The sequence below is a fragment of the Peribacillus sp. NPDC096448 genome (assembly GCF_044762675.1).
GTDB classification, from domain to species: domain Bacteria; phylum Bacillota; class Bacilli; order Bacillales; family DSM-1321; genus Peribacillus; species Peribacillus frigoritolerans_B.
Window position 1 is genome coordinate 1 of sequence record NZ_JBIWEU010000013.1, and the last position, 115,343, is coordinate 115,343.

Below are 115,343 nucleotides of genomic sequence, written 5' to 3' on the forward strand. Positions count from 1 at the left end.
TTATACACAGCAGCTGCATGGGTACTAGACACTCCAAAATCGTTCATATAGTTTAGTACATCCATCTTAAAGCTAATATCATAATTTGTATAGGTGGACATCAGCCCTTCTATCCCATGTTCTTTATAATGTGCGACCCATTGCTTTAAAGGAGTCAAACTGATATTAAATTGATTGGCTACAGTTCTAAATGAGTCCATTCCTTCTAAATAAGCAAGGACAGCTTTTAATTTCAACTCTAATGAATATTTTGTCATAAAAAAAGCACCTCCAATTGTTAGATGGTGTCTAACAATTGGGGTGCAGTTCAAAAGGCGGTCCTTTAATCGATTTAACTCATAAAGGCCAAGACAGGCAACATGGCCATAGCTAATGTTGCAATTCCATATAACGCTAAATTCTCCATATTCACTTTTCTTTTCCACTTATTGCGCCATACTTTGTATCTGTCCATATCTTCGTTCCTCATAAAAAAACCTCCTTCATGATGAAAGTTCAACTTACTTCAACTGTCTTTGTTTGTTGGACATTTCCTTCATATACTCCAAGAAGGCAATTCTCTTTTCGTCTGGATAGGCTACAATGTCTGCAATGATTTCCTCTTCGAGAGGTTTCAGTAAACGGCCAACCGATTCAGTAAACAATATTTCTAACTCTCTCTTTGTTTCATTAGGATTTCTCACTTCCATCAATATCACCCTTCCAATTACTTACTGTTATCTATATAACCTTTATCCACTTCATTGAAACACAAAAAAAATCGACCGCCATAAAGGCAGCCGATAGTCATTAATTAAGTTATTTCGTTACCCCGACATTATGCCACTGATATTGGCGTGCTGCAAGGTAATCATAACCTGTAACGCGTTCATTCACTCCCGCCAATTGATAACGGAATAATGTCGGAATGACCGGAACCTCTTCATGGATCAATTCCTGCCACTCATTATACGTATCGATTCGATATTGATCATCGAAGGCTTCCTCTGAAATCCCTTTCGCAAGCAGCTCATCATTTTTTTCATTTACCCAGCGGGTATAGTTAAATTCTGCAGATCTGGACCATAATCCTGATGGATCCGGATCGGAAGCGACACCCCATGCAGCTGAATAAACATCAACTTCGTCATTATCCTTTTTCAGCAGGTCGTAGAATGAATTGAACTCATGAAGCTTACCATCCTGCAATTCGACGTCCAAACCAACTTGTTCCCATTGTTGGATATAATATCTTGCCAGAGGCTCAGAAACATCGGAACCGCTCATGGAAGCAAAGTTGATCTTGAACTCTTTTCCATCCGCATCTTCACGAATGCCATCATTATTCGTATCTACAAATCCTGCTTCATCCAAAAGTTTTTTAGCTTTTTCAGGATTATATTCATATGGTTTTAGGTCTTTATTGTTATATTTAAAGTTTGGTGTAATGACAGAGTTGGCAGGGTAACGAAGGCCCTTGAACATCTTTTTGCCAACTTCTTCATTATTGATGGCATATGCCATTGCCTGACGAAGCCGTTTATCACCGAATTTCGGATTTTCATCCATAATATTTTCTTCTTTTTCCTTATCATAATGACCGAAATTGAACCCAATATAGGAATAAGCCAATTCCACTTTCCCCAATAATTCGACATTTTCCAGTTCCTTGGCCTGTTCATATTGTTCAGGCAGGACCTCGGCTACATCGAGGTCACCATTTTCAAGTGACTTGACGACAACTGCCGGATTCACGACTTTCAATGTGACACTGTCCAATTTAGGTGCACCTCGATAATAATCTTTATTCGCTTCGAATTCGACCGCTTCCCCTTGAACGATTTTCTTCACTTTGAATGGTCCAAAACCAATCGGATTTTTACGTATTTTATCCGAAGATTCCAACTCTGCAATCGGAACATCTTTTAAGTATTCTTTATGAAGCGGGTATGACCATAATCCGGTCGTGACGGAAGGGTTCGCTTTTTTGAAAGTGAAAGTGATTTTCTTGCCATCGACTTTAATCCCTGAAATCTTATCCGATTTCCCTTCATGATACTCTTCCATACCCTCGATTAAAGCCATTTGTTCATCATAGCGGACACCTTTGTAATCCTTGTTTCCAATGACAAGATATGCATATTCCAAATCGGCACCAGTCACAGGCTTTCCATCATGCCAATTTACATTATCCTTAATCGTCAGCGTGACCGTTTTATGATCGTCTGAAATCTCATAGGAAGCGGCGCCTTCATTCGTATATACATAGTTTTCGTCTGTATCCAATAAATCTTCATCATCCAGGAATGTGGTGATTTGGTGATCCGGTTCGCCCTGATTGAAAACTTTGTTCAATATTCCTTCAAACGGTGTGTTGGATACCAAACCATATGTCAAATGGCCGCCTTCAATCGGCTCTCCTTGATTTGTCGTCTTTGTCGGGAATTTAGAGGTATCGACCTGTTCGACATCTTTCCCTTTTTTCTCTTTCGTTGAAGATTTCTCCGTATCATTCGAACATGCAGCAAGCAGTAGCGACGAAATGGCCAATGCACTTAATACCTTACTGTAGCTTTTGATTTTCATATCATACACTCCCCTTTTTTTATCCTCTTCTTTGTCTTGCATCGGCAGCGCGTTTTAACGCTTGACCAACGAAATTTATACTCAGCATCAACACTAAAATCATGAGTGATGCGGGTACCCATATCCACCACTTGTTTTCCAGAACATCTGGATTTCGAGCATAACTGATGAGCGTCCCTAAACTCGGGGTGCTCTCAGGAAGGCCGAACCCTAAGAAAGTCAAACTGGATTCTAAGCCAATATTGCCAGCAAGGTTCAAAATGAAGTTAACGATGATCAATGAACTGACATTGGGCAGAAGCTGAAACAGGATGATTTTCCAATGTGGCGTCCCGAGTGTCTGTGAGGCATGGATATAATCCAGCTCACGCTCTGACAATGCCTTTGAACGAATCAGCCGGGCCTTACCTGTCCATAAAAACATCGTCATGATTAAAATGAAAACATATACATTGAAAATCGGTACAATCGTGACTACAACGATGATGAACATCAATTGCGGGAGGGCAATCACGAAATCGATAATACGCATGATCACATTATCGGTCGCCCCGCCAAAGTAGCCGGCCAGAAGCCCTAACGATAAACCGATGATAGCCGTGAATAATGTTATGAATAAACTGATCGTGAATGAATTTCTGGTACCTATTATCAGTTGTCCGAATACATCCCGGCCACCATAATCGGTTCCAAGCCAATAGTCTGAAGATGGTTCCATATAAATGGAGAGAAAATCGACCTTGGCTATTTCCTTGGCGTCCATGAAAAGTGACGCACCGTAAACAAAAAGCAAAATGGCTGCTAATATGATCAATGAGCCCATGGCAAGCTTATCCTTTTTGATTTCCTGCCAGATAATTTTGATTCCTGAAGGGCTCACATCTTTCACTTGTATGTTCTTTCCGGTTTCTACTTTCATTTCCATACGACTCACCCCGCTCCTATTCTATCCGTATGCGCGGATCGACCGCACTAAGTATGATGTCCGAAAGAAGTGTGCCAAGCAGAGTGGCAAATCCCGTCATCATGACGATGGCCGTGACAACGCTGAAATCCCGCAGACTGACTGAACTAAGGAAAAGCTGCCCAAGTCCCGGATAACTGAAAATGGTCTCGATTATGACCGCGCCGCCGATCAATCCAGTAATTTCATAGCCTAAGAATGCCGCAATCGGTAAAAAGGAATTTCTCAGGATATGCCGTGAATATACCTTTGATTCAGGCACTCCCTTCGAACGCGCAGTCCTTACGAAATCCTTGATTTTATTATCGATGATTTCATTTCGCAAATATTGGATCGTACTTGTTGTTGCAATTAAAGCTGTACTTAAAGCTGGTAAAATCAAATGATTGATCTTGCTTACAACATAGGCGAATGTTCCTTCGTCCACCTTTGAATCGACACTGCCTCCAGACGGGAACCAATCCAAGGCAAATCCGAAAACGAATAACATGATTAAAGCAAAAATGAAAATCGGCGTGCCAAACCCTACATAGCTATAACCCGTAACGGTTTTATCCACCCAGGTATCGTTATACCTTCCGCTAAGTATGCCTAATGGAATCGCAAGCATATATGTAAAGATCAGCGTGACCAACGCTAGGAACACCGTGTTCCAAAGCCTGTCTTCAATCACATCCATAACGGGCGTCTTATGTGTATAGGAAACACCGAAATCACCCTGTACAGCATTGGATGCCCACCTTATATATTGTTGGTACCAAGGGTCATTCAAACCCAGTTCTTCCCGGATCCTATCAAGCTCTGCTGGATTGGCCCTAGGGTTGATTTCCTGGCCTGACAGTGCATCTCCCGGCATTGCTTTTGCCATCATGAAAACGATGATGCTCAATAAAAAGAGCTGCGGGATCATAACTAATAATCGTCTTAGGATAAACTTCCACATTCCTTCCACCTCCTTATTGTAATGCGACTCTATGTGTCGATGAGATCGGTTTCAAATCGTAAGCACGTCCATTCTCATCGAAATATTTTGAGTAGGTAGACTCATATTCCGAGGTGAGTTTTTTTCTAAGCTGCACTTTATCTTCACGAACTTCCGGCTCTAAATCGGGAATGGCGGCAATCAGGCGCTTCGTGTATATATGTTGGGGATTTTCATAGATTTCCTCGCTTTTTCCTTCCTCTACCAATCTACCGCGATACATGACGCCCATCCGGTCACACATATGCCGGATTACACCTAAATCATGCCCGACAAATAAATAAGTCAAATTGAACTCCTGTTGGAGATCCTGAAGGAAATTCAATACTTGTGCCTGAACGGAAACATCCAGTGCTGACACCGGTTCATCCGCAATGATCAGTTTAGGTTTCAATGTCAATGATCGGGCAATCCCAATTCGCTGGCGCTGCCCCCCAGAAAATTCATGAGGATACTTGTGAATCGATTCCGGACTCAGTCCGACTTTGTCCAAGAAGTCCTGGACGATTTTCTTTTCCTCTGAAGGTGATAACCGTTCGAAGTTCCTCAGCGGTTCGGCAATGATGTCCAGTACCCGCTTCTTGGGATTCAAGGATGAATACGGGTCTTGGAAAATCATTTGGATATCTTTTCTGAATGGTTTAATTTCTCTTCTACTTAATGATGCTAAATCCCTGCCTTCAAACAGGATTTGTCCGGATGTCACCTCATTCAGTTTGACCACCGCCTTGCCTGTCGTGGACTTGCCGCTTCCGGATTCCCCGACCAAACCATATGTTTCCCCTTGCTGCAGCTCAAAGGAAACACCGTCCACAGCCTTTACGTGATCAACCACCCTTCTGAAAAAACCGCCCCTTATTGGAAAATGCACTTTCAGATTATCTAATTTGAGTAATGTCATGGGCCGATGCATCTCCTTCATCTTGAAAATAAAATTCTTTATAGCAGGTACAGCGGACAAAATGATCGCTGCCCACTTCATGAAGTCGGGGTGTCTCTTCATGCGCATGCTTAGGTATCCAAGGAATCCTATCTTGGAATCGGCATCCGATCCGATCCATTTTCGCTATCGATGGAACGATTCCCTCGATGACATGCAAACGATTTTTCTCGTTGGCAGCCGAAGGAATCGAATTTAATAACGACCTCGTATATGGATGCAGCGGATTGTTGAATATCTCTTTAACACTTCCCGTTTCCACTACCTGACCTGCATACATGACTACGATCCTGTCAGCGACCTCTGCTACGACGCTCAGATCATGTGTGATTAAGATGATCCCCATTTTAGTCCTGCTTTGGATATCCTTCAGCAGATCAAGTATTTGCGCTTGAATCGTAACATCCAGTGCCGTCGTGGGTTCATCGGCGATGACCAGTGCAGGATTGCAAGCAATCGCGATCGAGATCATTGCCCTTTGCCGCATTCCGCCCGAGAGCTCATGCGGATATTGCTTGTACGTCCGTTCGGGATATGGAATTCCCACTTGTGTCAAAAGTTCGAGTGTCCTGTTCTTTTTTTCAGCACTGGAGAGTTCAGTGTGGTAATCAAGACTCTCCTCGATCTGTTTTCCTATGGTCATGAGCGGGTTCAAAGCCGTTAAAGGTTCCTGGAATATCATACCCAATTCCTTACCACGGATTTTATTCATTTGCACATCATTCAATTTTAGGAGATTTTGACCTTTATAATTGATGTTTCCTTCGGATTTCGTTCTTTGCTTATTATGTAATTGAATGATAGATAAGGCCAAGGCACTCTTTCCACAACCTGATTCTCCAACAACTGCTACAATTTCATTTTCATTCACCGTAAACGAAACATCATCCACCGCTGCATGATATTTGTTGCCGATTCGAAATGAGGTAGTTAGGTTCTCTATTTGTAAAATAGCTTTCTTCATCCTTGCTCCCCCTAAACTATTTTATCGGGAAAATAATTAATCTTCTGATAATTATTAAGAATTTTAATCATTTTTTTACAATTATACAATAGTTTTTTTAGAAAATAATCACATTTTTTTCATATTTTATAACTCTAGGAATAATTTTCTGCAATATAAAAACGTTTCCTTTATAACTGTTATACAGTAAAGTTTTGAAGTCCGATTAATTATATAAAACCAATAATTTTGAATTTATTATTTCGAGATAACTTTTTTAAAGTTCATACTCATTTATTGACCTTGTCGTTTTACGTACCGCAGAGTGTTTTCACTTGAATTATTTTAATATTTCAGAAAAATTAGTCTTTTTGTAAGAATATCATAAAATAGGTAATTATTTCATATATATTTCAATACTTTAAAAAAAACACTTAATTTTTCATTAATGGCAATGAAACCTTTTTAAAACAGATTCGTAGAAGACTGTAGAAAATAAATGATGAGGTGATTGAATGTATTCACAAACTGTACAAACATATTTGCCATCCGTCATGCGGACGTTCGCTTTATCACTTGCCGTTTCCGTTTTAGGGATGGCTCTCGGCACTCTTGTTCCGCCATCCTTGTTTCTTCCCTTGGCGATACTTGAGATCGCCATGTTGATTGGAGCATTCATATTACGGAGGAAAAAAGCGATAGGTTATACATTTTTGTATACTTTCACGTTGATTTCCGGAATTACGACCTATCCGATCATTGCACACTACCTAGCCGCTGCAGGGGCAAATGTGGTGATCCTGGCAGGTGTTACGACGACAGTCGTATTTGGAGGACTGGCGGTTTATGCCACAACCACCAAAAGGGACCTTTCATTCTTGGGGGGAATGTTATTTGCAGCCTTGCTAGCTTTAGTCGTCATTAGCATTTTCAACATTTTCTCTCCATTAAGCTCTACAGCCATGCTGGTCTTTTCATTTATAGGGATTTTAGTTTTCAGTGGTTATATTTTATATGATTTCAATCGAATGAAGCATTATGGGGTAACAGCCGAAGAAGTACCGCTCATGGCTTTGAATCTATATCTTGATTTCATTAACCTATTCATTAACATCTTGCGCTTCTTTGGTATTTTAGCAAGCGATGACTAAAATCGGATATGTTCAAACCTACAAGGTAACATAAAATAGACGCTTGGAATTTTCCAAGCGTCTTTTCACGTAATTTTCCCATTCGGATAGTTGAAGAACACAATTTTCCTAATAGCAATGGCGATTAATAAAAGACCAAATCACGATGAATTTGGTCTCGATCATCAATAAAACGGCTGAAGGGATGCCTATCTTATTTATATAATCCTGGATTTGATTGATCGGTCCATGGCAGTTTCACACCGAAAGTACTTGCAATGAACTGTGTATCTTCCCTTCTTTTTTTCCTTATTTGGGCCCGTTGTTTAGCTGATTCATTTAAATTCCTTTCCATTTCCGTTTCAGGAACCAAACGCGGAACAGGGATTGGTTTACCTTCTTCATTAATGGCAACAAATGTCAAGAAGGAAATCACGCATAAATTTCGGGCTCCAGTAACTAAATCCTCCGCAATCACCTTGACGATGATTTCCATTGATGTTCTGCCCGTATAAGTCACGAAGCTTTCAAGGCAAACTGCATTTCCTTCGTGAATAGGGTGCAGGAAATCGACAGAATCAGTTGATGCCGTAACGACGTTGCTTCGCGCATGACGCATGGCTGATATAGCCGCTACATCATCAATGTATGCCATTAATTTGCCTCCGAACATCGTACCAATATTATTTGTATCCGGCGGGAGGACAAGGCTTGTTTTTATGACCAATGAGTCCCGGCAATTTTTTGTTTCTTCCATGGTGACTGCACTCCTTTATGTCTGATTTCTCACTAGTCCACTTTATCGAATTCTTACCTGTAAAGCAATTCACATGCTTATTTTCCTGCTTTTAGTCAAAATTATGCGGCTTATAATGAAGCCAAACCACTTTCACTGCCCTTTTGGCTGCTTGCCTTGTTGCAGCTCACGCAGGCTTAGACCAAATGTCATTTGTAAATGTGGATAATCCTTGAACCCTGCCCAATCCCCTCCCCATTCGAAACCTAACCCTTTAGCGATGGTTACGACTTCCATCCAATCCGACTTTCCATTATCGTTGCCGTCATAACTCATATCCCAAATGGCCTCGCCTTGTTTGTTAAGGAGGGCAAAATCTATTGCCAAACCGAAATTATGCAGCGACTCGCCACCTCTTGCATTCGTTACGATGTTGCCCGAGTCTGATCTTCCCTTTTCATAGAGTTCATTTTGCTCGGCTAGAGACCGGAACCCTGCCGTAATGATAACCTGGATGCCTTTGTCATTGGCCAGTTGAATGAGCTCATCTTTTTTTTCGGCGACGATCGGATTAAGCTCGTCAGTCAGTTCGATTTCATCCAGGTCAGGCGGAAGCATATACTTGAACAAGAGCCACAGCAACAATCCGAAAAAGCCCAATACCAAACATGTCCTTACCCAAGTGGCTTTCACTAAAAAAATCCTTCCTTTACGAATATCTGTATGAAAATGAAAAACTCAACCAAAGACGGATGAGTTTTTCTTCTATAATAACTTTGCTTTCAGTTCTTCAATTTGCAATAAATGCCGGTTTTCATGTAGTCCCACGAACGGAATCCATTGCTTCAGGCTTAAATCCTTAAACAAAGGGTGTGGAAAAGACTTTTGTTCGAGATCAATTTCCTTTGCATGGTCAACGACCTGTACAAAAGCTTTTCGGGATTCGGACAACTTCTCCTTAACTTCACTCAAAGTCTGGTATGATTCTGACGGAATGACAAATGGCGGGGCCTGGACCTTCACTTCACGATTTAAAGTAAGCTCTATCGGTTTATCCACAGCAGGAATGCTTTCATCGCTCTTCAATTTATCGGAAATGCTCTTTGTTATGGCCCTCTCCATTAAATATAAATGATCCAAAACCTGGATGATGCTCCATCGTCCAGGTTTAGGCTGGGCGTTCAGCTGTTCATCCGATAGTCCGTTTACCGCATTTAAAAGTTCTTCCCTGATTTTTTCATTTTCATTCATTTTAGCATCTCCTCTTATCAGCCTCGCTAATCTCCTTTAATTATTCCATGTCCTATAGGAAAGTGTAAAATAATAATACTTTTTGACAAAACGAACCGATTAAAAGTTGTCTATTTTCTGAAAAGCTCTATGATATTCATAAAGGCAAAATTCATCAAGGACAGTCTAAATAGGAGTGGTCGCTATGAGTGGAGGACATATTCCATTCAGCCAACGGCGGCCTTGGATACAGAATCCGAACACTTGATCCAGCAAGCATTGTCACGTTTAATGAAAAACCGGACTTCAATAGTCATTGCACATTGTTTATCGACCATTCATGATGCCGATTAAATCATCGGCTGGAAAAAGGGCAGGTTCATGAAAAAGGAACACATGAACAGTTAATGCAAAACAGCGGCCGATTCAAGCAGCTCCATGACTTACAGTTCCCTTAACTAAAAGCGATATCAAATTCCTAGAAGACTTAGCAGGCAAAAATGCACAGAAAACCTTTCTGTGCATTTTTTGCTTTCATTTGAAATCATAACTTTCCAAAACCCGATTCGCAATGAGCTGATACCCTTTTTCATTCGGATGTAACTTATCACTGAAATACTTTGTTTTCTTTTCATCTTCAAAAAGATCATTTGTAGGAATGAATAACATCCTTTTATCTTTATCCGCTAATCCCTTTATTGACCGGTTATAATCGCGAATGTGCTTTTCAAGTTTTTGATTGTCTTTAATTGGGTTATATAGTCCTACTACCAGAATATCCGCTTTATCGTTTGCCTCCAGCAATGTTGATGTAATCTTTTTCAGATGGTTGATATACTCCCGTTTACCCTCATTGATTTTTCGGTCACTTATTTTCTCCAAGTCCCCGCCGTTACTATTGATCAAGTCATTCGTTCCAATAAAAACGATGAAAGTATCAGCTTCATCAAGTTTCGTTTTAATGCGGTAATCATCAAGCTGTTTCATCACCCCATCCGTTTCCTGGCCTTTTATACCGTAATTCCAAAAACTCACTTTTTGCTCCGATTGCGGATCATTCAATTCATCCTCAAGGCCTTCTATATATCCTTCCCCGTTTTTATCCCCTTTTCCATAGGTTAATGAATCTCCAAAAGCCATGACCCTTTGCACATCTTCCGACTCCGAGGCCTGGAATTCATATGCAGCAAAACATATAACCAGTACAATAATCAATAAACCTGCCAATTTTTTCATTTGGTTCTCCTCTTGTCTTTTTCTAGAAGTATTTAGTCTTTTACATACCCAAAAATCTGAAGTCTTAACATAAAAAAGAATTGTCAGATAAAGAGTAATGAGTGTATGATAATATAAAACTTTCAATGGATTGGGTGTCGTTCACCGTTCCTAAAACCAAAAACGGGATTACCCTTCATTCTGGAGATTGAATAAATGATAGTTAGGAGTTTAAATCATGGAAGAGAACATAGAGTTTAGAGAGGCAGAACTATCTGATCTACCCAGAATTGTTGAAATATATAATTCGACAATTGCTTCAAGAATGGTCACGGCAGATACGGAACCTGTATCCGTCCAATCGAGGGTTAAATGGTTTGAGGAACATCATTCAGAAAGTAGACCGCTATATATCATTACTATAGAAGGGAAAACTGCTGGATGGATGAGCTTTCAATCCTTCTATGGCCGACCGGCATATAAGTCCACTGCGGAAATCAGCATTTATATTGATGATTATTTCCGGGGAAAAGGAATCGGACAAATTTCGATTCGAAAGGCAATTGAATTGTGTCCAAAATTAGGTATTAAGACTTTATTGGGTTTCATTTTCGCCCACAATGCACCGAGCCTTAAGCTTTTTTCCAAATTTGGGTTTGAAGAATGGGCACATTTACCTCAAGTTGCCGAGCTGGATGGCATTGAGCGGGATTTGATCATTCTTGGTAAACGTGTCGATATTTAATATATAATTCTTTAGAGCTATTGCCTTGAGCAGTAGCTTTTTCAGATTAATACAGGTCGAATTGGCTAATTTAAAAATACCTATTTGCTTTTTGAAAGGAAAAATACTCAGAATCCCTTTTACTTGCTAATGCATTTAATAGCCTATCCAATTCTTGACTGGCTTGAACAGTTACGAGACTTGTTAAGCCGTAAGTCGCTCCCAACTTTATCATTTCCTGTCTCTTTTCTTCTACTTTTTCTACAGTTACCTTACGGCAAGGCATTATAGCCACCTCCCATTTATTCAATATTTTTACACTTTCATCATAATGAAACCACTAGTTAAAATCAACTATTTTCCAGAAATAAAATGTGTTATTTTATAGGTCAAATGTAACAAAACACCTATTCCACTCTTAAATTATGTATATTTTGTGTCGTTTTCTATTAAACGCAAAAAAAGCATCCACTAGTGTAGACTGCGAATGCTTACATCATATCCCTTATCCATGAACCAAAAATATAGTATATCGCTTACTATGTCATCCATTCAGAAGGTGACTCGTTATTGGGTCTATTTATAACAATCTTATATTCATCTTCAAGTACTTTTAATGGGGCATCATAAAGGTGCCTTTCATCAGAGGTTTTGTATACTCCATTGGCCAATAGCTCTTCAATGAGCTTTGCCTTCCTCTGTTCAATCCTCTTAAATAATTCTGCCATGTAAATGGCTCCTTTCCTAGTCGTCCTTGAGCCTGCTTCTAGTTAGCTAAACTTTATCAACTTGTTTGATTTCACCAAATTATATATACCTTTTCTATTATGTCACTAAACGTTATTTCCCAAAAATAAAAGCCCCTTCCAATTTAAGAAGAGGCTGACAGTGTCCGTACGGCTCTTCTTATCTTCCAAGCATATGCTTGTTGGATTTAGCACAGTTCCCAAAATGGGTCCGCTGCCGAGGTTTCTTAGGGCCAAGTCCCTCCACCTCTCTGGATAAGAATTCGATATATAATGATGTAGAAATGATTCTATCCTAATAATCATCAAAAGTCAATTACCTGGTTCTCCCTTTTTTCCTGGAATAAAGGGATCCCTGTTTCAAATACGTGTTGCATTTTCTTGTCTTTCTGATATGATGTCAGTAATTACATACAATTCACACCACTAGGGGAGTCTTTTTTTAAGACTGAGATGGAATTAGTTCCGGACCCTTTGAACCTGAACCGGCTCATACCGGCGGAGGGAAGTGGATGATATCGTCCATTTACAGACTATATCCATCTACCCCGTTCCGTATTCAGGAACGGGGTTTTTTATTTAACAAAGGGATCCATTCTAAAGGAGGATGAACAATGGAGAATACAAAATTAGAAACATTCAGTGATAGACTGCATGCAAGGGCAAAAGAGATTTGGAAAAGGAACCATTCACATCCCTTTGTCCAGGCAATTGGAAACGGCACGCTTCCTGAAAAGAAATTTGCCTATTACCTGAAGCAGGACTATATCTATCTCATGGATTATTCCAAGCTCTTTGCTTTAGGTGTCATCAAAGCCCATAACATCGAAACCATGGCAAAGTTTGCGAATATTTTAAATGAAACCCTTCAAGTGGAAATGGATATCCATCGGCATTATGCTTCCGAATTCGGGATCAGTTCCAAGGAATTGGAAAATACAGAACCTACTCCAACCACTTTAGCCTATACAGGTTACATGCTAAATGCAGCTCAGCATGGGACTTTGGCAGACTTGATCGCCTGTCTCCTGCCCTGCGCTTGGGATTATTATGAAATCGGTTTGCTATTAAAAGAACAAAATGGAGCAGCTTTGGAAAACAACCGCTACGCAGATTGGATAAGGTCCTATTCGTCTCCTGAATTCGGGGAAGCACATAAGTGGCTGATCGCTTTGTTGGAAGAATTGACGGAAGGCATGCCTGAAAAGGAACTTCTTAGATTAGAAAAGCACTTTTTGGTTACTTCCCGATATGAATATTTATTCTGGGATATGGTTCAAAATGAGCAGGATTGGCCGCTGTAGGTGGATGACATGATGAATCCTATCAAGAAACTGACGTTGACTGCCATGATCACGGCTTTAACGACGCTGACCAGTTCATTTATTTTCATACCTGCAGGATTTGCAAAAATCTTTCCTATTCAGCATCTGGCAAATGTCCTGACGGCTGTTCTATTGGGGCCTGCCTATGCTGTAACACAAGCTTTTTTAGTTTCCATCATTAGAAACATGTCTGGTACCGGTTCAATTTTCGCCTTTCCCGGAAGCATGATCGGTGCACTTTTGGCTGCCATCCTTTACCGAAAAACACAAAGCTTAAAATTCGCCTGTTTAGGGGAAGTGATCGGGACCGGCATTCTCGGTTCCCTAGCCTGTTATCCACTTGCAACCCTCCTATTGGGAGAAAAAGCTGCTCTTTTTGGTTTTTTACCGGCTTTTATGTTCAGTTCATTCGCAGGTGCGATTTTAGCTTTCATATTACTTAAAATACTGATAAAAAATAATTATATGAAGGGGTTTTTTTATGAAAACAGCATTAACGATCGCCGGCTCTGATTCAGGGGGCGGTGCTGGAATACAAGCGGATTTAAAAACATTTTCTGCACACGGTGTATTTGGAATGTCCGCCATCACAGCCGTAACCGCACAAAACACAATGGAAGTCCGTTCAGTACAGCCAATTGAAACAGCTATCGTATCGGATCAAATTGCAGCTATATTTGAAGATATTCGTGTCGATGCAGTAAAAATAGGCATGCTTGGATCAAAAGAAATCGTGGAAACGGTAGCTGCGTCCCTTAAAGCCTTCATGCCTGCCATCGTTATCCTTGACCCTGTCATGATTTCCAAAAGCGGCCACCATTTGCTCGACGAAAAGGCTGTCTCTGCCTTAAAAATGGAGTTGCTTCCGCTTGCAACACTTGTTACTCCAAATGTACCGGAAGCGGAAGTACTTACTGGCTTCTCGATTCGGACGAAACAAGATTTCTACAGGGCATGCATTTCAATACAAGAAATGGGTCCCAAAGCCGTTTTACTTAAAGGGGGCCATTCAGCAGGAAATCCAAATGATCTTTTTTATGATGGGACTGACTTCCACTGGATCAAGGGAGAGCGCATTCATACAAAAAACACTCATGGTACGGGCTGTACCCTATCTTCCGCCATTACATCAAACCTGGCAAACGGACTGCCATTGCAAGTGTCGATCGAACAAGCCAAGACCTATATATCCGAAGCAATACGCAATAGCTTTTCAATCGGTAAAGGTCATGGACCAGTCCACCATTTTCATTCATATTCAAAAAAAGAACGGAGTGACTTGTTATGAAGGTTTCTTCAGCCGATTTATTTATGAAGGTAAGAGAAAGAAAACCACTCGTTCACCAAATCACCAACTTTGTTACGGTCAACGACTGTGCAAATGCCACCCTTGCCATCGGTGGTTCACCAGTAATGACATCGAGCCCAAGAGAAGTGGCGGATATGGTCAAATTAGCAGATGCATTGGTCCTGAATTTCGGTACGATCGATGATAAAGCTTTGGAAGCAATGGAGATCGCCGGTAAAACGGCAAATGCCCTGGATATCCCGGTCATTTTGGACCCGGTTGGAGTTGGTGCCACCTCCTATCGTACAGAGCAAGTCAAAGAGCTCCTAAGTAAGGTCACTTTCCAAATCATTCGCGGAAATGCGAGTGAAATCCTTTCATTGATGGGTGGGGATACCGTTACACGCGGGGTGGATTCGGGAGAACTTTCGATTAGCAATGCAGAGCTGGCCGCACGAGCGGCAAATGAATTGAATAGCATCATCGTGGTCAGCGGAGCTAAGGATGCGGTCAGCGATGGAAAACATACGTCCATCATCGATAACGGGAACCTCCTTTTAACTAATGTTACAGGCACCGGGTGCATGTCCACAGCTCTTATCGGCACTTTTTCCGGTGTCACCGATGATTTCTATTCTGCAGCAATTGCCGGTATCTCAACCATGAGCATTTCAGGGGAACTAGCAGCCGCAAACCTTCAAAAGGATGAAGGAATTGGTACTTTTCGTGTGCGATTAATCGATGCGATATCAAGAATGGATAAGGAAATCTGGATGAACGAGGTGAAATTAAATGAAGAAGTCCCAAATTGATTTAAGCCTGTATTTAGTTACGGAAGAGTCCATAGCAATAGAAGAATTGACCAAAATCATTGCAGAATCCGTTTCAGGAGGAGTCTCGATCGTACAACTTAGAGAGAAAAACAATTCCTCCCTCTCCTTTTATAAAAAAGCATCTGCATTAAAACAGTTATTGAATGAGCTGTCCATTCCCCTTATCATCAATGACCGGGTGGATATAGCACTTGCGGTTGGAGCGGACGGAATTCATATTGGGCAAGATGACCTTCCACTGCCTGTCGTCAAAAAAATGGTTCCTGAAGATATGATTGTCGGTGTATCTGTCTCCACTCTTGAAGAAGCTCTCGAAGCCGAACGAAATGGAGCGGACTATATCGGAGTCGGTTCCGTTTTCCCTACCAAGACCAAACAAGATGCAACCCTAATGGCCCTTGAGGATTTGGGGGAAATTTGCCGTAGCGTATCCATTCCCGCAGTAGCCATCGGTGGTATCTCTGCCGATAACATTTCCTCTCTTTCTGATAGCGGGCTATCCGGTGCCGCAGTCGTATCGGCCATCATGAATGCAGATGATCCGAAGACTGCCTCCGAATCCCTTTTAAAAATAATTAAGGACTTTAATTAAACAAAGGGAGGAGACTGTATGCAGTCCCCTCCTTTTGTTTATGTCAAAACGGTATTCTTTGTTTCCTTTCCAAAAGCTACGGCAACTGCACCCACTAGAATAGCAATTGTAAATAGGGTGAAAATCGATGAAATCGGGGTGTCTGCGGCAACTAAATACCCTACAAGCAACGGTCCCAGGACACCACCAATCCTTCCGACCCCTGCAGCTAACCCAGCACCCGTACCGCGAACTGATGTTGGATACTGCTCAGGTGTATACGCATAAAGTGCACCCCATGCCCCTAGGTTGAAGAAAGATAGGAACATCCCGGAAACTATCAGCAGTGCCAGCCCCTCTGCCGATCCAAAGAAAAAGGCACTGACTGCCGTTCCAATTAAGTACGTGATCAAAACGAATTTACGTCCCATCTTCTCTATCAGCCATGCAGCTGAAAAATAGCCCGGAAGCTGTGCAAGCGTCATGATCAAAACATATTCAAAACTTTGAATCATGCTGAAGCCTTTTAGGACCATCACACTTGGCAGCCATAAAAACATCCCATAATAGGAAAAGACCACGCAAAACCATAGAATCCACAATACAAGGGTCTGACGGGAGTATTCCTTTTTCCAGACGCTTTTCATATTGCTTAATACAGATGGTCTCTGCTTTTTTTCAAGTTCCGTATACTTCGGTGAATCCGGCAGTTTCAAGCGCAGATACAGAGCATATAAAGCTGGAACTGCGCTCAATAACAATGCAACCCGCCAACCATAAGCCGGTATAATGAAATAGGATATGAGTGCTGCCAAAATCCAGCCAACCGCCCAAAAGCTTTCAAGAAGTACGACGACCCTTCCCCTTTTACTCGCTTCAACACTTTCAGAGACCAATGTCGAGGCAACCGGGAGTTCTCCCCCAAGTCCCATTCCAATCAAAAACCGCAATATCAAGAACAAGCTGAGTGTACTGACTGCTGCAGACAGGCCACTTGCGATCGAAAACAATAATAATGTAATGATGAAGACATTCTTTCGTCCGACCCTGTCGGCCATCGCACCAAAGAATACGGCGCCAACAGCCATTCCTATGGAGTTTATGCTCCCGATCCAGCCAACCTGCTCACTGGTTAAGTTCCAATCCTGTTTTAATGCAACAATGATGAAAGAAAGCATACCGACATCAAGTGCATCGAACATCCAGCCAAGACCCGCAACACCAAGTAACTTACGCTGTGATATCATTTTCGCATCATTTCCCATATATTCCTCCTGAAGAACTTCAGACCTTCTTGTTATTTTACCCTTATTCATTTTAACTATTAACTTTCATTTTCGCTATAGTAATTACACATGTCATGACAAAAAAATACTTCATTTTTAAAATGATGAAGAAATCTTGGATATTCTGTCGAATGTTATAGATTGAATATTCCCTTTTTTTCATTTATCATAAAAATTGGCAATCATAGCGTTAACAATAAGTCATCATGTTTTGCCCAAGATAATCATTTAATTCAGGAGGGTAATTAATGACAAATCTAACGTTAGAAGTAAGTGGAAAGCTGCAAAAATTTTTAACAGGACCAAAAAAGCTCTATATTAATGGTCAGTTTGTAGAAAGTGCTTCAAAAAAAACCTTCTCCACTCCTAATCCTGCTACAGGACAAAAACTTGCCGATGTTTATGAAGCTGATAAAGAAGATATCGACTTAGCGGTCAAAGCTGCACGCAAAGCATTCGATGAAGGTCCTTGGTCAAGAATGAGCGCAGCTGCACGCAGTAGACTTATGTATAAACTAGCCGATTTAATGGAAGAAAATAAAACAGAACTTGCTCAATTGGAAACGTTGGATAATGGTAAACCAATCAGTGAAACTACCAATGCCGATATTCCTTTAGCAATAGAACATATGAGATATTTTGCTGGCTGGTCCACCAAGATTGTCGGACAGACCATCCCGGTAAGCGGAAATTATTTTAACTACACAAAACACGAGGCTGTCGGTGTTGTCGGCCAAATCATCCCATGGAACTTTCCGCTTCTTATGGCGATGTGGAAACTGGGAGCGGCACTTGCTACAGGTTGTACGGTCATACTAAAGCCTGCTGAGCAAACACCGCTTTCCGCTCTTTACCTGGCAGAATTATTGGCTGAAGCCGGTTTCCCTGATGGGGTCGTCAATATCGTTCCCGGTTTTGGTGAAACCGCTGGACAAGCGCTTGTCGACCATCCGCAAGTAAATAAAATTGCATTTACCGGTTCGACCGAAGTTGGAAAATTGATCATGCGCTCCGCTTCATATTCATTGAAACGGGTCACATTGGAACTTGGTGGGAAATCGCCAAATATCATCCTGCCTGATGCTGATTTCTCAAAAGCCATCCCTGGAGCTTTGAATGGGGTTATGTTTAACCAAGGTCAGGTATGCTGTGCCGGTTCAAGGGTTTATATTCAAAAGAAACATTATGACAATGTTGTTGCCGATATGGCCAGCCATGCAAAAAACATCAAACAAGGGATTGGCCTAGATCCAAGTACACAAATTGGACCGCTTGTTTCCGAGGAGCAGCAAAATAGGGTAATGGGCTATATTGAAAAAGGGAAAAACGAGGGTGCGGAAGTTCTTGTCGGCGGAAATAAACCGGGTGAACAAGGCTACTTTGTTTCTCCTACTATATTCGCCGGTGTTGAAGAGGATATGACGATCGCCAAAGAAGAAATTTTCGGACCGGTCATAGCGGCAATGCCATTCGAGGATTTAGATGATGTCATTAACCGTGCAAATGCCAGTGAATATGGTTTGGCTGCCGGCTTATGGACAAGCGACATAGCCAATGCCCATTATGTTGCAGGGAAACTCCGTGCCGGTACAGTCTGGGTGAACTGTTATAACGCTTTCGACGCAGCTTCCCCGTTCGGCGGCTACAAACAATCCGGAATCGGACGTGAAATGGGATCTTATGCACTGGACAACTATTCTGAAGTGAAAAGCGTCTGGATTAATTTAGGTAAGTGATTTACTCTATTAAGGAAGAGGGTCTCAAAGAGGCCCTCTTTCTTTCAGTCCATTGATTCAGTGTACTAATCATTAAATTATTCAACTATTCAAACCTTTTCAATAGTCTTTCCTTCTTTAGTTTTGGTAAAATGCAAGATAGACAAAATCGCTGCTGGAGCTTGAGGACTTATTTGTGCCACGAGATTGCAGGTGCTGATGCAAAACCGATTTGAATTGAATTCAGCTCCTTGCCGGTTATCATGACCTCCATCGTATACGATTAGTTTTCATAATCGGTGTAAAAAGTTTCTTTTTTATATGACAATAAGTACAATTATAAATGTAGAAAATGGAAAAGGAGTTTTAAAATGATGAGTGATTTTCAAACGAATTTAGAAAAATATGCAGAACTTGCCGTTAAAGTCGGCGTAAACATCCAACAAGATCAAACCCTTGTCGTAAACTCAACATTAGAAGGCGCTGACCTTGTGCGTCTCATTGTAAAAAAGGCATATGAGAACGGTGCGCGCAATGTCATCGTCAATTGGAATGACGATATCGTTTCACGTACCAAATATGAACTGGCTCCGGATGAGGTGTTCCACGAGTATCCAAAATGGCGCGCAGAAGAAACGATCGAACTTGCAGAAAACGGAGCTGCCTATCTATCCGTCATCTCCTCCAGCCCTGACTTATTGAAAGGTGTAAATCCTGAAAGGATTGCCAACTTCCAAAAAGCATCAGGGACTGCTCTGAAGAAGTGGCGTCAGTATATGCAATCCGATAAAGTGAGCTGGTCCATCGTTGCCGTCCCTTCAAAGGCTTGGGCTGATAAAGTATTCCCAGAAGAGGCAGAAGGAAAACGAGTTGATTTGCTATGGGAAGCCATTTTCAAGGCAGTTCGTGTTGATGTGAAGGATCCTGTGGAAGCCTGGAAAAAACACGATGATACCCTGCATGAAAAGGTTGATTATTTAAATGATAAGCATTACCAAAAATTGCATTACACGGCTCCTGGAACCGACCTGACAATCGAGTTACCCGACAAACACCGTTGGGTCGGAGCAGGAAGCGTTAACGTACAGGGTCATGAATTCATGGCTAACATGCCCACTGAAGAAGTGTTTACAGTTCCATTGAAAACAGGCGTTAACGGTACGGTATCCAGTACGAAACCACTTAGTTACGGCGGCAACATCATCAATAATTTTTCCGTGACCTTCAAAGAAGGACGGATCATTGAGGTAAAAGCTGAAGAAGGGGAAGAAATCCTAAAGCAATTGGTTGAAACGGATGAAGGTTCACACTATCTTGGCGAAGTGGCACTTGTTCCATTCAACTCACCGATTTCCCAATCGAATGTTTTATTCTTCAATACATTATTCGATGAAAATGCATCAAACCACCTTGCTATCGGCAGCTCCTATGCTTTCTGCATTGAAGGCGGAAAAAATATGAGTCCAGAAGAGCTTGCAGAAAATGGATTGAATGATAGCCTTACACATGTCGATTTCATGATTGGATCGGAAAAAATGAACATCGACGGCATCAAACAGGACGGCACTTCAGAACCTGTCTTCCGTAATGGGGATTGGGCGTTTTAATTAAAGCGTTGATATAGAGGGGTTTTGAAGGTCTAATACCTTGAGTGGTCACAGAATTGGTCACATTTCTTTAACTTTAAACAAATTATCTAACTCATCTGCCACGTGTTTCTGCATACTAGGAAGCACGTGGCTATACTTGTCTAGCGTAATTTGAATGGATGTATGTCCCACCCTCTCTGAAATGACCTTTACATTGACATTTTGTTTGATTAGGATGGTGACATGTGTATGTCTTAAATCATGAAAACGGATTGTAGGTAACCCTAGTTTTATCGCTTGGGCTTTAAGTCGTTTGGAAAGCGTTGCAGAATCGAGCGGATTACCGTAGCGTGTACAAACAACTAAATCATAATCGTTGAAGTTTGGACCTTGCTTCAACTTATGTCCGATAACAACGATTCTCTCCTTTTTCAGTTGTTCTATCAACACGTCAGGGATATGAATCGAACGGACACCAGCACTCGTTTTAGCCCCAACTTTGAACTGCTTCGCGTTTATATCATAGATTTGTCTGATATAAATGATTTTTTGTTCAAAATCAATATCCTTCCAACGCAATCCAGTTATTTCACCTTTTCTCATACCAGTTAATAGAGCAATTAAAAAGACCGTATAAAACCGATGCTTCTTTGAGTGCTGTATGAAGTATTCCACCTGTTCAGTATCCCAAGCAGTCATTTCAAGATTATTTCTCTTTGGCAACGTCACATTTAAAACTGGATTTTCATTTACTAGCTTTAAACTAACAGCCTTTCTAAAAACAACCTTCAACATATCAATAATTTTCTTAATCGTATTAGGACTTAAAGCAGTTTCTTCTACCAAATCATAAATAAATCTTTGGACAATCAAAGGTTCAATTTTTTGTAGTCTAAAATGACCTAGCCTTGGATTGATATGGCACTTATTAAAGCTAATGTAGTTTTGATAGGTACTCACCGCAACATTCAATTTCATTTCCTTTAACCAGTCTTGAATAAAATCACCTAGCGTAATTTTATCTGGTTCAACATAGTTACCCAGTCTAACATCATTTAGAAACTCACTAAGAGCATGCTCCGCTTCCTTCTTAGTATTGAAACCCCTCTTCTTTTTTTGTGTTCGTTTCCCTGTTAATGGGTCAATACCCATATCGATTACATAAAAATACTTGCCTGATTTTTTGTCTTTCTTGATACTACCTTTCACTGTTAAAAAACCTCCTAGATTTCCTAACAGTCAATATAGTTCCCCTTAGTTGTATTTTACATAATCCTATAATAATTTAATAGAATTTCAATCCATACTCAAAAGAATTTGATTAACACCCACCTCTCAATAGCCTTACATGTCTGAAGAAGGTGAACTGAAAATTCATCAAGCCTCCTCGCTACTTTGAAGGTTTCTTAAAGTTCGTCGAATACGGTGAGTCAATGCTTGAACTTGTGATAACACAGGTCATGTCAAAAAGAGCTTGAACAGTTTTGCCCAAGCGATGGGAGGTGTAGGCAGAAAGTCCAAAACGTGAAATGCCGGAACGTCTTGATTCAAATCAAGTCATAGAAGCTGCCGCACAAATTATTGAGCATACACCAGAAATTGATTTACGGATGAAACTCGACCATATTTCTGTGAGTACTCTGCTTTCTGATTTTAGTAAAGCGGTGCATATTACCAAAGTAAATAATCGGTATGTAACAGTGATTGAATCTGATTCCATATTATTTGAAAGAGGTTTTTCGTCGATCGAGTTTTTGAAGCCTGATTAATTGGTTGTGATTGTGTAGAAAGAGTAATATTCTAACACATAAATTAATCAAAATGGCATCAAACATTGAAGTATCTGGAAGTTCTTTTGATACAATAGAAGAAAAAGTATTATGGAGGTTTTTTCTTTGGATTACAATAGATTAATGAGAGATACACCCAAAAATCATTCTACTCTTGATGAGATTACCTTTAAGGAACTGGTGAAGTTAGACATTCAAAATAGATTAACAGAGGTAGAGGCACGTCCCTTACGAAAAGATTTGACAGCCGTTAAGAAATGGCTACAGGAACTTAGGCAGTTAAATGCTGATATGTCCACTCAGTTCAGTCAAAGAAAGAGCAACGACACGGAATATAAAAAAGAGTTAAAGCTTCGTTATAGTGGAAAAGAACTTGCGGACAGATGGTCTATAAGGAGGAATGAGACGGCACAATGGAAGCGAAAAGCAGTAAGGTTTAGAGAAAACCTTCACCTTCGATATACCGAGGCAAAAGAACTCTACAGTAAAATGAGTCAGCCACAACCTAAGAAGAAGTCAGAAAGAGATCTTGAGCAGGTAAAAATAAAAAAGTCTCTTTTTGAAATTGCTGAACTATTGAGGCATGAACAATCTGCTGAAGAACTTGAAGCAAACCGAAAGTACATCCTTTCCCTAATTGAGCGGACTGTCGGTGAAACCATAAAAGAAATGTTCAATAATCAAGACTTGATGGAAAGACGTGAAAAAGTAGAAAAAAATAAATTTTAAGAAAGAAGCCGATTCAATTCAGTTCGATAAAGGTGCTTCTCTGCTTGAATTTCATAGACCTTTGATGGAGATTGTGGAGCGAATTAGTAAGAAAGGTTTGAGAAAATTGAGGGAATTGCTATTTTTTAACAAGCTTGAAATTTTGTTATCACTGCCTTTTCAAGCATTTTTGTGACCACGTAATTAGGTGTAAATAGTGTGTATGTGCCTAAAAATGTAACCAGCGTTGTTAGCACAAAATATTAAGGTCTAATGACTTGTATTTTAAGGTTTCCACCAAATTATCTTTTCAAACACTATTCTTTTTTCTTACAAAAAAAGAATGCTTTTTCTGAGCATTCTTTTTTATAATATCCAAATTTCTCATCGAAACTAAAGCTTTTTCTCCCAAAAATTTTAACTATCACAACCAATTCCATCTCCATCACGGTCAAGGTGTTTTGCGTATCCTGGTTCGCCTCTATGAACTGGTGCAGCACCAGCTGCACGGGCATCAGTACAGTTTTTAAAATATACATTAGTCTGTTGTTGTTGTTCTTGTTGTTGTTGTTCTTGTTGTTGTTGTTCTTGTTGTTGTTGTTGTTCTTCTTCTGCTAGACGTTTTTCTTCTACTAAACGAGCTTCCTCTTCTTTTTTACGTTGTTCTGCTAAACGTTTCTCTTCTTGTTTACGAGCTTCTTCTTGCTTTTCTTTCTCCTCTGCTAAACGTTTCTCTTCCTGTTTACGAGCTTCTTCTTGCTTTTCTTTTTCCTCTGCTAGACGTTTTTCCTTTTCAACCTTTTCCTCTTTTGAATCAGATACTTCAGTAGCTGGTTTAATAGAGTCAGATTCTTTAGGTTCTTCTCCAAAAGCTATTGCAATAATGATTAGCAAAGTGAACAAATAAACAAGTGATGCAATAGTCTTTTTCCACCACTTTCCACTTCGAAAGCCAAGTATTTTTTGATGCCATTTCCTTTTTTTGAATTTAAAAGGGATATTAACTTTTGATAATATATTGGCAAAAGATTTGCCCGAACTATTTAGTACTAGTTTTCCTTCATCGTTGTTTATTACTGTTTTAATTGCAAAGTGGTCAATAACTGCATTAGTAAAGAATGTATAAGACCATTTGTTAATTTGTTCTGCTCTTCTTTCCTTATTGTCGTATTGATATAGTAGTACATTATTATCTACTACAATAAAGTTTCCTTTTTTCTGTTTATCTTGATAGAAGCCCTCAACAATTAATTCAGCATTTTTATGCTTTTCTCGCAATAATCTCTCGCCATTTTTTATAAATCCCATATCGTCCCGCTTCATAAGAAATGAAGTAATTTTAACTTCACGGGTACGTAAGTCTTCTAATCTCTCCGCATGTAGAAAATAGTCAAAATCATGAGTAACAGTTGTAAGAATATCTTGAGATTGATTAGCAATCATATGTTCAAGAATTTCAATAAATTCTTGGCTATCATCATTTTTTTTAATATCATCGAAAGTTCGTTTTGAGCGGCCTATTTTAAGTGTTAGCTGCCATTCATTTTTGTCTTTTCCATCTATTCTTACATCAATATCACTAATCTGTGAATATTTATATGTCATGTTTTCACGTTTAGAAATAAATAAAACGGATTCAGTTGTTAGTGCAAAGACACCATCTAATTCACGTCCACTTTTTTTGTCACATTCAGCCTCTATAACTTTTAGAATTTTTTCATTAGAAGTTAAAAGCGTATTTTGTGCTTGCAGTAATAATTTTTCATACTTTGTCTTTAATGATTTTTGACCCATTGTAGGTCGCTTGCCAATCCAATTCTGCATAATGTCCCCCCAGGTATCTAAATGTCCTAGTCTATTATAAACAATTTTGAGTACTTATGGGTTCATTTGTAATATTTATAGTAGAAATCTCATATTCTTTTGCAATTTCACAATCCCCTCGACTAACACAAATCACTTTAATGTTCTTCTAATAAAATCGATATTTTAATAAGATATATAACACCAAAAACAGTGAGCCTTTTAATTGCTCACTGTCCTAGCAGGTTTATTACTTACTTTATATTTATAAAACAGCTATCTCTTTCAGAACGTGGATATATCAGTGTTTACAGCCGTTTTTGATGGTTATGAATTGCAAGCATGGTTGTTAATTGCAAGCGAACTCGATTGTTAATGTCGTTAACAGAATTACACCCAAAGTAACATACACATTCAAGATATCTTATTAGCAATGGCTATATTATTACTAACCACACTAACTAGCTACCCGCTATTACAAAAGTAATTCCATTCAATTTTAAAATAAATAACACCCACAATTGTGAGTGTTTAGCGCCACATTACCCCTTGCTTGTATATATCCTGATGTTTTTTATCTAATTCATAATATTTATTTATTAATCCTTCTATTTCACTTTTAGTATATTCAAATAAATCTGGTGATACTTCAATTCTTTTTAGAGAAATCTCAATCTCTCCTAGTGCAATCTGCATTTCTTCTCTATCTTCTGATACTCTATCCTTAGGATGAATCTTACTTACTGATTCTATTGTACTCTCTACAGAATTAAATTTAATTTCAATATCTCTCCTTGAATTTATTGTTCTCCATATTCTATCCCGTTCATGTTGGTTGAAATATTTTGTTGCATATTTGTACTTTATCATTTTAACTCCCCTCTGCCTAATTAACTTCGACAGATAATTCGGAATCCCTTGTTAGTATTCTTAGAAACAATTATTCATTCAATAAATCATGCTTATCAAGTTCGTATATGTTATATAAAATAGTATCAATTATTTCTATAGTCTGTTGTAATGTTTCAATACTTGGTTCGACAATATCATGAACAGCACTATTACCTATATTTTTAATTTTTTGTAATAATAAAGCGTGAGTAAAAATTATATGTCCATTTTCATATAAACCAAATATTCTACCCGCAAGGTTCTCAGTATAAATTTCTTTATTTTTCTCATTTAACTTTTTAGAACCTTCTTTATCATAGATATGCCCCTTTTTAATATTTAACTCGTTACAAATTCCTTCAATTATTGTTCGTAGTCCTGCAGCACATAGAATATTTTGTTGTGAGTTATATGCGTTAATTGTTTGATTATATAGGTTATTTAGATTCTGTGGAACATGCCGAAATGATTTCGGTGGCATAAAGTACAACAACTCGAATTTCCTTTTCCATCTTTCTTCGTCGGTTTCTTCCTTAGGTTCTTCGGGATAAACCGTAAAAATATCTTTCCATTCTCTCTCACCTTTTATATATTCCCAAGTATCTTCATCACCATATTGACGAACAAATGATTTATTATCACAACCTGCACATTGGGCAACATGATAGTTATCATGCCAGTGGAAATCAGAATCTATATCTGAATGTTCTTTGTAACTCGTTATTATTAAATGTTTGGTTTTTCCTTTGCATCTACTACAATAAACTCTTTCTTTTAATTCTTCCATTAGCTATTCACCCCTAAAATATTATAAAGGTAAAGTCCTACATTGTGTAAAATTTGTTATATAAACTCTTTTACTTAAGGAGATATTCGTATGGATGGGATCGTAAAAAATCGTGGTGCGGATTTGTACCCACCGAGGTCGGTTGGTCAGAAGAACCCCTTCATATTTGTGGGAATTACCGCCCCGCACCTTTTCTTTGTAGACGTTTAGAATAGGTGATTAAGTTTATATTTCAAGTTCCACGATCAATACAGAATGGTCTGATATTTTGTTCCTACGTTCTTGATGTGAAAAATATGATTCTAGTATCACTTTATGTAAAATAGGTGATACAAAAACGTGATCAATACGAAAACCGTTACCCTTTGTGCTATACCATGAATATCCGCTAAAGTTACCATGAGTGTATCTCCATGTGTCTTTCCAACCTAAGTCTAGCAAATTTCTCATGGATTCAACCCCCAAAAAAGGGACACCTTGCGCATCTTCTGACAAACCTGTATTGTAATCCCCTAAGATTATTGCTTTATTATTGATATTCTCCCTTGCAAAATCATTCACTTCTATCCAAAAATCCTGTTTTCCTTGTTTACCATTACTGGTAGGGATATGTATACCTAAAATATGCAAGTCCTGCTGAGTCAACTTTATCTCAAGCCACCGTTCCTTATTTTTTTCTCTTTGATAGGAAGATGGAAGTACTTCAAATGGGTAACAGGAAGCAAATAGTAGGTGATTTTGTTTTGTTTCACCATTACTAGTAACGATATATTCATATCCATATTCCCTTAACTGTTTCTTTAGTTCTCACCCTTTTCTCCACTCCAGTATTCACAAAGTAATACAATATCAGCCGAGTGCTTGTTTATTTGCTGCGCTATGCTATTAATACGTTGAAAAGACCCACCTTTATTTATATTCCATGTTAATATCTTCAACATCCTCTCCTCCATTCCATGGTTAAAATCAAATTCCTTCTTAAAGCTATTGTTTCTTAACCGCTCTATATAAGGTAGCCCTGCTTATCTTAGTTATGTCAGATATCTCATTAACTGTCAGTTTATTTGTGTCCCTATTGTTGAAAAGCTCCAGAGCATGATGTAATCCTTTATGCTTGTCGGTATACTTGCTCGGTCTTCCTTTATATACTCCTCTTTGCTTTGCTAACTCGATGCCTTCCAATTGCCTTTCCTTAATCATGTCAGCTTCAAATTCGGCAATACCACTTAGTACTGTTATCATTAGTTTACCGATTGCAGTAGAGGTATCGACCTTATCGCCACCCATATTTAAGACAACAAGACTAACATTCTTTTGGTTAAGTAACTCAATTGTACTTAAGGCGTCCTTTGTACTTCTAGCAAATCGATCTAACTTTGTAACAACCACAGTGTCACCTTCTTCGACTGTTTCAAGAAGTTTCTTGAACTCCTCTCGATTATCTTTCTTTCTGCCGCTGACCTTTTCCTTAAATATCACTTCACAACCATTGTCTTTTAATTGATTAATCTGTGCCGTCAAATTCTGCCCTATTGATGACACCCTACCATAACCATATTTCATATTCTATCACCTTTCCTGTGTAATTATGATACATGTATATGATACATTACGGAGTGGCATTCACACTGGGTCAAGAATTTATTCCAATTGGGTGTACTTATATGAGACAACTTTTTCCTTTTACAGTTTTGATGCTATAACAAAAAGACATCCTAATCTTCGGATGTCTTATCAAAATTATTTACTTTTTGTTCTAGAAGAACCTTTATGACTAGTTCAATATCACTTTCATCACTTAGTTTATATTACATTGATGTGGCATCAAGCCATTCCTATTTCAACGCATCATTATGATGCTTTCTTAAAATGCCAAACTTTTCAGTGGTCAATTTATCCCTTATGACTTCATTTTCAATAGGATTAGTATCTTTCTAAATAGACTTGAGTGCTTCTAATAATGAGAAAATATTTCATTATTATCCCATTTATCCCAAGATCTCTGAAGAAGTTCCAACTGGGAAATAAAGAGATTTTTAAAATTAACTCCTTAATTATCTAAATAATTCAATTGACTATTAAAATACCAAGGAAAATCCCAAACATCAATTTGTGGCATTTGCACACTTTCATCGACAAGATCCATATTCACCAATTTGCCCCAAAAGGATACTAATTCTCGATTAAATTCTTTAAAAACCTCTGGAATTCTAATAAATACTCCTTTTGCTATCTCTACATGGTTACCTCTCTTCAGTATTTTCAACCACTCTAAATCAAAATTGTCCATTTTATCTACTGAATTTGACATTATGGAATCGAATTCATCACAAAGTTCTTGCAAAAGGTCATCAGCTTCTTCATTCTTATACTCATCATTATTAAAAAGTGGTCTGATCAAGGGATGAGACTTATTAAATCTATGATAAAACCGTCCTCTATCAGAAGGAACACACAATATTTCCTTCTCTCCATTATTTAAACTGCTTGTAATACGACTTGCTATGTCATAATCGTCAATAATTTTATGAATTCTCTCCTTATCATAAACCTTGATATGTATACCAGAAACAGGTGATACAAGAGTTATATCTGTAAGGAGAAAACGTTCACTAGTGCCATATAATTGACTAATTAAATTCGCTATATCAGAATTAATCTTTTTTGAAAATTCACTAAGCACGATAATATGTAAATTTTCCTTGAATGCATAGTCTGCTAATTTAGGTAAGTAATCTTTTGACCAATTTCTATCTATTACACCTAAGTAACGATATTCATTCAAATCTTTACCTTGCTTTCGTAAAATCCCTCCATTAAAGTCAATGGTAGGGAAATAAATAATATCAAAGAAGAATTCTTTAGCTTCTTCAGAAATTGTCCGAGTTTTTGTAGGCGCTCCTATAAACCCAATATCAATCAGGGAATCAACGTAACCACAATATTCATCAAAAGAATGAGAATCCATATAAGAATTCAGATGCTTCCTAAATTCAGAAATGATTAACCTCTCAATTTTTTTCTTTAATTGCTGATACTTATCATCCAAAAGTACCTCTGTACGGTCTGGAGTGATAGTTAGACACCCTTGCTCAATTAGATTAATATTGGAGTAAACGTTTGTCCATTTTGGAAAAAGGTCTTGAATATTTTTAGTTGGAAGTATTTCAAAACTTTCTTTACTATGATTTGGAGATCCAATTTGAAAGTTTCGCTGAGATACACTTCCAAATAATCTCCCCTCAAAATTAAGATATTCCGAACCATTTACTATATATAGCTGACCTTCAATTCCTAGTTTTAACAGTTCATTGGAATCTATTTCAAATACGTAATGACTGAAATTATTATTGCGCCGAAACTTCTTTTCATGAAAAAAGCCAGTGTCTACATGATCTTCAAATCGTACTAGTTTATCTTCCTTTGGATCTTGATTATAAGTTACACTTCCATCATCAGTTGTAATTTCAATTGGGAATGGTGGATGTGGAATAATTTTTTCAACTACTTCTATTATTGACTGATTGGTAAACGGATGGTTTTCCTTTAAAATTAACTCAATTCTAGTACCCACAGTTTCTCGATTAGAAGGCTTCTTTACACAATAACCATGAGCCGTAGGAATTTTATAATATATTGGTAAAGGAGGGCTAAAACGGTCTTCTGGTTCATTCAAACTTTCAATTACCATTGAATCTGCAATCATGAATGCTGATAATATACCTATACCGAATTCGCTAGTAATCCCTAGATCAGTTTCTCTAAACCTTGCTGTTGAATAATAGCTCTTTCCAACTTGTAAAAAGTAATCGGCAAAAATATTATCACTCATACCAATTCCGTTATCTTCAATAATTAGTTTATTACCGCTATATTTAATAGAAACAGTTGGTATGAAATTCTCAAATCGGTTAAGATACAAGTATTGTCTTGCCTTTATCGCATCTATGGCATTCTGGAGTAGCTCTCTTAATGCTGTTATTGGATTACGATAAAGACGCTCACCCATCAATAAATTTATCACTTTTTTATAATCTAATTCAAACTTAACTTCACTGTAAATATATGATCCATCAGAAGTAACTCTATCCGCTGTAATAGGTTCGGTCAGAAGTAGAGTATATTTTTGCGAGATAGAATCTGTATAACCCCTTAACAACTCAATACTTTCTCTTCTCTCTAGTTCAATCCATTGAAGAAACAACCTTAGAGTTCGCTCTACTTCTGGAAAGTTACACTCTGCCTCAACTACTACATTATTGGGCTTTATGTCCCATCCGATAAATGATCTATGTTTCTGCCATTCTTGAATACTCACAGTGTTCTTCGGGTTAACAAATTCAAAGATTACCTTTGGTGTTCTCTCTGGATCTAAGTCTAGAATATCTGCTAACCTTAAAATAATTGTGAGGTATTGAATGTTTACATACTCCCCTTTAATTAGTTTATCCCGTGGCCATATCTTAGTATTATACAATGATTTTACGGGTTCACCGTGTCCATTACAAATAGCGACAACATATTTGTAAAGAGGAATATCGTCAATTGAAAGTTCAAACTTCCCATCAATTAATAATCTCTCTATAAATTCTGCGCTTCTTTTCACATGATTCTTCCTTAGATATTCTGTGAATATACTGTCTTCAATAAAAGTTGCCTCTCGGTGGTCAGTTTTCTTGTAATTTAGATATTCTTCGTATCTAGAGTCTAATTTTACGATCTGTTCGAATTCTTTAGATTCTATTATCATTTCACGTTCTTCTGTTGAACAAGTCATACCAATGTCATGTAGATAGCCTGATATTATAAGCAAAGTTAATTCTATACTATTTAATTTTTCTAGCGTTTCCTCTGGAATTATCTTACCCATTATTCTAATTACCTTAATACTGTGGGTAGCATCGTGCAAAGTATATTCTGGCATCTTCTCAGGTATTCGTGCTAAGAGAGGAGCAATATGACGGACTATTAATTTTACTTTTTCCGATAACTTTTCCTCTCGATCTTCTCTATCAACTAGTAGTTGATAAAGTCTAGTCTCCTCTAAATCATTAATAGGTCCATTCACTTCCTATTTCCCCTTTCCGTATTAAGGACTATCTTTCAAAAAAAATAATTTCATTATGATTTAAATTTTCTGGAATTATATATTAATAATACAACATTTTCCAATAATTCCATTAAAGCTAAAATTATAAAATATTCCAATAATTGTAAACATATAATCCAAATACTTTTATTCTACCTTAAAATTATGCAAAGGGTTAAACATTAGATCAACCAGCTACAAGAATAAGGCGTTATGTATGAATAATTTTAGATGGAACATGCTGTAGTAATTATACCCAATAAAATCAAAATATTATTTACTCTTCATCAAAGCTAACTTTAGACCCTCTGTATTTCATTTACTTACTGAGTAGAACGTATTAACTGATTCTGATTATGTAAAAGTAATCTCCCTATTATCAAAGGAATTTCCCTATGCTCGTCACTGTGTTGATAAGATTAAGTGTTTTTCCAACTATACCATCTGCTGAACCAATCATCGCTTCTGTTTTCCCAAGCTTTTCTATTGCATCATTAAAAAAGCCAATTTCATCTTTATTAAAATCATTATTTTTTTCTGAATCATTTTCAAATTCACTAACAGCTTTTTCTTCATCTTCTAATTGTTTTTGCAAGTCTTTTTCAATCTCTAATCTTAGTTCATCCATAATCATAGGCTGTAATTGCCCTCTATAAAAATGGAAATTCCTTTTAGGTATCTTGGAATATTCCCCCAAAATATCACTTTCAATAAGCATTTTTGCTAGATTAAGTTCGGAATCTACTCTTACGGCAATGGTGGATGTTTTATGAAAACGCTGTTTTTCTAATAAGAAAGTTCTAAATGAAAAAAAATCGATTTGATTGTTACAATGTAAAAACACATCAAATTCTAAGTCTAGTAGTCTCTTTTGTAAAGATTCTGGCAATTGTAAATATGAAACTTGAAGCTTATTTGATAGTGTAAATAATGTAGGATGACCTAATACATATTCACTATCTTTAATTATTCCTCCATTTAAATACTCCATAAATGCTTTGAAGTATTCATCAAATGTATCATTAAATTCTTGAACTTGGTTTAATAGTTCTTCTTTTTGTTGCTCCATATTTTACCTCCTTTGTCTCTTTATCATTTATTATATACTTCTGTTTGTACAAAGATGGAAATTCTCTATAATTTATTACAAAATGTATACCATCTCGCTGAAAAAATTATTTTTCAATCAGTCATTAAACATATTATCCCGATACCATTTCATATACTCCTGCTGACTCTCATTCATCCTAATATCCATAGTTGCATTGATATTAAGGAAAACCTTTGTAGCTGTATCTAAACTATCTGAAATCATAATCGTTCCATCCTCATCAAAACTTATATAACCTTTATCAAACAAAGAATCATGATTTGGACATAGAAGCAAGCCATTATTGACATCTAACCGTTCTTGATTATTCGATTGACTCCATGGCTTGATATGGCTGGCTATTAAAAAACGTTCATCTGAGACACCACATAGACTGCATTTCTTTTCAACTGCTAAAAGAGTCTTTTTAAAAGTGGATTGACCAATCCTAGATTTGATAATTTGTTCTTTCTCAGTTTTTGTCATTTCGTAATTAAAAATATTTTCCATATTATTTAAATCTATTTCATTTTGTATGTTCCTATTACTTGATGTCCATAGCTTCTGTAGTTCATTTGCATGTTCTGGAGGTATCAAGTAATTAGTTTGCTGTCTAAGCCTTAGAATAAATAAATCCTTTAAAACGGGATGCTCAAGAAGCGACAACCTACTAATAAACCCTGCTTCAAGCCTTACCTCAAGAACCTCTAATTTTACTGCTAAATAAGGATTCTCCCAATCATCTGTGTGCCAATAAGCTTTAGCATTCTCATCATCTGTTCTATCATTATGTAGTCCTACTACTTTAGCTTTTGCTAATATTCCACCAGTCCCTTGTTTTCCTCCATCAGACCTCCACAAGAAGACTTCATCATTAATTTCTATAGTATCTGAGAAATGTTCTTGTCTTAATGACCACCAAATATATCTATGGTTCGTTACGTAATTATCAATATCGAAAACATTAGGATTTCCTTGAAATATCCAAGTGTTATTATTATGCGTTGTTACGAAATCATAAGTGGTATCGGAAGGCTGCCCTTCATTTTTTTCTTTCCTAATTTCTTGAGTTGCCGCTACATCTTTTTGAGTGATTGTATCTGGTTTAATCTTGTTAAAGAATGACTTCAAATTCTTATGTAATTCTATATTTGTATCCTTTACCCAAGGGTCTCCATTTGGTCTATCATCTTTATAATGGACCATTGTTACTTTATTCTGTTCAAAAATAGAAGAATCATGGTTAAGAAGCCACTCAAAAGCACCATATTTTGCTGCAGTTAAGCCTTCATAATATCTCTCCAAGAGAATTGAATTATTTCTTAACAAGGTAAGCTTGTAATTTTCATTTCCAAATTTAGCTGTAAGAATATAGTATTCGGTTTCGTTACCTCTACCTTTAACATATTCTTTATATGCAAAGCTTTTATTATACTTATCTATATTCACAAGATTTTACCTCCAATTGTAAATTCAACTTATTATGAAACTATCGGACTTATTTTCTTATAATGTCTTGGAATTTTAATAGATTAAATAACTCATTTCTGGTAAACTCATAGGAAAATCATACCATATCAAAATTGAATATGAGTATAAAAAAGAATTGAAGTTTCAACGCCTATGCTACTTTCTACTAAAACAATGGATAAGTTTATCTTAGGAATAGAGTGTCATACTAATTACACTTCGTGGGTAGTAATAATATTAACGCTTATGAAAGACGGGAAAACCTACTTTCATGTTAGAAAGGATAAATAAAAGACGGGTTTTATTAGGATATGTATCTATTCGTGATTTCCGATTCTATGTTTTAATCATCCGCTTCCATATAAGAAAAAGGGAGCGCCTCAAACGTGAGACACTCCTGTAATTGCTATAAATTACTTATTCATTTCAGCAACCCATCTAATAGCTCGGAAATATGCAATTAGATTAGTTCTTTTTGATTCCCTAGAAATCTAAAATCAACTTCTGCTACTCTTTGATACGAGTCATTATTTTGTTAATAGATTGGGAATGATCAATAAGTTGCCGTTCTGAACGTTAGTGAAGAACGAGCAACTGCCGAGGAGGCACGTAGCGTTAGCGGAGTGGCGGGCGTGGTCAACGCCTTCTTTGGCTCTTTTACAACTACTTATAGGCTTGTCAGCCTGTCACTCGTTCGTTCCTCACTCTCTCCTCCCCGACCATGTTTGTACCCTTTTTTATATTTTTATTATAAGGGATACCCCCTATAAGCACTTATTTTATAAGAGCTTTATTTTTGATTTACCCCTTTTTGAAGAACAAAGGATTTCTGGAGCAACTCTAACTTGATAATACCGAAGTCGACCCTATAGCATCCTTTTGTAACTGGAATTGGTTTCTTATTATGTCATCAAAAATCTTGTCCTCAAAATATGCCACAGGTTCTCCATTGAGGTACTTTTCTAACATCCCCCTCATACGTGAAGAAGGAATATAAAGATTGACTTTTTGCCCCTGCCTAATACTACTTCTAAACATCCACTGCAATAATTCGGATAAAGCCCAACCATCTTCATCTACCTTGATATTATGACTTTTAAAAAATTGTTTTGTAACTGGATTCATATATCTGTTAGATAAATAAATTAAAGTATTCCTTTCAACAAAATTATTGGTAGCCCTGCATGTGACTTCTACAAACTGTTTCTTTGCTTTAGGAACTGCTAATTTTTTTTCAAACTCTTTTACACAAGTCCACATCACTTTATCTGATTTAGCTTCACACTTGTTGCGGTAGAAATTATATGCATTATCTGAAATCATTTTCAGAATTGATTTCTTGTCTAAATGGCGCTTAATCCAGCTACTAGAAAATGAACCTGTCTCCTCTCCAATAGCATTTAAATCCTTCTTATCCTTGTGTCCCTTGTAATAGATACGTATGTTTTCCTTTAATACTGGGAGTTCCTTTTCCTTCGTAGGTTTAACATAGGAGGTTAACTCAAACTTACCGACCGAATTGAGATCAACAGAGTAAAATTTGTACTTAACTTTAAATAAATCGAAATAATATCTTTGTAATTGACCATAAAACATATAGGTCAGGATGTATACATTTTTGAATGATTTAAAAGCAGCTGCAGGGAATGTCCAATACATAGCTGTATTGTTATGGATAATTAGATTGTTTGTATACGCTAAATGTTTTATGTGGCTAAATCTATCACCAGCATATTCTCTATTATTCCATTTAACATAACCATTTTCTTTTACTGTAATAAAGTTTTCATCCTTATCCGTCTTTGCTTGCAGTAATACTTTAATGTCATCTTGTTTTATTGGCACTTGCTCAATAACATTCATTACTTCGTCAAGGATCAACGTGTAATCTTGTAGATAGATTAACTTTAATATCTCATCATCAATATTTAGAAATAATGAGTGAGTCGCTACTATGTTTGCTCCCTTTTCAAGAAGGTGCTTAAAGCTCTTTAACTTAGTTAAATTTTGATCATCTTTGGTTGGTTCATAGAATTTTCTTCCTGTAACTGACTCTTTAACACGCTGCACTTCCGTTAGAAACGGAGTAATATAAATGAACTTCTCTGATAATTCCGATTCATTCATATGTTGAATTGCCCATGAGGTTTTTCCTTTTCCGCATGTTGCATCTACTACATTTAATCTTTCACATTTCTTTAAATAATCCAATATGTTCAACTCTTTCTTTCTTATTAAGTATTCAAAATAAGTCGTATCCCCCCCGAAACCTACCTAAAACCGCCATGTCAGTGATTTTAGGTAGCAACAAATACTATCAAATAGTCCTACATGAGTACTAAGGGATAAACCCAGCTATCTTCAGCCTTTGATTCCCTATTTAGACTTAAGTTAATTTTAAACTCAAGATTACCGCAACCTTCAAGGTCGTCCTTAATGAGAATATTAACGTTATAGCAATAATGGAATGGGAATTCATTTGGAATTTCATCTTTTATCATCTTATTATATTTCCCATATGCTAAATTCTGTTCAAAATTTGTATCCTCCAATTTTTTATTGTTATTTTTATTGTTTAAGGAATGGTAACTCCTTCTTAACCAACACAAATAAATTTTCTCGTGATGCTGCAGGCACTATTTATTTTACTTAACATGTGTTTTTTCTAATGATGAGTTTTTGCTTATCGAAATCCACCTTACAAATTAAGGGGTTTCTTTACTTTCACCTATCAGAAATCGGGCTATTTTTGTTCTCGTCACGTAATTTTTTTCACAAAACGTAATGTGGTTGTATAAGAGCTACATCTCTCCCCCAATACATGAAAGGAACTATTTTATTTAACTATTTTTAATTTAGGTGGATTCTGCTTAATCTCACTCACTTCTCCGTAATCATCAAAGCTAACAGACATTGTTGGAATCATATCTATTCCTATTTGTTTGTCCATTTCTTTTGCTAATGTTGGATTAGCGTCTCTCACCTTAAAAATATGCTTAATCATGGAATCACGCAGATAATAATTTGAGTCATCTTCTATTCCTTCTACAAATACCGCATTTTCAAAATCCTCAATGCTCACTTTTTCTGGCAAACTATTAATAACTTCTAATGTTTCCCTTTCTTTTCTAATGTTTATCAAGCTGAGAAAATCATTTATATCCATAATAGGATCAAATAAAAACATTTGTTCAATTAATGTATAGCAATCAAATATTTCAAACTTGAGCGATGTTATCGTTAATAAATCCTCTCTTATCAAGTCAATGTATGGAAAAATTTCTTTAACTACCATTACATGCTGATGTTGCTGCAAATCATTATTTAATTCTTTCAAGCAAAAGAGCAAATGTCTTGAATACTTCTTATGCTCATATAGTTGACGATATAATTCTTTATGAAGTCTATAATACCGTTTAATCCATACAAAGATATTGTATTTTGAGTAGTGATCAACAAAATCAGTTTCGTCAATGATTCTTCGTTCTTCCTCAGAAATTGTATTTTTCCCTTGTTTCATTGACTCAATACCATTACACATAAAACTACTAATATAGATCTTTGATTTTTGGTGAAGTTTTAATTCAAAAGTAAGTAGTTCTCGATAAGCAATTTTATAGAAACTGAAAGAGTTCTGAATGTGATTGTATGCAATTTGTTTTATGTTTTCATATTGTTGCTTAAGTTCAAAGATTGATTTACTATTTGACATTTGTAACATCCTCCAAATTAATTCCAATTCTATTGTTTAGTTTTTCCGTCTTCTTTGAATCATTTACTGTACTAAAATTTGATGAATCAGTTTTTATTTTTTTCATGGTTATCATTCAAAATTCTTATACAAATTTTTCATATTTATCTTAATGCTTTCGCTTCTAATACCACTCATCTCCCCCCCATTTGATTATTAATACTTCCATATCTATTTACTAACTGAATTGATTGTAGCATCAATATAATACAATGTAAATTAAATGTGAAGTATTTTTTATTTTCAATATTACACTTTCTCGCTCATGTGTAGTATGATATTATTTACATATACTTCATTCCATTTTTTAAGGAGGGCAAAAATGAGTATTAATAATATTGGAAGAGACATAAAAGCATTACGAACTAAAAGAGGCATTGGATCTAGAGAGTTATCACGTTTGATTGGAAAAGCTGAAACATATATTTCCCAATTAGAAAGGGGGTTAATCAAGAAGCTAGACTATAATACTGCCTACGCTATAATGAAGCATTTAGGATTTACAGAGAGTGGGATTGATGAATTTTTAGACAACTTTTATCAGATTAAATCACCCGCAAGGATTGAAGCTGAAGCAGAACAAGCGGTAAATTGGGATGAAGTTAGAGCCTCTGAAATTGAACAAATGTGGATTCAGAGACAAGAAGACATAGATACTGACCCTGATTACCAAGAAAGCAAGTTTGAATATGAGATAAAAGGCTTTGAAAGTCAATGGATGATGAATCTGTATGAGAAGATGGAAGAAAAAAATGAAGAAATAAAAAAAGAACTTTCGTTTAATATGAACAAAAACATACAAACCTTTGAACCTGTTATTAATAACTTATATAGCTTCTTAACATCTATGAGGGAAGATAGAGGAAATTTTGAATTTTTTGTTGGATTATTTGAAAATGATCTGAGTGTGCTAAATGATGAAAGTAAAGGTAAAATTTTGAGAGCTGTTAAAGAGGAAATGGATAAAACACAATCAAAATAACAAACAGATTATAGAGCATGTTTATTTTGTTCCCAGGTACTAATAAGAGAGCAGCCTTTGCTGCCCTCTTCATTAAATTACTTGTTAATACAGTACTTCAAATTCTCCTTCTTGGATATCATCAATAGCCATCTGATAGATCCCTTTTCATTTTTTCATTTCGCTTAATCTTATCCGCAAAGACCAGACTGAATTTTTCTTTAAAATCATCTTTATCAGAGGAGAGTTTCATGACATAAGTAAGTCCTTCCAAATGATTTTTAAGGTAATGAATCCCATTGTTAGTAAGATGTTGGAACAATTTAGATTTACGGTCTGAACGACCAGTTTTACTGCTGTAAATAAGAGGGTTCTTTTTGTCTAATTTCTCAAAAACATCGGGAGGAAGCATGCTATAAACATACTTTCTAGTAAACCAAGCAAAAAATTTAGGTCTTTTGTTTGTAGTTGGATCATAAGGTTTACCATAAATACGGAATATTTGTTCAAAATATTCACTTTCAAATTTGCTGGAGTATTCTCTTAATTCTTCAGATATGAACTCTTGCAATAGAATCTGCAACTCATCTTTGCCTCTAATACTCTGATAATTAGTAGCTTCATCAATAAGAGCAGTAATACCTATCCTTGCAAGAGAACGTAGTAAAACTTTTGCCTTATCAAGAACATGCTGTTGAGAAGAAGTGATTATTCCCCTTTTCTCCGCTTCCATATATAAATCACAAATAATAGGAATAGTATTAGCATCATACCACTTTCCTGTAGTGCCATTAAATTGGGCAACTTCAAAAGGTGTTATGGTATATAGGTGTTCTGGATACATATCTATTAGTAGGGCTGCTAGTGATTTCGAGCCGATAATCGCAGGGAATCCCTCTATTCTTATTTCACCTTTTCTTGTCCGACCAAGTGCAGAAAATAAATTAGTATCTTTAATTACACGTCGACCATCATTTAATACAGAACACTTCAATTTAGTATCACCTATATCCAAGTCAGCTTCACTAACCAAAGCTCTTGGAATTATAACAAAATTGTTCTGACTGAGACTGGCAAAGTGCTGTTCTACAATTTCCTTTTGCCTACTATTGAAGTAGCAATCTCCATTCTCATAAATAGCAGCATAAATTTTTTCATTGTTAACTACGAAATAACCTACATTTTTTGCATGAGGCATTTTTAAGCATTTTTCAACATACCCATGTTTTTTCATGTTCTTTTCTCCCTTCTCAAGTTCCAATACAAAATAGTTAAATTCAGAATGTTATGACACTTCATTCGAATTGTAGCCTTACAGTCCTTTAATAGTTATTTCAAAACCTCTTTCTAATTCATCTCTATACATGGTGCTGTAAATTTCAATTAATTTCATCCCATCGATTTTAAGGAATTTACCTTCATCATCTCGTGTAACAGCATTTACAAATAGCGATGTTTAGATTTATTACAGGTTTTGACACCCCCCCCTACGACATCCATTACATGATTTATATACTCTATTGCCTCTCTATTTTTCTTAGGATTTGTCTCTTCTTGATATTTCTTAACTTAAGACTGGGTCATTATCCCAAGTACCTTCAATCTTTTTTGCGAACTCTTCTCTTCCATTTGACTCTTTTTTATCCATATTAATTAATCCCTTCCGTTCCTTTTAGTTTTTATTCTGCATTTCCCCCTAATTCCCCTTAGATTCTATACATCGTTTAATCGTCGTTTAATGGTTCTAAGTTTTTATTTTTTGTATTTAAAAATTCTCTTAAAGACAAACTTCCCTTTTTACTATTACATCTTTCACAAGCACAAACGCAATTTGTCAAGGTTGTTATTTCACCTTTTGATTTGGGAATAACATGATCAATTGTATTACCTGCGCTCCCACAATATTTACATATATTTCCACTTATCTCCAGTACGATTCCTCTAATATCAAATTGATAAATAAGTGAACTGTTAACAATTCCTGCCGTTCTATCAGTTACCATTCTTATAGCCATCTTCATAAGGAACTCTATAAAAAACTCTTTTTTTCGACTTGATTTTTACTGTAACCGCAATACAAGATTTTTCTAATACTTGAACATTAAAGATATCTTTCGAACCCTTTCTCTTAAAATATTTGCATTTATGGCAATATGATTTTTTTCTACTCTTATCCCGTCCATTAGATGCAAACTTTGTGAAGTGTTTTGTTTTAATCTCCCACAAATTGAACAAGTGTATACAATTCACAAAAATCTCCTAACATTTCACCCTTCATTTCTATTCTAGTATAATATAAACTCTAGTATATGCAAATTATTAAAATTATGGAAATTTTAAGCAAATGTATTGCAAATACGCATTATCACTAATATTATTTAGTTATTACCTTATTCAGAATAGAGAACACCTCGAACAAAAGTATTTCAACATAACTCTTTATTTCAAATTCTCAAATAGTTTTTTCATCAAAAAAAGAGCAGCTACAATGACCGCTCACCTACAGAACTAATTATCAACGCTATATTGATCATGAATCTAATCCAAGTTGCCCATGTAACTCCCAATGACAGGTTAATGGAAGTTTAAGTGTGGAATTGAATGCTTTACAAAGGTTATTGAGATCTTAATTATCAATCCAATGTAAATGCAGGCCGGTTTACCCGCAACGTAATCAAGCTGACTCGCTACATTGAATATGTAAATGAAATCACGATCTCAGCTTCTTCTATTCTAGTGAAATTGGATGCTGTAGAAAAAAGCTTTGCGAGATAGCTAGTAAATTTCCAAATATCGCTCCTTCCTTACTCACGTATCAAAGATTGATGGCAATAAGAATAAGTCCAAGGGTAAGGATGCTGTCAATATCGTTACGGCACACAGTTCAAAGGGTCTGGAGTGGGATGTAGTATTTGTTCCCAATGTGAACGAAGAGTTATTTCCCCATCGAATGAATGTGGATTCAGAGGAAGAAAGGCGCTTATTTTATGTAGCATGTAGTCGTCCGAGAAAGCAGTTGTTCGTCAGCTTCTGGTTTTATGATACCGACATGGCGAAAGTTAACGAAGGATTCTTTATTACTGAACTGCTTGGTAAGGAAAAGGTACTTGAAATGAAGAAAGAATTATTCCATGGAGCAAGCGAAGTCCATGAATTTTATCCTAGTTAAACTAATGTATTGCAAAAAAAAGGCAATGTAGGAATTATGATGACAAACGAATTAACAGTTATTCACAAACAAGAAGTAATTAGGAAAGAGATTTAAGGTTTATGGAGATGTCGAGAAATCAGTTTAAGGAAGGAGGTATAGACGCCCTTAAACCAAAGAAAAAGGGGCGTCTATCCATGAAAAAAGATACTAGAAAAAATCGCCAGCTAATGGCTCTCAAGAAGCACTTCTTGCAGAATTAGAATACTTACGTGCAGAGAATGCCTATATAAAAAAGTTGAATGCCTTAGATCAAGAAAAGGAAGCCTTACAAAGAAAGAAAAAGCAAAAGTAGTCCATGAACTAAGGAAACAATTTGATTTAAATCTGCTTCTATCCATTTCTAAAATGGCACGGAGTACGTACTATTATTGGGTAAACGCCTTCGGGCGTGAAGATAAATACACAGAAATTAAATCCCTTATCAAAGAGATTTTCCATACGCATAAAGGGCGTTATGGGTATCGGCGCATTACCCTAGAATTACGTAACCGAGGTGCTCACATCAATCATAAAACAGTTCTCCGATTGATGAATGAACTGGGATTGAAGTCATTGGTTCGCATAAAGAAATACCGTTCATACAAAGGGAAAATCGGCAAGATTGCGCCCAATATTCTAGCACGTGATTTCAAGGCGGCAAAGTCCAATGAAAAATGGGTGACAGACGCACAGAATTCCATCTAGCTGGGGAGAAACTATACTTATCGGCCATTCTTGACCTGTTTAATGGAGAAATCATCGCCTATATCGAATCTCGGTCTGTTTATCCGCTCGTTTCCAAAATGCTGGATAAAGCCTTTGATCGCTTGGAATCGAAAGATTCACCCATTCTCCATTCAGATCAGGGCTGGCATTATCAGATGAAACAATACGCGCATGATTTGAAAAACATAACATTACACAAAGCATGTCCCGCAAAGGAAATTGTCTCGATAATGCGGTCATTGAAAACTTCTTTGGCTTATTAAAATCCGAATTACTCTATCTTCAAGAATTTGAAAGCATGGAGCATTTCAAACAAGAACTAGAAGAATTTATCCATTACTACAATCATCAACGAATCAAGGTAAAATTAAAAGGCATGAGCCCGGTAGATTACCGGGTTCATGCCCTCATGGCTGCCTAAGTAAATAAAGTGTCTAACTTTTTGGGTTCACTTCAATTTGGCAGCTCTTTTTCTTACGGAACTAAAGGCGTAGTTATAACAAAAATTTGTAGAAAAAATCTGAATGAAGGCGGTGATATTATGTTTAAGCAAAGCATCAGATTTCCCTTAATATATTTTGAGGTATTAACTGTTTGGCAATTTATTGCTAACAAAGAGGTTAATTGGATAGATAACATAATGGTCTGTTTAATAATGTTCTTGATTATTGTGTTATATAAATGGTCGGAAATTCATATAAGTGGAATAAGGACTAACAATGAGTAAATATAAACAATAATTTCCTCTTCAACTACGGGTGCGTTAGTTCATTAACATGGGTGCTGCGGCAGCAGTATATCCAAGATTTAGAGATTACTTAAAAGTGAATTGAAGTTTTTGCACCAGAACCTTTTATGCTCTGATCTTTTAAAACCTCCTGAACAATTTGATCCTTTACTATGTCTCTTAAGCTAGAAAACCAAGAGTCTATGTTTTCTATACCTATTTTTTTACTGACAATTTCATGGTCCTTGTTAAAAAGATAGATTGAAGGTAAAAATTTAGCATTAAGAGTAGAAAGTATAACGTGTTCATGATCCAACAGGACTGGATCTTGTATTTTTTCCTCAACAACTATTTTGGTCACTCTCGCAACCTCTAAATCTTCTTCACATAAAGGAACATGAACTGATAAAGCTCTTAATTTTGATTTATTTTCTATCAAGAATTCCCTTATCATTGGAATAATTTCATTACAAAAACTACAACTAGTAGACCATAAATAAACAATTACATATTCTTTTTCAAAAAAATATTCCTTAGTATAGCGTTTCGATAACCAGTTAGAGTCCTCACTCAGTTTATATAAAAAATCTATACATTCCATATTCACTAGCTCCTTTATTAATCAATTCGCTTAGATATAATTATTCCCATAGCTTCTTCTGCTGCTAATTTTTCAACCGGGCTTTCTGGGTCATCATATACTCTCTTCAACAATTTTAAACCTTTTTCTTCTACATGATTTGGATCTAGAAGGGCTAAAGACCAAACTGCCCAAAAGCTTGCTTTAAAGTCATCTGAATTAACAATTTTTTTTAGGTAGGGAATACTAGTTTTTCCTATTCTTAATAGAGCCAAAGCAGCAGCCATCCTAGTTTGCTCATCGTCTTGAAATATCATTTGTGATATCCTAGGCACTGCTTCTTTAGCTTTTTCCTGTAATTCTCCAAGCACAATTATAGCCATAGTGTTGATAGAACTATTTTCATTATCTAGTGCTTGTATGAGCGCTGGTATTGCGTTAACATTACTCTCTTTCAACTTATTTACAGCTCCTAAGGCTTCTTGCGTATCTGAACTTCCTAATTTAAGAATATTTATATCAATAGGTTTTGAGTTTGACATTTTGTTCCCTCCCCTTTGTAGTAGCTAAATGTTTTTTTCTGTAAAGTGTTATGAAAGATAAAATACTAACTATGATTAAAGATAGATTTATAGCATTGATTGTGGATAATTTTAATAAAATGCCTGCCCATAAAAAAATACTAATAACTAACAAATACATAGTCAGGTATACAATAAGTTTTTTGAAATAATCACCAATAGAAGTATTAATAGATATTATAAAAGTAGAGTAAAATACAGATATTCTTAAAATTAGAATAACTATATATAATGAAGGTAATAAAGTTAAAAAATATAGGTTATCTGTGATAACTTTAAAACCCACGGTATTTCCAATTAATATATATGAAGCTACTACAAGAAAGGAAGGTAATATATATAATGTTTCTAATAATAAAATTTTAGGTAAAAGTTTACCTGGTAAAAGGAATAAGTCATGTGTTTGAGCATGTCTAATAAGACCTGAAAAATAAGATCCTATTATCGAAGAAAATAAAATTGCTGCAAGAAAAGTCCAAATAGCATTTGGGAAAAATTTACATATACATATAATCAAAATTAATCCTAAAAAGTATTGAAGTATTAAAGAAAGTTTGTGCTTTCTCATAATCAACATTTCATACCAAATAAATGAAAATGTTCCAGTTAAATATTCTCCACCCCACCAACTTTCTTGCTGTTTATTTTGAACTGAAGAAACCATGGAGTTAAAATCTTTAAACTCAGACCAAAACTCTGCTTCCCTTACAAGTTTTTCTTTTAATCTTGGGTCTTTAGTTGATATGTGAATAATAATAGTGGCTAAAATGGAAAGACAAATAACTACAAGTACACCAGGGAAATTAATGTTTCCAAATAATAAATTTCCAATTCCATGTGCAACTGTATCAAAGAACACAACTAATGAAGAATTAATGGAAATATTATTATGGATATAGTAAATAGAAGTTGAATACAAGATAACTCCTATGAAAATCAATACTCCTATTGTTAAGCATAATTTGCGATTCCCCCGTGTGGAGGACATAGCGAACAAGAGTAATTCTAATAAGCAAATAACCCATACTCCTATTAGTGCATGTATAAATAAATGAGCGTAGGATAGATTTAATATTAGTCGCAATATATCTGCTAGTAGGGCAGATATAAACCAAATTCCTCCTCTTAAACAAAAATTCCAAATTACCAATGACCATACTATTTTTTTCATAGACATAGGTAAGGTATAAATCCATATGACATCTTCCATTTTTGAGGGTAAACGATTAGAAATCAATCCATACAATGCATATATTAAATACAAGGCGACTATAACCCACCCAATTGTATTTATTCTCTCTTGATTATATGTAGGTATTGCCTGACTTTGTAAAGTTATAAAGATAATTAACAATACCAACGAGAAAATGGGTATTTTCCTCTTATTATTAATGTCTATCCATTTTCTTAAGCTTGTATGGAAATAGAGGGAAAAGAGATTACTCATCTTCTATATGGCCTCCTAACTCTCTAATAATAGCTTTACGCCAAGGTTCTAAAAGAGTTTCTTGTGTGGGAACAGTGTGTAAATTTACGATCTTCCCTTGTTGGATTAATATAACCCGATTAGCAGTTTCCATAACAAAATCGAGACTATGTGAGGAGATAATTACACTTTTTTGATTTTCAGCATTTTTCTTTAGCCACTGGGCTAACCATTGTTTTGATGGTATATCTAAACCAACAGTTGGTTCATCGAGTAAATATAAACTAGCTTCTTGTAGATATGCAGCTGCCAGCAAAATACGTTGTTTCTGTCCTCTAGATAAATTCCCACTAGGTCTATCTGCATAACTTTCTAAATTCACTTCTTTTAAAGCTTCTTGAACTTTAGCTCTTAACTCGCTTTTAGGTACTCCGAATGCTTTAGCCTTAAATTGTAAGTGTTCCGCAACTGTAAGAGTAGGATATAGATAGGGGCTATCAGGTATAAATACTGTTAACTTTCGGGATTGATTAGTGTTGGGACTAGAGCCAAAAAGGTTGACCTCTCCTTCTTCTACACTATATAATCCGCAAATACATCTTAATGTGGTTGTTTTTCCAGCACCATTTGCTCCTAAAAGTCCCACAATTTCACCTGATTTTACTGAAAAGCTAATATTATTAATCCCATCTCCATTTTCATACTGCTTAACTATATTATTTAATGTTAGCATCTGACACATCCTTACCTTGTAAAAAGTTTTCATCAATATTGTATATTATGGGTATTTTCTACTTTTCCTGCTTTCATTTGAATCTTGTAATAAATTAAAGGTATTGATAACACAATAAAATTATGTACAAAATGGGTGATAAGGGCTGCAAGGAAACCATAGTAAAGGTAAGTAAATCCTAAAATAAAACCAAATAAGACTAATTGAATCCAACGTATAAACCGTGGATTATAACCACTTCCTTGATGTAATAATGACCACAATACAGAAGTAATGGTTACGGCTAAAAGATTGTTGTTAAAAAGCCATAATAAAGTTGAAATACCTAATAATCTAAAAATAACCTCTTCAGTTACAGAGCTCTGTAAACTAATGCTTAAACTCTGTTTAAGTTTAAAACCAGAAAGATAGGATGATCTATCTGATAGTTCAGGAGATATCCTAATTAAATTGTTTTTATCCATATAATGAAATATAAAGGAGAATAATCCTAAAGAAATAAAAGATATCAAAACACCTGTAAGCACTTGCATTCCTACATTCTCGAATAAAGGTAATTCTAGAACAGTGGCTAAATTAATTCCAGTAAGAGATGTAATAAAAGTAACACATCCATAAGCAATACTCCCCATAATAGCTGAAATTATTCCAATCAAGTAAACAGATTTGACAGAAAGCCTAGAGTCAAAAGAATTTATTATCCCCATAGATATATCTTCTTTGCAAGTAAGTAAAACACCTACAATGGTAAACAGTGTAATAATTATAGGTGTTTTCAAATAAACTGCGTTATCTGTAAATATCAATAGAAGAATTCCTATAATTGTAGCTATAAATGAACCTATGAATCCAGATAAATTTAAAGCTGATTCCCCAAATTCTTTTTTTACAATTTCACCCATGTTAGAGGTTAAGATTTCTGTATCACTTAATATACCGATAATAACATTTTCCTGTACTTGGATAGATATTTTCATTCTTAATTCTTCTTCTTCAAGAATATACCAGTAAGTTCTAATATTAGAGAAATCCTCTTTGCGTTCACCTTCTCCAGTACTTTTAACTTTACTCCATATCCCAGAATTATTCACAGTTAAGGCTTTAATTACATCTAAAGGGGATTGTATATTAATTTCATTAGTTCCCATTTCCTGAGAACGAACATCAACGTGCATAAAAACAATTTCCTTGTCCGCATTAATTCCTATTGAGATTGATTTATTTTGACTAACGAATCGAATTCTCCATGATTCAATAATTCCCCATTTGTATAATGTAGTTCTTAACCTGTTAAGCATATTTAGATTATGTAATCTATTAACTGTCTCCCGATCATACCAATACATGCAATAAGGCTGCCAATCGGAAACGTCAATATTAGTCAACTTTTTAATATGCCTTGTTGATATATTAATTGCTTCTTCCTTGTCAATTAATATTGATTCATAAGATTTAGGCCGATATTTCAGAAATAATACGAATCCAATTACACCTAGTAAACTTAGTAAAATTATATTCAAAAGAGTAACCTCCAATAGTAATTTACTGAAATGGGAGATCCTTATCACAAGGTAAAGATACTTTGCTAATACAGTGACAAGATTTAGAATTTTCTCTAACATAAAGTAAACGATCTGGAGCACCAATATTGTGTATAGAATCCTCTAGAATATTTCCAAGTTCAGCTCCCTCAATTTGGCAAGGAGTCACAGTACCATCAGCTCGAATGTACCAAGATAAGTATCCAGGAGTACAAAAATCGGTACATCCATTATTCCCTTCATTATTCCAGTCTGTTAAAATGATACGGTCTCCCCACTTATCTATACATTTTTTCAATTGAGTATTTACACAATTGTATTGATTGTCTGACAACCCGAAGTCACTATCTTTCGCTCGTCCTACAGGGAGCGTAAGACCTGCCCTAAATGCACTAACACCTGCTAATACAGCGTCTTCTACTACATGTTCTACACTCTTATAATTTGAGGGATTTATAGTCATAGCTATTAAAGTAGGAATTTTTGAGTTAGTTAATTTTTTAACATTATGCATGGTTTCATGATAAGCTCCTTGTCTTCCTCGAAGTCTGTCATGAATATCAGGTGTCCCATCAACACTGACTTGAACTACCACATTGTTCAATTGTGTGACTAAATCAATTTCATCTTCCCTCCAATTTATACCGTTACTAAATAGATGTACATTAGTAAATAAAGAACTTGCAGTAGCTAAGATACGTTTAAATCCCTTAGCTAATCTTGCTTCTCCTCCTGTCAAAGTAACATCTGAAACGCCATTAATAGCAAGTTTTTGTAATACACTTAGCCATTGATCTGTATCCAATTCATTAGTATATCTCTTGCCAGAACTTGCGTAACAGAAGGCACAACTTAAGTTACATCCGTTTGTCAGTTGCAAAGTGCAACTTATTGGTAAATAGGATTTTGTAGAGCCAGATATACGTAAGTTTTTTAATATACCTTCCTTCCAAGTTGATGTGAAAGGATGTTCATTGAATTGATCTATTAAATGCTGAGAAGTAATCTCCTCATTATGTATATTCCCCCAAATTTTCGCTGTTTTATCTATAGATCTAGTCTTAGATAAAATAAGCGCAAGTTCTGATGCAACGCCACTTAAACGAAAATAGTACATACTTCGACTCTCTAAAAGGAAACACCCACTCGGTTGTAGATGTAAGGAAAATTCTGGTTCATACTTTAAATCAAGATCATTAGTCATTTATACATCTTTCCTTTCAATAAATATGATGAATGTACTAATACTAGAGACAGAGGGATTTCTCCTCTCCATCTCTAGTTGCTCGTTTAGAGAGCTAAGTTAATAGGTGTGGGCGGTAGGCATGAACGTGTTAGTGAAATACTCTTTGCTGCCCAGCATGCAGCACAACCAACAGATTTGACTAATGGAACGCCACCTTGTTTTTGAGTGCTTTTTTGTGTTGAAGATTCCCACATTAGTTTTTGTTTGTCTTTTTCCATAAATGTCACCCCTTGTAAAATTTTTAATAGTTTTATACTATTATGTTATATATTGTAAATTAGATGTAATCATTTGTAAATAATTAACTTTTAAAAAAATATGCAAATAGTAATATGTTTTCTGCCAAGTACAGTTTCAAAATAGCTATAATTGATTTTAAAATTGATACTTTTGTTCTAAAAAAGGCATTAAAGGACGTTTAGTAGCTTATGAATTGGGTTCGGTTCAATTTGAACTGCACCTCCAATTGTTAGACACCATCTAACAATTGGAGGTGCAGTTTTTTTGACTAAATATACGATAGACGAAAAATCAAATCAGTTTTAGAGTACTTAAAAAGGGAAAAAAACCATAAATCCATTACTCAAGAAAGAAATGTAGGTTTATCCCCTCTGAAAAGATGGGTCGCTCGCTATCTAAAACATGGGATGGAAGGACTTGTTTCATCCTATACAAATTACACTCTGCCCTTTAAACTATAGGTACTTAAATATATGAACGAATATGGGGCATCGATCAACGAGACCGCTGTACATTATAACCTTCCTTCCGATTCTACACTTTTGAATTGGGCAATCCCCTCTTCCTAGCGAAAGATGTTGCTGAGTGGATTGATTACTCTAAAGACAAAGTTGGACAAATGCTGAAAACAGTTGATGAAGATGAGAAAGTAACCTCACCGATACACTATAGCGGTCAGGTTCGCAATATGTATTTCTTAACAGAAGACGGTCTATATGAATATTGATGCAATCACGAAAGCCAATTGCAAAAGCATTCATGAAAGAAGTTAAGATAATCCTTAAGGCAATTCGCAGAGATGGTGGGTATATCGCAACAAATGAAGATGATGATGATGCTACAATCATGGCGAAGGCATTAGTGGTTGCCCAAAAGACAATTGACCGACAAGGTAAACAACTTGAATCTGCTAATAAAGTGATCGAAGAGCAAAAGCCAATGGTCACATTTGCAGAGAAGATATCATACAAATTAGCCTCCCCTAATAATTAAGGAAGGCTCATTCTAAGGGAACATTATTAACTGTTTAGGTCAATTATAACTGTACTTTCTCTGGTCACGCAGTGGTCACAAAAATGGTCACATGTGGTCACAAAAAAGCGTTTTTTCTAGTGTTTATCCATTTTTATCCTTTTGCTTAAAAATCACAAAACCCTTATATATCAACGTTTCCAGTCCACATCGACGGCATCAAACAGGACGGCACTTCAGAACCTGTCTTCCGTAATGGGGATTGGGCGTTTTAATTAGCCGGCTTTAAGCGTCCATCACCTGAAAACCTTCAGCCACGTGATCCCTGTATTACTTGGAAACATGTGGCTGTTTTTTCATGCCCAAAAAGCAGACAAGCCCGTAGTAATATCGACTCCTTGCTTTCGATAAGTTTATTCGCTTAAGCCTGATTCCACATAATCCCAAATTGTGACATCCAGCTAAAAATACATTCACCCTTCACCCTCTGCAATCGCTAAAACATCACCCTTAAATTCCTCCTTATTCAAAATAATTGGGCTCAGTACCGTTTACATAGCCTGATTTTTTAAACCTAATATTTCATTGGAATATCTTGAACACATCTTTGATTGCCAAATATGTTATACTATTAGTAAAGAGGGTGGCTAAATTGAAAAGCAATAAGTATAATACTGGTGAAACAGTAACCATTCAGGATACTAATGAATCAGTAACCATTAATAAATGGGCATATGTAAAAAACATGAAGAGATATTCTTATACGGTTAAAGAACATCCAACTACTTTTTTCTTTGAAGAAGAATTTAAAAAAGCTTAAGAACAAGTCACTAAAAACCCTACTCCGTTCAGAGTGGGATTTTTTTTGCTTTTTCATATTTTAGCACAATAAAAAACAGACCCCCATCGAGGAAGTCTGTTCATATAGGTTACGATTTAATTATAAAATTAAGCTTTTTGAACGTTAGCAGCTTGAGCTCCACGAGCACCTTGCTCAACTTCAAAAGTTACTTTTTGACCTTCGTCTAAAGATTTGAAGCCTTCGCTTTGGATAGCTGAGAAATGTACGAATACGTCGTCTCCGTTTTCACGTTCGATAAATCCAAAACCTTTTTCTGCATTAAACCATTTAACTGTACCTTGTTCCATTGTTGTTGCCTCCTAGTGCATAACACACATTGTATTACTATTTTCAATCATTTGGAAAATAACGAGTATCCTCTTCCACAACCAAAAACAATTCTTTATTAGATTAACATGAAATGATGCAGATAGCAAATTATCCAGCGATAATTTAAGATGGCTCCACATTCTTATTGCCTTCTTATTTTCTTTATTTATCCAATTTAATGATTCAGATATTAATTAATGGGTATATCAGAGTAATAAGATACAGTACGATTTTCACTTAAAGAATTATCAACAAGGAGGTCACTCAATGAAATATTACAAAGTTTCTAATAGCGGTTTTGACAGTAAAGTGATTGTAGCCTATAGCGGCTATGAGGCACTCGGATATTATTTAATGGAAATCGATGATCAACTTGGTTTTGTTGATGATATTGATGTAGAAGAAGTGGATGCTGATGAACGAGTCGAGATTTCCTATACGGTATATCCCGTTTATAAGACACTTAAGGAGCTATATCAAGAGAAAGATTTTTGGCAAGTTCCTAATGTTGTCGTGGAAGTCGAATAATGAAAGCACACCCATCTTTAAGAGAATTCGAATTCACCTCCCAATCAACCCGGTCAAATAGTATTTGGTAATTGCAAGATATTCACGGGTATATGATTTCAACAGTGACACTTTTGGTGTCTTTGCCGGCATTCCCTTCATGTCCAAGCCTTCTTTTTTTGCTATTTCGACTGCCCTGTAGATATGAAAGTCATTACTTACGATCAATCCTGAAGCTGCTGTATCAGGAATGAGTTTTTTTGAGAAAACAATATTTTCGTGAGTTGTTGTAGATTTGTCTTCCATCATGATGCGTGCTTCTTCAATTCCTTGGGCGATTAGCCCCTTTTGCATTGCTTTTGCTTCCGATATATCCTCTCCCGGTCCTTTGCCGCCAGATACAATGACCACTGTATGTTTATTCGCCGATAAATACTCTGCAGCTTTATCAATCCGGTATTGTAAGGATAATGATGGAACCGAACCTTTGACCCTTGCTCCAAGAATAATGAGGTAATCGGCATTTTCCGGAATTTGCTGGTGAATGCTTTCCTGAATTTTCATGTGCAAAAATCCAAAGTACCCCAATATCGCAATGACGCTTATTACACAAAAAATTTTCATTTTCCTTTTCAAAGTTTTTCCCCGCTTCATTTTCTTATCTATATATAACCACTAACTCCTATATGACTAGGATTTGAAGAGCGGGAAATCATGAAAGACTTCCCGCTCTATTCAAAATATTCAATCGGACAGTTCATTCTGCGACCATATCATCATAAATCAATTTTCCAATTTTACTGATTACTTGACGGCTTTCTTCCTCTGATTTCATATCTTCAGTAAGAACGGCAGCATAAACGGTTTGAGTTTCTGACCGAATGATTGCACAATCATGGGCAACTCCCCGAATTCCGCCCGTTTTGCTTGCGACCTTGACTCCTCTGCCCATCAGCGATGGAAGTTTATCCCTTAATTGTTGATTGTCAAATACACGCAATATTCTTTCCTGGCTTTCTTTCGTTAAAAAGTTGCCTGTATGTATGGCTTTTAAGCAGGTAATCGTATCTTCCGCCGATATGGTATTGTCGCGCCCTTCTTTTAATGCCTTAAAATCCTGCATTTTTCGTTCAAGGACAGTATTTTTCAAACCAAGTTCCTTAATGCATTGATTAATTTCTTCAAAGCCCAACAGGTTCATCATCATATTCGTGGATGTATTGTCGGAAATGGTTATCATCAATGTCAATAAATCCTCTACGGTCAAAAATACCTTATTCGATAAGACGTGCAGGACCCCAGATCCCCCTGTCACTTCACTAGGCGGGATGGTCACTGGTTGGTTCAAATAGATTTTCTTTTGTTCACTTTGACGATAACCTTCGATGATCATTGGTATTTTGATCAAACTAGCTGATTGAAAGGATTCATTCTCGTGATATCCAATCGTGTCCCCAAGACCATTTTCAATTTTATATGCAATTTTCCCATTAAATGATTCAACTAATGCCAAGATATCATGTTCTATAGTTTGTAAAGTCATCTATTCCCTGGTCCTCCCTTAGATATCATTTAAACCCCTTAAAAAACTCCCTTATCCCCTAACTTATTCTACCATGTTAAAAGCAGTACAATCTTATTAGAAATTCCAAAAATGAATAAATTTTTGTATAAAAAAGAGCCTTCATATTGAAAGCTCCCTTAATAACTGTCATTCATCTAGCTTTAACGGCACGGCCCTTCACTAATGGGAATCGTTTCTTCTCGGTGGTATCCACTTGTGTGATTGCGCCATCATGTACGGTTATTAAAACTGATCCATATTGCAGATCTTCCAAGCTTGAAATGATATGCCTGATTTTCAATTCTTCTTTCTTTTCCATAATATCTCCCCTTCACTACTGGTAATAAAGCTTCGTTTCATGCCTAATGTTAAAAAGATTCGCACGACAAGCACATGTACGCTTCCCACTTTCAATGTTTTCTTGGGAACTTGGTTTACCTATCATATCCTCATCACTTAACTTTCCGTATAAGAATAACCAGTTAATAGGAACTCCATATTCCCTCCCTTCACTATAAAAAATAAAAGGCACCCACCATCTAACGGATTAGATGTAAGGGTGCCTTTAGTTGACTAATCGGCAATATTCGGGAATTGCAAATGTTATAGAAAAATACAATAAAATGGGACAAACCATATTATTCTTACCAATTAACTTGGTATTTACTAATATAATCCAATTTCATCTTTTTGTCAATCCTGTGTTTAAATTTTCTGATTAATCTGCGTTTTACATTTTACTTATTTACCACTTTACCAAACTAAACTATTTGAGATATACTATTTTAGTATAAGTTGTCGGTATAAACACATACTTTGTATTTAAGAAAGGTTCGATATAATTGGTAAATAAAAAATGGGGTTTATTGATTTTGACCACTTTCGTAATTGGAAATATGGTCGGCGGCGGAATTTTCATGCTCCCTGCCCAATTAGCACAGGTTTCCAGTCCATTAGGGGCCACATTGGCATGGATCGTTACTGGACTGGGAGTTTTTCTAATAGCTTTAGTGTTTGGTAACCTGGCAGTCAGGAAACCGGATTTGAAGGCTGGACCGCAAAGTTATGCTCAATCATTATTTAAATCTCCTGTTAAAGGAAGGGTTTCAGGGTATAGCATGGCTTGGGGCTATTGGGCTGCAAATTGGGCTGCGACAGCTTCTGTCATCATTTCATTTGCTGGTTACCTATCAACGTTTTTCCCGGTGATGCATAGTGCTAAAGTGATTTATACAGCGGGTTCGTTTCAACTTGAACTAGGTAAAGCATTAACGTTTGCGGTATGTTCCATTGCCCTTTGGGGGATTCAGGCAATCTTGGTTAGAAGTTTTAACAGTGCTGGGAAAATGAATCTGTTTGCTACGGTTACCAAAGTGCTTGGATTCTTATTTTTCATCATTATCACGATATTCATCTTCGATACTTCCAATCTAGGAAACGGAGCTGAATTTTATGATAAGGCGGGATCTGCAATCTCTTTAGGTGATCAAGTGAACGCTGCTGCAATTTCAACATTATGGGCCTTCATCGGTATCGAAGCTGCCGTCATGCTTTCAAACCGTGCCAAGTCACAAAATGATGTTAAGAAAGCGACGATTCTTGGTTTACTTATCGCTGTTGCCATTTATATCGGCATTACTTTATTGACGATGGGTGCCATATCACAAGACGAGTTGAAAGTATCACAAAAACCGCTGGTTGACGCACTACAAGCAGTAGTTGGTTCAAGCGGTACGTATTTAATGGCTGCTCTTGCCGTCATTTCCTTATTGGGGTCGACAATCGGATGGATTGTCGTTGCCTCGGAAGTTCCTTACCAAGCAGCGAAGTCGGATCTGTTTCCGGCCTATTTTGCGAAAGCAAACAAAAATGGCACACCCGTCCGTTCTATGACAATAACGAATGTCATGACACAGATATTCCTATTCTCCACTATTTCGGGTACGATTTTGGAGGCTTATAAATTTTCGATGATCGTCGCTACACTTGCTTACTTGATTCCGTATCTTGCATCCGTTCTGTATCAATTGAAACTGGTCATGACCGGAGAAACCTATGACATCATGAAAGGCTCAAGGGTACGTGATGGCATTATTACCATCTTGGCGTTAATCTACTCGATCTGGGTCATCAAGACAGGTACAGCCGATATGAATACATTCATCCTTGGTATTGCCTTATATGTATTTGGAATCATCCTATACCCACTCTGGATGAGAAAAAAAGCATAACCTTAAGCACCTTGGCATTCTTAAATGCCAAGGTGTTTTTTTATATATCTTTCATAATCAATCTAGTTTTCAGCTGAACCGTTTCCCCTGAGCATAACTCCCTCAATCCAGTCAATTTTGCAGGCAAATCCAAATTAGGAGCATTCGTTACCCATGTATATGGTTCAGGACAGACGAACCCCTCCTGATTGAACAATACCCAAAACTTAAAATATTGATCGCCTTGATAGATGACTTGTATGCCAGCCTCTTGGTCAGTGAGAATGCACTCGTTTTCCTGATTTCTTTCTTCATCATAGCCAAATAGGTCATCAAATAGCCGGTCGTCCAAGCTAATACCGTTTTGGATTTCCAATGTATTGGCCGTTTCATGAATTGCACCAGTGGGCAATGACCTATCATTCAACTCCCAATGTTTATTGACGGGAAGAGATATTCTGCAATCCCCCAATTTACTCACTGGTCCAAATGGAAAATTGAATACAGTATGATAACCTGCTCCCCACGGAAAAGGTTCAATGCCCTTATTGGTGATTTCCAATTGTATTTCCAATGTTTCAGCCCTTAAAGATAAAGACATATTTACAGTGATATCTTGTGGAAAGCTACCTTTTAAATCAAAATTACTGCTTGAAAATTCAGTATTAATCACGATTTCTTTACCGTTCACTTCCTTTTTGCCGACTTGCCACGGCTTGTCATGCAAAAAACCATGAATATGATTGGATTTTTCCATTTCATTGATTGGAAACTTATACTCAGTCCCCTTATATGTAAATTGACCATCTTCAATTCGATTAGGAGGAAACAGGATTGGCATTCCGTATAAAATGGGAGCTTTTTTATACTCTTCCACACTATCCGGAGTTCGCAGCAACTCAATATCCTTATGCTTGTATTTCACTGAAAGCAGATTGCTTCCTAAAGATGGCACAAGTATCGCTTCCACTATTTCATTGCCGAACTTTATGGCATTTTCATTTAAAAAAGTGATTTCTTCTATATACCCTTTCACTTTTTCTCCTCCTTTGACTTGAACATATATCCATCCTACTTCCATGGACCATTTTTTGCAACAAATGGAAAATATAATTCATTATAATCTATCTGTGCTTAACAAATGTGTTGGTAATCTAGAATTTTGCTTTACTATCTTTCTATTTCTCTTTTATCCTTTTCCTTCGTACCGGACGTCTTGTAACTTTTTTAAATAAAAAAAAGGATGCCGTTACGGCATCCTTTTTACTTATCTATTACTTTCACTTACTAAAGCCACTATGCCTTCTTCATCATCCAAAACAAGTTCAATCCCCGAGTATGGATCTTTATTCATATATTCATCCAGCCATAAGCGAAGCGCTTCTATCAAGTTGATGGTAATTAACACTTGTTTCCGGCCATCGACAAAAGCTTCTGCCGAAAAGCCATAATCATCATCATACATTAACTCGACTTCCACCTCATTGGGTTGTACCTGCTTTTTACGGGCAATGTAAACACAAACCGCATTGATGATATCTTGTTCGGATATCTTTAGCCTCTCCATGGGTTTGTATCCTCTTTCTTCTTCTTATCTTTGAAATATGTGAATATTTTACGGATCACAACGATCAATACCACAACCGCCAACACGTTGATTAATAGACCAAGTATAGAACCAAGCATTCCCATATTGGCGAATAGGCTGCCAAAAAGTAAACCTGCCAGTCCACCTAGCATAAGTCCTTTCATTAAGCCGCCTTTGGTGAATGTGTTTCCACTCTTGGCTTTATTGGCAGTAGTGGCATCGGATTTCTTCGTTTCTTTATTTTGGAAATTAGAATTATTATTGGTGTTGTTGTTAAAGCTTCTTTTTCCTGACTTGTAACCCCTTGCATCGACTGATTCCGCATGATCCTGGAATACATAAGTGCCGACTGGCGAGAATGCTAGTGTAATTGTAAGTAATGCAGCCATAAATTTTTTCATCATGTTTTTTTGCCTCCGTTTAATAGTATGAAATGTTGTTTCTTTTTATGTTTTCCCAGATTTACTGAAAGTCCACATCACCTATCCTTGTTTTATCTTATAGTATTTACGTTGAAATTCAAAATAAGTTTCATTTTTTTTCGATTTTTTTCAAAAAAAATAAGCAGAGGCATTTTCTCCCCTGCTTATTTTTTAACTATTAGTTTACACGAACGACACGGCCGTTGTATACACCTGCCCAATATCCGCTGTCCATATTGGCGATCGCAACACCTGTTGAACTTTGGGAACCGATAAATTTGCCGCCGCCGACATAAATTCCGACATGCCCATCAGTTTTATAGGTATTGAAAAATACTAAATCTCCAGGTTGTTTTTGACTATCAGATACTTGACGTCCTGCACCTTTCAATGCATCCGTACTGGCCGGAAGGTTCACACCAGCTTGTTTATAAGCCCATGCAACGAACGCTGAACAATCGAAAAGACCGTTAGCGATATCGGATGCCGTTCTTCCGCCGCCAAATTTATATGTGGAGTTACCGATATATTTATAACCTGCTGTAATGGCAGAGCCTGTATTTGCACTGCTTGGCTTACTTGATGTTTCGGTTTTACTTGCTGCAGGTTTTGCAGCAGAACTGTTTTTAGATGAATTTGAAGATGAAGATGATTCACCTTTAGATTTTGCCGAAGCTTCGCCTTTAGACGAACTTGATGATTCTTCGCTAGAAGAACTTGATGATCCTTCACTGGAAGAATTTGAAGAATTTGAAGCATTCACTTCTTCAGCAGCACGGTCAAGGTCTGCTTTTTCCGATGCTTTACGTTCTTCCTCTTTTTTGATATTTTCACGAATGGATGCTATTTGTGCTTCTAAACCAGCATCTTTATTCTCTAAAGATTGTTTTAGGGCCTCTGTTTCCGATTCTTTCTTTTCGATCTTAGCCTTCATATTGACCGTTTCAGCTTTTTGATCTTCAATTTGAGATTGCATGCCTTTAAGCTCTACTTCCATATCCTTAAGGTTTTGCAATTTCTTCTCAACGGTCGCTTGTTTTTTTTCCAGGTCAGCTTTATCCGCTTCCTGCTCGCTAAGAATCTGTTGGTCAGCTTCCACGATAGTGGCTACCGCTCCAACACGATTAACGAATTCACCAAAGCTTTTAGAACCTAACACAACTTCTAGGTACTCAACGTCCCCGCCGCTCTCTTGGAATGAAAGCGCGCGCTCTTTCAAGACTTCCTCGCGTTTTGCGATTCTTTCTTCCAACGCTTTAATTTCTTTCTTTAAAGATTCTATGTCTTTTTCGGTGTCTTTAATTTCTTGTTTAGTATCTTTGATTTTTTGATCATTTTCTTTCATTGCCGATTCGATCTGGGCAATTTGGGCATTCATTTTCGATTGTTCTTTTTTCAATTCCTGAATAACTTGCTCTGCCTCTGAAATATCTGATTGTATTCCTGTGCGTTGCGATTGAATCTCCGTGATTGATTCAGCTTTTACAGACGGTATGGCAAAAGCGCTTCCTAACCCAAGCATAATTGTCGTGTTCAATACGATAAGTTTTTTCTTCAAACTCATTTCCCCTGCTTTCCTCCCGTTGCATTTCCATCGACCCACTTCTTTTTCTCCATGAAAAATACTTAGTCAAAATAAATTGCTGGGAACTCTTCTCTATTTTTTTACTCTTTATGTAATCTTCTAAGGTTGAGATAATATTAAATACGTTTCTTAAACTCTACTATGTTTTCATCTAAGTCGTAGTATATCATCAGATTTTGTCAAATACGTAATAACAATATTACAATTATATTTCAATTTTAACATTAAACATAAAGATTCGACTTTTTCACGTGATAAAACATCCAATATCTTACATAACCCCCTTCGTATTTTGATGCAAGACTTTCTATCTAGTATTTAGCACCAAGGGACCATGGACTATTGGCAGTCAAAAACGAACCACTTGCGCATGCAAGGAAGCCCTTTTGTAACAGATTGTAGCCCATTTACCTTTCATGCTGGAAGTTCCGCAGGCATTCCCAATAAAAAAACCGCTCATCAGCGGTTTTTTCGTCAATATTCGACCCATCCTTAAATTCCAGCCATAAAGTCGACAAAAACTTTCAATTCTTTTGGTCGGACGAATACCCTTTCCCCTTTGCTTATTTCCAGATTCAAATATTGTTCTTTCATCAGTTCGATTTCCAGCGGTTCGTTTGTATCCTGCCGAATGACTTCTATCCGGACGATGGGGCCAATTGTGTGGATGTGCTCAATTATGGATGCGATTGAATCCTTTTCCGATGGTTCTCTTTCTATAATAAAGTTATGATTCCTTACATAACCAGTACCCGCTCCATCTTCACTGCCCGGGGCACTCATTTCTGCATTGCCAGTAACCAATTTCCCTTTATGCACGTTGCCCTTGAATAGATTGACACTGCCTAGAAAATCAAAGACAAAGGGATTTTCGGGGTGATCATATACTTCTTCCGGAGTTCCAATCTGTTCAATTTTCCCTTCATTCATGATTACGACCCGATCAGCAACATCCATCGCCTCTTCTTGATCATGAGTCACGAACACACTCGTAACATTGAATTCGTCGTGAAGCCTTCTTAGCCAACGCCGGAGTTCTTTGCGAACCTTGGCATCCAATGCCCCGAATGGTTCATCAAGCAAAAGGATATTCGGTTCAACCGCAAGTGCCCTTGCCAATGCGACACGCTGGCGCTGGCCGCCTGATAATTGGGATGGATAACGATCTTTATATCCTTCCAACTTGACGAGCTGAAGCAATTCGGTAACCTTTTGTGCAATAACATCTTTACTTGGCCTTGTTTTTCTGGGGCGGACCTTTAATCCATAGGCGATATTATCAAAAATGGTCATATTGCGAAAAAGGGCATAATGCTGAAAGACGAAACCCACATTTCGATCTTTTACATGCATATGCGTATAATTCTCTTCATTGAAGAGGATTTTTCCGTTCTCCGCCTGTTCAAGACCCGCGATGATACGCAGTAATGATGTTTTTCCCGATCCGGAAGGGCCAAGAAGGGCTACGAGTTCACCGCTCTTTATTTCCAGATTGATGTTTTGGAGTGCTTGATAGGACCCGTAATATTTTGTAACATTTTCTATGATGATACTCATTTCATTCCTCCTAACTTGCTTTGGTCGTTTTAAAGTCTGTTTTCCATTCTATGAAACTTTTAATGATCAAGGTTATGATTGCAAAGATTGACATTAGGGATGCAACGGCAAATGCAGCCGAAAATTGATATTCATTGTATAAGATTTCAATATGAAGCGGCATCGTATTGGTCATGCCCCGTATATGGCCCGATACGACCGATACAGCTCCAAACTCCCCGATTATTCTTGCATTGCAAAGGATGACTCCATATAGAAGTCCCCATTTTATATTGGGAAGCGTCACATACCAAAATGTCTTAAACCCTCCCGCACCGAGCGTGAGTGAGGCCTCTTCTTCAGACGTCCCCTGACTTTGCATGAGCGGGATCAATTCGCGTGCAATGAATGGGAAGGTAATGAAAATGGAGGCGATGACAATCCCTGGTATTGAAAAGATCACTTTAATGTCAAGGGATTGCAGCAGTGGACCAAGTGTTCCATGTAAGCCGAACAGAAGGACAAAAATCAACCCGGCAATGACGGGTGAAACGGAAAAAGGCAAATCTATCAATGTTATTAAGAAGTTTTTTCCCTTGAAATCATATTTTGTTATGGTCCACGCAGCAACCACTCCAAATATGGCATTGAGTGGCAAGGTGATGAGGACAACGATCAATGTTAACTTAATCGCAGCCACGGCATCAGGATGGGCAATGGCCGCAAAATAAGCTTCGGCACCTTTTTCAAAGGCTTTTACAAAGATTGCGATTAATGGAACAACTAAAAACAAAGTGAGAAATAGCAATACAACGGAAATGAGGATCCACTGTATGGATTTAGGCTCTTTAGTTGCGTTTCTCGTAATAATGACTGGGTGATTCGCTTTTGCAACCACTGATTTATCTTCCATCATATCCCTCCTACTTCCCTGAATATCTTTTACCGGTCCACCATTGTAAGATATTGATGGTGAACAAAATGATAAATGTAATAATGAGCATGACGGCTGCAACAGCTGTTGCACCTTCATAATCATACTGTTCAAGCTTTGTCATGATGATCAGCGGGGAAATCTCCGTTTTAAACGGCATATTTCCGGCAATGAAGACAACGGATCCATACTCTCCAAGTGCCCTCGCAAAAGAAAGTGCAAAACCCGTCAATATCGCTGGAATCAATTCCGGGAAGATGATTTTAATGAATGTCTGCATTCGATTCGCCCCTAAAGAGGCTGATGCTTCTTCCATCCCTTTTTCGATATTTTCAAGCACCGGTTGAACCATCCGTACCACGAATGGCAGACCGATAAATATAAGGGCGATGATGATCCCTGCGGGAGTGAAAGCGATTTTAAAGCTGAAAAATTGCCCGATCCATCCATTCGGTGAATACAAGGTGGTCAACGTAATCCCTGCCACGGCAGTCGGGAGGGCAAAAGGCAAATCAACCAGTCCGTCGATGATCCTTTTGCCGGGAAACTCATAACGGGTAAGCACCCAGGCAATTAACACACCAAAAACTGCGTTAACAAAGGCCGCAGATAACGCTGTCAAGAAACTCAATTTATAAGAAGCGAGAACCCTCGGTTCAGTTATGGTCGCCCAAAAATCTTGGAAGCCCATTGAAAATGTGTTTAAAAAAACCATCGATAACGGGATCAAAACGATGATGGTGAGATACAGCAGCGTAAAACCCATCGTCAATCCAAAACCGGGTATGGTCCTCTTTTTCGTCTGTTTACCTTCAGTCACTATATTCATCGCTTCGCCTCAACCCTTTTTCCGATTTATGAAGGAGAAGATGTTAAAGCCACACCTTCTCCTCCATGCTTATTGCTGTTGATAAATCTCGTCAAATGTGCCACCATCATTAAAATGTGTTTCCTGGGCTTTTTTCCAACCGCCAAATGCATCATCAACAGTCACCATATCGATATTGGCAAATTGGTCTCCATATTCAGTGAGAACCTTCTCATCCCTTGGACGATAGAAGTTTTTCGCGGCAATTTCCTGACCGGCATCCGTATACAGATATTCCAGGTAGGCTTCGGCCACTTCCTTTGTTCCTTTTTTCTCGACCACTTCATCGATAACGGCTACTGGTGGCTCTGCTAATATACTGATTGAAGGGTTGACGATTTCATATTTGTCATCACCGAATTCTTCCAGTGTTAAATAGGCTTCATTCTCCCAAGCGATCAGCACGTCACCAATTCCCCTTTCCACAAAAGTGGTCGTTGCACCGCGGGCCCCTGAATCCAGAACTTCAACATTCTGATAAAGTTTTTTCATGAAATCCTTCACTTTTGTTTCGTCATTGTCGAAATTTTTCTCCGCATAAGCCCATGCAGCCAGGTAATTCCACCTTGCCCCTCCGCTTGTCTTTGGGTTTGGCGTAATGACAGATACATCCTTTTTAGTCAGATCATCCCAATCTTTAATGCCTTTAGGGTTATCTTTTTTCACCAAAAACACAATCGTTGATGTATATGGTGTCGAGTTCTCCGGTAAACGTTTTTGCCAATCCTCCGCTAATAGGTTACTAGCTTCATAAATGGCATCAATATCATAAGCCAATGCCAATGTAACGACATCCGCCTCCAATCCGTCAATGACAGCCCTGCCCTGTTTACCAGATCCGCCATGTGATTGTTGAATCGTTACATCCTGGCCTGATTCTTCTTTCCAGTGCTTCACGAACGCTTCATTGAATTCCTGGTACAATTCCCTTGTCGGATCGTATGACACATTCAAAAGCTCTACTGACTTCGATGTCCCGTCCCCCTTCGTTTTTTCCGAGTTGCATCCAGCAAGTACACCGAAGGCTAAAATCAAACTTGTCAATAACATCAACTTTTTCATGAGCTTCCCCCTTTTTTTTACAGCAAAAAAGGCATTCTATTTCCCTTCATTTATTTTTCGGGAGATAGTATGCCTTCAGTTCTCTGATCAGCAAGTATTTTGATTTTTGTATATCATTACCATAAAACAAAGTTCACCAAGTTGTCAACTAGGTATTGCATGTCCCTTTAATTAAATTCATTCATGTTTTGCAGGTTGAAAAATTCCCTAAATGAGAAGGGCTCGATCCACCAGGGAGATCGAGCCCTTTTTAATACCTGGCCAACACTTATGGATTTGATGATTTTTGATACAGCTTATTTTCCACGATATACCGATAACACTGATCAGGCAGTAAATATCGTGGTTCCCCGCCCATTGCGAATTCATCCCTTATATATGTAGAACTGATTTCCATGGAAAGGCCTTTATCAATAAGGTGAAATGTATTGCCATCATCATAATTCCTTAGCAATGGACTTTTGGATATGATTTTCAGCATATCGATTCCATCCCGTGCCATGACGATGAATTTATGATTGGCAATCAATTTTTCCCTGAATTTCCATCGTAAATGTACCGGCAACTCCTGATTATCAATATCTTCAAGTAAATCTGCACCCATTATGAAGTAAACTTCATCTTTTGGAAATTGTGATTTAAAATATTCCATCGTATACCAAGTATATTGTTTACTCATTCCGGCACGTTCATTAATTTCATAATCACTGACTTCGAATAACGGGTTGCCCCCTATTGCCAGCTTGAGCATTTCCCAACGATGTTCATTGCTCGTTTTCATCTGTTTATCGATACGGCCATTTGCGCAAGGCAGGAAAAACACCTTGTCCAGCTTAGCACGATGCGCAATGGTGGATGCTGTCCATAAATGCACATTCGTGACCGGATCGAAGGAAGATCCATAAACCCCAATTTTCCCCATCCTTTTATCCCCCTCATAAGCCTTTCTTTTTCACCACGGCCCTGACCGGGCTCCCGTCCCCTGCTTCCAATGCCAGCGGCAATGCAGCCAAATCGTACAGCCCAGGCTCCAGTCCATCAAGGACCAGCCCTTCGAGGATATGAATTCCACAGCCTGACAGTTTATTGTGGGCAGGCAATTCTTTGCTGTCAAGACAGTCGACTGAAGGTAAATCAAGCCCAAGGAGCCTAACCCCTTTATTTGCAAGGAAGGGAGCTAAATCTGGTTCAACCGCTGGAATCCATTCCGGAAAACGGCTAAGGTCCTTCCATTGACCTGTTGCCACCAGCAACCGCCGGACCCCTGTCAAGTCGATGCCTTCAAAAGCTTTAATGCCAATGCTTTCAGCTGCATCCACCTTTACTACGGTAGCAGTGCCAATATATAAATCAAGATCAAGTTCGATGATTTTTTTTCCATTGTCATCAAAATGATAGGGAGCATCAATATGAGTTCCTAAATGTGTACTCATCCGGATTTCCCCTACATTGACGGAAGACCCTTCAGCCATTGATGAATTCAGCCGATATGAATATTGCGTATCTCCTGGCCAATATGGCGTATTTTCATTTAGAAGCTGAGAAATATCCAACCATTGATTCATGTGTTCACCCCTCCAGTCAAAGCTTACAGTTTGGTCCTTAATGTCCAAAGCTCAGGAAAAAATGGCTGTTCGACCACTTTCTTCAGATAACTTACACCGGACGATCCGCCAGTTCCCTTTTTATGACCGATGATCCGTTCTACGGTGCTCATATGATTGAATCTCCAGAATTGTTGTTGACTTCCAATATCAACGAGTTTTTCGGCCAGCTCATACAAATCCCAGTAGTTATGCACATCACGGTAAACGGTTAGCCACGCGCTTTCAACACTTGCATTTTCCTGATAAATTACAGACCAATCCCTGTTCAATACCGGTTGGTCAATGGGAAGCCCCCTTGCAGCCAAAGCCCCTATAGCCGCATCATAAATACTAGGTTTATTCAAGGCCGCGATCATCGACTCATGAAGCTCGGGCTGATGACGGAAAACGGCCAATATTTGCGAATTCTTTTGACCCATCGCAAATTCTATCAACCTGTTCTGAAATGATTGAAGCCCTGAAGAGTTTCCTAGTTTCTCCCGGAATTCCATATAATCGGATGGCGTCAAGGTCGAAAGCACATTCCAGGATTGAACTAGTTGCTGTTGGATCCTGGCCACTCTGGATAGCATCTTAAAGGAAGGCTCCAAATGTCCTGCCACAATATGATCAGTTGCTGCAGTCAATTCATGGAGGATCAATTTCATCCATAATTCACTTGTTTGGTGAATGATGATGAACAGCATTTCATCGTGATGGCCGGAAAGCCGATGCTGACTTGATAATATTTGATTTAAATGCAGGTAGTCCCCATAGGACATATCTTTTTTAAAATCAGTTACCATACTTTCTTCCAAACGATGTTCATCTCTTGGACCCTTATCCATACTATCCCTCTTTCCCTTTACTTTCTTTTGATTTTCGACATCAATAAATAAACGATGCAAAGAAAGATCAGCCAAGGAACCCCGAACTGGAGTACGATTTTAAATGGGCCAGTGAACCAGGTGGAAACCGTCAAAGCAAACAAAAGAAATGCACCAAGAATCGTTAGATATGGAAATCCATACATTTTAACCGGTAATTTGCGGCCCCCTGATTTCTCCCACCTCTTCCTGAAATATAAATGGGAAATGAACACCATGAACCAGGTTAAAATGGCTCCGAACATCGATATCCCCATCATGAATGCATATGAAGTATCCGGAAGCAGGACCTTTACTCCTGCAGCAAGAAATATTCCTAAAGTGGATATGAGAAGGGCCCTTACCGGGACACCTTTCCTGCTCACTTTTTGAAATAGGGCAGGAGCCTGCCGTTGCTCGGATAATGAAAATATCATTCTGGTGGAGGCATATAATTGACTATTCATTGCAGATAAAGCAGCGGTTAAAATAATGAAATTCATTATCCCCGATGCCCCGGGAACATTCAGGGTTTCCATTACCTTAACAAATGGGCTCTTATCAATACCCGCAGATTGCCAGGGAACAATGATCAACATGATCCCGATAGTCAGTACATAAAAAGTGGCAAGCCTAAAGACAGTTGCCTTCAAAGCTTTGGGTACGGCTATATCCGGGTCCTTTGCTTCTCCCGCCGTCACCGCTATCAATTCAGTTCCCAAAAAGCTGAAGAGCGAAATGAATATGGCGACCCAGAGCCCCCAAAATCCGAAAGGCATAAAACCTCCATCATTGGCATAGTTCTCTACACCGATCCCGCTTGAAGGTTCGGCGCCAATTACCACATAGGCGCCCAGTAGAATGAATATGACAATGGCACTTATCTTGATCATTGAAAATACATACTCAAAATTCCCAAATGTATTGACACTCGTCGCATTTACATAGATTAGCAGTGCAGCAAAAAGAAAAATCCAAATGCTTCCAGGCACAGCCGGGAACCAATATTTCATATAAACAGCGATGGCACTCACTTCGACACCAATGGCAAGAACATTCGCTATCCAATATGAATACCTCACAACAAAACCCGCAAATGGACTTATATATTTTTCAGCAATGGTTCCAAAGGATCCCGATGTTGGATAGGCCACAGTCATTTCCGCCAAACAGCCCATCAGCAGAAGGACAATGAATGCACCTATTGCATAGCTGATAAGTACACTTGGACCTGCCGTTGAAATCGCAAGGCCGCTGCCCAAAAATAATCCGGTGCCAATTGCACATCCCATGGCTATCATGGTGATTTGATTCGATGATAATTCACGATGCAGCTTATTTTTCTCCATATGTTGCTCCCATTCTAGGCAATGATTCCCCTTTTATTTTCATAGTTTTCATATAATCTGCCGTCCATGATTTTCTTAAGCACCTTTACAGTTTCATAGACTTCCTGAAAAGAGGTATAAAGAGCGACAGGTGCTAAACGAATCATATCCGGTTCACGATAATCGGGGATGATGGCTTCTTGTTTCAATGCTTTACATATTCTCGCAGCTTCTGGATGTTCAAGGATGATATGACCGCCCCTTTTTGCTTCATGCCTTGGGCTCCCAATTTCAAATCCATATCCCATTAATTCCGATTGTATTAAATCCATAAGATATTGAGTCAGCCTCAAGGACTTCTTCCGAATGTGTTCTATCCCCGCTTCCGCAAACATTTCAAGCGAGCCTAATAGGGGAGCCATGCTTAATATATGGGGAGTTCCAATCTGGAAGGCACCTGCCGAATTTGCCTGGGTAAAGGTATGTTCCATATCGAACTGCTTATCTTTCCGCGAACCAAACCATCCAGCCAACCCAGGCTTCCTTGCGAAATGCTTACGATTCACGTATAACCCCGCTACACATCCTGGTCCGCCATTCAAATGCTTATAATTACACCAAAACGCGAAATCCACTTCCCAGTTGTCAAACAAATGCGGGATGACACCCACAGAATGACAGGCATCGAATCCCACCATGATTCCACGTGCATGCGCTTCCTTCGTTAACCTCTCCATATCAAGTATCTGACCGCTTCGATATAAAACCGTCGGAAGTACAATCATCGCTATATCCTCGTTCATCTCTGCAATGATGTCATCTTCTTCAAGGAATTTACCATCTCTGCTTTTCACCTGAACCAAGTGTGCCGAAGGATCAAGCCCATGCAATCGGAGCTGGCTTTGAAGTGCATAGATATCACTCGGGAAGGTTAGTTCATCCGCCAAAATCTTATTCCTGCCAGCTCTCGGTTCAAAAAAAGTGGCCGCAAGCTGATGCAGATTAGCTGTAGTCGACCCTCCCATTATCACTTCATCCGCCAAAGCACCTACCAGCGGGGCACTCAATTCACCCAATCTCTCAGAAAAGTAAAACCAGGGCTCGGCACCCTCCGTCCAGCCATCGATTCCATACTTTTTCCAATCTTCCAATGACTTCATTAAACTTTTCTCAGCCCGCTTCGATAAAAGTCCCAATGAGTTGCCATCCATATAAATCATCCCGGGGTTCAAATAGAACTCCTCTCTGTAAGAAACTAATGGATCTTCCTGATCCAAAGTTTTCGCATACTCTTTCGTTGACATGAAATTATTGATATCCATGTTCTCCCCGCTTCCTTCCAATCCACTATTCTTCACTTGTAAATCCCTACCCCTTCCCATGCCAACCTTATCATTCTGTCAGGATCTTTTTCAATATAATCCTTTTTATCAAAAATCATTGTGTAGTGGTTGGTTTCATCATATTTCGGCCAAATTTCACCTTCCGGGGGATTCGGGTTTCCATATTTCGCAAAGTTGACCCAATGGCCCTGCATTCTATGGGAAACCTTTAGGGCAGCTGACCTTGAACCATATGAAACAATCCGTTTCCCAAATGCCGAGTCGAAAGTCTGGAAAGCAAAAGGGATTTCCATTCCATGCGTCGCTCCTAATTTACTTATGCGCATTGCCGCCGTTTTATAATCAAAACGATACATCCATGTTTTTTCAAAGCGGCTGTATGCCTCCGCATACCAAACCGAGGGAATATGGAAAGTCGCATCACGGCCAATGCCAAGTACAGCTTCCTTTTCTGGATAGTTTGTATAAGCATTCGTAATTCGCTCTTCCGCCTCCGGATCAGTATTTTCGAACATTTTATGAATCATCGCCGTATTAGTTGGGATTAACGGGGGTTCCATCTGATCGAATAATGTTGCTTCGTCCCGATTTGTTCCTATAAGCAAGGATATTCCCTTTGCTTTTCCGGATCGAATCGATTCTAGTGGATAATCGGGCAGGAAGTCACCATCTACGACTGGTCCAAATGATAGTGAGCCTGGCATGGCTTGTGAGTTTTCCCGTAAGAGTCGGTGGGAGGCAGCGACAATCTCTTGAACTGGAAGTGTTTTTAACCGGTGGATTTCACCCTTTCCAATGCCCAATATTTCAAGGAACCTTTCACTGAATTGACGCGCAAATCCTTTTCCATAAACAGATGTCGGAGCAGGACTTTCTGCAATGGCCTGTTTAAATAGACCTCTCGCTGAAGGCACAGTTAGTAAAGTCGTCACCGCATTACCACCAGCTGATTCACCAAATATCGTAACATTATCAGGGTCGCCCCCAAAAGCTTCTATATTTTCTTTAACCCATTTCAAAGACGCAACTTGATCACGTAAACCTAAATTGTTTTCAAATATTTCCCCTTCATCTGCCAACTCGGTAAAATCCAGATATCCCAGTGCCCCCAGCCTATAGTTGATGCTTACTACGACTACATCTCCATTTTTAGCCAGTAAGCGCCCATTGTACATATCAAGGGATCCAGCTCCCGTTATATATGCTCCTCCAGGAATCCACACCATTACCGGGCGTTTTTTATCATCAGCCCTAGGCGACCAAATATTCAGGAACAAGCAATCCTCATCCATTTTTTCATTTCCGCTCATTCCCGTTCTTACCGCCCGATCCGTCGGCTGCGGGGGAACGGGACCAAAATCCACCGCATCCATGACACCGCTCCAATTATCAACTGGCTCCGGAGAACGGAAACGCAGACCATCAATCGGCGCTTTCGCATACCTGACTCCACGCCAAACGCATATATCGTTTTCCATAGTACCTTGAAGATGTCCTTTTACCGTCGTAACTATCGATCCAATCATTCCCATTCACCTCTTCATATAATAGTAGATATGTAAGTTCTTCTTTTTCCATTCCCTTATATCCTTCATCCTTGTCGAAAAAAGATCTATAGAGTCAGTTCATCCAAAATAAAGTACCGCTATCGTATATAAAGCTCAGGTAATCACCAGGAATTTGAATTGTTATTTTAAATAATGGTTTTCAACTACCAGTTCAACAAAAAAAGACCCAATCAGGTCTCTTTTTGTTGAAATCGGCAAAAATCTTAGGCGAGCATGGCAAGGATACTCAATAAAGAGCTGCCCCGAACTGAAAGCTGCTGTGCAGCATATGTTAATTGCTGTTCATCGAGCTGTTCCAATAAGGGCTTTAATTCCAGCAATTCATTCTCCAGTCCTTTAAGGTCTGTAGATAGCTTGTCCACCATCAAGAGCACTTGCTCAGAATCAACAGTGGTTTCAGACAAGACTTGTAAACGTTCCTTGATTTCAGTCAAAGGCATATTCTGTTCTTTATACCGATTAATCATTTGAAGACGATTTAAAGCATCTTCTGTGTAATACCGATATCTTGACCCAGTTTTTTCATAGTTCAGCATTCCTAATTGTGTGTAATAGTCAATGGTTCTTCTCGAAACATTCGCAAGTTCAGCAAGCTGGCCAATCCGATATACATTCACCCAGATAGTCACCTTCTTTAAAAAATCTACTGTTAACGATACTATAACACATCTATCCAAAAAGGTGACTTCAAGATGAAACTATTAGACTACTTTATCCGAATTGCCCTTCAACTGCTTCTTGGCAAAATACAGGGCATCTTCCTTCGATTTAAAAAAGTGCTGTTTTTCTATTTTATGATACAACCCAGTGCTGAGTAACAATTCCTTTGGTTGCTGCTGAATTCCGGAAATGATCAATTTCCCCTTATATTTTCCGATCCGATTAACGATCGCCAATAGTGCAGCCTCTGCTGAAGTGTCCATATATGTTACCCGGCGCATGCTTAATACCAACACTTTCGTCTTATTATCCAAGTTCGCCAATATCGATGACTCCAGGACGTCTATCGAACCAAAGAAGAGAGGCCCTTCCAAGTTATACACATTGATCTTTGAATCCGAATTATCAATTGGAACAATCTCGGCAATCTCATGACTTCTTTCCCTAACCTTTAACGAGTGGCTCATTTTTGCAATGAAGGTGATGAATGCAATCAATAAGCCGATTCCCACTCCCATGATTAAATCAGTGAAGACAGTGATGAGGAAGGTAACTAGCAAAACCGCAGAATCCGCCGTCTTCGTTTTCAATACATGAGCGAATTCCTTTCTTTCACTCATATTCCAGGCAACAAACATCAATATGGGCGCCATGCTAGCCAAAGGTATATGCGCTGCATATGGAGAAAGCACCAGTAAAACCAGTAAAACGACAATTCCGTGAATGACTCCGGACATCGGGGAGACTGCCCCGCTTTTTATATTGGTAGCTGTCCTGGCAATGGCACCTGTTGCAGGTATCCCGCCGAAGAATGGGGTCGCGATGTTCGCGATTCCTTGCCCAACCAACTCCTTATTACTATCATGCTTGGTTCCTCCCATGTTATCGGCCACGGTAGCGGATAACAATGACTCGACACCGCCTAACAAGGCAATTGTAAAAGCGACGGGAAGGAGTGTGATAATGACTTCCACTGAAAGCTCCGGAACTTGAAATTCCGGAAAACCTCTTGGAATCGCTCCATACGTGGAACCTATCGTAGCCACCTTATCGGGAAATAAAACGTAAGCTGCCACTGTTGATATTAGCAGACCCAGAAGCGGTCCTGGCACTCGCGGCAGAAGCCTGGGTGCCAACAGTATGACGACCAAACATATTATCGCAACGATCACACTATATAGATTGATCGTATCTGCTTTAATCACCAGTTCCTTCATGTTATCCATGAACGCTTCATGTTTTTCCACTTTCATGCCAAAGAAGTTGGCAATTTGTCCTGAAAAGATTATTATCGCAATTCCTGTTGTAAATCCAATGATGACGGGACGGGGAATGAACTTCATCAAATTGCCTAACTTAAGAAGACCCATCAAGACTAACATCATCCCGGCTAAAAACCCGGCAATAAGCAGACTTTCATACCCATATTGCATAACGATTCCAAATAATAAAGGAACAAACGCCCCGGTCGGCCCTCCAATTTGAAACTTGGAGCCACCCAAAATCGATATGAGAATACCAGCGATGATGGTCGTATATAACCCGTATATCGGTTCGACGCCTGAAGCAATTGCAAAAGCCAACCCTAAAGGAATGGCTACAACACCTACGACCAATCCTGCCGTTACGTCCTTTTGAAAACCCTTCATGTTATATCCTTGAAATCTAGAATCTTTTATCATCTTTTTCAAACTCACATCCTTAGTCGTTTTTTAAGATTGGAATCTAGCATCATCACGAAAAATGACATTCTTTCATTGTAGAGGGAATTACTTGATCGAAATTAATCTAAATATTGTGGTTTTTTCAACGGGACAAGCCATGCGGGGGACTTTTCAAAACTAAGAAATAATCGTCATATATAATCTCCTTTTGTAAGGTTATTTGACATGGTCTCTACCACGCTTCAACATTATACAGTAAAACGTAAAACTGTACATTGTTAGTAATGTTAACATTTGTTTACAACTTTTTTCATATTTTTACATTTACATTACAATCCGGGACCATATTTCCAGTCTGGTTAATTTGAAGCCGGAGATTCAGACTACGAATCAGGAGGTTTGAACTTTGGACTAATTCCCCATATCAGAAAACTTGATTAATGGGACCAATGGAAAAGCATGTTTTGAGAAAGATTGCTCAAAACATGCTCTGCCTAAACACAAAACCACTTGATTAAAATAAAGAGGGTTTCTATCTAAAGTTAGTTGATTGGAACGGAAGGTGCGAGACTCCTGCGGGAAAAGCGCGTCTAGGGGAGACCCCGCAGGCGCAAGCCGAGGGCGGACCGTCCGCGGAAAGCGAGTGCCTGTAGTCGAAATCAACGTCCAAAATCTAAAAATCAATAAAAATCCGCAGACATACTCGATTTTCATTGAGTTTGTCTACGGTCTGACAAAAACTTTTGATTAAAATAAAAGAGGGTTTCTCTCAGTTTACAGCTCTACTCCTCTCGTCTCGATAATATGCTTATACCAATGAAACGACAGTTTTTTTTTCCGGTTTAACTGATCATGATGATCCACGTAAATGAATCCATATTGCTTTTTATACCCGTTTAACCAACTTAATAGATCAATGACAGACCATGCGTAATACCCTTTTAAATGGATGCCTTCTTTGATTGCACGTTTAATCACTTTTAAATGTTCCTCAATATACTTAATACGGGGAACATCCACTATTTCACCATCGATGATCGGGTCCTCATCACCAAGTCCATTTTCTGTAACATACATTTTAATATCACCATAACGCTCTTTTAACATATGCAGCCCATCTAAAAATCCTTGAGGTGAAATTTCCCAGCCCCATTTTGTATAGGTTTTATCTTCCATTTTTACGGTCCGATAATAGCCATCAAAAGACGGGTTCCCTGGAGCCAGGGTAGATGTTTCTCTTGAATGCTCCATGTTTGAAACCGCTTCCAGGTTTTTTCCCACGCGAATGGGTTGGTAATAATTGAGTCCAATAAAATCATTTTTGTCCGCATTTCTTTTTAGCGTATCCAGTTCTTCTTCGGTCCAACTTGGTGTCCAGCCTCTCTCATTTAATTGCTCAACCACATAAGACGGATATTCACCTTTCAAAATTGGGTCATAATACCAAAAAGTTTCATATTCATTGGCATGTCGAGCAGCTAATACATTCTCATGTTTGTCATCTATACTGTAAGCTGGCAGGAAAACATGGGTAATTCCTATTTCACCGTAATGATTAAGTGCCTTATATACCTCCACCGCTTTGGCATGTGCATAAAAAACATAATGTGTCGCTTGAAAGTACTTATTTTCATCGTTCTGGATTCCAGGCGGATGCGCCCCTTTTAAATAGCCCAAACCGCAAAACATAACCGTTTCATTAAACGTGATCCAATGTTTGACACGGTCTCCGAATGCGCGAAAACAAATCCCCGCATACTTGACGAATGCTTCAGCTGTTCGCTTATTCGTCCATCCCCCATCTTGTTCAAGCGTTAAAGGCAAATCCCAATGATACAGAGTAACAAAAGGAACAATCCCATATTTTAAGCATTCATTAATAACATTATTATAAAATTCCAAGCCTTTTTCATTGATTTCCCCGTCACCTGTTGGCAAAATACGTGCCCATGAAATGGAAAACCGATATGATTCAAGTCCCATCTCTGCCATCAATTTAATATCCTCTTTGTAACGATGATAATGGTCTATCGCTACATCCCCATTTGTACCTTCAAATGTTTTCCCCGGAATCTTTGAAAAGACATCCCAGTTTGTTATACCTTTACCATCTTCATCCCATGCCCCTTCTATTTGAAAAGAAGCAGAAGCTGCTCCGAATAAAAAATCGTGTGGAAACTTCATTATAAACCCTCCGTTTTTTCATACCTGCTTATTAAATTGATAATAATATATTTTATTTATCGGTACAAATATTTTTGATTATATTGCTTTCATTCATATTTGCATAAACTTTAAACATAAAAGATAGTATTTACTATGATGGAATGAATAAATCAAGATAAAATAAAAGACGAATCAATCTCCCTTTTTTAGCAAAGGATGAATGACTTACATCTAGTTGTTAGTTTCATATGAACACATTAAAAACCCGTCCACCTTTGGAGGACGGGTACATAATATTCAAGATGTCGGCTCATCTTTCCACAACCGGGAGCCAACCTTTTATCCCAATCAACTTTTCCCAAAGCGGATCTGGAATGACCAGTTCTTCCTGATCTTTTTTTGAGAGGGTAGTCCGTATTTCCGCTTCTTTTCCAGACCTGATTTTTTCTATCCAATGCGGTTCCATAAGAAGTTCACGGCCAAGGGCGATAAAAGGGACACCCGTTTCCATGGCTTCTGCAACTTCATCGGGTGTATGCAGTGAACCTACACCGACCACCGGGATACGATTACCTACTTTATCGTAAATTTTAACGATGCGCGACTTTGTCCTATCACTCTCACGGAATGAGCCATTCCAGAAGTGACCTACCGATATATGTAGATAATCAAGGTTTTGATTCGCTAATCTATCAACGAATTGGATCGTATCATCTAAAGTGATTCCAGGATTGCTGCCTTCTTCAGGAGAAAGGCGGTAGCCGATGATAAACGGCTTTTCCGCATGCTCGGCAACCGTTCTCTCGACTTCATTCACAATGGTAAGCGGGAAAATCAATCGTTTTCCCAGTGTTCCACCCCAGTTATCCGTACGACGGTTCGAGTGTGGCGAGAAGAATTGTTGCAGCAAGTAAGTATTGGCACCATGGATTTCCACACCATCGAATCCTGCTTCGATGGCCCTTCTTGTTGCTTCGCCAAATGCCTTAATAACGTCTTGTATTTCATCTTCACTCATTTCCCTCGGTACAGGGGCTTCCTCGCTGGAAGGAATGGCACTTGCAGAAACAGGTTGGTTATCAGGCAATAATTCAGGCGGACTTTGTCGTCCTCCATGATATATTTGCAGGATCGCTTTTGACCCGTTGGACTGAATCGTTTCAGCTAGTTTTCTCAAGGATGGGAAAAAGAAATCGTCATCTGCGCTAAGTTGGCCTGGGAATCCCTTGCCACCAGCAGATACATAGGCACATGCCGTGACCACCGCACCTACACCAGCCGAGCGCTCAGCGTAATAGGCCAGTTCATCATCGGTTACAACGCCTTGGTCATCCGAAGAGTAAGTGGTCATAGGAGCCATCATGATACGATTTTTCACTTCTACCCCTGATGGAAATATATATGGTTGAAAGATCTTTTCGTATTTTTGATTCATGCCAATCCTCCCCCTTTACTATTAGTGGTGATGATGTCCATGCGGTTCTTTAGAAGGATTCGTGATTTCAAAGCCTTCTTCAGGTACATAAAAATATTTAATCCAGACACCATCCAGAAATTCTTCACGTGAATCAAGCAAAATATCGATATCTTTATCTGTTTTGACGATTTCATCATGTTCTGCCGGTGTATCAAGCTTCATGTCATAATGGGCATGATCGCCATGCATATGGGTGATATATACACGAATCATTTTCCCTTCGGCTTCTTCAGTGCTCAGCATTTTTTGTAAGACCTTTGCTGCATTGCGATTTATTTTGCACTTCATGTCCATTCCCCCAACAAAAAAATTATCCCTGTACTGAATTCTACCCAATTAAGGGTTATCAGTAACATCCATTTTCACCCTTCATGATTGGCCTTGTCCACGGTCTGAAGGAAAGACGACGCCGATTTGCTTTCTTGCTTCATCCATGATTTCCATAGTCAACAGTGAATTCGAATATGAATTAATATCGGATTCCATTTTCCCCTGCTGTATCAAATCAACAAATTCTTTTGCTTCATAATACATGGTAGGCATATCCTGTTTAACAGAAATATTTTCAGTGGTTCCATCCCGATACTGGATATCCACCGCTTGCGGTCCTGAAATTTTCTGAATGATGATGCTTCCACGTTCACCTTGAATTTCCGATGGCAAATTGGATTCAGTAATCTTGGAAAACATGACGACTGCCTCCATTTCATCATAGGAAAGCAGAATCGTACCCTGCCCATCAACTCCTGATTCGAGCATCGTTCCTGTTGCCTGTACCTTATTCGGTTTACCGAACAGTACTACAAGTGGATAGAGGACGTAAATGCCTAGATCCATTAAAGAGCCACTGGAGAATTCAGGATTGAATGCATTCAGCACAGTTCCTTGTTTATATGAATCATAACGTGATGAATATTGGCAAAAGCTTCCCGAGAAACGCCTTATCTTCCCGATTTTATCCAGATTGCCCTTTATACTTTCGAAATTCGGCATGATGGTCGATTTCATCGCTTCCATCAATAGCACATCATTTTGTTTTGCAGCTTCAATCATTTCCATTACTTCTGCCGCATTCGAGGCCATTGGTTTTTCACATAATACATGTTTCTTATTTTGTAAAAATAACACGGCTTGCCTGCAATGGTGAGAGTTAGGGCTTGCTATGTACACAGCGTCGATTTCATCGCTGCTGGCCATTGCTTCTAAATTCGTAAAAGTCGTATGTACTTCGTATTTATTGGCAAATTCCTTGGCTTTCTCCTCTGTACGGGAATACACGGCGGATAACGAAAAACCCTCTACATGCTTTGCAGCCTCCAAAAATCTTTCCGTGATCCAATTTGTACCTATTACCCCTAATCTTATCAACATCCTATCCCCTTTCAAGCGAACTTAATCATGTCCTCAATATACAGACATTTCACTGAAAAACAAAGTATAATGAACACTCGCAATTGTTTAAATTGGATTTTTCAGGCAATATTCGTTTATAATTTTTCTATATTACAACTGCCATGATGTTTCTACATACTCCCAAATGGGAAAGAAAACTTAAAAGGAGCGTGTGAAGTGTATGACAGAATTAATGAAAAACAAAGTTGCCATCATTACCGGCGGAGGATCAGGAATTGGCCGGGGTGCCGCACTGAAACTAGCTGAAAACGGCGCGAACATCATCTTTTTTGACCGTACAATCGAAAATGCCGAAAAAGTGAAGGAAGAAGTGAAGAACCTTGGTCGAGAGGCTTTAATCATTAAAACGGATGTTTCCAAGGCAGAGCAAGTTGAACATGCCTACAAAACGGCCTATGAACATTTTGGGAAAATTGATTTTGTATTCGCAAACGCAGGCATCAACGGAGTGATTGCCCCTATAGAAGACATAAAGCCAGAAGATTGGGATCAAACACATACCATCAACCTCAAAGGCACCTTTCTCACCATCAAATACGCCATTCCCTACATGAAGGAAACGGGTGGCAGCATCGTAATCAACAGCTCCATCAATGGAAACCGATATTTCAAGAATTTTGGTTTTTCCGCTTATAGTTCATCCAAAGCCGGTCAAGTCGCTTTCGGGAAAATGGCTGCACTCGAATTGGCAAGATATAAAATCAGGGTAAATACCATTTGTCCCGGCTCCATCGATACGAACATTGACGATAACACATTCCCGGAAGAAGAAAACCTTAAGAAAATAAGGATTCCCATTGAATATCCGCAAGGCTCCCAGCCCCTGGCGAGGAAAGCGGGGACTGCCGAACAAGCTGGCGATCTTGTATTGTTCCTAGCATCAGACATGTCCTCCCATGTTACGGGTACGGAAGTTTATATCGATGGTGCAGAATCACTATTATGATTCAAAAAGGCAAAAAGCTGAAATCCGCATCTGGATTTCAGCTTTTCCTTTTTAAGCAACTCGCCTTAACCCTCGACGGGCGAGGAGTAAATAAGCGCACATGGCTATGACATGACAACTTACCATCACAATTCCCATCGGCAAGGGTGACTCACCTGAACCTAATCCCACCAGGGGAGCCATTAGTGATCCTAATATGAAGGGAAGCAAGCCAATTAAAGCCGAAGCACTGCCTGCTGTTTTTTTCTGATTTTGCATCGCTAAAGAAAAACTCGTTGTACCGACAATACCGACGCTGGAAACGGAGAGGAATAAAGCGACCAAGATTCCTGCCAACCCCATTTCGAGAAGGACTGAGGCAAGAAGTAATATTCCACCAAACAAAGCTAGGCATAACCCCATTCGAAGCAGTCTTTCTTCTTTTACCTTTCCTGCCAGCTTCCCGGCAACTTGTGAAGCGATGATGATTCCAATTCCGTTTATTGCAAAAATCAGGCTGAAGGTCTGCGGGGAAACCCCATAAATGTTCTGGAGAACAAAAGGCGATCCGGAAATATAAGCGAACATTGCGGCACTTATGAATCCTTGTGCAAAAGCATAGCCCATAAACACACGATCCATCAATAAGTTCCCAAAAGTCCTGATAGTATCATTTACCCCACCGGCACTCCTGAGATTGGACGATAAAGTTTCCTTTATCCCAAAAAATGCAGCCGCAACCATAATGATACTTAATACTGAAATGACAATGAAAACTCCCCGCCAAGAAGTGAACTGCAAAAGTTGACCGCCAAAAACCGGAGCCAATATCGGTGCCGCCCCATTCACCAGCATTAACATGGAGAAGAACTTGGTCAAATCCGTTCCTGAAAAAAGGTCACGAACTATGGCCCTTGAAATGACAATGCCTCCCGCTCCCGCAATACCTTGGATAAAACGTAATAATAAAAGCAATTCAATGGTTGGAGCAAAAGCGCATAACAGAGATGAAATGCAATAAATGGATAAAGATATGATTAACGGTGACCGCCTTCCTTTTGCATCACTTAGTGGCCCTAAATAAATTTGGCCCAAAGCCAATCCTAACAAGCAGGCAGTCAAGCTTAGCTGCGCTAACGACGTACTGCTTTTCAGATCCGCTGCCAGTGTAGGGAGACCTGGTAAATACATATCAAGTGACAGTGGTCCGATCGCTGCAAAAGATCCCAGCATAAGAGCCATCAACAGCCTTTTGGATTTAGTCATTTCGTTGCCTGATGATAACGTTTCCTTCATTTCAATCATTAATACCCCTATCCCTTTCGACTAATTGTTTTTCCTAAATAAAACTCGACTTTCTTTATTTTACAAAAGATCCGAGCAATTTACGATAAGTATGCTTTACTTGAATTGGTTTCTTCCTTTCAGCACTCTGTTAAGCACATGTGCATCAAAACTTCGTAATGTTCTAAAAATGCCAAATCATATATCAGGAAATATCATTTAAGAATACTGCAAACCAAAGAAAAACTATTAAAGGTCCAACAATTCCCCATAAAAAAATGACCCCATTTCGGAGTCATTTCAGACTGTAGCCAAACTCAAAGAAAAATCAGAGAATAAAAATCCCACTATGTTCGGGATGAAACCATTCCGAACCCCTTTTTAACGTCATTTTGATTTATTCAACAATACTAAATTACGGGGAGTATCACCTGATAACCCCTCCATCAAGTTTTGTACAGCAAGAGCTGCCATTTTCAATCTAGTGGCAATGCTAGCACTCCCGATATGCGGTAATGTAACCACATTGGGCAATGTTAGCAGCGGGTGGTCCAGAGGGACGGGCTCTTCTTCGAATACATCCAATCCAGCCGCCCAAATCTCTCGATTTTCCAGCGCCTGGTACAACGCTTTTTCATCGATAATCCCGCCTCTTGCGGTATTTATGAGCACAGCCGTCCCTTTCATTAATGCAAGCTGCTCCTTGCCAATCATATAAGTCGTTTCCGGTGTGAGCGGCAGCATGACACTAATGAAATCCGAGATTTGGAGCAATTTTTCAAGGGGTTGATATTCGATTCCTAATTCTTTTTCCTGTTCATATTTACGGCTTCGATTAAAATAAACTAAGTTCATATCAAAGCCCTTAGCTCTTTTTGCAAGGGCTTCCCCAATCCTGCCTAATCCGATGATACCCAGCGTTGCACCATGTACATCTTGTCCGGTCAGCTGCATCGGCGACCATGTTTCCCACTTTCCACTCCTCAAATAATCTTCTGCCTCCATCATCCTTCTTGCCGTTGCAAGCAGTAACCCGAAGGTTAAATCAGCTGTCGTTTCCGTTAAAACCCCCGGTGTGTTCGTCACCATGATGCCCCGTTTTGTTGCGCTTTGAACATCAATATTATTATGGCCCACTGCCATATTCGCGATGATTTTCAGATTAGGAGCCTGTTCAATCAGTGACTCATCGATTTGTTCCGTCAATAAGCAAAGCAGCCCCTCGGCTTCTTTCATTTCTTCTACAAGGACTTCTCTAGGGACCGGAATATCCTCTTGCTCCCACATCCTGACATCATATTTCCGACTAACACCTTCGATGATTTGTTCTGGCAATTTCCTTGTAATATAAATTTTTGGCTTCAAACCATAACCTCCTATACCATTTCATTCAATAGATCGCATTCTTGCACCATTCGCCGCCTTCGGTTTTCATTACACATTAATTAAACTTAAAGAATATTGGCTAAATTACTGGCTTGTTTATTTAATTTTAAAATAAACTGGATAAATAGACCATCCATTTCCAATCAATCTTAGGTATTAAATTTCCCGATTACCTGGAAGCTTCCGCTTGACAGTTTCAGTTCATTCAACTAATCATAGAATAATAACCCTTTAAATCTATTCGTTCATTAGTAATATCGCAATTTTCCAGAAGAAGTTTATCTCGATTTAGGAGGATATGGGACGTTCATGAAAACGAATACAACATTTAAAATTTATCCAATTATAGCTCCCAGCGCTTTATCTTTAAAAAGTATAAACTTTTATTTAGTTAAACAGGATGAATCTTTAACATTAGTTGATGCAGGTATGAATGATGACGTTTGCTGGAATGCACTGCAGCAAACATTAAACGAAAATGGATTTACAGTTGGGGACATCACGGAAATTTTGTTAACCCATCACCATGGAGACCATGTTGGTTTGGTCAACAGGATTACTGACCTCCATCCGATTCCCGTTTATGCCCATTCTAAATCCATTCCCCGTTTAAAAAGGGACCCTGACTTCTTAAGTATGAGAATTGAATTTTATAAACAGCTATACCTTGAGATGGGCTGTGGTGAACTTGGAGATAAACAAGTGGCTTACCTATTCAACGCGGTCGATAATAATAAAGATCAAAAACTGAATGGTGACATCATCGTAATCACGGAAAAACAATGGCTGAATTTTGAAGTGATCGAATTTCCCGGTCATGCCCCGGATCAAATTGCTTTCCTTGACCAAGAAGGGAAACGGCTTCTTGCCGGTGATTTATTGATTGAACATATATCAAGCAATGCCTTGATCGAACCTGATGAACAAGGTAATAGAATGCTGACTCTTGTAGATCATATCGACTCATTAAATCGATGTTTAGCATTACAGGTGGATCTCCTCTTTCCTGGTCATGGTAACATCATTGAACAACCTGGTCATCTGATTGAAAAAAGACTCAAAAGCATAGAGAGGAAATCACAAAAAATCCTTGCCTTGATAGAAACCGGAATTTCTACCGGCAATGAACTGGCAAAGGAGTTTTACAAACAAAAGTATATAGCAGAATTCCCGCTCGTCATGTCAGAAATCATCGGCCATTTGGATTATTTAGAATATCAGGGGAAGGTCACTAAACGACTCGTTGAAAATGTAGTTCATTATCAAGCTAAATGATATCAAAAAATGCTGAAATTGATATAGTCCCCACTCATGTGGAAAGTGTAAAAGGATATTTGTAGATGATACACTCACACTTAATGGGGACTTTACTATGCCTAGAAAAAATATGTAATCACTTGAATCTGAAATACATAGGCCTAATTGGGTGTTTTAATCAAACGAACAGGAAAACGGGTAGAAAATGAAGAATGATTTATCTGAATATTAAATATTTTCAGAATAGGAGAATGAATGTGAAACGGAAATTTTTAAAGGTTTTAAGTTCAACAGTAGTGGCCGCAGCTTTACTTGGCCCAAATGCCAGCTTAGCTGAAAGAGGACCAAATCCGACAGGTGGAACCAATCTTTCTACCGAAGCATTCCTTAATTATGACGAACTGGTAAAAAATTTAAATCAACTTGAGCAAGCGAGTGCAGGAAAAATCAATGTAGAAGTGGCTGGAAAAACCAATCAGGGGCGTTCCATTCAAAAAGTGACTGTCGGTCATGGTGACAAAGTCGTTCTTATTCAAAGTGAAATTCATGGAAATGAGAAAACTGGAACTGTTGCGTTATTGAACATTCTTAAAAACCTTGGTCAAAGTAACTCACCTGAGGTAAAGAAAGTGCTTGATGAACTAACTATTGTTGCTATTCCAATGATGAACGTAGACGGCGCAGAGCTTGATCGTCGTGGAAATGAGATGACATGGTCTGAGGTTATAGGGAAATTCCCCCAACTTTCTAATGTGAAACCTACTTGGAACTATTATACTACTCCCAGATCGGGAGACGACTATGCCAGCAAACCGGGATTTGATGTTAATCGAGACTTTAATCCTGACCTAAACTATGTACCAAAGCCTCAAGACTTCCCGGGGGCATCTGAAAAGCCGGGCTGGTTTATTACACCCGAAGCGCAAACGTTGCGTGACACATATAAAGGGTTAAAATCGAAATTCGGGAATGTGGATGTTTTTATCGATCTTCATCACCAAGGGTTTCCATATATCGAAGGAACTGATGAGCGCGTAACTATGTCAATATCGGGAAAATTCGTTCCTAACCCAAGCACTCCAGAAGGGGCTAAGTATGCAGAGTATGCAGATAATTTTAAATATGATTTCTCCCGTCAGCTGACACTTAGTGCGTATGACGCACTGCAAGCAAAAGGGAATTCAGTTTTTACAAATATTTCATTATACGATCAATCTATCGACCTACCAGGAACTGCTTTAGGGACGTTTGCTTTAAACGGAAGTGGGACGGTTCTATTTGAGGTTAGTGGTCAAACACAAAACTTTGGGCAAAAAGAGAAAGGCCAGCTCGTAAAAACGGTTGAAACGGGGCTAATGGGTATTATCAATGGTGTAACAGATGGGTCGGTTCATAATCTTAATCCATCCGACTATGAAAAAATTCCTGAAAGTTCATCTACACCCGGAATCTAGTCAATTTTGAAACTTAATTGTAAAGGGGGCTGTCCGCCAACTGGCACCGGTTGAATATCGAAGCCAGTTGGCAGCACAGCCTTTTTTAGTTGTCTACTTGAAAGGGTAAGTCCATATCAATAAAAGGTTTCGGCCTTTTCTTGCTGATGAAACTTATACACACACTACAACCTCTCTGGAAAAAATGCCTTTCCTGGCCACACAGCGATCGGCAATCTCAAATCCTGCTTCTTCGATCATATGGTCCATCGTGTCGATCGATACGACGACGACTTTGTCAGCAAAGCCCCTGGCATGCTTAAGGATCGATAGCTGATCTTCCGGCGTCGCATGTGTATATAAATTATAAGGCATATCGATAATCGCGACATCATATTTACTGGTGACCTCCGAAATCGGACCTGTAGTTACATCACCTTCTAGTCCGAAATAGGCAATGTTCTCCCTGGAACCGTCGGTAACAAGCGGGTTGATATCACGGCCATCAATATTGATCCCCATCGACAGGGCTTCTACCAATACCGTTCCAATTCCGCAGCATGGATCAATTGCCTTCACTCCATCCGGATGCGGAACGGCAATATTGGCAATGGCCCTTGCCACTCTTGTGCTAAGCGCAGTTGAATATTCACGGGGCTTCTTCATATGTTTTAACCAAACCGCTTCAGGTTTGACATACTTCCCAAAATACCAACGTCCGCCAAGGGGCACGATTCCAAAGACCTGATCAGGATTACGTACATCGGCATTTCCCTGAATGTGCCACCCAATCTCCCGTTCAATTTCACGCTGTCCATCATAATCTATTTTTGATTCTTTATTCAAATCATTAATTTTTACGAATAATACTTTGAACGTCGAATCAGGCAAATGAATCCCCTTCACTTGCTCAACGATTTCGGATATGCTTTCCCCTTCAAACATGATGTCGACCCGCCCTTTTATAAAAGGGCTCCTGCTCGGTTCAATTGCTATATCACTTTTCAAAATATTCCCTGAAGTCTCAAAACCAAAGAACGAGCGCATCTCCATTTTAGATAATGAGCGTTCGTCAGGGCTGCACGTAAACGTATATATATATGCCGGTTTGCGGCTATGATTAGTCAATCCATTCCCATCCTTCATTACTTTAGATTATATCTTTCTATCAAACATAGCTGTAATAGTATAGAAAAGCAAATGGAATCGTACAGAAAAAAGCAGGAATGCTTTTTTTCAACATTCCTGCCACTATATTTTTCAATATTCCATCACTAAAGGAAGGGATTGATTAATCCAATTTATGCAGCTGGCTAATTATATATTTTGCACGGGCCTCAATGAATTTCAGGATGAATTCGGGCTCATCATCAAATTTCACAATATTACCCTTGATATATGGATCTTTTGAAACATAAGGTCTTATTTGATCATGCATTTCCTTAATGATAGGTTTCATATAGGCCACGGTAAATTGATTGTTCAAAATCTCCTTAAGAAGTTCTTGGTACCGGACACGAAATCCCCTTACATCAAGGATTCTAGCAGTCAATGTATTGAATCCCTCGATTCCCACATAATCCTCTTCCATCACTTTCCCGTTAACATCCCTGCCCCATGTCGCATCATAATCCCATGGAATCATTTCAAATAGACCAGTATCCCCATTTCGGTACAAGGCATAGTTATGAACGAACCCATCATAGTTTTGCGTGAATATGACACCGGCCAGCCAGCGCAGGTACTTTTCCACATCGACATATTTTACGATTTCCTTTCCAAAATCCACTCTTGAAATTGTATTGATGTGAAGGATTAACTCTTGTAAATAGAGTTCATCCTTTGCTTCCCCGCATTTTTTTTGATATCCCATTTCCAATGATTTTTTGATTCCTTTATCCAAATCGCTCATCAATGAGAAATTGGCATCACCATCCACTGCATAGAAAATGGACCCCTTGGGCAGCCCCCTTTTCTTCAAATAATATTCATCCACCGATTCCAATTCCAGGTATATCCCTTCGTCCTTTCCGTTCAGATTCAGGAAAACGAACTGGGAGTTCGGTGATAAGGTGCCTATATCCGCAAAAAAGTCTAAAGATAATTTATTTCTTAGTAAAGATTTATCTTTATATTCGGCATTTAAATGAACTTCCTTGGCATTCTTAAACGTGTTAGGTTTATAAAATACTACATTATAGGATTTTTTGTGAAAACCGCGGATATGTGAGCCACGGTAAACAATATCAATATCAAGTTTTTTTCTGTTAAGTGTTAACTTTGCCGGTAAAGGATCATTGCACCATATATCTCTGCGAAGTTCCATTAAATTAACTGGTGGAATATAAAGCTGGTACACAGGCACCTTCTTGTCAGAATTCATATAACCCTTCCCTTCACTTTCCTATTAAATTATGGAAAAAAAGCGAAGGGTGTCACCCAAAAAACACTATTTTTATAAAGATTGGGGATTATCTTTAGCACATCACGTACAAGCAACATAGTTTAATGTATAGAAAGGGGGATTATATATGTCAGACATCATTCGTGACATACAAAATGCGGTGGATAGAGCCAATGCCATGGGGTTAAGCGATTTCATGTTTAAGGACCCACAGCCAAAAGGCAGACATTCACGTAGCAACAAAGAAGAGTGCTCTACTTGCACCACTAAACATTGCACGAGCAGGAATCGGTACACTTGTGGTACTCAAAGGGGCACGAGCAGGTCCACTTGCAGCACGCAAAGGCGCACGAGCAGGAATAAATCGACTTGCGGTACTCAAAGGGGCTCTTGCTGGAAACGATCCACTTCCGGCACTCAAAGGGGTTCTTGCTGGAAACGGAGGTCTGCATGCAGCAGACAAAGGCACACCAGCAGAAACCGGTGTTCTATATGCAGCAGACAAAGGCGCTCCAACAGAAACCAGTGTTCCTCCAACCACTGCAGGTGGCTTTGCTGCAATAACTTTCGCAATAAACGGAAATGGTGCTTCTAGTTTCATGGTTCCGTTTTAATGTACAAATAATATTTTCTTACTGGATATTAAGCTTTATTTTAAAGTCCAATTTCTTATCAAAAACACAAACTCGTCTTATAGGGCGAGTTTTGTGTTTTTAAAATGATCACGATCTTTATATCCATTCAAATGTCTCTCCTTACCTGCAACTGTTATTCCAACTCTAGCATAATCTAGTTGAGAACCTGATCCTATATTAAAAGGATCCCACCCTCTTACATACGGTAGGATCCTTCCAGTTTCGCTTATTTAACGGAGACCAATTCGAACTGTGCATACACATCCTTCAGCCCTGCTTGAATGGCTTGACCAGCCTTCCCACGATAATGCAATTGTACACGATCAATTAATTCTTCGATGCCATCTTTCAGGCAATACCCCCGCAGCAGTTGACGAATGAATTCCCTGCCATGTTCTGTAGCAAGTGTACAGGAAGCCTCGACTATTACTCCATATTTAAAGTCAAGCTCCACCGTGATCGTGATCGAATCATATATATTTCTCGCTGCCATCCCTTGTGGAAGTTTTGCATGCCCTGCAATAAAGTATGTGTTCATCATCTGATCTCCTCTATCTATAGTTAATGTACGGAAACTTGCTCGAAGGGCCATGCAGGCAATTGCTTACGAAGCTCTTTATCCTGTCTGTAGCCAAGTCCGTATTCACCCTGCATTACAGTATGAATCTCACGGGTTCCTTCGTAAATGACCGGAGCTTTCGAATTCCGCAGAAAACGTTCGACTGGATATTCATCCGAGTAGCCATAGGCACCATGAATTTGAACAGCATCATTGGCCGCTTCATTAGCAGCATTACATGATATCCACTTGGCAAGTGATGTTTCCTTCGTATTCCTTTTTCCTTGATTTTTTAAGGTGCCCGCTTTAAATACCAGCAATCTGGAAATCTCTAAATTTGCGGTCATCTTGGCAATCATCTGTTGAACGAGCTGATGTTTGCCAATCTCTTTTCCGAATGTACTTCGTTCATGGCAATACTTCAAGCTTGCTTCCAGGCTTGCTTCTATTAACCCTACAGCACCTGCGGCCACTGTAAACCGGCCGCTGTCCAATGCCGACATGGAAATTTTAAAGCCCTCACCTTCTTCACCGAGCCTATTCTCCACCGGAACTTTTACATCCGTTAAAAAGATCTCGCCTGTATTCCCGGCACGAATACCCAATTTCCCTTTAATGGCTTTCGACTCCACTCCCTCGAAAGTCCGTTCCACAATAAAAGCAGTGATTCCCCTTGAACCGGCATCATGATCCGTCTTGGCGAAAATGAGGAAATGATCTGCATAATCACAGAGCGAAATCCATGTTTTTGACCCGTTTAAGATATAATGGTCGCCAACGCGTTTTGCCGTTGATTTCATTGCCGCTACATCAGACCCTGCATTCGGTTCAGTCAACCCAAATGCGCCAATCTTGATCCCTTTTGCCTGGGGTACTAAATATTTCTGTTTTTGTTCTTCCGTCCCCCATTGCAGCAGGGTCATGCTATTTAACCCTGTATGTACAGAAACTGCAGTTCGGTAAGCCGTATCGCCTCGCTCCAGCTCTTCACAAACGATGGCTAGGGTATTATAATCCATTCCGACCCCACCATACTCTTCAGGTATACAAACGCCCATCAATTGCAATTCCGCTAACCTTTTTAAAATATGCGGCTGGAATTGACCTTGCCTATCCCACTCTTGAATATATGGAATAATTTCCTTATCCACAAATTTCCTTACCACTTTCTTCACACTTTGCTGCTCTTCTGTTAATTCGAAATTCATCATTAAAATTCCTCCTAAATAATTTTATTTTCCTTGAATTTGCTTATTTGGTCTGCACTATATCCTATTTCAGCCAAAATGGAAGCGGTATGCTCACCATAAAGAGGCGGATGCTTTCTCATGGTAACCGGTGTTTTTGAAAGGTTCAGGGGCGATCCCATCACTTTAAGATCTTCGATTGTGGGATGTTCCATGCTCACCAACATGCCTCTTGCGGTGATTTGCGGATCCTCGAACATCTCTGCGATATCATTAATCGGGCCATTGGGTATCCCTGCATCATCAAACAGCCTTTTCCACTCTTTCTTTGTCTTTCCACCCAACGAATCCTCAATTATCGGTATTAATTCTTCCTTGTTTTGCAAACGTTTTTCATTATGCTTGAACTCTTCCTGTTCCGCTAAATCAGGTCTGCCTATAACGGTTGAAAATCTCCTGAACTGATCATCATTTCCTACAGCCACGACAAGCTCTCCATCCCTTGTCCGGAAAGTCTGGTATGGAACGATATTGGGATGCTGGTTCCCCATTCTTTCAGGGGTCAAGCCACTGAATAAATAGTTGCTGGCGACATTCACCAATGAAGAAACCTGACAATCCATTAATGAAATATCAATTTCCTGTCCTTCCCCCGCTTTATCCCTATGATGTAAAGCGGATAGAATGCCAATGCATGTATACAAGCCAGTCAATATGTCAGCTATGGCCACTCCAACCTTTACGGGACTTCCATCTTTTTCTCCTGTGATGCTCATCAAACCACTCATCGCTTGAATGATATAATCATAGCCCGGCAAATCTTTATAAGGACCGGTTAAACCAAACCCCGTAATCGAGGCCATGATCAGTTTCGGGTTCATTTCCTTTAAATCCTCATAACCCAACCCCAGTTTTTCCAATGTGCCCGTCTTGAAATTTTGAATCACTATATCACCTGAAGACACCAACTTCCGGAAAATCTCTTTCCCTTCCTCAGATTTTAAATTCAAGGTCATGCTTTGCTTATTTCGATTGGCACATAAATAGTAAGCGCTTTCTCCCTCGGCGAACGGCGGCCCCCACCCTCTCGTTTCATCACCTGACTCATGATGCTCGATTTTAATAACATCGGCACCCAAATCACCGAGAATCATTGAACAAAACGGTCCCGCCAAAACACGGGATACATCGATGATCCTGACTCCTTCCAAAGCTCCATTCATATCATCACCCCTTTCAAACTGTCGGGATACACAAAAAAGAGCCAGTAAAACCAACAATGTCATTACATTGAATGTTTCACTGACCCTTATCCACGAACTGTCTTCCTGCAAAGGAAGATCAAGTGAACCAAGTCAATTTTTATGGATTCCAGTTTTATGACAAGCCGGTCATGCAACAAGGTAACTTGTTGTCATCGGTTTGGTAAATTAAGTATAGATTCATTTTTTGAATTTTGCAATAATTTTGTTTAGGTGCTTTTATTACATCTGCTGAAATACTCTTTAAGAAACCTTCCGTTTCATATGAAAATACTTCCAGGCCCCATCAATCCAAAGTAATCGGAATTGCCTTTATTCGTTTGGCATGTGATGATTGCATAGGTATAACTATCAATATATGAATTTTTCATATTATCAATTATCGCTCAACAGACAAGGAAAGATTAAAAGGGGGATGGCGATATGGACAATAAAAAAACGGAAATAATCGAAGCGATCAAGAAATACCACACAATTATCATTCATCGTCATGTAAATCCGGACCCAGATGCATTGGGATCACAACTCGGTTTAAAGAAGCTATTGAAGCATTCCTGCCCTTCTAAAGAAGTCTATGCTGTAGGCGAGGAAGTGGATAAACTTCTATTCATTGGTGATATGGATGTCATTTCCGATAACAAATACAAAGGTGCCTTAGTGATTGTTTGTGATACTGCCAACATTTCACGGATCAGTGATTCCCGATATGATCATGGAGACATGCTGATCAAAATTGACCACCATCCCGAATACGAACAATTCGGTGACCTTTCTTGGGTCGACCCTTCTTATAGCTCTGCAAGTGAAATGCTTGTTGATTTATTCTTGGAATATCCAGAAGGCTTCATCATGAATAAAGAAGCGGCTAAATCCTTTTTTGCAGGAATACTTAGTGATACAGGGAATTTCACGAATGGGAATACCACTCCCAGGACATTAAAAATGGTTTCGCACTTAAGAACTTATAATATTCAGCCCGAAAGAATCCATAACAGCCTTAACGTTAAGGCGAAAAACGCTTCCCGACTTCAAAAAGACATTCTCATGAGCTTCAAGGTAACCGATAAAGGGGTAGCTTACTTCATTATTACGGAGGATCTGTTAAATATGTATGGTGTGAATCGACTTGAAGCTTCGAACTTAGTCAATACGCTATCTAGTATCAGGAGCAATAAAATCTGGGCTTTCTTCATCGAATACCCTTCGGAAATCCGTGTCAGGATACGTTCAAGGAATATTCCCATCGCTTCCGTCGCACGTCAATTCAATGGAGGAGGACATTCACTGGCTTCAGGCGCTACCATCCATTCCTGGGAAGAGGTTGATCATGTTATCCAAGCATTGGATCAAGTCTGTCCATAACAGGGAGTTCATGACCTGTGGTGTTTATATCAGGATTATTTCCCAGCTTAATTAAAATGGATTAGATCGTCCTTTACCTGATTAAAAAAAAACGCCAAAGCCCGGATGGCTGAGGCGCTTGCTTGTTTCAATTTATTTGGACACTTCTTCAAGAATTGATAAATCGATCATGCCTTTTATATCATTGCTAGGGATATAACCAGCTTCTTTGCTAATGTCGGCCATTTCTTGAATGACTTGCTCATTAACTTCAGTTGTCACTTCAAGGCGTGAAAATGCTGAAGCCACCTCTTCTTTACTTAATTCTTTTCCAGTCAGTTCCTTCAAATGCTTAATAACCAGTTCTTGGCTTTCTTCAGGGTTTTCCTGTATGAACTTCACCGCTTTTTCATGAGCTTTCAAATAGGAAGCAGCTAGCCCCTTTTTATCCAAGAACTTCTGGCTTGCAGCCACTACCGTGTTAGGTGAATCTTTTCCCCATGCAAATTGATCCCAGTCAAGCACTAGCTTTCCTTTTGCCTGGTTTTCCAATACATAACCCCATGGTTCCTGGGTCGCTGCTGCATCGACAGACTTTTGAACAAAAAGGGCGGTTGTGTCAGCAGGTGCTGCCGCATACAGCTCAACTGTGCCCCCATTTGTAGTCGGTTTTAAGTCAACATCTTGAAGGGCCTTCCTAAGCATGACATCCTGTGTGCTTCCAATGACGGGAATCGCTACCTTTTTACCGTCCAAATCTTTTAAATCCGTAACCTTACTGCCTTCGCTAGCCACAAGTACGGCACCTCCATTAACAGCCCCGGAGATCAAGTGGTATTCAGGGTTTTTTACGTAAAAGTTAAGCAATGGACCTGGCCCGACCGTTCCGACATCAATGGCGTTTGTAGCCATTGCTTCCATGAATAATCCGCCATTGGCCACTGTTTTGGTTTCTATCTTGACATCTTTACCGTACTCTTCTTCGAAAAAGCCCTTTTCAAGTGCAATGATCGTTGCACTGTGGGTTAAGTTAGGGAAATATCCAATTTTCACGGATTTCCCCCCCGAAGCTTCTCCTTCTTCATCATTACTGCTGGATTGAGTGCATCCGCTTACTATTCCGATTAACAATACAGACAGAATAAGGGCAAAAAATGGTTTTTTCAGCATATTTTTCTCTCCTTTTTAACTATTATTGTATTAAACTAGCGTTGATTCACTCCCCATTTCAGTTGAACATTACGTTCAAGACGGGAGAAGACAACATTATCCACGATTGTTCCGATGATTGCGATGATGATCATCACGGAGATGACCAAATCCATTTGTCCCAGTGATCTACCCATTTCCAGCAATTGTCCAAGACCGCCTCCCCCGCCAAGTAATTCACCTGCCATCAATGCACGCCAGGAAAAGGCCCATGCAATTCGGAGACCGGATATTATTTGCGGAACGGATGCTGGTAAAATCACGGTGCGAAGAAAATGAAATCCGGTCGATCCATATGTTTTGGCAACCCGCTGATACAACTGGGGTACATTCCGGAAGCCACTGGTTGCATTAACCGTCATCGTCCAAGTTGCGCCGATGGTGACGATGAAGAGGATCGAAAAATCATTCAATCCAAACCAAATGATCGCTAAAGGGAACCACACGATACTCGGGATGGACTGTAATGCCGTCACGACGAATCCTAAAGTGTCTTCAACCAATTTAAAGCGCCAAATGAAATATCCTAATATCAGGCCTACTATAATGGCAATCATAAAGCCGATCAGGATACGGCCAAGGCTTTTTCCGATGGCTTCGGTTATTTGTCCGCTCATCAGTCCCTTAAACAGAGTTTCCAAAACCTGAGTCAGGCTTGGGAACATGAAATCCGGAAGACTGGAAAGTCTAGATGTGACTTCCCATATCCCCGCTATCATCGCGATGAATATGATTCGTCTTAAAGCTGTAATCATTCCCCATTTCCTCCTTCAGCACTTTTTCAATTTCCTCCTGCAAAATCGATAGAACCCTTTGTTCTGTATGCAAAGTTACACTATCCGGCATAACTCCATCTTTCATGGAAGGGACGGAAATCGTCTCTTTGATTTTCCCGGGACGGGTTGCAAAGACGATAATTTTTTCGGAAAGCTGAACAGCCTCACGAATATTATGGGTAACGAAAAAGATCGTCACTTTAGTTTTTCTCCAGATTTCGAGCAGCTCTTTATGCAAAACCATCCTCGTTTGCTCATCAAGTGCGGAGAATGGCTCATCCATCAATAGGATATCCGGTTCCATCACCAATGCTCTTGCGATGGCTACCCTCTGTTTCATTCCTCCAGAGAGTTGATGCGGATAGGAGTCAACATACCGGCTGAGGTGAACCATCTTTAAAATGTCCAATGCCTTGGCTTTAGCCTCTTCATTGGGAATTTTCTTTAACTTCAATCCGTATGTAACGTTTTCAAGGACCGTCAGCCAAGGAAATAACCCCGCCTCCTGAAACACCACAACCCGTTCCGGGCCTGGCTTCACCACTTTTTTCCCAGCTACACGTATTTCACCCACATCTGCCTTATCAAGGCCGGCAATCAGATAAAGGAGTGTGGATTTACCACATCCTGAAGGGCCGACAATCGAAACGAAGCTTCCTTTCTCGACCTCTATGTCAATCTTTTCGAGCACCTTTATGCTTTCTTTCTTTTCATTCTTAAAACTTTTTTCAATGCCATCTATTGTTAAATACATAAAGTCACCCCACTTTTATTTCGCATCGATTTACTAAACATTATTTCTTAATAATGATTAATCCAATGGTTTTTGTCAACTATAAAAATGCAAAAATTCTAATTAATCGGCATCTTCCTATTCAACTGTCAATGTATTGATAAATATTCCAAACATACATAAAAATACATATAGCCAATTCCATTCAGCAAATAAAAGAACCTGATCCCCTTTTAAGGGTTCAGGCTGATTTCAGTATCCATAGTTTTCAAATTGAATTAACCGAGGTCACCGGCAATCTTTCAATACCTTAAAAAATCCTGCTTCCATACAATTTATCCTTCATCTTTTGTGTCCTTGCATGCAGAGGCTTTTTCAAAATGATACCTAAGATGAGCGTGATTATTAAAAAGAGAATCAAGATAAAAATGTCCTTGCCAGCTACGCTCCAAGTTATTCCCCCAACAGATTCACGAAGTAAACCCACAGCATAGGTGAATGGCAAGAAAGGGTTAATATGTTGAAAAAAAGGCGGTGTGACTTGAATGGGGAAGGTGCCGCCTGAACTTGATATTTGAAGGACCATCAAGACGACGCTTATCCCTTTTCCAACATTTCCAAGAACGGAAACGAAGGTATAAACAATGAGTGTAAATACGGTACTTATCAGAACGGAAAACAGGATGTACTCAAATTTATCCGCTACATAAACACCGATAAGAATGATATTCCCAATGGAAACACTAAGAGCCTGCATCACCCCAATGATGAAAAATATAAGATACCGCCCGATATAAATTTGATATGGGCTATAGACTTTTTGAGAAACACCCACGCTAAGCATGGAGATCAATATTGTACCGCCGACCCAGAGGGAAAGTGCCGTAAAGAAAGGGGACATGGCGGATCCATAGTTCGGAATCGGAAAGAGACTGTGTTTATTGAGCAGCACTGGTTCTGAAAAGAATTCACTTTCTTGTTCAATATCATTCCTTAGGAAATCGATCACTTCTTCCATATTATAAGACTTATCAATTTCCCTCATTTTAGAAGCTAGAGCCCTTATTTTCGTTTCGATTTCCGGAAACTTATTCTGTAACTTATCGATATCCCCTTTACGCGTTTCCAATGTTCGATTGGTCTCATTCAACAGCGTTCTCACCTCAGGAAGGACCTTGTTTCCCTCCTCCATCGTAAGTTGGACATTATTCAATATTGATTCCGTTTCATTCCAGATTTCGTTGAATTTTGGCCCCGTTTCCTTTGAATAGCTCTCCTGGAAGCTTGCCAAGACTTGATCATTGTTCCTGCCAAGTTCGATAAGATTGCCGTATGCTCGGTCATTCAGCGCTTGAAGTTGGTTCGAAGCATTATCCCTTAGTCCATCAACTAGCTGTATTTCTGGCTGAAGCACGTTTTTCTCATTAAATTGATTGACTCTCACCAATAAATTATACATACTGTCCAAAAGGTACAACTCTTTATTTATCCTCGTTACCACTTGTTCCACTAGCTGATTCGACTCATTGTCAGGTAAATCCTGACCGGTTAACCGGTTCGCCAGCACTAAAATGGATTCATTATCGCTCCTGATGTTCGCGATATCATTTTTCAAGAGGGGATTGATTCCTTCGAATGCCTGCCTTGTTGAATCTACATAACTAGAAACGTCCGATACCAATTTGTCCTTCTGTGACGTTATACCTTCTATTGAATCCAAACCTTCATTGACCTTCTTAATGATATCTTCGGCCTTTTTAACATGTGTTTGAACAGTTTTGATATTTTGTTCAAGCTCTGGCAGTTCACCCTCTAATAAATACACCATATTCTTCATTTTTTGAATGGTCGGCAACTCGTTTTGCAAGGTGATTCCCAATTCATTAAAGATTGCAAGGATACTCCCACTGGCCGATTTGATGAAGGTTTTGCTCACATTGTCCACTATGCTGTTGGCACCCGCTGCCGTAATTTTTGGAGCAATGGAATTGATTTTTTCATTTACATAGTAATCAATCTCCGCTTTCTTAGGGTCATCGGTCATGATAGTCGAAATATGTTCGGAAAAGTTCTCCGGAATGATGATGGATGCATAATAATCCCCCTTTTCCACTTTTGCTATCGCCTCTTTTTTCGAAGTGAACCTCCAGCCCAGATCCTTATTCTCCTTTAACCCCTCTATGACTTCCTTGCCTATGTTCACGACTTCGCCATTTAACTCCGCACCTTTATCATCATTTGCAACACCGACAAGAATTCCTTCCGTATTTGCATACGGGTCCCAAGATGCGACAATATTAAACCACGCATAAATGGAAGGGATGAACATGAGAAAGACTACTACGATACAAACAAAGAAATTTTTATAAATGCTTTTTAAATCGTCAATGAAAATTTCCTGAATATTTCTCAAAACATACCCCCGTGCAAATGTATTTTGATACTATTATTCGAAGAAATTTCTTAATCGATACTAAGTAAACATATCCATGGATTTATCAAACCTAAAAAAGAAGCAAGTAATGAGCTGCTTGCTTGACTTCACTTATAATTGAATGCCTGGTTTATAAGAAAGTTGTTTCTTAATTATAATTCATGAATAAATCTATAATTTTATGTAAGATTGGGTTCCCAAATCAAAGATGGTTACCTTGTCATTCTCCTATACAGAATAAACGGCAAGATACAAGAACATACTATCACAAATCCAACTGTCGGGAGTTTTGTAAGGGAGAAATCATCATGTCGGAATCTGTTGAAATCATCTTTCGAACCTTTACCTCTTTTATTTTATTATGGGTATTTGTCCAACTCCTCGGTAATCAGACAATGCCCAGAGGACCTATCACCTTTATATCGCTTCAATTACGATGGGGACAATTGCAGGAAATCTAGCATTCAATATTAAAATTAAATTCCTGTATTTTATCATTGCCATTATCATTATGGGTACCGTTGTTTTTATGCTCAATCTTCTAGCGGTTCGAAATCCGCGTTTCGGGAAATGGATTGCTGGAGAACCTGCCACTTTAATTCAAAAAGGAAGAATTCTCGAAGAGTCAATGGAACGAATGGGGTATTCACTGGATTCTCTTAAACAGGCTTTGCGGGGAAAAGATATCTTCAACATAGATGAAGTTGAATGTGCCATTTTAGAGATAAATGGCTCACTCTCTGTATTGAAAAAAGAACAATACCAAAATGCCACCAAGCAGGATTTACCTTTACTGCCCTCAGCAGAATCTGTACCGATTGAACTGGTCTATGACGGGAAGATCCTATATGATAACTTATCCAAACACCCCTACAATGACGAATGGTTGATGGCTGAACTCCAAAAAAGGAACCTTGTTGTTTTTGATATCTCGTATGCTGTCGTAGGGACAAAAGGAAATTTGTATATTGATTTGATTAAGGATCAATCAAGGGAATGATCGTTTGCATTTCAGCGAGTATCATAATCAGTATTAAAAATAAATCCGGGTATGGATAGAAAAAGTGGTTTTTCCAGAAGGAAAAACCACTTTTTCACCGTACTATGGATTTAACCCTTTTCAATCACGTTTATCAATTCCCTTAAATAATCCGGCAGATCAGGCGGACGCCTGCTTGACACAAGGTTTCCATCTACGACGACGGGCTCATCTATCCAAGTTGCCCCTGCGTTTTCCATATCATCTTTAATGCCAGGTGTACTCGTTACATTCTTCCCCTGTAAAATTTTTGAGGATATCAACACCCAACCGGCGTGACAAATTTGCCCGATGGGTTTTTTATTTTCTTCCATGCTTTGGATAAGTGATAACACTTCAGGAAACCGGCGAATTTTGTCAGGTGCCCAACCGCCCGGTACAAGAATGGCATCATATTCTTCAGCTTTGATACTGCCATACTCATAATCAGATATGGCTGGTACACCATATTTTCCAATGTATGTTTCATTCGCCTTTTCTCCAGCGAGATGAACAATCGCCCCTTCTTCTTTTAAACGTAAAATCGGATACCAGAGCTCTAAATCTTCAAAATCATGGTGCACAAGACTGATTATTTTCTTTCCTGCTAATCTCATGAAAATCTCTCCTTCTTTCGTACTTTCCGCTTTACCATTCTTCCCTGTTACTTCCCTTTTTCTACTGCCTGTACACATTACATGCATTAACCGATGCATCAATATCCGGTCTAAAAATCAACCTTTACCAAGTACAACCCAGCTGCCTCCGCCATACGGCCCGTTTGGATTCTTTCTTTTGACTCTAAAATACTCGGTATATTTTCAGCATCTATTTCATTTAATCCTACTTCTATCAACGTCCCGACAATCTTCCTAACCATATTATAAAGAAATCCATCGCCTCGCACCGTAATTTGGATGAAACCGGCATTTTCTTCTATATCAATGGAATATATCTCACGCACCATGGATTTTTTCTTTGATTTTGCATTAGAAAAAGCAGTGAAATCATGTTCACCAATAAAGTATCGACATGCTTTTTTCATTCTTGTGATATCCAGCTTTTTCTCTACATGCATACTGTACTTTCGCATGAAAGGATTTGTATATTGCTCGTTCCAGATCTTATACAAATAGGTCTTATCCTTAGCGTTATAACGGGCATGAAAACGTTCAGGAACTAGACTAACCTCGACAATGCTGATATCTCGGGGTAAATATCTATTCAAATAATTCATGATTTCAGCTTCAGGCATATATTCACCGAGCTTAAAATTGGCGATTTGAGCAAGGGCATGTACACCCGCATCCGTTCTGCTGCATCCGATGATCTCGATTTTTTCCCCTGCCATTTCCGTTAATACATTTTCTATTTTCCCTTGAATGGTATCATCACTATTACCTAGTCGCTGCCAGCCCTTATAGCGACCGCCATCATATTGAATGGTCAATTTATAATTGTTCATCGCTTCCTCCTTATTTTATTACGTATAGTCATCTAAACAGAAAATTATTGATAAAATACAAGACCCCATACAACTCCTGCTGTATGAGGGAACAGATGGTCCTTTCTTAGAAACACATTTAATTTGTTAAGTTGTTAATGGGTTTTGTAACTGCTCCACAAGTCTACAGTAAAAGGAGTTCCATTTTAAGGGTTCGTTTAGGATACACCCCCACAGCCTCATGGACCATGATTTATGTAAAGATCCTGCAGCTCATCCATGCGATTCGATAGTAAATCCTAGCAATCAAACTAAAAAAGCACTTCTGCATAGTGTACCAAAGTGGCTAGCGTCATGCAACGAACGAGCCGGCGTCACAAAACCAGTTTCTGTGCAATGGCAGAATCACACAGGAATAATAAAATCCAGCAAATAAAAAAGACCAAAACCCTGTGATATCAAGGATTTAAGCCTTTGGCAGTTGATGACCTGTGAGGGATTCGAACCCACGACCCCTTCCCTGTCAAAACTATTTCACACTTTTCCTCTTGTTCATTATTATTCCCAGATATATGACACGTAAGGGATTATCACTCTTTTTCACAATAAAATTACCCTCTCATACTTTCCGATTATTTGGAATTCGCCCCCAAGCAGACCGTATATTACTGATAAAATAGTGATTGTACCGCTTTAAACCATCGATTTTAATTAAGCATTTGAATTGATGGCTTTGGTGTGAAGGAGAGGCGGACAAGAAATGCCCTAAATATTAAGCACAGAATTCCATTGTACTCTATCTTAATTGTAAAAAAATGTAATACCTGAAAGTTAATACTCTAGAAAAATATTCCTAAAAGGAAAAGAAAAAATACGATATAATAAGGATATTAGCAAGATGATAAATCAAGAAGAAGCTCAGATAGACATAGTGTCACTGGGGTCATCTATTTCCCATTTACTCTAGGAGGTACATTTTGAAAGAATCTAAATTGAATAAAGGGTGGTTAAGTTTGGGGGCAATCGGGTTATTTTTCCTAGGAAAAATGAAATGGTTGTTTGCGCTATTGAAAATAGCAAAAGTAGGTTCCCTGATTTCCATTTTCGTTTCATTAGGTGCGTACGCATTGGTTTACGGTTGGAAATTTGCCGTAGCCCTTGTCTATCTTATTTACATCCATGAAATGGGGCATTTACTTGCTGCTAAGAGAAAAGGCATAAAAACATCCAGTGCCATTTTCATCCCGTTTGTCGGAGCGTTAATTGCCCTTAAAGAAGAACCCAGGAATGCTAACCAAGAAGCTTATCTTGCCTTCGGAGGTCCTTTATTAGGTACATTAGCATTTCTACCAGCCATCCCCCTATTTATGATGACGGAAAATCCATTTTGGCTTTTAGTCATTACACTTGGAGCCATGATCAACCTATTTAATCTAATGCCTGTGCATCCTCTTGATGGAGGACGTATAGTGGGAGTCATCTCCACAAAGCTTTGGGTATTAGGGATTATCGGAATGGTTGTATATTTGTTTCTCCATCCAAATCCATTTTTAATTCTTTTCTTATTATTGGGTATTTCTAAGTGGTGGAAAGAATTCCGTAGCGAGACAACCAGAAGTCAAAGAGACAACATCATTGAATTGAATCAATTCGGCTTAAGGCAACTAGAACAATATGCAGGCGCAACAGATGAAGAAAAAATTCGCCTGGTTAATATTTGGAATATGGAATTAAGCCAACTATATGAAAAGTTTAACAACATGAAGAGTTGGCATATCCCGCTATTTGATGATAATAAGCTAAAAGAAAAACAGCTGACCGAGGTAAAATTAAATATTTATAGGTCCTTACTGGATGCTGCTAATTCGAATGAATACCAGTACGGACCGACCGATTTTGAAAATATAGGCACGTATGAACAAATAACAGCAACGTTCTTTAAGGAAGTGCAAGAACAAACTGAAATTAGGGATAAAGAGAAATCCTATTACTCATCGAGTCTTAAAACAAAAGTCACCTGGTTCTCATTATACATTGGGCTTGCCATTTTCTTAATGATAACAAGCTTATATGCAGGTGATTTAATGGAACAATATAAAACGTTATTACCTTAATACATTATGAAGGGGACCTCATTTATGAGTGTCCCCTTTGACTGTCCATTTATTAAAATTGATGTTAGAAACTTACTAATTGAACAAGCATTAAAAACTGAACTGCTTTTCATATTTTTACCTGTTTCAAGCAAACCATATCATCCTAATAGGAGAAATAAAAAGGCGACTAGCGGCAAAACTTACGGCAGTTATAGCCAGAGAAAGCAGCGATTGGCATCATCCTCTTTTCTTTTCCTTTATGAACTATTCATCTATATACTATGAAAAAAGTGATGGCCTAATAGAATAATCTGTAAAGTCAGGATAAATAGGTCGACACAACCCGGTACCCAATTTTCATCCATTCCTTGCTTGCCATCATCTTCTTTTTTCTTTCCTTGTCTCTACTTATTACGAGCCATTTTAAACCTCTCAAAACAATTATCATATTGGCAAGTACAGTTGTAAAACTTTTGCGGATATAAGGTAAACTTAATAAAAAGTTATTATTTGATGTGCCAAAACACCAAATTGAATGAACAAAATAAAAAAACCACCGCAGCCGGGGAGTAAACTACCATCTTTATTTTGCTTATTTTTATCCGGGAGGATCCATCCTTCCTCTTCCAAACTCTTACGATCCCTATTCTTCGGTTTCATATGACACCTCTTTATATCCTTCATTCATTTTGTTTCTACTCATCCTTCATACAAGCAAGCCGCTCTAATTCTCTTTGTCTTTCAATCTCTTCTCTCACTCTGTCAACATCATTTGCTGGGCTTTCTAATTCTCTACTTATTTGATAAGATTGTCTGAATGTCTTTGAAAAAGGACAGCTGCTTCATGTAGTATTGAATCAAATTTTTTCTGGGCTTCGCCAGCCCATGTCTCCGTATTTGTATGTATACTCTGCATTAATTTTGATTCATCTAATTTTAACTCCTCAGAAGATTCCTGAAACACTTTTGTTAATGCTCTGACTTTATCCGAATTCATCTTTTCACCTCATTATTGAGTCAACGTACTTTTTCTCTATTTATACTCAAAGAGTAATAGATGAATTGAGACTTGCAGTTTCATTCAGGAGGGGAACAGTTTGGTTCCTTATTTAGGCAAAAAAGCTCTCTTTTTAAAGTAAAACTACACATTTGCTTCATATGAAGTGAACCCAAAAAGTTAGACACTTTATTTACTTAGGCAGCCTTGAGGGCATGAACCCGGTAATCTACCGGGCTCATGCCTTTTAATTTTACCTTGATTCGTTGATGATTGTAGTAATGGATATATTCTTCTAGTTCTTGTTTGAATTGCTCCATGCTTTCAAATTCTTGAAGATAGAGTAATTCGGATTTTAATAAGCCAAAGAAGTTTTCAATGACCGCATTATCGAGACAATTTCCTTTGCGGGACATGCTTTGTGTAATGTTATGTCTTTTCAATTCATGCGAGTATTGTTTCATCTGATAATGCCAGCCCTGATCTGAATGGAGAATGGGTGAATCTTTCGATTCCAATCGATCAAAGGCTTTATACAGCATTTTGGAAACGAGCGGATAAACAGGCCGAGATTCGATATTATAGGCGATGATTTCACCATTAAACAGGTCAAGAATGGCCGATAAGTATAGTTTCTCCCCAGCTAGATGGAATTCTGTGACGTCTGTCACCCATTTTTCATTGGACTTTTCCGCCTTGAAATCACGTGCTAGAATGTTGGGCGCAATCTTGCCGATTTTCCCTTTGTACGAACGGTATTTCTTCATGCGAACCAATGACTTCAATCCTAGTTCATTCATCAATCGGAGAACTGTTTTATGATTGATGCGAGCACCTCGGTTACGTAATTCTAGGGTGATACGTCGATACCCATAACGCCCTTTATGCGTATGGAAGATCTCTTTGATAAGGGATTTAATTTCTGTGTATTTATCCTTACGCCCGAAGGCGTTTACCCAATAATAGTACGTACTCCGTGCCATTTTAGAAATGGATAGAAGCAGATTTAAATCAAATTGTTTCCTTAGTTCATGGACTACTTTCGCTTTTTCTTTCTTTGTAAGGCTTCCTTTTCTTTAACTAAGGCATTCAACTTTTTTAGATAGGCATTCTCTGCACGTAAGTATTCTAATTCGGCAAGAAGTGCTTCTTGAGAGCCATTAGCTGGCGATTTTTTCTTAGTATCTTTTTTCATGGATAGACGCCCCTTTTTCTTTGGTTTAAGGGCGTCTATACCTCCTTCCTTAAACTGATTTGACCAATTCAAAAGTGTAGAATCGGAAGGAAGGTTATAGTGTACAGCGGTCTCGTTGATCGATGCCCCATATTCGTTCATATATTTAAGTACCTCTAGTTTAAAGGGAAGAGTGTAATTTGTATAGGATGAAACAAGTCCTTCCATCCCATGTTTTAGATAGCGAGCGACCCATCTTTTCAGAGGGGATAAACCTACATTTCTTTCTTGAGCAATGGATTTATAGGATTTCTTCCCTTCTAAGTACTCTAAAACTGCATTTGATTTTTCGTCTATCGTATATTTAGTCAAAAAAACTGCACCTCCAATTGTTAGATGTTGTCTAACAATTGGGGTGCAGTTCAATTCTCTACTAGTTCTTTTTTAATATTATTTTATTCGTTAGTATCTTTCCTTTTACGGGTCAAAATCGATTCATTGTCCATTTATTTTAAAAGTGAGTTACTCAACTAAATGCCCGATTGTTGAATATGCAATTGTTCCTCAAATTGTCATCACTAATGTCCCATTGTTTGAATTGAGATTTACTAAATTATGAATCGAAAAAAATCACCCATCCTAAACAAAAGATGAGTGACTTTTTTCGATTTTTCATTCACTTTTATTTGGTTTCGACTTTACCCACTCAGCTATGTCATGAACGACATATTCTGGAATGTTAGCTGGGGCAAGATATTCGGCCGGCATGCTCATTTCCCCTTCGCCTTCAGTAAAGAAATGATTCAGCTTCGGATATAGACGATATTCAACATTGTTCCGATGAGAAAGCTCCTCTTTCCATATAGGAATCTCTATGTCTGAAACGACTTGGTAATCCCGCTCTCCTTGAATAATTAGCAATGGTTCATTTTGTTCCTTCGCCATCTCTGCCGCTCTTATATTATTTATAGAATCCCAAAACATTGCCTGACCAAGCAGAAATTCATCGGGAGGATTTTCTCCTGAGAAATCCGGATCATTTAACATATCAAATTGAGTAGTATAAAACTCAGCTGCCTCCGGTGGGATTTGGCCGATGGAAAGAAGATATTGAAATTGATCGACACCGGCATCTTGAAATGTTCGCGCCGGTCCGCCCATCACGATTGCACCAGCGATATTTTGCCTCTTATCTTGATTGATCATTTGAGGCACCATCATGCCTCCTTGGCTATGACCGAGCATATAGATTTGCTCATCATTTATTTTTTTCTCTTTTTCAAGCAATCGAGTTGCTAAAAGAGCATCATCTGTTGTTTCTTTATCAACTGTGTGATTTTGGTCTGTCGAAATTTTTGCTGCATGTTCAAATGTTCGTTTGTTGTAACGTAGCACGGCAATTCCTTTTGAAGCAAGACCGTGCGCCAAATCACGGAATGGTTTTAACGCATACGCTGCTTCATCCTTATCGGTTGCCCCTGATCCTTGGACGAGAACAACTACCGGAAATGGTCCCTTTCCTTTAGGAATCGACAGCGTTCCAGGCAGTGCAAATTCCCCTTTTCCTATCAAAACGTCTTTTTCAGTAAAGGAATGCGGATTGCTGTATGCAGGATCTGATGCAACCGAACCTGTATACGTAGTTAATTGAAAATCATCTACTTTTCCAGTTCGGTCTAATCGAAGTGTAAACGGATACATTGCTCTCTCGAATTGAAGCTCAACTTCCACATTCGTATGGACTCGATTCGATTCCTTGACCGCAGCTGTTCCGAAACCGATGAAAGATCCTGCCAGTGGCTGCAATTGCTGCTTAAGTGTGGTCCAATAGTTTTCCAGCCATTGTTCGGAAATTGACTTCTTTAAAGGGCGGGATGACGACTTTAAGGCTTGACCATAGTTTCCCGCTTCCATATCGCTTGCAAATTGAACGGCATTATGCAAGAAAAGATCTTGATGATTATTCGCCTCTGCGATTGGGCCTTTTCCTGCGAGTACGCCCTTCTCTTTAGGAACAAATGCGGGTGAACTTGGTAGATTAAGAGCATTAGGTATACTTGCCGCATTCGTGCCTTTAACTAGATTAATAATTTGGCCTGTTGAATTTGACCTAGCAGCCGGTTCCTTTCCATATGCAATTGTCGGAATGCATAAAGAAATGACCAGTCCGAATACAAGCCATTTTTTCCGTATTGGATTTTCCAAAACTATCCCTCCCTGTTTTCATTCATTTGCATCTTATGACTCTTTTAATTATACGTTTTTATTTAATAGAAGGTTCAATTTTTTCCTTTTTTTAATAAAATAGGAAACTGTGAAATTTCTACCGTCAAAAATAAACAAACACCGTTCGAATTTTTTCAAACGGCGTTTTCTAAAATGAGGTAATTGTTTTAAAAAAATTCTGTTTTTTGGAAAGTCTTCTTGAAAACATCCGCTTAACAATTCTTGTATATTTGAAGTTAAATCATTACCCATCTCATAATCAAATACCATATCTATCTTCACATTATCTTCTCCAATTATCTGCATTAGAGTGACGAAGGGCATCACAAAAGTAACGCACTTAATGATGAAATTCGAACATTGGATATTGGAAAAATGTTTCAAGCAGTTAAGGAAAATGAAATTAAGATTGAACGAATAGATGCTACCGAATCAATTGAAGCGATACATACTAAAATTGAAGAGATCGTTCAACTAATCAATAAAATTGCTTCTAACAGCAAGATAATACCTTGGTCTGAAGACATAGATAGTGCAGCATTAGCAGTCAAGAAGGGTACATTATCCGTTTATGATGAGTTTACGTTCCGTACAATTTCTGAGGCGATGCGTTGCCTAGGAAAGAATTATAATGGGCAACAATCTTATTGGAAGTTTAATGAACACTATATGATGTGGTTCCCTCATTTATCTATAGACATTGGACAAGGAAATGTATCAAATACACGGGGATGGATTAACCTATTTAATGACAATTGGACAGAAATTGAAGAAAAAAGAATGGAAAAGGATTATATTCCGCTCAACCTCCCGGAGGGTAAACCCAGAGATCGAATTACATTTATGAAGGTTAAGGACCCCATATTTAAAACGAATAAGTATCAATTTGTTAGTATTTTTCAATGGGATCATACCGAAGGGAATTCGGTATTCTATAAACGAGTCGCCAAAGAAATTGATTTAACTCCCTACAATAAATAAATGTGAATGATAATTGCTTCTCCATTTTAGCACATAGCTTTAATCAGGGAGGAATTACCTCACTACTTTCTTCTTATTCAACAAAAGAGTACGTTGTTATCGAGTACACAAAAAGGCCTCTAATCAGGGCCTTTTAAACGTTGTTTCCGACTAATTAGAGTTGGTTCATTTCCAATTTAACCAGACAATAACTCCTAATATGATGATGGGGACGCAAGCCATAAATACTCCATAAAAAGAAAGTTTGAATTCTTCAGGGTTTCCCATAAACGCTCTTTGACCGGCTCTATCCAGGGAAGGTTTTTGTATTTTACTTTGTTCTTCATTTTTTTTACTCATAACTTACCCCTTTAATAATAAATTTGTCGACATCATCAGATTTAAGCACTTTTTTGTTTCCTCAGATAATTAAGTTAATATTAACATAATTATCCAATCGAATTAAAGTGTGATTAAGAACAATTAAAGCAGGCTGAAGTAAATCAATTAGAAAGAGTATGTAATTTAAATCGACATTTTAACCATGAAGAAAAATGATTATATTATTTAAAAGGCTTTGTTAACATTAATGTTTATTTTTGGCAAAATAAAAAAACCACTTATTGTGGCCTTCTTTGTTGCATCCAATGGAACTAACGCACCCGTTAGTTTAAGTAGATTTCTTCACAAACTTTTTAGTATTTCAGTTAATACAGAAATGTTGCCCCGTTTCTAGATAAGAAAAGGCTATGTTAAAGTTCTTGGTTGATTTTGAATAAATCATAATCGTTTATGGTATGGAACACCGTATTCTAAGGGGAAAAGCTAAAGCAAATATACACAAATAATGAGCTTGAAAATGTATCTCCAAGCTTCTAATATTTTTCTGTCAATTATCCAAAAGTAGGATTGTTTACTATCACTGAATTAAGATATTCCCTACATATTGGGCAGTACCTCTTGAACTTGTGAATACAACTTCTAAAACATAACTCCCTTTGTTATTTGGAATTCGGAATTCCCTATCATCTTCCAATTCTAGTTCGATTCGTTGTTCATCTTTCAGTAGGGCAACTGTTATTTTTGGGTCTGTCCAAATATCTCCACCATTTCTTACGTTCTCTTGAAAATCCAAGGAAACTTTTTCGTTAGCAGAAACCTTCATTTCTTCTTGTGATAATCCGAATACTTGAATATCATCTATTTTTTGATGTACATCTCCACTCGATAAACTCCAACTGATATTTCCTTCTGTTAATTGCACAGATGTACTAAGGTCTTCTGAATATAAGTGCGCAGTTGGAACACCAACATCATAATCTTCTCCTATGCATCCCGTTAATATAAAAACTAAGAACATTCCTATAAATAATCTAAAAAAGCCTTTCATTTGATACCTCCTATTTTTCACCCTTTCTAATTTCAATTCAATTATACATTAATAATCCATATTATCCCATTTTCCCTGTATATCATTTTTTCTTCTTCAATTAAACTGCCCCGATACTTGCATAAAGAAAGAGCTGCCTTAAAGACAGCTCTGATCTAAGAAGATACACGTTCGTTCAAGAATCTGAATAACATTTTTAAAATTATTAGCTTTTAATCACCAAATACAAATATTAGTTCTGTTTCGCAAACTAATTCTCCATCAACTGTAGCTATACCTTTGCCTTTCCCTATAGGACCTTTTAATCTTGTGATTTCAACCTCAAGACGAAGTTGATCTCCTGGTTTTACTTGCTTTTTAAAACGGCATTTATCTATACCTGCTAAAAGCCCTAATCGTCCTTCGTTCCCTTCTTTAGTTAACATCACAACTGCACTTACTTGAGCTAATGCCTCTACAATTAATACCCCTGGCATAACTGGGTAATTGGGGAAGTGCCCGTTAAAGAAATCCTCATTTGCTGTAACATTTTTTATACCAACTGCTCTTTTTCCTTCTTCTATTTCCAAAATCCTATCCACTAAAAGAAATGGATAACGATGTTTAATTACTTCCTTAATTTTTTGAGTATCTAACATCATTAAATCCCCCATTACAATATTATTTTATTAATATCTATTTATATTATCACTATTAATAGTTGGTACTAAAAATGGACCTTATGCAACTAAGCTGCCCCGTTAGTGCCATAAGAAAAAGGCTGCCTCAGCAACCTTCCTTATTAAAGTAAAGCACCTGTTAGCTAAATTATTTTTTTTGATTTTTTAATTTCCAAACCTCTTCTTCGAGATTACCTATTCTTTGTTGAAGTGCTTTCTTCGGTTCTGAAATCCTTCGAGCTAATATAACGAAGAAACCTATAATAGCAATAATTCCTCCAGCAAAAGCAATAATAAATAACAATGCAACATCAAACATATAAACAACTCCTAATTTATCTAGGGATTTCAGGTTGAAATAAATCGTCCTCAGTATGTCACCAGAATCAGCAAAAAAAAATTAAAAGACTTTAAAAAGAACGGAGTTTGCCCAGTATGCCACTAGAATAATAATAATTGTAGTAACAATAACAAGCATTTTATTACTGTGATTTCCAACTTCTTTCTTTTCCCCTATTTCCTCTCTGTATTTCATTTGTACCTTTTTCTTTTTATCATCTAATTTCATTGCAACTAGACCCCTTAATGAAAATAACTTAAGTTTATTTTACCATAAAAAACCATTTTCGTTCTTCAACTAATCTTTTTTACAAACATCGTGACTTCAAAGCAACAGCATGATGGTTCCAGTAGCAGCCAAGAACCCTCCAACATAAGCTGATTTTCCTTTTATTATTCCAAAATGGATGCAAACAATTTACAAAGAAATGGGGTTTAGTGGTAATCCCTCTTTTATAGAGAGGTTTTATTTATTAAATTGGTATAAAATGTATTTGGTTGGAAGACAATAATATTACCCAGCTACTCCACTATTCCAAATTAAAAGGCCCTTCTCATAATCGAGAGGGGCTTTTTTGTTTTATAAAGGTAAAACAAAATTTAGGTCTAACCTTCTTAACTAATGTAGATTTGAAACAAAGTTTGATCAAATTAATCCAAGAAACCTTGATAAATGAATAAATAGAAAGAGCATGTTTTAAAGGCAACTTTCGCTTCCAATCGGCCGCCAGGGAACTGACCGTTGGGTGTCGTGGGTTGAGGGCGGGCGTACCAAGCGCGGGCTCGGTGTCAGTCTTCGATTGCCTGGTAGACCATGGTCCAGAAGTCGTGGATAAGCCGCGCTGAATCCGGGGTGGACATCCCGACCTGGGTGAACAGGATTCCGGTGAGCTGTTTGTCCGGGTCGGCGTACGTCGTGGTGCCGGTTCCACCGTCCCAGCCGAACTGGCCGATGGACGCGTAGTCACCACGGTAGGTGCGCACCGCCATCCCGAAGCCCCAGCCGCCGTGCTGCCCTTGCCCGTGCGACAAATGGACGTTGTTTTTGGCCAGGGCGTCTCGGGCGGCTAGTTGCTCGGGCGTGAGGCGGTTGGTGGTCATCAGCTGGACGGCGGGCCGGGACAGGATCCGTTCGGTCCCGTGCATCCCTTGGTTCAGCAGCATCCGTAAATACGCGTGATAGTCGTCAACGGTTGAGAGCAGCCCACCGCCGCCTGCTTGGAACGCTGGAGGTCGGCTGTAGCGTCCGCCTGCGGCCTCGTCCCACACGATGAACTCTCCGGTCTGCGGATCGGGGTTGAAGGCGGGCGGCAGCCGGTCAATCTTGTTGGCGGGCACGTAGAAACCAGTGTCCTTCATCCCCAGCGGATCAAGGATGCGTTCGCGCAGGAACGTCTCGAACGTCTGACTCGTGACTCTGGCGACGAGCACGCCGAGCACTTCGTTGCTGACGTGGTATTGCCACCGCTCTCCGGGCTGGTAGCTCAGCGGGAGTGTGCCCAGGCGACGCATCCACTCATCCGGCTCGGGCAACTCCGCCCCTGGCGTGTCGTATATCCCACTCTCGAAGATCGCGTTCTGGATCGGGGAGTCCATCAACGTAATATCCACTCCGAGCCCGAACGTGGAGGTCAACAAGTCCCGTACGGTGATCGGCCGCCGTGCCGGCACGGTGTCGTCCAGCGGGCCGTCGGCCCGTTTCAGCACCTGCCGGTCGGCGAGTTCGGGCAGCCACGTATCTACTGGGTCGTCCAGATGCAGCTTGCACTCGTCGAGCAGGATCATCACCGACGCGACCGCGAGCGGCTTGGAAGTGGACGCCAACCGGAAGATCGTGTCCCGGCGCATCGGCGCGCCACCGTCATGGCGCATCGTGCCGATCGCTTCGACGTGCGTCTCACCGTACCGGCTGACCAGTGCGACGAGCCCAGGAATCTTCCCGGACTCGACATGCCGTGCCAGCACGTCGCGCATTCTGCGTAGCCCTGTTTCGGATAAGCCAGTGTTGCTTTGTCCCGTTGTAATCTTTTTCATTTGGTTTCCCTCTCTTTACTTTTTTATCAGCCCTATTGTTCTACAAATTCTCTTTTGTTATCAATGCTTGAAAAGCGTGTTCGATGCATCAAAGAGACTGAATATTGGCAATCAAAAGATGACTCACATCCTGTTCTGGGTGATCAGAATCGAGAAATGTCCTGCACTTAGCATAGAGCCATATGTTCATCGGACGTTTATTCTCGGTTTCATCAAATTCAAAGTCACCGTTATTCCGTAAGTAATCTTCTTTGACAACTGTTGTCTTGCCCGCCCCATTGGAGCCGAGCAGCGAAAATACTGCCCTTATCCATTTAAGATCCCACCTTCACATTACCTAATTATGTATATTCTAGAAGTAAATACAAATTCCTTCTTAACTATCCTGCCCCTATAGTTCCATAAGGGATTTGCTGTACCCCAGAACGAAAAATTCTTTTTGCTATGAATTTTAGAGAAAAGTATCATTTATTTCGTTAAGGATTACTCTTTTTTTTTGTGTGAAATTGGGACAACGACCAAATATAGATAAAAACTTAAAATGTTTGTTATAATATAAACTAAATACAATAAAGTTTGTCTTTTATGGTGTTTCGCTCTGTTTCAAAATGCGTCGTTGGCGAAGTTTAAAGTTAGATATATTAAATGGATATACTTTGATTGAAATAGAAGTATTACCGGCCATATGCTCCTAAACGTAAAGATGAGTTCAACACTTAGTTCTGATGATTCTGAATGTTATGAATATCATGTTAGTCATAGACAGATCTTTAATCACTTTTAATAAAAAAACATACCAAACTATATTTACTGGAGGGAAAGTAATGGCAAAAGCGCTTTATATTAGTAGCTTTGGAGAAGGACATGTAAATCCAACGCTAGGATTAGTAAATGATTTAGTGAAACGTGGGGAACATATTGTCTATTATTCATCCAATGACTTTGAGAAGAAAATTAAAAAAACAGGTGCTGAGTTTCGCCCTGTTGACCAAGGGGCACAGAGAAAACTTCAAGAAAGTAGTAATCTTCTACACTCCCAGCCGCGAGAATATTTGCTACAATTTCTGAGTGCATTGGAAATGATGACAGATACTATTTTAGATGAAATTTCAAAAGAAACTTATGATTATATTTTATACGATGCACAATCGTTAACAGGAAAATGGATTGCACATCAAAGTAAGTTATTATCTATTGTCACTTGGACCACGTTTGCATTTTTACAAGATCCAAAATCAAACATGGAACTTACAGGGACGAGTGATATGAAACGGAAACAAGAGAGTTTGGCCATGCTACGAGCATTTTTGGGATTGGAAGAAATAGAAAAATGTAAAAAACACTTAGAAAAGAAATATGAAGTTCCGTTACCTGAAAATTTCTTGCTCTGTTCTGGCTCTGGGGATCTGAATATCGTCTTTACTTCTTCTTATTTTCAAAGAAATAGCCATGATTTCAAGGGTAATTATATTTTTGTCGGCCCTTCAATTATGGATAGTAAGAATCTAGGTGATTTTCCAATTGATACATTAAAAGAAAAGCGTGTAATTTTCATTTCTATGGGGACCATTCTAAACAAACAATTTGATCTTTATCAAAAATGCTTCACAGCTTTAAAAGATTTGGATGTTAAAGTGGTACTTAATATAGGGCGGAAATTAACTGTAGAACAGCTGGGAAATGTACCAGACAACTTTATTATTCGTAATTATGTTCCTCAATTGGACGTACTTCGTCAAACGGATGTCTTTATAAGCCATTGTGGCATGAATAGTACAAGCGAATCACTTTATTTCGAAGTGCCCTTAGTTATGCTTCCAATGACGAATGATCAACCTACAATTGCCCAGCGAGTAAAAGAACTTGGAGCAGGAGTTATATTAGATATTCAGCAACTAACAGTTGAAAATCTAAAACAAGCCGTTAGTGAAGTTTTCCAAAATCCGATTTATAAGGAAAATGCGAAAAAAATTAGTCAATCATTCCGTGATGCAGGCGGGTATGTCAAAGCAGCTGACGAAGTTTTCAAATTCACTCGTTCATAAAAGGACCTTTTCTGAAGTTCGGCTAATCCTGTCACCAATATAAGTGTCCCTAAGAAAAACATATCTTCGGCATTAACTCGGTTTCAGTTATTAGACTATAACTTGTAGAACAATAACAACTATTGCTAAGATAACTCTAACTATTTTCAAAAAAATATTTCCCCCTAGTAAGTTCTGTACAATTTCTTATTAATCCTACCAATTAACACTTTTTCATTTGTGCGAAAAATGGAATTTCCTTCTGCAACTATCCTGCCCCGTTAGCCATCCATGAATCGCAAAGAATGAAAATGTATTGAGTGCGTCCATAATGATTCTAAGGCTGGGAGAGGAAGGCCGATGAACTATGGGATTAGAGCCCAGCCGATTCTGACTCCAACGACCACGGTGCACCACAATCTGTCGCTCCCTTACAGGAAGCACTTATGGTAGATTAATCCTAATTCTGATTGTTGCACTAGCCTCCAATTTTCAAGCCTAGAAAGGAAGATTTCAATGGATGTAATCATTGAAAAAGCATGTGGTTTGGATGTCCATAAGGACAGTATCACTGCTTGCATTATGAAAACAGAAGGAAAGGAGATTCAAACGTTTTCTACAAAGACTGTTTTTTATTAAAGTTATTGGACTGGATTAAGGAAAATAATTGTACTCACGTAGCGATGGAAAGCACCAGTGTTTATTGGAAACCTATTGTTAACTTGTTAGAATCCGAAGGAATTGAGTTTTTAGTTGTAAATGCTCAACACATGAAGGCTCTTCCGGGACGTAAAACGGATGTTAAAGATGCCGAATGGATAGCCCAACTTCTTCGTCATGGATTACTAAAAGCAAGTTTTTTTCCAGATCGGAATCAACGAGAACTGCGGGAACTTGTACGCTATCGCCGAAGTATTATAGAAGAAAGAGCCAGACAACATAATCGGATTCAAAAGGGTTTAGAAGGAGCCAATATCAAACTCGGCTCTGTTGTTTCTGATACTATGGGCGTTTCATCGAAGGATATGCTCCTAGCCATTGCGAATGGTGAAGACGATCCTGAAAAACTAGCAAACTTCGCTTGTCGTACAATGAAGCGAAAAAAAGAAGAACTAGAATTAGCACTCAAAGGATATGTAAACCCACACCAACGATTAATGTTGAAAACCATTTTGACTCACATTGATTTTTTAAGTGAACAAATTGAAATGTTGGATCAAGAGATAGCTCGAAGAGTAAGCTCTTATCAGGACGATATAGAACGACTTGATTCAATACCTGGTATCGCCACAAGAATGGCTGAGCAAATCTTAGCTGAAATTGGTACGGACGTTGGAAACCAATTCCCGACTGCCGCACATTTATGTTCATGGGCAGCCTTGGTCCCTGGACACAATGAAAGCGCAGGTAAAAGGAAATCTAGTAGATCTAAAAAGAGAAATAAGTATTTAAGATCCGCATTAACAGAAGCAGCTCAATCAGTAAGAGGGTCAAAAAACTATCTCGGTGCACTGCATAGACGCACAGCCGGACGAAAAGGAAAGAAAAAGGCAGC

Annotated in this window: 110 protein-coding genes, 5 pseudogenes and 2 riboswitches (1 of these 117 running past the window's edge); of the genes and pseudogenes, 32 read left to right on the top strand and 83 right to left on the bottom strand. The window is 38.5% G+C overall.

Annotated features, from left to right (window positions below; all coding sequences use genetic code 11):
• The 8 genes from ACIQ0C_RS20415 to ACIQ0C_RS20450 all read right to left on the bottom strand — a co-directional run.
• Positions 1–257 (bottom strand): helix-turn-helix domain-containing protein (locus ACIQ0C_RS20415; RefSeq protein ID WP_403063292.1); only part of this gene is annotated, 257 nt, incomplete at its 3' end.
• A gap of 74 nt (positions 258–331) precedes the next feature.
• Positions 332–469 carry a hypothetical protein gene (locus ACIQ0C_RS20420; RefSeq protein ID WP_402839093.1) on the bottom strand — a complete coding sequence of 46 codons (138 nt, stop codon included), beginning with the start codon at positions 467–469 and terminating at the stop codon, positions 332–334.
• Between the two features lie 31 nt (positions 470–500).
• Complete coding sequence (locus ACIQ0C_RS20425; protein ID WP_034314269.1) at positions 501–689, bottom strand: hypothetical protein; 189 nt, start codon at positions 687–689, stop codon at positions 501–503.
• Positions 690–798: 109 nt separating this feature from the next.
• Positions 799–2,565: an oligopeptide ABC transporter substrate-binding protein gene (gene opp4A / locus ACIQ0C_RS20430; protein WP_403063295.1), complete on the bottom strand. Its 1,767-nt coding sequence runs from the start codon at positions 2,563–2,565 to the stop codon at positions 799–801.
• 19 nt (positions 2,566–2,584) lie between these two features.
• Positions 2,585–3,484, bottom strand: coding sequence for an ABC transporter permease (locus tag ACIQ0C_RS20435; RefSeq protein ID WP_402839344.1), 900 nt, complete (start codon positions 3,482–3,484; stop codon positions 2,585–2,587).
• A 22-nt stretch (positions 3,485–3,506) separates the two neighbouring features.
• Complete coding sequence (gene opp4B / locus ACIQ0C_RS20440; RefSeq protein ID WP_034314271.1) at positions 3,507–4,472, bottom strand: oligopeptide ABC transporter permease; 966 nt, start codon at positions 4,470–4,472, stop codon at positions 3,507–3,509.
• Positions 4,473–4,485: 13 nt separating this feature from the next.
• Positions 4,486–5,412 carry an ABC transporter ATP-binding protein gene (locus ACIQ0C_RS20445; protein ID WP_053534228.1) on the bottom strand — a complete coding sequence of 309 codons (927 nt, stop codon included), beginning with the start codon at positions 5,410–5,412 and terminating at the stop codon, positions 4,486–4,488.
• Positions 5,390–6,415 (bottom strand): ABC transporter ATP-binding protein, encoded by a 1,026-nt coding sequence (locus ACIQ0C_RS20450; protein WP_403063298.1) that lies wholly within the window; start codon positions 6,413–6,415, stop codon positions 5,390–5,392. Before ACIQ0C_RS20450 ends, ACIQ0C_RS20445 begins: the two co-directional genes overlap by 23 nt.
• Before the next feature lie 494 nt (positions 6,416–6,909).
• On the opposite strand from ACIQ0C_RS20450, the gene ACIQ0C_RS20455 reads away from it, so the two are divergent.
• Entirely contained in the window at positions 6,910–7,545 is a 636-nt protein-coding gene (locus ACIQ0C_RS20455; protein WP_403063301.1) for a Bax inhibitor-1/YccA family protein, read from the top strand.
• Positions 7,546–7,738: 193 nt separating this feature from the next.
• Here ACIQ0C_RS20455 and ACIQ0C_RS20460 read toward each other — a convergent pair whose 3' ends face one another.
• From ACIQ0C_RS20460 to ACIQ0C_RS20470, 3 genes are all read right to left on the bottom strand, one after another.
• On the bottom strand, positions 7,739–8,281 hold the full coding sequence (locus ACIQ0C_RS20460; RefSeq protein WP_402839084.1) for an acyl-CoA thioesterase: 543 nt from the start codon (positions 8,279–8,281) through the stop codon (positions 7,739–7,741).
• A 132-nt stretch (positions 8,282–8,413) separates the two neighbouring features.
• Positions 8,414–8,878 (bottom strand): M15 family metallopeptidase, encoded by a 465-nt coding sequence (locus tag ACIQ0C_RS20465; RefSeq protein ID WP_402839342.1) that lies wholly within the window; start codon positions 8,876–8,878, stop codon positions 8,414–8,416.
• Between the two features lie 147 nt (positions 8,879–9,025).
• Entirely contained in the window at positions 9,026–9,511 is a 486-nt protein-coding gene (locus ACIQ0C_RS20470) for a DinB family protein (protein ID WP_403063304.1), read from the bottom strand.
• Between the two features lie 129 nt (positions 9,512–9,640).
• On the opposite strand from ACIQ0C_RS20470, the gene ACIQ0C_RS20475 reads away from it, so the two are divergent.
• Positions 9,641–9,844 (top strand): hypothetical protein, encoded by a 204-nt coding sequence (locus tag ACIQ0C_RS20475; RefSeq protein WP_403063307.1) that lies wholly within the window; start codon positions 9,641–9,643, stop codon positions 9,842–9,844.
• A 180-nt stretch (positions 9,845–10,024) separates the two neighbouring features.
• On the opposite strand, the gene ACIQ0C_RS20480 is transcribed toward ACIQ0C_RS20475, so the two are convergent.
• Complete coding sequence (locus ACIQ0C_RS20480) at positions 10,025–10,726, bottom strand: DUF459 domain-containing protein (RefSeq protein ID WP_403063310.1); 702 nt, start codon at positions 10,724–10,726, stop codon at positions 10,025–10,027.
• Positions 10,727–10,943: 217 nt separating this feature from the next.
• On the opposite strand from ACIQ0C_RS20480, the gene ACIQ0C_RS20485 reads away from it, so the two are divergent.
• Positions 10,944–11,450: a GNAT family N-acetyltransferase gene (locus ACIQ0C_RS20485; RefSeq protein ID WP_402839076.1), complete on the top strand. Its 507-nt coding sequence runs from the start codon at positions 10,944–10,946 to the stop codon at positions 11,448–11,450.
• Between the two features lie 70 nt (positions 11,451–11,520).
• Here the strand turns inward: ACIQ0C_RS20485 and ACIQ0C_RS20490 are convergent, their stop codons facing one another.
• The gene (locus ACIQ0C_RS20490) at positions 11,521–11,715 is read right to left on the bottom strand and encodes a Spo0E family sporulation regulatory protein-aspartic acid phosphatase (RefSeq protein ID WP_403063313.1); all 195 of its coding nucleotides are present in this window, start codon (positions 11,713–11,715) and stop codon (positions 11,521–11,523) included.
• A 253-nt stretch (positions 11,716–11,968) separates the two neighbouring features.
• Positions 11,969–12,157, bottom strand: a complete 189-nt coding sequence (locus ACIQ0C_RS20495; RefSeq protein WP_034314291.1) for a Fur-regulated basic protein FbpA — start codon at positions 12,155–12,157, stop codon at positions 11,969–11,971.
• A gap of 175 nt (positions 12,158–12,332) precedes the next feature.
• Positions 12,333–12,437: riboswitch (SAM riboswitch) on the bottom strand.
• Between the two features lie 156 nt (positions 12,438–12,593).
• Positions 12,594–12,699: riboswitch (TPP riboswitch) on the top strand.
• A gap of 90 nt (positions 12,700–12,789) precedes the next feature.
• Between ACIQ0C_RS20495 and tenA the strand changes: the two genes are divergently transcribed.
• Genes tenA through thiE form a run of 5 tightly spaced genes read left to right on the top strand, consistent with a single transcriptional unit; the run spans position 12,790 to position 16,213 of the window.
• Positions 12,790–13,479 carry a thiaminase II gene (gene tenA / locus ACIQ0C_RS20500; RefSeq protein WP_095390053.1) on the top strand — a complete coding sequence of 230 codons (690 nt, stop codon included), beginning with the start codon at positions 12,790–12,792 and terminating at the stop codon, positions 13,477–13,479.
• A gap of 12 nt (positions 13,480–13,491) precedes the next feature.
• A complete protein-coding gene (gene thiW, locus ACIQ0C_RS20505) occupies positions 13,492–14,013 on the top strand; it encodes an energy coupling factor transporter S component ThiW (protein WP_403063536.1) in 522 nt (173 codons plus the stop codon).
• The gene (thiD, locus tag ACIQ0C_RS20510; protein ID WP_403063317.1) at positions 13,982–14,788 is read left to right on the top strand and encodes a bifunctional hydroxymethylpyrimidine kinase/phosphomethylpyrimidine kinase; all 807 of its coding nucleotides are present in this window, start codon (positions 13,982–13,984) and stop codon (positions 14,786–14,788) included. The genes thiW and thiD overlap by 32 nt, the downstream gene beginning before the upstream one ends.
• Entirely contained in the window at positions 14,785–15,600 is an 816-nt protein-coding gene (gene thiM / locus ACIQ0C_RS20515) for a hydroxyethylthiazole kinase (RefSeq protein WP_403063320.1), read from the top strand. The genes thiD and thiM overlap by 4 nt, the downstream gene beginning before the upstream one ends.
• Positions 15,581–16,213, top strand: a complete 633-nt coding sequence (gene thiE / locus ACIQ0C_RS20520; RefSeq protein WP_403063323.1) for a thiamine phosphate synthase — start codon at positions 15,581–15,583, stop codon at positions 16,211–16,213. The genes thiM and thiE overlap by 20 nt, the downstream gene beginning before the upstream one ends.
• Before the next feature lie 38 nt (positions 16,214–16,251).
• Here the strand turns inward: thiE and ACIQ0C_RS20525 are convergent, their stop codons facing one another.
• On the bottom strand, positions 16,252–17,457 hold the full coding sequence (locus ACIQ0C_RS20525) for an MFS transporter (protein WP_403063326.1): 1,206 nt from the start codon (positions 17,455–17,457) through the stop codon (positions 16,252–16,254).
• Positions 17,458–17,726: 269 nt separating this feature from the next.
• On the opposite strand from ACIQ0C_RS20525, the gene ACIQ0C_RS20530 reads away from it, so the two are divergent.
• Together ACIQ0C_RS20530 and ACIQ0C_RS20535 are read left to right on the top strand one after the other, a co-directional pair.
• Entirely contained in the window at positions 17,727–19,214 is a 1,488-nt protein-coding gene (locus tag ACIQ0C_RS20530) for an aldehyde dehydrogenase family protein (RefSeq protein ID WP_034314306.1), read from the top strand.
• Positions 19,215–19,567: 353 nt separating this feature from the next.
• Positions 19,568–20,800 (top strand): aminopeptidase, encoded by a 1,233-nt coding sequence (locus tag ACIQ0C_RS20535; RefSeq protein WP_403063539.1) that lies wholly within the window; start codon positions 19,568–19,570, stop codon positions 20,798–20,800.
• 60 nt (positions 20,801–20,860) lie between these two features.
• On the opposite strand, the gene ACIQ0C_RS20540 is transcribed toward ACIQ0C_RS20535, so the two are convergent.
• Entirely contained in the window at positions 20,861–21,991 is a 1,131-nt protein-coding gene (locus ACIQ0C_RS20540) for a site-specific integrase (protein WP_403063329.1), read from the bottom strand.
• A gap of 133 nt (positions 21,992–22,124) precedes the next feature.
• Here ACIQ0C_RS20540 and ACIQ0C_RS20545 point away from each other — a divergent pair.
• Positions 22,125–22,551: pseudogene (locus ACIQ0C_RS20545) on the top strand (DUF3898 domain-containing protein); the annotation flags it as partial.
• Between the two features lie 126 nt (positions 22,552–22,677).
• A complete protein-coding gene (locus ACIQ0C_RS20550) occupies positions 22,678–23,301 on the top strand; it encodes a hypothetical protein (RefSeq protein WP_403063332.1) in 624 nt (207 codons plus the stop codon).
• A gap of 396 nt (positions 23,302–23,697) precedes the next feature.
• Here the strand turns inward: ACIQ0C_RS20550 and ACIQ0C_RS20555 are convergent, their stop codons facing one another.
• From ACIQ0C_RS20555 to ACIQ0C_RS20600, 10 genes are all read right to left on the bottom strand, one after another.
• Positions 23,698–25,104 (bottom strand): excalibur calcium-binding domain-containing protein, encoded by a 1,407-nt coding sequence (locus tag ACIQ0C_RS20555; RefSeq protein WP_403063334.1) that lies wholly within the window; start codon positions 25,102–25,104, stop codon positions 23,698–23,700.
• Positions 25,105–25,614: 510 nt separating this feature from the next.
• Entirely contained in the window at positions 25,615–25,953 is a 339-nt protein-coding gene (locus ACIQ0C_RS20560; protein ID WP_403063337.1) for a hypothetical protein, read from the bottom strand.
• 70 nt (positions 25,954–26,023) lie between these two features.
• The gene (locus ACIQ0C_RS20565; RefSeq protein ID WP_403063340.1) at positions 26,024–26,761 is read right to left on the bottom strand and encodes a DUF4145 domain-containing protein; all 738 of its coding nucleotides are present in this window, start codon (positions 26,759–26,761) and stop codon (positions 26,024–26,026) included.
• A 225-nt stretch (positions 26,762–26,986) separates the two neighbouring features.
• A complete protein-coding gene (locus tag ACIQ0C_RS20570; protein WP_403063343.1) occupies positions 26,987–27,406 on the bottom strand; it encodes an endonuclease/exonuclease/phosphatase family protein in 420 nt (139 codons plus the stop codon).
• A gap of 339 nt (positions 27,407–27,745) precedes the next feature.
• Positions 27,746–28,324: a recombinase family protein gene (locus tag ACIQ0C_RS20575; RefSeq protein WP_403063346.1), complete on the bottom strand. Its 579-nt coding sequence runs from the start codon at positions 28,322–28,324 to the stop codon at positions 27,746–27,748.
• A gap of 487 nt (positions 28,325–28,811) precedes the next feature.
• Positions 28,812–31,829 carry an HD domain-containing protein gene (locus ACIQ0C_RS20580; protein WP_403063349.1) on the bottom strand — a complete coding sequence of 1,006 codons (3,018 nt, stop codon included), beginning with the start codon at positions 31,827–31,829 and terminating at the stop codon, positions 28,812–28,814.
• Positions 31,830–32,229: 400 nt separating this feature from the next.
• On the bottom strand, positions 32,230–32,919 hold the full coding sequence (locus ACIQ0C_RS20585; RefSeq protein ID WP_403063352.1) for a hypothetical protein: 690 nt from the start codon (positions 32,917–32,919) through the stop codon (positions 32,230–32,232).
• Between the two features lie 117 nt (positions 32,920–33,036).
• A complete protein-coding gene (locus tag ACIQ0C_RS20590; RefSeq protein WP_403063355.1) occupies positions 33,037–34,389 on the bottom strand; it encodes an HNH endonuclease in 1,353 nt (450 codons plus the stop codon).
• Positions 34,390–35,250: 861 nt separating this feature from the next.
• The gene (locus ACIQ0C_RS20595) at positions 35,251–36,621 is read right to left on the bottom strand and encodes a hypothetical protein (protein WP_403063357.1); all 1,371 of its coding nucleotides are present in this window, start codon (positions 36,619–36,621) and stop codon (positions 35,251–35,253) included.
• Between the two features lie 625 nt (positions 36,622–37,246).
• Positions 37,247–38,122 (bottom strand): hypothetical protein, encoded by an 876-nt coding sequence (locus ACIQ0C_RS20600; protein ID WP_403063360.1) that lies wholly within the window; start codon positions 38,120–38,122, stop codon positions 37,247–37,249.
• A 361-nt stretch (positions 38,123–38,483) separates the two neighbouring features.
• On the opposite strand from ACIQ0C_RS20600, the gene ACIQ0C_RS20605 reads away from it, so the two are divergent.
• Positions 38,484–39,143, top strand: coding sequence for a helix-turn-helix domain-containing protein (locus ACIQ0C_RS20605; protein WP_403063363.1), 660 nt, complete (start codon positions 38,484–38,486; stop codon positions 39,141–39,143).
• 121 nt (positions 39,144–39,264) lie between these two features.
• Here ACIQ0C_RS20605 and ACIQ0C_RS20610 read toward each other — a convergent pair whose 3' ends face one another.
• Complete coding sequence (locus ACIQ0C_RS20610; protein WP_403063366.1) at positions 39,265–40,356, bottom strand: P63C domain-containing protein; 1,092 nt, start codon at positions 40,354–40,356, stop codon at positions 39,265–39,267.
• Positions 40,357–40,846: 490 nt separating this feature from the next.
• Positions 40,847–41,125, bottom strand: coding sequence for an HNH endonuclease (locus ACIQ0C_RS20615; protein ID WP_403063369.1), 279 nt, complete (start codon positions 41,123–41,125; stop codon positions 40,847–40,849).
• Between the two features lie 818 nt (positions 41,126–41,943).
• On the opposite strand from ACIQ0C_RS20615, the gene ACIQ0C_RS20620 reads away from it, so the two are divergent.
• Entirely contained in the window at positions 41,944–42,291 is a 348-nt protein-coding gene (locus ACIQ0C_RS20620; RefSeq protein ID WP_403063542.1) for a 3'-5' exonuclease, read from the top strand.
• A 122-nt stretch (positions 42,292–42,413) separates the two neighbouring features.
• Positions 42,414–43,459: pseudogene (locus ACIQ0C_RS20625) on the top strand (IS3 family transposase); the annotation flags it as partial.
• Between the two features lie 397 nt (positions 43,460–43,856).
• On the opposite strand, the gene ACIQ0C_RS20630 reads toward ACIQ0C_RS20625, so the two are convergent.
• The 7 genes from ACIQ0C_RS20630 to skfA all read right to left on the bottom strand — a co-directional run bounded on the left by ACIQ0C_RS20630 (position 43,857) and on the right by skfA (position 50,090).
• Positions 43,857–44,366 (bottom strand): TlpA family protein disulfide reductase, encoded by a 510-nt coding sequence (locus ACIQ0C_RS20630; protein ID WP_403063372.1) that lies wholly within the window; start codon positions 44,364–44,366, stop codon positions 43,857–43,859.
• 17 nt (positions 44,367–44,383) lie between these two features.
• A complete protein-coding gene (locus ACIQ0C_RS20635) occupies positions 44,384–44,887 on the bottom strand; it encodes a HEAT repeat domain-containing protein (protein WP_048689071.1) in 504 nt (167 codons plus the stop codon).
• Positions 44,865–46,373 carry a sporulation killing factor system integral membrane protein gene (gene skfF / locus ACIQ0C_RS20640; protein ID WP_403063375.1) on the bottom strand — a complete coding sequence of 503 codons (1,509 nt, stop codon included), beginning with the start codon at positions 46,371–46,373 and terminating at the stop codon, positions 44,865–44,867. The genes ACIQ0C_RS20635 and skfF overlap by 23 nt, the downstream gene beginning before the upstream one ends.
• Positions 46,366–47,085, bottom strand: a complete 720-nt coding sequence (locus tag ACIQ0C_RS20645) for an ABC transporter ATP-binding protein (RefSeq protein ID WP_403063378.1) — start codon at positions 47,083–47,085, stop codon at positions 46,366–46,368. The genes skfF and ACIQ0C_RS20645 overlap by 8 nt, the downstream gene beginning before the upstream one ends.
• Positions 47,086–47,117: 32 nt before the next feature.
• Positions 47,118–48,605, bottom strand: coding sequence for a CPBP family intramembrane glutamic endopeptidase (locus tag ACIQ0C_RS20650; RefSeq protein WP_403063381.1), 1,488 nt, complete (start codon positions 48,603–48,605; stop codon positions 47,118–47,120).
• A gap of 22 nt (positions 48,606–48,627) precedes the next feature.
• A complete protein-coding gene (gene skfB, locus ACIQ0C_RS20655) occupies positions 48,628–49,830 on the bottom strand; it encodes a sporulation killing factor system radical SAM maturase (RefSeq protein WP_403063384.1) in 1,203 nt (400 codons plus the stop codon).
• Between the two features lie 86 nt (positions 49,831–49,916).
• Entirely contained in the window at positions 49,917–50,090 is a 174-nt protein-coding gene (gene skfA, locus ACIQ0C_RS20660) for a sporulation killing factor (protein ID WP_065421222.1), read from the bottom strand.
• Between the two features lie 569 nt (positions 50,091–50,659).
• Between skfA and ACIQ0C_RS20665 the strand changes: the two genes are divergently transcribed.
• From ACIQ0C_RS20665 to ACIQ0C_RS20675, 3 genes are all read left to right on the top strand, one after another.
• Positions 50,660–50,839 carry a BRO-N domain-containing protein gene (locus tag ACIQ0C_RS20665; protein WP_403063387.1) on the top strand — a complete coding sequence of 60 codons (180 nt, stop codon included), beginning with the start codon at positions 50,660–50,662 and terminating at the stop codon, positions 50,837–50,839.
• Positions 50,839–51,105 carry a BRO-N domain-containing protein gene (locus tag ACIQ0C_RS20670; RefSeq protein WP_048689054.1) on the top strand — a complete coding sequence of 89 codons (267 nt, stop codon included), beginning with the start codon at positions 50,839–50,841 and terminating at the stop codon, positions 51,103–51,105. The genes ACIQ0C_RS20665 and ACIQ0C_RS20670 overlap by 1 nt, the downstream gene beginning before the upstream one ends.
• Positions 51,106–51,736: 631 nt before the next feature.
• Positions 51,737–51,904 (top strand): hypothetical protein, encoded by a 168-nt coding sequence (locus ACIQ0C_RS20675; RefSeq protein WP_164468809.1) that lies wholly within the window; start codon positions 51,737–51,739, stop codon positions 51,902–51,904.
• Between the two features lie 128 nt (positions 51,905–52,032).
• On the opposite strand, the gene cspC is transcribed toward ACIQ0C_RS20675, so the two are convergent.
• Positions 52,033–52,233, bottom strand: a complete 201-nt coding sequence (gene cspC / locus ACIQ0C_RS20680) for a cold shock protein CspC (RefSeq protein ID WP_034314312.1) — start codon at positions 52,231–52,233, stop codon at positions 52,033–52,035.
• A gap of 289 nt (positions 52,234–52,522) precedes the next feature.
• Here cspC and ACIQ0C_RS20685 point away from each other — a divergent pair, with 289 nt between their 5' ends.
• Positions 52,523–52,783, top strand: coding sequence for a hypothetical protein (locus tag ACIQ0C_RS20685; protein ID WP_403063390.1), 261 nt, complete (start codon positions 52,523–52,525; stop codon positions 52,781–52,783).
• Between the two features lie 33 nt (positions 52,784–52,816).
• On the opposite strand, the gene ACIQ0C_RS20690 is transcribed toward ACIQ0C_RS20685, so the two are convergent.
• The 3 genes from ACIQ0C_RS20690 to ACIQ0C_RS20700 all read right to left on the bottom strand — a co-directional run bounded on the left by ACIQ0C_RS20690 (position 52,817) and on the right by ACIQ0C_RS20700 (position 54,645).
• Positions 52,817–53,416 carry a YdcF family protein gene (locus tag ACIQ0C_RS20690; protein ID WP_403063393.1) on the bottom strand — a complete coding sequence of 200 codons (600 nt, stop codon included), beginning with the start codon at positions 53,414–53,416 and terminating at the stop codon, positions 52,817–52,819.
• 103 nt (positions 53,417–53,519) lie between these two features.
• Positions 53,520–54,305, bottom strand: a complete 786-nt coding sequence (locus ACIQ0C_RS20695; protein ID WP_403063396.1) for a serine hydrolase — start codon at positions 54,303–54,305, stop codon at positions 53,520–53,522.
• 172 nt (positions 54,306–54,477) lie between these two features.
• Entirely contained in the window at positions 54,478–54,645 is a 168-nt protein-coding gene (locus ACIQ0C_RS20700; RefSeq protein ID WP_402839050.1) for a YezD family protein, read from the bottom strand.
• 523 nt (positions 54,646–55,168) lie between these two features.
• Here ACIQ0C_RS20700 and ACIQ0C_RS20705 point away from each other — a divergent pair.
• Positions 55,169–56,557: an amino acid permease gene (locus ACIQ0C_RS20705; RefSeq protein WP_403063399.1), complete on the top strand. Its 1,389-nt coding sequence runs from the start codon at positions 55,169–55,171 to the stop codon at positions 56,555–56,557.
• Positions 56,558–56,597: 40 nt separating this feature from the next.
• Here the strand turns inward: ACIQ0C_RS20705 and ACIQ0C_RS20710 are convergent, their stop codons facing one another.
• The 20 genes from ACIQ0C_RS20710 to ACIQ0C_RS20805 form a co-directional block, all read right to left on the bottom strand.
• Positions 56,598–57,572 (bottom strand): aldose 1-epimerase, encoded by a 975-nt coding sequence (locus tag ACIQ0C_RS20710; protein WP_403063402.1) that lies wholly within the window; start codon positions 57,570–57,572, stop codon positions 56,598–56,600.
• A 231-nt stretch (positions 57,573–57,803) separates the two neighbouring features.
• Positions 57,804–58,103 (bottom strand): YxcD family protein, encoded by a 300-nt coding sequence (locus tag ACIQ0C_RS20715; protein WP_076366987.1) that lies wholly within the window; start codon positions 58,101–58,103, stop codon positions 57,804–57,806.
• A complete protein-coding gene (locus tag ACIQ0C_RS20720) occupies positions 58,091–58,525 on the bottom strand; it encodes a hypothetical protein (RefSeq protein WP_403063545.1) in 435 nt (144 codons plus the stop codon). The genes ACIQ0C_RS20715 and ACIQ0C_RS20720 overlap by 13 nt, the downstream gene beginning before the upstream one ends.
• Positions 58,526–58,724: 199 nt before the next feature.
• Positions 58,725–60,110 (bottom strand): C40 family peptidase, encoded by a 1,386-nt coding sequence (locus ACIQ0C_RS20725; RefSeq protein ID WP_403063405.1) that lies wholly within the window; start codon positions 60,108–60,110, stop codon positions 58,725–58,727.
• A gap of 513 nt (positions 60,111–60,623) precedes the next feature.
• Positions 60,624–61,688 carry a sulfate/molybdate ABC transporter ATP-binding protein gene (locus ACIQ0C_RS20730; RefSeq protein ID WP_403063408.1) on the bottom strand — a complete coding sequence of 355 codons (1,065 nt, stop codon included), beginning with the start codon at positions 61,686–61,688 and terminating at the stop codon, positions 60,624–60,626.
• Between the two features lie 10 nt (positions 61,689–61,698).
• A complete protein-coding gene (gene cysW / locus ACIQ0C_RS20735) occupies positions 61,699–62,580 on the bottom strand; it encodes a sulfate ABC transporter permease subunit CysW (protein WP_403063411.1) in 882 nt (293 codons plus the stop codon).
• Between the two features lie 10 nt (positions 62,581–62,590).
• Positions 62,591–63,430 (bottom strand): sulfate ABC transporter permease subunit CysT, encoded by an 840-nt coding sequence (gene cysT, locus ACIQ0C_RS20740; protein WP_403063414.1) that lies wholly within the window; start codon positions 63,428–63,430, stop codon positions 62,591–62,593.
• Between the two features lie 69 nt (positions 63,431–63,499).
• The gene (locus ACIQ0C_RS20745) at positions 63,500–64,531 is read right to left on the bottom strand and encodes a sulfate ABC transporter substrate-binding protein (protein ID WP_403063417.1); all 1,032 of its coding nucleotides are present in this window, start codon (positions 64,529–64,531) and stop codon (positions 63,500–63,502) included.
• A 268-nt stretch (positions 64,532–64,799) separates the two neighbouring features.
• Entirely contained in the window at positions 64,800–65,453 is a 654-nt protein-coding gene (nadD, locus tag ACIQ0C_RS20750; protein ID WP_403063420.1) for a nicotinate (nicotinamide) nucleotide adenylyltransferase, read from the bottom strand.
• A gap of 13 nt (positions 65,454–65,466) precedes the next feature.
• Positions 65,467–66,096 carry an arylformamidase gene (kynB, locus tag ACIQ0C_RS20755; RefSeq protein WP_403063423.1) on the bottom strand — a complete coding sequence of 210 codons (630 nt, stop codon included), beginning with the start codon at positions 66,094–66,096 and terminating at the stop codon, positions 65,467–65,469.
• Positions 66,097–66,119: 23 nt separating this feature from the next.
• Complete coding sequence (kynA, locus tag ACIQ0C_RS20760) at positions 66,120–66,965, bottom strand: tryptophan 2,3-dioxygenase (protein WP_403063426.1); 846 nt, start codon at positions 66,963–66,965, stop codon at positions 66,120–66,122.
• A gap of 17 nt (positions 66,966–66,982) precedes the next feature.
• Positions 66,983–68,332, bottom strand: a complete 1,350-nt coding sequence (locus ACIQ0C_RS20765) for an amino acid permease (RefSeq protein ID WP_403063429.1) — start codon at positions 68,330–68,332, stop codon at positions 66,983–66,985.
• Between the two features lie 14 nt (positions 68,333–68,346).
• A complete protein-coding gene (kynU, locus tag ACIQ0C_RS20770; RefSeq protein ID WP_403063548.1) occupies positions 68,347–69,633 on the bottom strand; it encodes a kynureninase in 1,287 nt (428 codons plus the stop codon).
• A gap of 32 nt (positions 69,634–69,665) precedes the next feature.
• Positions 69,666–71,180, bottom strand: a complete 1,515-nt coding sequence (locus tag ACIQ0C_RS20775; RefSeq protein WP_403063431.1) for a carboxylesterase/lipase family protein — start codon at positions 71,178–71,180, stop codon at positions 69,666–69,668.
• Between the two features lie 245 nt (positions 71,181–71,425).
• The gene (locus tag ACIQ0C_RS20780) at positions 71,426–71,839 is read right to left on the bottom strand and encodes a MerR family transcriptional regulator (protein WP_252280239.1); all 414 of its coding nucleotides are present in this window, start codon (positions 71,837–71,839) and stop codon (positions 71,426–71,428) included.
• A gap of 84 nt (positions 71,840–71,923) precedes the next feature.
• On the bottom strand, positions 71,924–73,564 hold the full coding sequence (locus ACIQ0C_RS20785) for a SulP family inorganic anion transporter (protein ID WP_403063551.1): 1,641 nt from the start codon (positions 73,562–73,564) through the stop codon (positions 71,924–71,926).
• Positions 73,565–74,320: 756 nt separating this feature from the next.
• Positions 74,321–75,730 (bottom strand): GH1 family beta-glucosidase, encoded by a 1,410-nt coding sequence (locus ACIQ0C_RS20790; RefSeq protein WP_403063434.1) that lies wholly within the window; start codon positions 75,728–75,730, stop codon positions 74,321–74,323.
• Between the two features lie 292 nt (positions 75,731–76,022).
• On the bottom strand, positions 76,023–77,147 hold the full coding sequence (locus tag ACIQ0C_RS20795) for an NADH-dependent flavin oxidoreductase (protein WP_403063437.1): 1,125 nt from the start codon (positions 77,145–77,147) through the stop codon (positions 76,023–76,025).
• Positions 77,148–77,168: 21 nt separating this feature from the next.
• Positions 77,169–77,477: an iron-sulfur cluster assembly accessory protein gene (locus ACIQ0C_RS20800; protein ID WP_230303648.1), complete on the bottom strand. Its 309-nt coding sequence runs from the start codon at positions 77,475–77,477 to the stop codon at positions 77,169–77,171.
• 81 nt (positions 77,478–77,558) lie between these two features.
• The gene (locus ACIQ0C_RS20805; protein WP_403063554.1) at positions 77,559–78,557 is read right to left on the bottom strand and encodes a Gfo/Idh/MocA family protein; all 999 of its coding nucleotides are present in this window, start codon (positions 78,555–78,557) and stop codon (positions 77,559–77,561) included.
• A 205-nt stretch (positions 78,558–78,762) separates the two neighbouring features.
• On the opposite strand from ACIQ0C_RS20805, the gene ACIQ0C_RS20810 reads away from it, so the two are divergent.
• The gene (locus tag ACIQ0C_RS20810; protein ID WP_403063440.1) at positions 78,763–79,548 is read left to right on the top strand and encodes an SDR family oxidoreductase; all 786 of its coding nucleotides are present in this window, start codon (positions 78,763–78,765) and stop codon (positions 79,546–79,548) included.
• 51 nt (positions 79,549–79,599) lie between these two features.
• Here the strand turns inward: ACIQ0C_RS20810 and ACIQ0C_RS20815 are convergent, their stop codons facing one another.
• Together ACIQ0C_RS20815 and ACIQ0C_RS20820 are read right to left on the bottom strand one after the other, a co-directional pair.
• The gene (locus tag ACIQ0C_RS20815; RefSeq protein ID WP_403063443.1) at positions 79,600–80,832 is read right to left on the bottom strand and encodes a multidrug effflux MFS transporter; all 1,233 of its coding nucleotides are present in this window, start codon (positions 80,830–80,832) and stop codon (positions 79,600–79,602) included.
• A 366-nt stretch (positions 80,833–81,198) separates the two neighbouring features.
• Entirely contained in the window at positions 81,199–82,176 is a 978-nt protein-coding gene (locus tag ACIQ0C_RS20820; RefSeq protein WP_403063446.1) for a 2-hydroxyacid dehydrogenase, read from the bottom strand.
• Positions 82,177–82,506: 330 nt separating this feature from the next.
• Between ACIQ0C_RS20820 and ACIQ0C_RS20825 the strand changes: the two genes are divergently transcribed.
• Together ACIQ0C_RS20825 and ACIQ0C_RS20830 are read left to right on the top strand one after the other, a co-directional pair.
• Positions 82,507–83,472 carry an MBL fold metallo-hydrolase gene (locus ACIQ0C_RS20825; RefSeq protein ID WP_403063449.1) on the top strand — a complete coding sequence of 322 codons (966 nt, stop codon included), beginning with the start codon at positions 82,507–82,509 and terminating at the stop codon, positions 83,470–83,472.
• A 239-nt stretch (positions 83,473–83,711) separates the two neighbouring features.
• Entirely contained in the window at positions 83,712–84,908 is a 1,197-nt protein-coding gene (locus tag ACIQ0C_RS20830; protein WP_403063452.1) for a M14 family zinc carboxypeptidase, read from the top strand.
• Positions 84,909–85,061: 153 nt separating this feature from the next.
• Here the strand turns inward: ACIQ0C_RS20830 and ACIQ0C_RS20835 are convergent, their stop codons facing one another.
• Positions 85,062–86,033: a TRM11 family SAM-dependent methyltransferase gene (locus tag ACIQ0C_RS20835; RefSeq protein WP_403063455.1), complete on the bottom strand. Its 972-nt coding sequence runs from the start codon at positions 86,031–86,033 to the stop codon at positions 85,062–85,064.
• 145 nt (positions 86,034–86,178) lie between these two features.
• On the bottom strand, positions 86,179–87,270 hold the full coding sequence (locus ACIQ0C_RS20840; RefSeq protein WP_403063458.1) for a CotH kinase family protein: 1,092 nt from the start codon (positions 87,268–87,270) through the stop codon (positions 86,179–86,181).
• A gap of 148 nt (positions 87,271–87,418) precedes the next feature.
• Here ACIQ0C_RS20840 and ACIQ0C_RS20845 point away from each other — a divergent pair.
• Together ACIQ0C_RS20845 and ACIQ0C_RS20850 are read left to right on the top strand one after the other, a co-directional pair.
• Positions 87,419–87,496 (top strand): annotated as a pseudogene (locus ACIQ0C_RS20845) (CotG/ExsB N-terminal domain-containing protein); the annotation flags it as partial.
• A gap of 94 nt (positions 87,497–87,590) precedes the next feature.
• A complete protein-coding gene (locus ACIQ0C_RS20850; RefSeq protein ID WP_403063563.1) occupies positions 87,591–87,905 on the top strand; it encodes a hypothetical protein in 315 nt (104 codons plus the stop codon).
• A gap of 247 nt (positions 87,906–88,152) precedes the next feature.
• Here the strand turns inward: ACIQ0C_RS20850 and ACIQ0C_RS20855 are convergent, their stop codons facing one another.
• From ACIQ0C_RS20855 to ACIQ0C_RS20865, 3 genes are read right to left on the bottom strand one after another with little or no spacing between them, the layout of a single operon-like run.
• On the bottom strand, positions 88,153–88,464 hold the full coding sequence (locus ACIQ0C_RS20855; protein ID WP_402839326.1) for a DUF3870 domain-containing protein: 312 nt from the start codon (positions 88,462–88,464) through the stop codon (positions 88,153–88,155).
• A gap of 23 nt (positions 88,465–88,487) precedes the next feature.
• A complete protein-coding gene (locus ACIQ0C_RS20860; RefSeq protein ID WP_403063557.1) occupies positions 88,488–89,693 on the bottom strand; it encodes an acyl-CoA dehydrogenase family protein in 1,206 nt (401 codons plus the stop codon).
• A 14-nt stretch (positions 89,694–89,707) separates the two neighbouring features.
• On the bottom strand, positions 89,708–90,895 hold the full coding sequence (locus ACIQ0C_RS20865; protein WP_403063461.1) for a CaiB/BaiF CoA transferase family protein: 1,188 nt from the start codon (positions 90,893–90,895) through the stop codon (positions 89,708–89,710).
• Positions 90,896–91,357: 462 nt separating this feature from the next.
• Between ACIQ0C_RS20865 and ACIQ0C_RS20870 the strand changes: the two genes are divergently transcribed.
• On the top strand, positions 91,358–92,296 hold the full coding sequence (locus ACIQ0C_RS20870) for a DHH family phosphoesterase (RefSeq protein WP_403063464.1): 939 nt from the start codon (positions 91,358–91,360) through the stop codon (positions 92,294–92,296).
• A 132-nt stretch (positions 92,297–92,428) separates the two neighbouring features.
• Here the strand turns inward: ACIQ0C_RS20870 and ACIQ0C_RS20875 are convergent, their stop codons facing one another.
• From ACIQ0C_RS20875 to ACIQ0C_RS20890, 4 genes are all read right to left on the bottom strand, one after another.
• A complete protein-coding gene (locus ACIQ0C_RS20875) occupies positions 92,429–93,445 on the bottom strand; it encodes an aliphatic sulfonate ABC transporter substrate-binding protein (RefSeq protein WP_403063467.1) in 1,017 nt (338 codons plus the stop codon).
• A 35-nt stretch (positions 93,446–93,480) separates the two neighbouring features.
• Positions 93,481–94,239: an ABC transporter permease gene (locus ACIQ0C_RS20880; RefSeq protein ID WP_403063470.1), complete on the bottom strand. Its 759-nt coding sequence runs from the start codon at positions 94,237–94,239 to the stop codon at positions 93,481–93,483.
• Entirely contained in the window at positions 94,172–95,014 is an 843-nt protein-coding gene (locus ACIQ0C_RS20885; protein ID WP_403063473.1) for an ABC transporter ATP-binding protein, read from the bottom strand. The genes ACIQ0C_RS20880 and ACIQ0C_RS20885 overlap by 68 nt, the downstream gene beginning before the upstream one ends.
• A 289-nt stretch (positions 95,015–95,303) precedes the next feature.
• Positions 95,304–97,406, bottom strand: coding sequence for a YhgE/Pip family protein (locus tag ACIQ0C_RS20890; protein WP_403063476.1), 2,103 nt, complete (start codon positions 97,404–97,406; stop codon positions 95,304–95,306).
• Between the two features lie 457 nt (positions 97,407–97,863).
• On the opposite strand from ACIQ0C_RS20890, the gene ACIQ0C_RS20895 reads away from it, so the two are divergent.
• Positions 97,864–98,427: a DUF421 domain-containing protein gene (locus ACIQ0C_RS20895; protein WP_403063479.1), complete on the top strand. Its 564-nt coding sequence runs from the start codon at positions 97,864–97,866 to the stop codon at positions 98,425–98,427.
• A gap of 110 nt (positions 98,428–98,537) precedes the next feature.
• On the opposite strand, the gene ACIQ0C_RS20900 is transcribed toward ACIQ0C_RS20895, so the two are convergent.
• Both ACIQ0C_RS20900 and truA read right to left on the bottom strand, forming a co-directional pair.
• Positions 98,538–99,062 (bottom strand): type 1 glutamine amidotransferase domain-containing protein, encoded by a 525-nt coding sequence (locus ACIQ0C_RS20900; RefSeq protein WP_403063482.1) that lies wholly within the window; start codon positions 99,060–99,062, stop codon positions 98,538–98,540.
• Positions 99,063–99,172: 110 nt separating this feature from the next.
• On the bottom strand, positions 99,173–99,910 hold the full coding sequence (truA, locus tag ACIQ0C_RS20905) for a tRNA pseudouridine(38-40) synthase TruA (protein WP_403063485.1): 738 nt from the start codon (positions 99,908–99,910) through the stop codon (positions 99,173–99,175).
• 956 nt (positions 99,911–100,866) lie between these two features.
• On the opposite strand from truA, the pseudogene ACIQ0C_RS27295 reads away from it, so the two are divergent.
• Together ACIQ0C_RS27295 and ACIQ0C_RS27300 are read left to right on the top strand one after the other, a co-directional pair.
• Positions 100,867–101,459, top strand: a pseudogene (locus tag ACIQ0C_RS27295) (site-2 protease family protein); the annotation flags it as partial.
• A 70-nt stretch (positions 101,460–101,529) separates the two neighbouring features.
• Entirely contained in the window at positions 101,530–102,003 is a 474-nt protein-coding gene (locus ACIQ0C_RS27300; protein ID WP_483878367.1) for a hypothetical protein, read from the top strand.
• A gap of 474 nt (positions 102,004–102,477) precedes the next feature.
• Here the strand turns inward: ACIQ0C_RS27300 and ACIQ0C_RS20915 are convergent, their stop codons facing one another.
• The 5 genes from ACIQ0C_RS20915 to ACIQ0C_RS20935 all read right to left on the bottom strand — a co-directional run bounded on the left by ACIQ0C_RS20915 (position 102,478) and on the right by ACIQ0C_RS20935 (position 106,664).
• Positions 102,478–102,645, bottom strand: coding sequence for a hypothetical protein (locus ACIQ0C_RS20915; protein ID WP_402838991.1), 168 nt, complete (start codon positions 102,643–102,645; stop codon positions 102,478–102,480).
• A 136-nt stretch (positions 102,646–102,781) separates the two neighbouring features.
• The gene (locus ACIQ0C_RS20920; protein ID WP_403063491.1) at positions 102,782–102,982 is read right to left on the bottom strand and encodes a hypothetical protein; all 201 of its coding nucleotides are present in this window, start codon (positions 102,980–102,982) and stop codon (positions 102,782–102,784) included.
• Positions 102,983–103,179: 197 nt separating this feature from the next.
• Positions 103,180–104,528, bottom strand: a protein-coding gene (locus ACIQ0C_RS20925; protein WP_403063494.1) for an IS3 family transposase whose coding sequence is annotated in 2 segments (ribosomal slippage) — positions 103,180–104,048 and positions 104,048–104,528 — 1,350 coding nt in all. Because the reading frame shifts where the segments join, the coding sequence is not laid out codon by codon here.
• A 300-nt stretch (positions 104,529–104,828) separates the two neighbouring features.
• Positions 104,829–106,361, bottom strand: coding sequence for an alpha/beta hydrolase (locus tag ACIQ0C_RS20930; RefSeq protein ID WP_403063497.1), 1,533 nt, complete (start codon positions 106,359–106,361; stop codon positions 104,829–104,831).
• A 48-nt stretch (positions 106,362–106,409) separates the two neighbouring features.
• Positions 106,410–106,664: a hypothetical protein gene (locus ACIQ0C_RS20935; protein WP_403063500.1), complete on the bottom strand. Its 255-nt coding sequence runs from the start codon at positions 106,662–106,664 to the stop codon at positions 106,410–106,412.
• Positions 106,665–106,757: 93 nt separating this feature from the next.
• Between ACIQ0C_RS20935 and ACIQ0C_RS20940 the strand changes: the two genes are divergently transcribed.
• Positions 106,758–107,363: a hypothetical protein gene (locus ACIQ0C_RS20940; protein ID WP_403063503.1), complete on the top strand. Its 606-nt coding sequence runs from the start codon at positions 106,758–106,760 to the stop codon at positions 107,361–107,363.
• Positions 107,364–107,528: 165 nt separating this feature from the next.
• Here the strand turns inward: ACIQ0C_RS20940 and ACIQ0C_RS20945 are convergent, their stop codons facing one another.
• The 6 genes from ACIQ0C_RS20945 to ACIQ0C_RS20970 all read right to left on the bottom strand — a co-directional run bounded on the left by ACIQ0C_RS20945 (position 107,529) and on the right by ACIQ0C_RS20970 (position 111,764).
• On the bottom strand, positions 107,529–107,702 hold the full coding sequence (locus tag ACIQ0C_RS20945; protein ID WP_403063506.1) for a hypothetical protein: 174 nt from the start codon (positions 107,700–107,702) through the stop codon (positions 107,529–107,531).
• 559 nt (positions 107,703–108,261) lie between these two features.
• A complete protein-coding gene (locus ACIQ0C_RS20950) occupies positions 108,262–108,732 on the bottom strand; it encodes a hypothetical protein (protein WP_403063509.1) in 471 nt (156 codons plus the stop codon).
• A gap of 212 nt (positions 108,733–108,944) precedes the next feature.
• Positions 108,945–109,370 carry a 3-hydroxyacyl-ACP dehydratase FabZ gene (gene fabZ, locus ACIQ0C_RS20955; protein WP_403063560.1) on the bottom strand — a complete coding sequence of 142 codons (426 nt, stop codon included), beginning with the start codon at positions 109,368–109,370 and terminating at the stop codon, positions 108,945–108,947.
• A 169-nt stretch (positions 109,371–109,539) separates the two neighbouring features.
• A complete protein-coding gene (locus ACIQ0C_RS20960) occupies positions 109,540–109,710 on the bottom strand; it encodes a hypothetical protein (protein WP_402844280.1) in 171 nt (56 codons plus the stop codon).
• Positions 109,711–109,791: 81 nt separating this feature from the next.
• On the bottom strand, positions 109,792–109,959 hold the full coding sequence (locus ACIQ0C_RS20965; protein ID WP_403063512.1) for a hypothetical protein: 168 nt from the start codon (positions 109,957–109,959) through the stop codon (positions 109,792–109,794).
• Between the two features lie 560 nt (positions 109,960–110,519).
• Positions 110,520–111,764, bottom strand: coding sequence for a serine hydrolase domain-containing protein (locus ACIQ0C_RS20970; protein WP_403063515.1), 1,245 nt, complete (start codon positions 111,762–111,764; stop codon positions 110,520–110,522).
• Positions 111,765–112,588: 824 nt separating this feature from the next.
• Between ACIQ0C_RS20970 and ACIQ0C_RS20975 the strand changes: the two genes are divergently transcribed.
• Positions 112,589–113,809 carry a macrolide family glycosyltransferase gene (locus tag ACIQ0C_RS20975; protein WP_403063518.1) on the top strand — a complete coding sequence of 407 codons (1,221 nt, stop codon included), beginning with the start codon at positions 112,589–112,591 and terminating at the stop codon, positions 113,807–113,809.
• Positions 113,810–114,304: 495 nt separating this feature from the next.
• A pseudogene (locus ACIQ0C_RS20980) lies at positions 114,305–115,343 on the top strand (IS110 family RNA-guided transposase); it runs 178 nt beyond the window's last position.

Bases quoted from the DNA above. Each gene is read 5' to 3' on its own strand.
- ACIQ0C_RS20420 (WP_402839093.1), bottom strand. From the start codon at position 469: ATGAGGAACGAAGATATGGACAGATACAAAGTATGGCGCAATAAGTGG.
- ACIQ0C_RS20425 (WP_034314269.1), bottom strand. From the start codon at position 689: ATGGAAGTGAGAAATCCTAATGAAACAAAGAGAGAGTTAGAAATATTG.
- opp4A (WP_403063295.1), bottom strand. From the start codon at position 2,565: ATGAAAATCAAAAGCTACAGTAAGGTATTAAGTGCATTGGCCATTTCG.
- ACIQ0C_RS20435 (WP_402839344.1), bottom strand. From the start codon at position 3,484: ATGAAAGTAGAAACCGGAAAGAACATACAAGTGAAAGATGTGAGCCCT.
- opp4B (WP_034314271.1), bottom strand. From the start codon at position 4,472: ATGTGGAAGTTTATCCTAAGACGATTATTAGTTATGATCCCGCAGCTC.
- ACIQ0C_RS20445 (WP_053534228.1), bottom strand. From the start codon at position 5,412: ATGACATTACTCAAATTAGATAATCTGAAAGTGCATTTTCCAATAAGG.
- ACIQ0C_RS20450 (WP_403063298.1), bottom strand. From the start codon at position 6,415: ATGAAGAAAGCTATTTTACAAATAGAGAACCTAACTACCTCATTTCGA.
- ACIQ0C_RS20455 (WP_403063301.1), top strand. From the start codon at position 6,910: ATGTATTCACAAACTGTACAAACATATTTGCCATCCGTCATGCGGACG.
- ACIQ0C_RS20460 (WP_402839084.1), bottom strand. From the start codon at position 8,281: ATGGAAGAAACAAAAAATTGCCGGGACTCATTGGTCATAAAAACAAGC.
- ACIQ0C_RS20465 (WP_402839342.1), bottom strand. From the start codon at position 8,878: ATGCTTCCGCCTGACCTGGATGAAATCGAACTGACTGACGAGCTTAAT.
- ACIQ0C_RS20470 (WP_403063304.1), bottom strand. From the start codon at position 9,511: ATGAATGAAAATGAAAAAATCAGGGAAGAACTTTTAAATGCGGTAAAC.
- ACIQ0C_RS20475 (WP_403063307.1), top strand. From the start codon at position 9,641: ATGATATTCATAAAGGCAAAATTCATCAAGGACAGTCTAAATAGGAGT.
- ACIQ0C_RS20480 (WP_403063310.1), bottom strand. From the start codon at position 10,726: ATGAAAAAATTGGCAGGTTTATTGATTATTGTACTGGTTATATGTTTT.
- ACIQ0C_RS20485 (WP_402839076.1), top strand. From the start codon at position 10,944: ATGGAAGAGAACATAGAGTTTAGAGAGGCAGAACTATCTGATCTACCC.
- ACIQ0C_RS20490 (WP_403063313.1), bottom strand. From the start codon at position 11,715: ATGCCTTGCCGTAAGGTAACTGTAGAAAAAGTAGAAGAAAAGAGACAG.
- ACIQ0C_RS20495 (WP_034314291.1), bottom strand. From the start codon at position 12,157: ATGGCAGAATTATTTAAGAGGATTGAACAGAGGAAGGCAAAGCTCATT.
- tenA (WP_095390053.1), top strand. From the start codon at position 12,790: ATGGAGAATACAAAATTAGAAACATTCAGTGATAGACTGCATGCAAGG.
- thiW (WP_403063536.1), top strand. From the start codon at position 13,492: ATGAATCCTATCAAGAAACTGACGTTGACTGCCATGATCACGGCTTTA.
- thiD (WP_403063317.1), top strand. From the start codon at position 13,982: ATGAAAACAGCATTAACGATCGCCGGCTCTGATTCAGGGGGCGGTGCT.
- thiM (WP_403063320.1), top strand. From the start codon at position 14,785: ATGAAGGTTTCTTCAGCCGATTTATTTATGAAGGTAAGAGAAAGAAAA.
- thiE (WP_403063323.1), top strand. From the start codon at position 15,581: ATGAAGAAGTCCCAAATTGATTTAAGCCTGTATTTAGTTACGGAAGAG.
- ACIQ0C_RS20525 (WP_403063326.1), bottom strand. From the start codon at position 17,457: ATGGGAAATGATGCGAAAATGATATCACAGCGTAAGTTACTTGGTGTT.
- ACIQ0C_RS20530 (WP_034314306.1), top strand. From the start codon at position 17,727: ATGACAAATCTAACGTTAGAAGTAAGTGGAAAGCTGCAAAAATTTTTA.
- ACIQ0C_RS20535 (WP_403063539.1), top strand. From the start codon at position 19,568: ATGAGTGATTTTCAAACGAATTTAGAAAAATATGCAGAACTTGCCGTT.
- ACIQ0C_RS20555 (WP_403063334.1), bottom strand. From the start codon at position 25,104: ATGCAGAATTGGATTGGCAAGCGACCTACAATGGGTCAAAAATCATTA.
- ACIQ0C_RS20560 (WP_403063337.1), bottom strand. From the start codon at position 25,953: ATGATAAAGTACAAATATGCAACAAAATATTTCAACCAACATGAACGG.
- ACIQ0C_RS20565 (WP_403063340.1), bottom strand. From the start codon at position 26,761: ATGGAAGAATTAAAAGAAAGAGTTTATTGTAGTAGATGCAAAGGAAAA.
- ACIQ0C_RS20575 (WP_403063346.1), bottom strand. From the start codon at position 28,324: ATGAAATATGGTTATGGTAGGGTGTCATCAATAGGGCAGAATTTGACG.
- ACIQ0C_RS20585 (WP_403063352.1), bottom strand. From the start codon at position 32,919: ATGGAGCAACAAAAAGAAGAACTATTAAACCAAGTTCAAGAATTTAAT.
- ACIQ0C_RS20600 (WP_403063360.1), bottom strand. From the start codon at position 38,122: ATGTCAAATAGTAAATCAATCTTTGAACTTAAGCAACAATATGAAAAC.
- ACIQ0C_RS20605 (WP_403063363.1), top strand. From the start codon at position 38,484: ATGAGTATTAATAATATTGGAAGAGACATAAAAGCATTACGAACTAAA.
- ACIQ0C_RS20610 (WP_403063366.1), bottom strand. From the start codon at position 40,356: ATGAAAAAACATGGGTATGTTGAAAAATGCTTAAAAATGCCTCATGCA.
- ACIQ0C_RS20615 (WP_403063369.1), bottom strand. From the start codon at position 41,125: ATGGTAACTGATAGAACGGCAGGAATTGTTAACAGTTCACTTATTTAT.
- ACIQ0C_RS20630 (WP_403063372.1), bottom strand. From the start codon at position 44,366: ATGGAATGTATAGATTTTTTATATAAACTGAGTGAGGACTCTAACTGG.
- ACIQ0C_RS20635 (WP_048689071.1), bottom strand. From the start codon at position 44,887: ATGTCAAACTCAAAACCTATTGATATAAATATTCTTAAATTAGGAAGT.
- skfF (WP_403063375.1), bottom strand. From the start codon at position 46,373: ATGAGTAATCTCTTTTCCCTCTATTTCCATACAAGCTTAAGAAAATGG.
- ACIQ0C_RS20645 (WP_403063378.1), bottom strand. From the start codon at position 47,085: ATGCTAACATTAAATAATATAGTTAAGCAGTATGAAAATGGAGATGGG.
- skfB (WP_403063384.1), bottom strand. From the start codon at position 49,830: ATGACTAATGATCTTGATTTAAAGTATGAACCAGAATTTTCCTTACAT.
- skfA (WP_065421222.1), bottom strand. From the start codon at position 50,090: ATGGAAAAAGACAAACAAAAACTAATGTGGGAATCTTCAACACAAAAA.
- ACIQ0C_RS20670 (WP_048689054.1), top strand. From the start codon at position 50,839: ATGCAATCACGAAAGCCAATTGCAAAAGCATTCATGAAAGAAGTTAAG.
- cspC (WP_034314312.1), bottom strand. From the start codon at position 52,233: ATGGAACAAGGTACAGTTAAATGGTTTAATGCAGAAAAAGGTTTTGGA.
- ACIQ0C_RS20685 (WP_403063390.1), top strand. From the start codon at position 52,523: ATGAAATATTACAAAGTTTCTAATAGCGGTTTTGACAGTAAAGTGATT.
- ACIQ0C_RS20690 (WP_403063393.1), bottom strand. From the start codon at position 53,416: ATGAAGCGGGGAAAAACTTTGAAAAGGAAAATGAAAATTTTTTGTGTA.
- ACIQ0C_RS20695 (WP_403063396.1), bottom strand. From the start codon at position 54,305: ATGACTTTACAAACTATAGAACATGATATCTTGGCATTAGTTGAATCA.
- ACIQ0C_RS20700 (WP_402839050.1), bottom strand. From the start codon at position 54,645: ATGGAAAAGAAAGAAGAATTGAAAATCAGGCATATCATTTCAAGCTTG.
- ACIQ0C_RS20715 (WP_076366987.1), bottom strand. From the start codon at position 58,103: ATGGAGAGGCTAAAGATATCCGAACAAGATATCATCAATGCGGTTTGT.
- ACIQ0C_RS20720 (WP_403063545.1), bottom strand. From the start codon at position 58,525: ATGAAAAAATTTATGGCTGCATTACTTACAATTACACTAGCATTCTCG.
- ACIQ0C_RS20725 (WP_403063405.1), bottom strand. From the start codon at position 60,110: ATGAGTTTGAAGAAAAAACTTATCGTATTGAACACGACAATTATGCTT.
- ACIQ0C_RS20730 (WP_403063408.1), bottom strand. From the start codon at position 61,688: ATGAGTATCATCATAGAAAATGTTACAAAATATTACGGGTCCTATCAA.
- cysW (WP_403063411.1), bottom strand. From the start codon at position 62,580: ATGGAAGATAAATCAGTGGTTGCAAAAGCGAATCACCCAGTCATTATT.
- cysT (WP_403063414.1), bottom strand. From the start codon at position 63,430: ATGAATATAGTGACTGAAGGTAAACAGACGAAAAAGAGGACCATACCC.
- ACIQ0C_RS20745 (WP_403063417.1), bottom strand. From the start codon at position 64,531: ATGAAAAAGTTGATGTTATTGACAAGTTTGATTTTAGCCTTCGGTGTA.
- nadD (WP_403063420.1), bottom strand. From the start codon at position 65,453: ATGGGGAAAATTGGGGTTTATGGATCTTCCTTCGATCCGGTCACGAAT.
- kynB (WP_403063423.1), bottom strand. From the start codon at position 66,096: ATGAATCAATGGTTGGATATTTCTCAGCTTCTAAATGAAAATACGCCA.
- kynA (WP_403063426.1), bottom strand. From the start codon at position 66,965: ATGGATAAGGGTCCAAGAGATGAACATCGTTTGGAAGAAAGTATGGTA.
- ACIQ0C_RS20765 (WP_403063429.1), bottom strand. From the start codon at position 68,332: ATGGAGAAAAATAAGCTGCATCGTGAATTATCATCGAATCAAATCACC.
- kynU (WP_403063548.1), bottom strand. From the start codon at position 69,633: ATGGATATCAATAATTTCATGTCAACGAAAGAGTATGCGAAAACTTTG.
- ACIQ0C_RS20775 (WP_403063431.1), bottom strand. From the start codon at position 71,180: ATGATTGGATCGATAGTTACGACGGTAAAAGGACATCTTCAAGGTACT.
- ACIQ0C_RS20785 (WP_403063551.1), bottom strand. From the start codon at position 73,564: ATGATAAAAGATTCTAGATTTCAAGGATATAACATGAAGGGTTTTCAA.
- ACIQ0C_RS20790 (WP_403063434.1), bottom strand. From the start codon at position 75,730: ATGAAGTTTCCACACGATTTTTTATTCGGAGCAGCTTCTGCTTCTTTT.
- ACIQ0C_RS20795 (WP_403063437.1), bottom strand. From the start codon at position 77,147: ATGAATCAAAAATACGAAAAGATCTTTCAACCATATATATTTCCATCA.
- ACIQ0C_RS20800 (WP_230303648.1), bottom strand. From the start codon at position 77,477: ATGAAGTGCAAAATAAATCGCAATGCAGCAAAGGTCTTACAAAAAATG.
- ACIQ0C_RS20810 (WP_403063440.1), top strand. From the start codon at position 78,763: ATGACAGAATTAATGAAAAACAAAGTTGCCATCATTACCGGCGGAGGA.
- ACIQ0C_RS20815 (WP_403063443.1), bottom strand. From the start codon at position 80,832: ATGATTGAAATGAAGGAAACGTTATCATCAGGCAACGAAATGACTAAA.
- ACIQ0C_RS20825 (WP_403063449.1), top strand. From the start codon at position 82,507: ATGAAAACGAATACAACATTTAAAATTTATCCAATTATAGCTCCCAGC.
- ACIQ0C_RS20835 (WP_403063455.1), bottom strand. From the start codon at position 86,033: ATGAAGGATGGGAATGGATTGACTAATCATAGCCGCAAACCGGCATAT.
- ACIQ0C_RS20840 (WP_403063458.1), bottom strand. From the start codon at position 87,270: ATGAATTCTGACAAGAAGGTGCCTGTGTACCAGCTTTATATTCCACCA.
- ACIQ0C_RS20855 (WP_402839326.1), bottom strand. From the start codon at position 88,464: ATGAACACATACTTTATTGCAGGGCATGCAAAACTTCCACAAGGGATG.
- ACIQ0C_RS20860 (WP_403063557.1), bottom strand. From the start codon at position 89,693: ATGAATTTCGAATTAACAGAAGAGCAGCAAAGTGTGAAGAAAGTGGTA.
- ACIQ0C_RS20865 (WP_403063461.1), bottom strand. From the start codon at position 90,895: ATGAATGGAGCTTTGGAAGGAGTCAGGATCATCGATGTATCCCGTGTT.
- ACIQ0C_RS20870 (WP_403063464.1), top strand. From the start codon at position 91,358: ATGGACAATAAAAAAACGGAAATAATCGAAGCGATCAAGAAATACCAC.
- ACIQ0C_RS20875 (WP_403063467.1), bottom strand. From the start codon at position 93,445: ATGCTGAAAAAACCATTTTTTGCCCTTATTCTGTCTGTATTGTTAATC.
- ACIQ0C_RS20880 (WP_403063470.1), bottom strand. From the start codon at position 94,239: ATGATTACAGCTTTAAGACGAATCATATTCATCGCGATGATAGCGGGG.
- ACIQ0C_RS20885 (WP_403063473.1), bottom strand. From the start codon at position 95,014: ATGTATTTAACAATAGATGGCATTGAAAAAAGTTTTAAGAATGAAAAG.
- ACIQ0C_RS20895 (WP_403063479.1), top strand. From the start codon at position 97,864: ATGGGGACAATTGCAGGAAATCTAGCATTCAATATTAAAATTAAATTC.
- ACIQ0C_RS20900 (WP_403063482.1), bottom strand. From the start codon at position 99,062: ATGAGATTAGCAGGAAAGAAAATAATCAGTCTTGTGCACCATGATTTT.
- truA (WP_403063485.1), bottom strand. From the start codon at position 99,910: ATGAACAATTATAAATTGACCATTCAATATGATGGCGGTCGCTATAAG.
- ACIQ0C_RS20915 (WP_402838991.1), bottom strand. From the start codon at position 102,645: ATGAAACCGAAGAATAGGGATCGTAAGAGTTTGGAAGAGGAAGGATGG.
- ACIQ0C_RS20920 (WP_403063491.1), bottom strand. From the start codon at position 102,982: ATGAATTCGGATAAAGTCAGAGCATTAACAAAAGTGTTTCAGGAATCT.
- ACIQ0C_RS20940 (WP_403063503.1), top strand. From the start codon at position 106,758: ATGTTTCAAGCAGTTAAGGAAAATGAAATTAAGATTGAACGAATAGAT.
- ACIQ0C_RS20945 (WP_403063506.1), bottom strand. From the start codon at position 107,702: ATGAGTAAAAAAAATGAAGAACAAAGTAAAATACAAAAACCTTCCCTG.
- ACIQ0C_RS20950 (WP_403063509.1), bottom strand. From the start codon at position 108,732: ATGAAAGGCTTTTTTAGATTATTTATAGGAATGTTCTTAGTTTTTATA.
- fabZ (WP_403063560.1), bottom strand. From the start codon at position 109,370: ATGTTAGATACTCAAAAAATTAAGGAAGTAATTAAACATCGTTATCCA.
- ACIQ0C_RS20960 (WP_402844280.1), bottom strand. From the start codon at position 109,710: ATGTTTGATGTTGCATTGTTATTTATTATTGCTTTTGCTGGAGGAATT.
- ACIQ0C_RS20965 (WP_403063512.1), bottom strand. From the start codon at position 109,959: ATGAAATTAGATGATAAAAAGAAAAAGGTACAAATGAAATACAGAGAG.
- ACIQ0C_RS20970 (WP_403063515.1), bottom strand. From the start codon at position 111,764: ATGAAAAAGATTACAACGGGACAAAGCAACACTGGCTTATCCGAAACA.
- ACIQ0C_RS20975 (WP_403063518.1), top strand. From the start codon at position 112,589: ATGGCAAAAGCGCTTTATATTAGTAGCTTTGGAGAAGGACATGTAAAT.